The 97,348-nt window shown below is 58.2% G+C and carries 80 protein-coding genes, 3 tRNA genes and 4 pseudogenes; 57 read left to right on the top strand and 30 right to left on the bottom strand.

Translation table 11 applies throughout. The features are described from left to right. The first annotated feature begins 235 nt into the window (after nt 1–235). The 19 genes from KPG66_RS13415 to KPG66_RS13325 all read left to right on the top strand — a co-directional run bounded on the left by KPG66_RS13415 (nt 236) and on the right by KPG66_RS13325 (nt 27,766). Nucleotides 236–445 (top strand): hypothetical protein, encoded by a 210-nt coding sequence (locus KPG66_RS13415; protein ID WP_237071156.1) that lies wholly within the window; start codon nt 236–238, stop codon nt 443–445. Nucleotides 446–525: 80 nt separating this feature from the next. Then, nucleotides 526–942, top strand: a complete 417-nt coding sequence (locus KPG66_RS13410; RefSeq protein ID WP_237071155.1) for a hypothetical protein — start codon at nt 526–528, stop codon at nt 940–942. Nucleotides 943–1,247: 305 nt separating this feature from the next. Beyond that, the gene (locus KPG66_RS13405; protein ID WP_237071154.1) at nt 1,248–1,754 is read left to right on the top strand and encodes a transposase; all 507 of its coding nucleotides are present in this window, start codon (nt 1,248–1,250) and stop codon (nt 1,752–1,754) included. A gap of 917 nt (nt 1,755–2,671) precedes the next feature. After that, nucleotides 2,672–3,121, top strand: a complete 450-nt coding sequence (locus tag KPG66_RS13400; protein ID WP_013433794.1) for a phage tail protein — start codon at nt 2,672–2,674, stop codon at nt 3,119–3,121. 53 nt (nt 3,122–3,174) lie between these two features. Beyond that, complete coding sequence (locus KPG66_RS13395; protein ID WP_237071153.1) at nt 3,175–4,395, top strand: phage tail sheath family protein; 1,221 nt, start codon at nt 3,175–3,177, stop codon at nt 4,393–4,395. A gap of 69 nt (nt 4,396–4,464) precedes the next feature. Further along, the gene (locus KPG66_RS13390) at nt 4,465–5,922 is read left to right on the top strand and encodes a phage tail sheath family protein (RefSeq protein WP_237071152.1); all 1,458 of its coding nucleotides are present in this window, start codon (nt 4,465–4,467) and stop codon (nt 5,920–5,922) included. 78 nt (nt 5,923–6,000) lie between these two features. Next, nucleotides 6,001–7,377, top strand: a complete 1,377-nt coding sequence (locus KPG66_RS13385; RefSeq protein ID WP_237071151.1) for a phage tail sheath family protein — start codon at nt 6,001–6,003, stop codon at nt 7,375–7,377. Further along, nucleotides 7,374–7,916, top strand: coding sequence for a phage tail protein (locus KPG66_RS13380; protein WP_237071150.1), 543 nt, complete (start codon nt 7,374–7,376; stop codon nt 7,914–7,916). Before KPG66_RS13385 ends, KPG66_RS13380 begins: the two co-directional genes overlap by 4 nt. After that, on the top strand, nt 7,913–8,125 hold the full coding sequence (locus KPG66_RS13375; protein ID WP_237071149.1) for a DUF5908 family protein: 213 nt from the start codon (nt 7,913–7,915) through the stop codon (nt 8,123–8,125). The genes KPG66_RS13380 and KPG66_RS13375 overlap by 4 nt, the downstream gene beginning before the upstream one ends. Next, nucleotides 8,122–8,883 carry a CIS tube protein gene (locus KPG66_RS13370; RefSeq protein ID WP_237071148.1) on the top strand — a complete coding sequence of 254 codons (762 nt, stop codon included), beginning with the start codon at nt 8,122–8,124 and terminating at the stop codon, nt 8,881–8,883. Before KPG66_RS13375 ends, KPG66_RS13370 begins: the two co-directional genes overlap by 4 nt. Next, complete coding sequence (locus tag KPG66_RS13365; protein ID WP_237071147.1) at nt 8,883–10,643, top strand: phage baseplate assembly protein V; 1,761 nt, start codon at nt 8,883–8,885, stop codon at nt 10,641–10,643. The genes KPG66_RS13370 and KPG66_RS13365 overlap by 1 nt, the downstream gene beginning before the upstream one ends. An 8-nt stretch (nt 10,644–10,651) precedes the next feature. Then, nucleotides 10,652–11,116 (top strand): GPW/gp25 family protein, encoded by a 465-nt coding sequence (locus KPG66_RS13360; RefSeq protein ID WP_237071146.1) that lies wholly within the window; start codon nt 10,652–10,654, stop codon nt 11,114–11,116. Between the two features lie 39 nt (nt 11,117–11,155). Then, nucleotides 11,156–16,030 (top strand): hypothetical protein, encoded by a 4,875-nt coding sequence (locus KPG66_RS13355; protein ID WP_237071145.1) that lies wholly within the window; start codon nt 11,156–11,158, stop codon nt 16,028–16,030. 75 nt (nt 16,031–16,105) lie between these two features. Beyond that, a complete protein-coding gene (locus tag KPG66_RS13350) occupies nt 16,106–19,012 on the top strand; it encodes a hypothetical protein (RefSeq protein WP_237071144.1) in 2,907 nt (968 codons plus the stop codon). Nucleotides 19,013–19,064: 52 nt separating this feature from the next. Further along, nucleotides 19,065–20,750, top strand: a complete 1,686-nt coding sequence (locus KPG66_RS13345; RefSeq protein ID WP_237071143.1) for a hypothetical protein — start codon at nt 19,065–19,067, stop codon at nt 20,748–20,750. Beyond that, complete coding sequence (locus tag KPG66_RS13340; protein ID WP_237071142.1) at nt 20,747–21,616, top strand: hypothetical protein; 870 nt, start codon at nt 20,747–20,749, stop codon at nt 21,614–21,616. The genes KPG66_RS13345 and KPG66_RS13340 overlap by 4 nt, the downstream gene beginning before the upstream one ends. 179 nt (nt 21,617–21,795) lie before the next feature. Beyond that, the gene (locus KPG66_RS13335) at nt 21,796–23,571 is read left to right on the top strand and encodes a hypothetical protein (RefSeq protein ID WP_237071141.1); all 1,776 of its coding nucleotides are present in this window, start codon (nt 21,796–21,798) and stop codon (nt 23,569–23,571) included. Nucleotides 23,572–23,661: 90 nt separating this feature from the next. Further along, nucleotides 23,662–25,401 (top strand): class I SAM-dependent methyltransferase, encoded by a 1,740-nt coding sequence (locus tag KPG66_RS13330; RefSeq protein WP_237071140.1) that lies wholly within the window; start codon nt 23,662–23,664, stop codon nt 25,399–25,401. Nucleotides 25,402–25,414: 13 nt separating this feature from the next. Beyond that, nucleotides 25,415–27,766, top strand: coding sequence for a contractile injection system tape measure protein (locus KPG66_RS13325; RefSeq protein WP_237071139.1), 2,352 nt, complete (start codon nt 25,415–25,417; stop codon nt 27,764–27,766). A gap of 57 nt (nt 27,767–27,823) precedes the next feature. Here KPG66_RS13325 and KPG66_RS13320 read toward each other — a convergent pair whose 3' ends face one another. From KPG66_RS13320 to KPG66_RS13305, 4 genes are all read right to left on the bottom strand, one after another. Next, complete coding sequence (locus tag KPG66_RS13320; RefSeq protein ID WP_237071138.1) at nt 27,824–28,525, bottom strand: hypothetical protein; 702 nt, start codon at nt 28,523–28,525, stop codon at nt 27,824–27,826. 115 nt (nt 28,526–28,640) lie between these two features. Further along, the gene (locus KPG66_RS13315) at nt 28,641–29,252 is read right to left on the bottom strand and encodes a hypothetical protein (protein ID WP_237071137.1); all 612 of its coding nucleotides are present in this window, start codon (nt 29,250–29,252) and stop codon (nt 28,641–28,643) included. Nucleotides 29,253–29,492: 240 nt separating this feature from the next. Beyond that, nucleotides 29,493–30,905, bottom strand: a complete 1,413-nt coding sequence (locus tag KPG66_RS13310) for a hypothetical protein (protein WP_237071136.1) — start codon at nt 30,903–30,905, stop codon at nt 29,493–29,495. A gap of 206 nt (nt 30,906–31,111) precedes the next feature. After that, entirely contained in the window at nt 31,112–31,846 is a 735-nt protein-coding gene (locus tag KPG66_RS13305) for a hypothetical protein (RefSeq protein ID WP_237071135.1), read from the bottom strand. Nucleotides 31,847–32,369: 523 nt separating this feature from the next. Between KPG66_RS13305 and KPG66_RS13300 the strand changes: the two genes are divergently transcribed. Then, nucleotides 32,370–34,556, top strand: coding sequence for an ATP-binding protein (locus tag KPG66_RS13300; protein ID WP_237071134.1), 2,187 nt, complete (start codon nt 32,370–32,372; stop codon nt 34,554–34,556). Nucleotides 34,557–34,627: 71 nt separating this feature from the next. Beyond that, nucleotides 34,628–35,509 (top strand): DUF4255 domain-containing protein, encoded by an 882-nt coding sequence (locus KPG66_RS13295; RefSeq protein ID WP_237071133.1) that lies wholly within the window; start codon nt 34,628–34,630, stop codon nt 35,507–35,509. Nucleotides 35,510–35,841: 332 nt separating this feature from the next. On the opposite strand, the gene KPG66_RS13290 is transcribed toward KPG66_RS13295, so the two are convergent. After that, a complete protein-coding gene (locus tag KPG66_RS13290) occupies nt 35,842–36,105 on the bottom strand; it encodes a type II toxin-antitoxin system RelB/DinJ family antitoxin (RefSeq protein ID WP_237071132.1) in 264 nt (87 codons plus the stop codon). A 168-nt stretch (nt 36,106–36,273) separates the two neighbouring features. On the opposite strand from KPG66_RS13290, the gene KPG66_RS13285 reads away from it, so the two are divergent. Continuing rightward, complete coding sequence (locus KPG66_RS13285) at nt 36,274–37,200, top strand: DUF6216 family protein (protein WP_237071131.1); 927 nt, start codon at nt 36,274–36,276, stop codon at nt 37,198–37,200. A gap of 685 nt (nt 37,201–37,885) precedes the next feature. Here KPG66_RS13285 and gyrB read toward each other — a convergent pair. The 3 genes from gyrB to dnaA all read right to left on the bottom strand — a co-directional run bounded on the left by gyrB (nt 37,886) and on the right by dnaA (nt 43,513). Then, nucleotides 37,886–40,369: a DNA topoisomerase (ATP-hydrolyzing) subunit B gene (gene gyrB, locus KPG66_RS13275; RefSeq protein WP_237071130.1), complete on the bottom strand. Its 2,484-nt coding sequence runs from the start codon at nt 40,367–40,369 to the stop codon at nt 37,886–37,888. 99 nt (nt 40,370–40,468) lie between these two features. Then, complete coding sequence (gene dnaN, locus KPG66_RS13270; RefSeq protein ID WP_237071129.1) at nt 40,469–41,575, bottom strand: DNA polymerase III subunit beta; 1,107 nt, start codon at nt 41,573–41,575, stop codon at nt 40,469–40,471. A 384-nt stretch (nt 41,576–41,959) separates the two neighbouring features. Further along, nucleotides 41,960–43,513, bottom strand: a complete 1,554-nt coding sequence (gene dnaA / locus KPG66_RS13265) for a chromosomal replication initiator protein DnaA (RefSeq protein WP_237071128.1) — start codon at nt 43,511–43,513, stop codon at nt 41,960–41,962. A gap of 424 nt (nt 43,514–43,937) precedes the next feature. Here dnaA and rpmH point away from each other — a divergent pair, with 424 nt between their 5' ends. From rpmH to KPG66_RS13225, 8 genes and pseudogenes are all read left to right on the top strand, one after another. Beyond that, nucleotides 43,938–44,072 carry a 50S ribosomal protein L34 gene (gene rpmH / locus KPG66_RS13260; protein WP_006998755.1) on the top strand — a complete coding sequence of 45 codons (135 nt, stop codon included), beginning with the start codon at nt 43,938–43,940 and terminating at the stop codon, nt 44,070–44,072. Between the two features lie 98 nt (nt 44,073–44,170). After that, a pseudogene (gene rnpA / locus KPG66_RS13255) lies at nt 44,171–44,596 on the top strand (ribonuclease P protein component); the annotation flags it as partial. A 187-nt stretch (nt 44,597–44,783) separates the two neighbouring features. Further along, complete coding sequence (yidD, locus tag KPG66_RS13250) at nt 44,784–45,014, top strand: membrane protein insertion efficiency factor YidD (RefSeq protein ID WP_041753937.1); 231 nt, start codon at nt 44,784–44,786, stop codon at nt 45,012–45,014. Between the two features lie 30 nt (nt 45,015–45,044). Further along, nucleotides 45,045–46,709 carry a membrane protein insertase YidC gene (gene yidC, locus KPG66_RS13245; protein WP_237071127.1) on the top strand — a complete coding sequence of 555 codons (1,665 nt, stop codon included), beginning with the start codon at nt 45,045–45,047 and terminating at the stop codon, nt 46,707–46,709. A gap of 506 nt (nt 46,710–47,215) precedes the next feature. Further along, nucleotides 47,216–48,604: a tRNA uridine-5-carboxymethylaminomethyl(34) synthesis GTPase MnmE gene (gene mnmE, locus KPG66_RS13240; RefSeq protein ID WP_041754597.1), complete on the top strand. Its 1,389-nt coding sequence runs from the start codon at nt 47,216–47,218 to the stop codon at nt 48,602–48,604. A gap of 501 nt (nt 48,605–49,105) precedes the next feature. Next, nucleotides 49,106–49,441 (top strand): DUF4148 domain-containing protein, encoded by a 336-nt coding sequence (locus tag KPG66_RS13235; RefSeq protein WP_013436630.1) that lies wholly within the window; start codon nt 49,106–49,108, stop codon nt 49,439–49,441. Between the two features lie 354 nt (nt 49,442–49,795). Beyond that, on the top strand, nt 49,796–50,140 hold the full coding sequence (locus KPG66_RS13230; RefSeq protein ID WP_232509302.1) for a hypothetical protein: 345 nt from the start codon (nt 49,796–49,798) through the stop codon (nt 50,138–50,140). Nucleotides 50,141–50,175: 35 nt separating this feature from the next. Then, complete coding sequence (locus KPG66_RS13225; protein ID WP_013436627.1) at nt 50,176–50,349, top strand: hypothetical protein; 174 nt, start codon at nt 50,176–50,178, stop codon at nt 50,347–50,349. Here the strand turns inward: KPG66_RS13225 and KPG66_RS13220 are convergent. Then, complete coding sequence (locus KPG66_RS13220) at nt 50,343–50,591, bottom strand: hypothetical protein (protein ID WP_013436626.1); 249 nt, start codon at nt 50,589–50,591, stop codon at nt 50,343–50,345. The two genes, KPG66_RS13225 and KPG66_RS13220, sit on opposite strands and share 7 nt — an antisense overlap. A gap of 658 nt (nt 50,592–51,249) precedes the next feature. On the opposite strand from KPG66_RS13220, the gene sap1 reads away from it, so the two are divergent. The 4 genes from sap1 to KPG66_RS13200 all read left to right on the top strand — a co-directional run bounded on the left by sap1 (nt 51,250) and on the right by KPG66_RS13200 (nt 53,923). After that, a complete protein-coding gene (gene sap1, locus KPG66_RS13215) occupies nt 51,250–51,600 on the top strand; it encodes a surface attachment protein Sap1 (protein WP_237071126.1) in 351 nt (116 codons plus the stop codon). 536 nt (nt 51,601–52,136) lie between these two features. Beyond that, complete coding sequence (locus tag KPG66_RS13210) at nt 52,137–52,817, top strand: CsgG/HfaB family protein (RefSeq protein WP_013436621.1); 681 nt, start codon at nt 52,137–52,139, stop codon at nt 52,815–52,817. Nucleotides 52,818–52,857: 40 nt separating this feature from the next. After that, the gene (locus tag KPG66_RS13205) at nt 52,858–53,226 is read left to right on the top strand and encodes a DUF4810 domain-containing protein (RefSeq protein ID WP_237071125.1); all 369 of its coding nucleotides are present in this window, start codon (nt 52,858–52,860) and stop codon (nt 53,224–53,226) included. A 13-nt stretch (nt 53,227–53,239) separates the two neighbouring features. Next, nucleotides 53,240–53,923, top strand: a complete 684-nt coding sequence (locus tag KPG66_RS13200) for a DUF799 domain-containing protein (protein ID WP_013436619.1) — start codon at nt 53,240–53,242, stop codon at nt 53,921–53,923. A 454-nt stretch (nt 53,924–54,377) separates the two neighbouring features. Here the strand turns inward: KPG66_RS13200 and KPG66_RS13195 are convergent. Then, nucleotides 54,378–54,453, bottom strand: a tRNA-Lys gene (locus tag KPG66_RS13195). Between the two features lie 452 nt (nt 54,454–54,905). Continuing rightward, nucleotides 54,906–54,995, bottom strand: a pseudogene (locus tag KPG66_RS13190) (IS6 family transposase); the annotation flags it as partial. Nucleotides 54,996–55,185: 190 nt separating this feature from the next. Here KPG66_RS13190 and KPG66_RS13185 point away from each other — a divergent pair. Next, nucleotides 55,186–56,184: a DMT family transporter gene (locus KPG66_RS13185; RefSeq protein WP_237071124.1), complete on the top strand. Its 999-nt coding sequence runs from the start codon at nt 55,186–55,188 to the stop codon at nt 56,182–56,184. Between the two features lie 126 nt (nt 56,185–56,310). Here KPG66_RS13185 and KPG66_RS13180 read toward each other — a convergent pair whose 3' ends face one another. Beyond that, complete coding sequence (locus KPG66_RS13180) at nt 56,311–57,324, bottom strand: D-2-hydroxyacid dehydrogenase family protein (protein WP_237071123.1); 1,014 nt, start codon at nt 57,322–57,324, stop codon at nt 56,311–56,313. A 350-nt stretch (nt 57,325–57,674) separates the two neighbouring features. Between KPG66_RS13180 and KPG66_RS13175 the strand changes: the two genes are divergently transcribed. Beyond that, nucleotides 57,675–59,537, top strand: a complete 1,863-nt coding sequence (locus tag KPG66_RS13175; protein WP_237071122.1) for a phosphoenolpyruvate carboxykinase (GTP) — start codon at nt 57,675–57,677, stop codon at nt 59,535–59,537. A 214-nt stretch (nt 59,538–59,751) separates the two neighbouring features. After that, a complete protein-coding gene (locus KPG66_RS13170) occupies nt 59,752–60,909 on the top strand; it encodes a LysR substrate-binding domain-containing protein (RefSeq protein ID WP_442929442.1) in 1,158 nt (385 codons plus the stop codon). A 253-nt stretch (nt 60,910–61,162) separates the two neighbouring features. On the opposite strand, the gene KPG66_RS13165 is transcribed toward KPG66_RS13170, so the two are convergent. The 3 genes from KPG66_RS13165 to dprA all read right to left on the bottom strand — a co-directional run bounded on the left by KPG66_RS13165 (nt 61,163) and on the right by dprA (nt 66,258). Beyond that, on the bottom strand, nt 61,163–63,841 hold the full coding sequence (locus KPG66_RS13165) for a DNA topoisomerase III (RefSeq protein WP_237071121.1): 2,679 nt from the start codon (nt 63,839–63,841) through the stop codon (nt 61,163–61,165). Between the two features lie 217 nt (nt 63,842–64,058). Further along, complete coding sequence (locus KPG66_RS13160) at nt 64,059–64,436, bottom strand: thioredoxin family protein (protein ID WP_041753932.1); 378 nt, start codon at nt 64,434–64,436, stop codon at nt 64,059–64,061. Between the two features lie 151 nt (nt 64,437–64,587). Further along, nucleotides 64,588–66,258 (bottom strand): DNA-processing protein DprA, encoded by a 1,671-nt coding sequence (gene dprA, locus KPG66_RS13155; protein WP_237071120.1) that lies wholly within the window; start codon nt 66,256–66,258, stop codon nt 64,588–64,590. Between the two features lie 250 nt (nt 66,259–66,508). Here dprA and def point away from each other — a divergent pair, with 250 nt between their 5' ends. From def to KPG66_RS13110, 9 genes and pseudogenes are all read left to right on the top strand, one after another. Next, nucleotides 66,509–67,012, top strand: coding sequence for a peptide deformylase (gene def, locus KPG66_RS13150; RefSeq protein WP_237071119.1), 504 nt, complete (start codon nt 66,509–66,511; stop codon nt 67,010–67,012). A 34-nt stretch (nt 67,013–67,046) separates the two neighbouring features. Beyond that, nucleotides 67,047–68,060, top strand: coding sequence for a methionyl-tRNA formyltransferase (gene fmt, locus KPG66_RS13145; RefSeq protein ID WP_237071118.1), 1,014 nt, complete (start codon nt 67,047–67,049; stop codon nt 68,058–68,060). Next, a pseudogene (locus KPG66_RS13140) lies at nt 68,061–68,210 on the top strand (LysE family translocator); the annotation flags it as partial. It abuts the gene before it with no gap. 83 nt (nt 68,211–68,293) lie between these two features. Then, entirely contained in the window at nt 68,294–69,151 is an 858-nt protein-coding gene (htpX, locus tag KPG66_RS13135) for a zinc metalloprotease HtpX (protein WP_237071117.1), read from the top strand. Continuing rightward, on the top strand, nt 69,152–70,534 hold the full coding sequence (rsmB, locus tag KPG66_RS13130) for a 16S rRNA (cytosine(967)-C(5))-methyltransferase RsmB (protein ID WP_237071116.1): 1,383 nt from the start codon (nt 69,152–69,154) through the stop codon (nt 70,532–70,534). Next, the gene (locus KPG66_RS13125; RefSeq protein ID WP_237071115.1) at nt 70,531–71,124 is read left to right on the top strand and encodes a DUF4390 domain-containing protein; all 594 of its coding nucleotides are present in this window, start codon (nt 70,531–70,533) and stop codon (nt 71,122–71,124) included. Before rsmB ends, KPG66_RS13125 begins: the two co-directional genes overlap by 4 nt. Further along, on the top strand, nt 71,114–73,558 hold the full coding sequence (locus KPG66_RS13120; RefSeq protein WP_013436602.1) for a sensor histidine kinase: 2,445 nt from the start codon (nt 71,114–71,116) through the stop codon (nt 73,556–73,558). The genes KPG66_RS13125 and KPG66_RS13120 overlap by 11 nt, the downstream gene beginning before the upstream one ends. Continuing rightward, complete coding sequence (gene esaR / locus KPG66_RS13115; protein ID WP_237071114.1) at nt 73,559–74,245, top strand: response regulator transcription factor EsaR; 687 nt, start codon at nt 73,559–73,561, stop codon at nt 74,243–74,245. Between the two features lie 106 nt (nt 74,246–74,351). Beyond that, nucleotides 74,352–74,427 (top strand) — tRNA-Phe (locus KPG66_RS13110). 259 nt (nt 74,428–74,686) lie between these two features. Here KPG66_RS13110 and KPG66_RS13105 read toward each other — a convergent pair. The 4 genes from KPG66_RS13105 to KPG66_RS13085 all read right to left on the bottom strand — a co-directional run bounded on the left by KPG66_RS13105 (nt 74,687) and on the right by KPG66_RS13085 (nt 75,989). Then, nucleotides 74,687–74,875 (bottom strand): hypothetical protein, encoded by a 189-nt coding sequence (locus KPG66_RS13105; RefSeq protein ID WP_237071113.1) that lies wholly within the window; start codon nt 74,873–74,875, stop codon nt 74,687–74,689. A 156-nt stretch (nt 74,876–75,031) separates the two neighbouring features. Beyond that, the gene (locus tag KPG66_RS13095; RefSeq protein WP_237071112.1) at nt 75,032–75,445 is read right to left on the bottom strand and encodes a type II toxin-antitoxin system VapC family toxin; all 414 of its coding nucleotides are present in this window, start codon (nt 75,443–75,445) and stop codon (nt 75,032–75,034) included. Further along, nucleotides 75,445–75,681 carry an antitoxin gene (locus tag KPG66_RS13090; protein WP_237071111.1) on the bottom strand — a complete coding sequence of 79 codons (237 nt, stop codon included), beginning with the start codon at nt 75,679–75,681 and terminating at the stop codon, nt 75,445–75,447. Before KPG66_RS13090 ends, KPG66_RS13095 begins: the two co-directional genes overlap by 1 nt. A 161-nt stretch (nt 75,682–75,842) precedes the next feature. Beyond that, the gene (locus tag KPG66_RS13085; RefSeq protein WP_237071159.1) at nt 75,843–75,989 is read right to left on the bottom strand and encodes a phage virion morphogenesis protein; all 147 of its coding nucleotides are present in this window, start codon (nt 75,987–75,989) and stop codon (nt 75,843–75,845) included. A 669-nt stretch (nt 75,990–76,658) separates the two neighbouring features. Here KPG66_RS13085 and KPG66_RS13080 point away from each other — a divergent pair. From KPG66_RS13080 to KPG66_RS13055, 6 genes and pseudogenes are all read left to right on the top strand, one after another. Continuing rightward, nucleotides 76,659–76,741: transfer RNA gene (locus KPG66_RS13080), tRNA-Ser, on the top strand. 132 nt (nt 76,742–76,873) lie between these two features. Continuing rightward, the gene (locus KPG66_RS13075) at nt 76,874–78,142 is read left to right on the top strand and encodes a glycosyltransferase (RefSeq protein WP_237071110.1); all 1,269 of its coding nucleotides are present in this window, start codon (nt 76,874–76,876) and stop codon (nt 78,140–78,142) included. Between the two features lie 122 nt (nt 78,143–78,264). Next, nucleotides 78,265–78,999 (top strand): 7-cyano-7-deazaguanine synthase QueC, encoded by a 735-nt coding sequence (queC, locus tag KPG66_RS13070; protein WP_013436594.1) that lies wholly within the window; start codon nt 78,265–78,267, stop codon nt 78,997–78,999. Nucleotides 79,000–79,021: 22 nt separating this feature from the next. Beyond that, nucleotides 79,022–79,663: a 7-carboxy-7-deazaguanine synthase gene (gene queE / locus KPG66_RS13065; RefSeq protein ID WP_041753925.1), complete on the top strand. Its 642-nt coding sequence runs from the start codon at nt 79,022–79,024 to the stop codon at nt 79,661–79,663. An 18-nt stretch (nt 79,664–79,681) separates the two neighbouring features. Then, entirely contained in the window at nt 79,682–80,128 is a 447-nt protein-coding gene (gene queD, locus KPG66_RS13060) for a 6-carboxytetrahydropterin synthase QueD (protein WP_237071109.1), read from the top strand. A 165-nt stretch (nt 80,129–80,293) separates the two neighbouring features. After that, nucleotides 80,294–80,380 (top strand): annotated as a pseudogene (locus tag KPG66_RS13055) (tetratricopeptide repeat protein); the annotation flags it as partial. A gap of 56 nt (nt 80,381–80,436) precedes the next feature. On the opposite strand, the gene rodA reads toward KPG66_RS13055, so the two are convergent. The 5 genes from rodA to KPG66_RS13030 are packed head-to-tail and all read right to left on the bottom strand — an operon-like array spanning nt 80,437 to nt 86,326. Continuing rightward, nucleotides 80,437–81,585, bottom strand: coding sequence for a rod shape-determining protein RodA (rodA, locus tag KPG66_RS13050; protein WP_013436591.1), 1,149 nt, complete (start codon nt 81,583–81,585; stop codon nt 80,437–80,439). Between the two features lie 8 nt (nt 81,586–81,593). Continuing rightward, nucleotides 81,594–83,726, bottom strand: a complete 2,133-nt coding sequence (mrdA, locus tag KPG66_RS13045) for a penicillin-binding protein 2 (protein WP_157864447.1) — start codon at nt 83,724–83,726, stop codon at nt 81,594–81,596. Between the two features lie 16 nt (nt 83,727–83,742). Further along, the gene (gene mreD / locus KPG66_RS13040) at nt 83,743–84,255 is read right to left on the bottom strand and encodes a rod shape-determining protein MreD (protein WP_013436589.1); all 513 of its coding nucleotides are present in this window, start codon (nt 84,253–84,255) and stop codon (nt 83,743–83,745) included. After that, complete coding sequence (gene mreC / locus KPG66_RS13035; protein WP_013436588.1) at nt 84,252–85,247, bottom strand: rod shape-determining protein MreC; 996 nt, start codon at nt 85,245–85,247, stop codon at nt 84,252–84,254. The genes mreD and mreC overlap by 4 nt, the downstream gene beginning before the upstream one ends. 35 nt (nt 85,248–85,282) lie before the next feature. Continuing rightward, on the bottom strand, nt 85,283–86,326 hold the full coding sequence (locus KPG66_RS13030) for a rod shape-determining protein (RefSeq protein WP_076785893.1): 1,044 nt from the start codon (nt 86,324–86,326) through the stop codon (nt 85,283–85,285). A 333-nt stretch (nt 86,327–86,659) separates the two neighbouring features. On the opposite strand from KPG66_RS13030, the gene gatC reads away from it, so the two are divergent. Genes gatC through KPG66_RS13005 form a run of 5 tightly spaced genes read left to right on the top strand, consistent with a single transcriptional unit; the run spans nt 86,660 to nt 91,062 of the window. Then, entirely contained in the window at nt 86,660–86,959 is a 300-nt protein-coding gene (gene gatC, locus KPG66_RS13025) for an Asp-tRNA(Asn)/Glu-tRNA(Gln) amidotransferase subunit GatC (RefSeq protein ID WP_013436585.1), read from the top strand. 22 nt (nt 86,960–86,981) lie between these two features. Next, complete coding sequence (gatA, locus tag KPG66_RS13020) at nt 86,982–88,475, top strand: Asp-tRNA(Asn)/Glu-tRNA(Gln) amidotransferase subunit GatA (RefSeq protein ID WP_013436584.1); 1,494 nt, start codon at nt 86,982–86,984, stop codon at nt 88,473–88,475. Nucleotides 88,476–88,477: 2 nt separating this feature from the next. Further along, nucleotides 88,478–89,947, top strand: a complete 1,470-nt coding sequence (gatB, locus tag KPG66_RS13015; protein WP_442929441.1) for an Asp-tRNA(Asn)/Glu-tRNA(Gln) amidotransferase subunit GatB — start codon at nt 88,478–88,480, stop codon at nt 89,945–89,947. A 13-nt stretch (nt 89,948–89,960) separates the two neighbouring features. Further along, complete coding sequence (locus KPG66_RS13010) at nt 89,961–90,401, top strand: hypothetical protein (protein ID WP_232509300.1); 441 nt, start codon at nt 89,961–89,963, stop codon at nt 90,399–90,401. Next, on the top strand, nt 90,286–91,062 hold the full coding sequence (locus KPG66_RS13005) for an exodeoxyribonuclease III (protein WP_237071157.1): 777 nt from the start codon (nt 90,286–90,288) through the stop codon (nt 91,060–91,062). Before KPG66_RS13010 ends, KPG66_RS13005 begins: the two co-directional genes overlap by 116 nt. A gap of 37 nt (nt 91,063–91,099) precedes the next feature. Here KPG66_RS13005 and KPG66_RS13000 read toward each other — a convergent pair whose 3' ends face one another. From KPG66_RS13000 to argB, 6 genes are all read right to left on the bottom strand, one after another. After that, nucleotides 91,100–92,068 (bottom strand): M48 family metallopeptidase, encoded by a 969-nt coding sequence (locus KPG66_RS13000; RefSeq protein ID WP_237071108.1) that lies wholly within the window; start codon nt 92,066–92,068, stop codon nt 91,100–91,102. Further along, complete coding sequence (locus KPG66_RS12995; RefSeq protein ID WP_237071107.1) at nt 92,053–93,336, bottom strand: AmpG family muropeptide MFS transporter; 1,284 nt, start codon at nt 93,334–93,336, stop codon at nt 92,053–92,055. The genes KPG66_RS13000 and KPG66_RS12995 overlap by 16 nt, the downstream gene beginning before the upstream one ends. 26 nt (nt 93,337–93,362) lie before the next feature. Continuing rightward, a complete protein-coding gene (gene metW / locus KPG66_RS12990; protein WP_013436579.1) occupies nt 93,363–93,971 on the bottom strand; it encodes a methionine biosynthesis protein MetW in 609 nt (202 codons plus the stop codon). Beyond that, complete coding sequence (metX, locus tag KPG66_RS12985) at nt 93,968–95,113, bottom strand: homoserine O-succinyltransferase MetX (RefSeq protein ID WP_237071106.1); 1,146 nt, start codon at nt 95,111–95,113, stop codon at nt 93,968–93,970. Before metX ends, metW begins: the two co-directional genes overlap by 4 nt. A 329-nt stretch (nt 95,114–95,442) precedes the next feature. After that, nucleotides 95,443–96,171, bottom strand: a complete 729-nt coding sequence (locus KPG66_RS12980) for a pyrimidine 5'-nucleotidase (protein WP_013436575.1) — start codon at nt 96,169–96,171, stop codon at nt 95,443–95,445. Nucleotides 96,172–96,173: 2 nt separating this feature from the next. Continuing rightward, nucleotides 96,174–97,073, bottom strand: coding sequence for an acetylglutamate kinase (gene argB, locus KPG66_RS12975; RefSeq protein ID WP_041753922.1), 900 nt, complete (start codon nt 97,071–97,073; stop codon nt 96,174–96,176). Nucleotides 97,074–97,348: the final 275 nt, after the last annotated feature.

Raw genomic sequence — 97,348 nt, 5'->3', positions numbered from 1 at the left:
AAAGCGCTTCTTCATGTTCGTCTTCTTCTCCGAAAACGAACTTTACTAAACTCCGGCCGGCACTGTTTGCCGGGGGCAGGTCAGAGCCAGCTTTTGAAAAGCGTTGACTGGGCGAGTTAGGATGGACTAGTATGAATTAAGAGCGTGTTATGTACTTTCAGCGAGGCTCGACGCAGACAGTGTTTTGTCAGCAGCGCGAGTATTCGCGGCCAGTCTGGACAAGCTTGATGCTAACGTGAGTCTGCTCTTGTCGGAAATTGAGGCTGGCGGCTTGTCAGAATTGTCGATGCGGGCAGCTTACGCTGCAATGGCTCGCCATCTACCGGCTACCTATCATGACCCGTTCGATTGGCTTCTTGTTGCACAGGCGTTGTTTGAACCGTTGCAATTATTGATATCCGATGGCCATTTATTGAAATACACTGATTTTGTGATTTCCCTATAGGGAAAAGAATCCTATTTTAGATTTCGCGGGACGTAGTAATGGAGTGGTCAACTTTTAGCTGAGGGTAATGGAGATCATCGATGGGCAAGCCGATCGTCGTGACGGGCGCTATGCTGGTTTTTCCGGTTCAAATTCAGGATGTACTATTTGTGCCTCCGATTCCTCCACGACCCCTGTCGGGAAGCGGTTTTGCCAAGGTGAAGGGGCGGCCGGTTTGTCAGCTTGGCGATGAAAAAAAAATCATCGTGACAGCTAGCTATCAGACGGCATCGGCCTCCATTCCAGGCGTCGCTATTCTAACGGTCACCCAGGCCGAAACCGCTAAGCGAACAAAGAGTCCACTGCCTGTCATTATTGCGCCCAGCTGGGACGTTCTATGTACTATCACGGTTCCGGCACAAATACCGGGTACGCCTCCCGTTCCCCAACCCCATCCACCCGTTTCGGGTAAGGCTACCGTGATGGCCAATCCCAATATCAATGTGATAGCGAACTAAGGCATAGGGTGCCCATCTATCTAAAACCACTTTATTCTCACACCATTTTCTCGATAAGCATCATGAAGGCTTTATCTGAAGCACAGCAAGCATTCATTCAGGTCTGTAACATCTGCGAAACAGATGAAACAATCGCGTGCATTCCCTTAATAATCCTCATGGGACTAAATAAAACTTTAGTGTAGTGTGATTTACTTCTATAAAAATGAATCGATCTTTATTCCGATAGCAGGTGGCATACGATAGGATATGCGATTGTATGCAGTTCATCTTCTCATGCTGTTCAATGATAGGAATAACATGACGTGAGGAACCATAAACTTAATGCGACTGAAATCATAGCGGTGTTACAAGCACTCCGCGAGGGTGAGACGGTGCCTCAGATTTGTTGCCGATGGGGTATCAGTGCGACGACGCTTTATCAATTAAAAAGAAGTTATGACGGTCTGAGTGTACCTGTATTTGAGCGTATCACCGCACTGACGCGGGAAAACGCGCGGTTGCGCCAGCGTGTGAAATCGCTTGAACGCGATAGTGAAGTGCTAAGCGAGGCGCTTCGAGCGCAGAGTCTCAGCACACACAAGCGTCGCAGGTTAATCGATCACCTAAGGCAGCATCTCACCGTGAGTCTGGCGCGTGTATGTCGCTTAGTAGGAATGTCGCGCACCCTTTATTACTATGAATGTGGCGAACTAGGAGGAGAACAAGATGGCCCGGCCTTTGACCAAAGCTCACTAAAATTGCCCAAAAGTAGCCTTACTAAATCGGACAGGCTTCGAGGAAATGAGCAAGAAGACAAGAATGATTCTTAAGAAACGCCTTGTACAGGTTGCAATGAGAAGCCGAATTCCGCCGCTCGCCGATGTAATTGTTTGATAACTTGCTCCCCGTAGCGCTGTTCGTAATGATCTGCTCCGGGGTCCAAGTACGTCATGCCGAAACGCATCGCGCTGTAGAGCAGCACTGCAACCTTCTGGGGCGTGGCCGTTCGCCTTCGCCTTACCCGCGAACGCTTACGTGCCTGCTGCGCTGGGAAGCGCCATGAGATTGGTCGATGACGCGTGCGCACGCTACGGGCAATCCGAAATCATAAACACGAACCAAGGCAGCCAGTTTACAGCGAACGCGTTCATCGAGGCCGTGCTAGGCCGGGGCATCCGAGTGTCAATGCAGAGCAAAAAGTTGGCGTGACAATGTGTCGTCGAACGAGGGTGGCGAAAAATTACAGAAAAATGTCCGAACAACCGAGGCCACTTCTCTCGTCTATTACAAGAATAAATTGTACTAAACTATTTTTCGCACTGAACTAAGCTTTTAGCCACGGCGATACACTGCCGACTGCGAACGAAGCATCACTCGGGCGATGCTGGTGCAGGAACCGAGTCAGAGGTGAGGGTCCAGCGCGAACCGGGTGAATTGTCAAAATCACGAAGCATAAAAAGGATATGAAGATGACAATACTAAATTGGCTTTTATCGCTTGCTCAGCCGCGGGCGGGTGCCGATATTCGAAGCGTTGAAGCTCGACTTGCTTAGCCGGTCAATCCATTCTCTCAATGAAGCGACGTATTACCGCCGATGAGCTGGGCGCGTCTGTCAGCGGATCAAGATATCGCTGAGCGGCACGGTAATGTCGTTTCCACTAATACGCAATACGCGCCAGTCAAACGGCACAGGCTCATGATGCAATCGGGACGCAAGGTTTCCTAATAAACAATAAAGGAGAGGTTATGGCAACCACGGCAGATCAAATCGCAACAGATTACCCGATTCCGGTTTACCGGTTCAAAGTGACGCTTGGCAAAGACGAGATGGCGTTTAGTAATGTCTCGGGGCTGGATTTGGGATTTGAGACGATTACCTACAAGGATGGAGCGGGACATGTGTACCGGATGCCCGGGCAGAGCAGTGAGTTAAATATCACGTTGCGGCGGGGCGTGATCAAGGGTAAAAACGAGCTGTATGACTGGATTAGCAAAATATCGAAGAATCTGATCGACAAACGGGACCTCTCGATTAGCCTAACCGATGAGGCGGGCACCGCGTTGCTGGTGACGTGGAATGTGACAAATGCATTTCCGAGCAAATTGTCGGGGCCAAGCTTTGATGCGACAAGCAATGAGGTGTCGATCGAGGAGTTGACGCTCGTAGCTGACCGATTGACGATGACATTCCACTGAAAGCGCGATCAGCGGCACATGCCGCCAGTGCCTATCCTGATTGAGGTGAGAACATGGCTTACGATTGGCCGGGTGTGTATGTCGAAGAAGAGCGGGGTTTGTCTTTGGCGATCACTAGCGGGGCGACCGCGGTGCCGGTGATTGCGTATGAACTTGAAGGTTCAACTGGTAAAGATAAAGACAAGGCGGTTAATAAAGACCTAATTTCGGCGCCGGCCCGCATCGATTCGTGGATGGCGTTCATGAATTTACCCGGTGTTCAGACCGTAGCAGAGGCTGAAGCAGAAAATCCTCCTAAGAAGCGTCTGCTTGATTGCCCGCTTTATATCGCGTTAAAAACCTATTTCGACAATGGTGGTGGCTATTGCTATGTGTGCCCGACGAACGGAAAAGGTGATACTACCGACACCTTAATCAAGATTGTACCCGAGCTGGATGACGTGACATTAATTGTCCAAGCGGGGGGACCCAAATTGGCAGACGCGGTCTTTACGCCAGGCACAGGTTTATGTGCAGAGGGCAAATCGCGCTTTGCGATTCTGGATGGTCCATCCATCAAGCTTGACACGGACCCCAGTAAGAGCATGACAAAGGATTATCCTAATAGCTCATATGCTGCTGCGTACTATCCCCCATTGCAGGCAAACTGGGCAACGTATGTCACGAAGGATAAAGAGAAGGATGTGCAGGTCATAAAGGATATCCCGGTAAGTGCAGCGGTTGCTGGTGCATACTGTTCTGTTGACCGTGACCGGGGCGTGTGGAAGGCACCAGCCAACGTTCCGTTACAAGGCGGAGTCGTGCCGAAGTTTGTCGTATCCGATGCAACTCAGGGAATCTACAATCAATATACCAAACCCCTGAACATCATTCGCTGCTTTCAGACAGGCGTGCCATTGGTGTGGGGTGCGCGCACGCTGGCGGACGACAGTGAGAAGGAGCGTTGGCGATACGTGCCGGTGCGGCGGCTATTCAGTGCGGCGGAAAAAGATATTAAACGGGCGATGGCGTTCGCGGTGTTCGAACCGAATAACCAGCCGACGTGGGAGAAGGTGCGGGCGGCAATCGACGCATATCTGCATGGTATTTGGAAGGCAGGCGGGCTCATGGGCACGAAGCCGGAGGAGGCGTACTTTGTGCGGTTAGGACTGGGGGTGACGATGACGCAGGCCGAGATCGACGAAGGCAAAATGATTGTTCAAGTTGGCATGGCGCCTGTGTTTCCTGCGGAGTTCATTATTCTGCGCTTCACTCAGGACATGCACGCCGCGTAATGTGAGTGCTTGGTCGAGCGGATAGGATGTACTAGAAAATTAAGAAATATAGAAATAGTGAGGATAGTCATGGGCGGACCTTATAAAGTTCCTGGCGTATACATCGAAGAAGACCATTCGTTGTCGCTGAGTGTGCTGTCTGGTGCAACGGCCATCCCAGTGTTTGTTGGACAGTTTTATAAACCCGCGGAGAAAGAAAAAGATCCAACTCAAATACCAGACGGTACAGACCCTGTAGCCTGCGTCAGAGTGAATAATTGGGCTGAATTTACTAAGCAATTTCATAGCACGCTCAATTTAAAGCAGGCTACGCTCACCGTGTCTGACAATACTATTACAGGTAATCCGTGGACCGTTATGCCCGACTCCGCCAGCGCCGTATCAGTACAGGCGTATTTCGAAAATGGTGGCGGGCCGTGCTATGTTTTATCAATTAAATTGGACACACAACAAGGCGATATTGAAAGTGCGATTCTGGCTTATCCTGATATTTCGCTGCTGTGCTATTGTGGAAATGAACCATCGGAGCCGGAAATCGTAAAAACCACCTTTAAAAACTTGATTGATCCGCAGAAAAACCTCGGCTATTTTGTGCTGACGGACGGCTGTCTGAAAAAGGGTAATCCAGGTCAAGAAGATGTAGACGTAGTCGATTTCGGTAATAAGGAACAGGTTGCGATTTACTATCCAGCATTGCAGATGAGCTATCAGATGACGATATCTGCAGAGGAGAATATTACATTATCTGGAAAGTTTAAGAGTTTTGGTGGTAATCCTCCATTGCCGAACACACTCAAAGCCCTGAAGGCGTATCAGCCGCAGCAGCCAAATAAAGAGGCGCAGCAGAGGGACAAAGAAGAACTGATTGAAAAGATTAAGTTGCTATTAGCCGTTCCTCTTCGTGCAAGTGGGGTCATGGCAGGCGTCTATGCGCGTACTGATGCATTGCGTGGCGTATGGAAGGCCCCGGCGAATGTGACCTTGTCGTCGGTAAAAGGAACGGTGTGGCCTTGCCCAAAGCCCGGGGATGTAACCAACCAAACTAAAGCGCCTCAGCCGGTGAAGGTTACCGATGAGGTTCAGGAGAAACTGAATCCAAAAGGCATCAATGCAATCCGATATTTCACGAATCAACAAGCTTATGTGGTTTGGGGAGCCCGGACGCAGAATGGTTACGACGACAATCCTGATAAGCGTTGGCGTTATATCCCAGTGCGGCGCTTATTTAATGCAGCTGAACGGGATATCAAGGCCGCGATGAGGCAAGTGGTGTTCGAGCCTAACAGTCAGCCGACATGGGAAAAAGTTCGTGCGGCTATTGATACTTACCTGTACGCGATATGGGGCAAGGGCGGCTTGCAGGGCGCGAAACCGGAAGAGGCGTATTTCGTGCAGGTAGGCAAGAATGTGACGATGACCGATGCCGATATCCGCGCGGGCAAAATGATCGTTAAGGTTGGGATGGCTGCGGTACGTCCGGCCGAATTTATTATCTTGCAGTTTTCGCAGAAACAGCAAGACGAGTGAGCGCTTGAATTTGGCACACCGAGTGCTGCTTGGAGGCATTGAGATGCGTTGAGTTTTACGAATTTTGGAGTTCGAACAGTGCATCACGAACAACCTGGTGTCAGTTTCAATTTTCAAGAGGAAGCCCGTACGACGACACCGGCCGATACGACGGTGCCATTGTTTGCTGGCTATACGAAAAAAGATCCGGAGTCACAGGATCCAGAATTTAAGTGTCCAAAATCACCTGTTCTGCTAAATACATTTGAAGACTTTACGCAGGTTTTTGGTGGTTTTCCGTTATCTGGCAATCCATTGGTTCCGTTGACACAGGAAGCCGCTTTCTATTACACCGTGAGGCATTATTTTGATAACGGTGGTAGTGCATGCTATGGTGTTTCATTGGGAAGCTATACGGATTTGCCAGAAGGAGACGACTATTACGCACGGCAAGAAATTGCTGATTGCATCACCAGAATTGACTGGAATCATCTTCTTGAGCAGGCGCTAGATGCAACGCTACTAGCGGTGCCCGATATGGTGATGCTATCGGCACCCCGGTACTATCAGGCAAGCGACAGCGGCCGGTTGAGCAATCAAGAGGAACAGTCGGAAGATGTAGACCGTTGGATGTCGGTGTGGCAAAAGTTATTAAGCACAACCCAATCCCATCGGCAAGTTTTTGTCGTGCTCGATGCGCCGGACAATCCGAAGCTTGTGCGCCAGTGTTTGAATGGACTGGCTTCAATGGATGAGGCACAGCGGGCGCGCGGTGCAGTGTATTGGCCGCGTCTGCAAACGAATTATTACGTCGATTACGATGACGGACACCAGCGGATTCGACGCCAAATCGTCGTTCCACCCTCAGGCGCTGTAGTTGCAGCGATTGGTAAAACAGACCGCGATCGTGGTATTTGGAAAGCACCGGCCAATATTGAATTAACCCAAGTGATTCGGCCTAACTATCGGAACTGGCGTGATGTATTGCTTTCTGAGCCGCCGCTATTCGATGAAAATAAAATTAGCATTAATCTGATTCGAAGCTTTGTCGGGCGCAGAGTGCGTGTATGGGGCTGCCGCACGTTGGTTGCTCCACCGTTGCCGGACCGGTGGCGCTACGTCCAGGTGCGGCGCACGCTGACCTATATCGAGACCACATTAACGAACATTGGCCGTTATACGATGTTCGAGCCGAATACCCCGATTACGTGGACGACGCTCAAAAGCTTGGCGCGTGCCTGGCTACGCGATCTATGGCTCGCGGGCGGACTGGCTGGGGCACAAGAAAGCGATGCGTTCCAGGTCTTGTTAGGACTTGGCGAGAGCATGACGACAGAAGATATTCGATCGGGCCGGTTAATTCTGATCGCGAAGCTTGCGATGCAATATCCGGCAGAGTTTATCGAGCTGCGCGTGTTGTTTCAAACGAGCAGCGATGCTGTGCTAACGGAATCGACGGAGAAAGCGACATCATGAGCAGTGCAATATTATCAACTGCCGAGGCGATGGCTAAGGCGCCGATTACCGGTGATTTTTACGTGCATAGCCACCGGTTTTTAGTCCAAGTCTTTGCTAAGACGAATTGGCGATTCACGGGTAATCTTCAAGCGCTCAACGTACTGCCAACGGTCGTTGATTTTCGTTTTCAACGCATTAGCGGACTGGGCCGGACAATCCAAACGCAGATGTATCATCAAGGTGGTGATCCTATTAACCAGATTCACTTACCAAAGGAACTCACACAGGAGAACATTGTTTTGGAGCGCGGGGTCACGACATTATCGCCGTTGACGACAATGTTCATCGACACGATGCGCCAATTCAAAAGCCGGTATCTAGTGGTGGCCATCTTGTTGCTCGATTCATCGTCGTTGCCGCTGTGCAGTTGGATTTGCATGGACGCGTTGCCCGTGAAGCTGCAATGGGGTGAACTCGATGCCAATAGCAACACCGTCTTGCTTAATACGATGGAGCTTGCTTGCCGGGATGTGCAGTGGATGGGGTTGGTGGCATGATCGAGATTCATGAATTAATCATCGAGGCGCGCATCGGTACGCCAGGGACACGGAGTGTGCCGGTGACCGCATTGGGTACGGCTGCGTCGCCCATACCTCCTCGGGAAGCAGCGCAGAGTGAGGCGCGCTGGATGGATGCGATTGTGCGGCAGGTCATTGAACAATTGCGTGATGAATGGCGCAGTGATGTTCACGGAGGTAGCGTATGAGCGGGAGCGATCAGTCGCTGAAGAAATTGAAAATGACGCCCTATTTGCTGGACAAGGGGGGAGCGCTCAAGAACTTGGCAGGGCCTTTCGAAGTTTTGTATAACCCCGAGTCATTGACGATTGGGTATGGTGCGAATTTTCGGGAAGAGTCGCTAGCCGACAGCTCCAATGCTCGCGTCAAATTCGGCGCGGTGACACCCAGCACGCTGGCGGTAGAGTTGATCCTAGACAGCAGCTTGCCAGACAGCAAAACAAGCGTCGATGAGCAGCTGACTAGTCTGTACATCACGTTTTTTAGGATCAACGGTGCGGTGCGTACGCCCAACATTGTTAAGGTCGAATGGGGCAATTTTGGCTGGGCGGGGCAAATGAAGTTTACCGGCTGGATGACGAACATGACGGTGAAATGTTCGCTCTTTGACCGCAGTGGCGCGCCTCAACGTGCCAATCTCTCAGTCCACTTTCTTGAAGAGTTGGAGTTGGATATGGGAAGCAAGGGTGGCAGCGGCGGCAATGTGTCGCAGGGGGGCGGCCAAGGCGGTAGCAGTGGTAGTACGCGGCAAGTCAGTATGTTGTACGAGGGCGGGCCCGTTCCAGATGGTGCCGCATTGGCTCATATTGCCGAGGGAGCGTGGTCTGTGCCGAGCCAAACAACGGCGAGCGATTATCTGTCGTATGCCCGTGAAAATGATCTGGATAGCTTGGAGGCTTTGACACCCGGCCAATTTTTGCGTGTGCCTGGCGCTAGGGAGGCGTGATGGCGCTTCCCTTTGCGAGTAAAAAATTTGACATCCAGGTGCAAGGCCAGCCGCTGTCCAAGCTCGGTTTAACGGTGATTGAAGCGGAAGTTCAGTATGCGGTCAACCGGATTCCAATGGCCCGGTTAACGTGCCGAGTGGATATAGAAGATCCAGCCAACAGCTGGGCATCGTTGAGCCAGATAGACAAAGCATGGCAGCCAGCTCATACCGTCAAGATCAGCTACACGGATGAAACGGGCACGCGCGTTCCGATTTTTGATGGGATGGTCGCCAGGCCACTGAACCCGAGCTATGTGCAACGGCAACTAACGTGCCAGCTCGAAGTGGTCCATGAGTTGCAGAAAATGGCCAACAGCCACCGCAGTCAAGTGTTGACCCAAAAAGGTGAAAAACTCACCGATGCCCAGGCTCTGCAAAAGCTGTTCAAGGAGCACGGCATCAAGGTGAAAAAAATCGATGGCATGACAGTTTCGCACGCACAGCTGATCCAATGGTCTTGCTCAGACTGGGCCTGGTTGATGAGCCGGATTAGCGCGTATCCGGTCTGGTTGATCGGTGCTCCCGAACAATCGGTGTCGATCCTCAAACCGGATATTGGGCAAGCGCCCCAAGGCCTCGTCTTAAAAGCGGCGAAGCAGAATGCCGGGATCGAGTTGCGTGATATGAAGTACCGGCGTGATAGCCGAAGACTACCGAACCAATTGAGCGTGAATTATTGGGATGTCGCGCAGCAGAAAAGCCAGTCTGTGAAGGCGAAATCTCCGGCAGTCGGATCGGGCGTATTCAAGCCGCTTACCTATGCTGCATCCGATGCGATGCACTGGACACTGAACTCAGGCTTGCCGCTTAGCGAGACGGAAGCGCAATTTTTCGCGGATGCCCGCTTGCTAGGTTGCCAACTGGCGGGTACCCAGGCGGAGTTCACGGTGGATTGGAGTGAAGCAACGGCTAAACTGGCACCTGGACAAACCCTAGAGTTGTCAGGCTATGGCACTTTTGATGGCAAGGGGCTGATTGCCGAAGTGCGACACCAATGGATCGGTGCTGGCCAAGGTAAGACGATCGTGACGACGGGCCGGCCTAACGCCGTGATCGGCCTTCAGCTACCTGAGATCGATGCGCCCTTGATGCCAAGGGTTCAAGGTATGGCCCCCGGTGTGGTTGTGAAGCCTGGCCGCGAAAAGGACCCGACTGGCTGGGGGGGGATGGCGGTGCGCGTACCGGGTCTGGGAGGCAAGCCAGGGCAGGAGCCGCCGGTCTGGGTGCGGCCCGGCATGGCCTATGCAAGCAAGGGCAGCGGCTTATGCTTGTATCCGGAAGCCGATGACGAGGTGATGCTGGCATTTCTGAGTGACGATCCGCGTTTTCCAGTGATCGTCAGCGCTGTGCATAACCCGAAAAACAAGGCACCGTTTGAGCCGAGCGAGAAAAACGAGCAGAAGGGTTTGGTTTTGGCGAAAGACGGCAAGACACAATTCCAATGGCTTTTTGACGTCAAGGACGGTGGCACGCTGACGTTGGAAGCGCAGAAGACGGCACTGGTACTGTCCAAGGCAAGCCTGCGAGTGCATGGCGAAGAGGCGTTCGCGCTTGATGCAAAAAAAATCACGGTGGAAGCCAAAGAAGGTCTTACCCTCAAGAATGGTCAATCCGAGATGAAGATGGGCGGGACCTCCCTAAGCGCCAAATCGCAAACGCTTTCGTTGCAGGGCTCAGCCAAGGCTGACCTCAAAGGCGGCCAGGTCAATTTGGGTTAATCGTATGAATGGAGGGCAGGATGGCGGACGGACCTCAAAATCAGCTTGGATGCGGCTGGAAGTTTCCGGTGCAGTTCGAATGTGTCTCCGGCGAGCCAAAGGCAGCACAAGTGATGATGTCACGCGATGCGGACAATATCAAAGAGAGCCTGCAGGTACTGTTTAGTACGCAGCCGTACGAACGGGTGATGCGCGCAGGCTATGGGTGTGATTTGCAAGCCTTTGTGTTTGAGAACATTAGCGATGGGCTGCGCACCGAAATTCGCCAGATGATCAGCGACGCGGTTCAAACCTACGAGCCCCGGGGCACGCTGGTCTCAATTGATTTCAGACCGGACAGCAATTCGCCGTGGACACTCAATATCGATATTGCTTACCGGATCCCCCTGAACAATACGGTGCAGCATGTCGGTGGCAGGCTGAATTTCGGCAGTCCGCAGGGAGGTTGGCTTGCACAAAGAGCAGCCGGATAAATAGAACGTTCTTTTACGATCAGCATAAAAAAACCTATTATGACAGTGAAGAAGACATTATCGCCTCAAGAGTCGTTCATACTGGATCAACGCGATTTGGCATGGCACTTAAAGACTTGGCGAGACTATGTAGCTTTGCTGCCATTTGATCATCCGTTTGCCACGCCGGGCAGTTTTGAGAAAGACGATAAGTCGTGGAAGAAGTTCTTTTTCCCGTCCGATGAAGCCGGTGATTCAGTCGACCCCGTCGCGGCCTTACTTAAGGCGGTAGCTCAGCCCAATGGCTTGCTGCCCCCCCAGCAAGCCTTTCTGGTCGCATTTTTAGTCTCGCTCAACGTGCCGCGAGACCTGTTCAACACGATACCGGCTCGGCATCGCGCGCTTTATTACCGGGACGAGCTCGGTGCACGGGAAAGGTCTGCCGTGCCGGATCAGGTGATGCTGTCATTCACGCCAAGCCAGTCAAGCTTGATGTTGCCGGCCGGTGAACGGTTCAGTGCGGGCCAGGATAGTGCAGGGACACCATTGGAATATCGGCTCGATGAGGACGTGTGGGTGAACCAGGCGATGCTCACGGACGTGTGCTGGTATCAGTCGGAAAACCATAACGATAACCCTCAAACCCAACATCCTGCCACGAAGCGGGTGGTGCTTGATACGCTTGATCAGTCTGCCACGGTGTGGCCAAACGAAGAGGTGCGGCTATTTAGTTACGATCCTCAAAGGGACCAGACCGTGGTGCGCGGGCGCGTGGTTGCTTCGCCGGTGCTGGCTGTCGCGCAAGGGGAGCGCGAAATCGAGGTGACGTTTGATGGCGTTGGCGGTCTGATGGAAGAAGGCCAGGAGCTCAGTGCATGGATAAGCGGAGAGAAAGGTTGGGTTCCCCTAAAGAGACTCATCATCATCGATATGCCGCCTGATGGCCGGAAGGCGGCGTTTGTATTACAGGCCGATCAAGGCGCAATAGCGGTGCCCGCAGGGTTGGATGGCTTTAATGATCCCGTGCCGTTGCTCAAGATAACGTGTCCATTGGCCGATATTCCACGTGTTAAGCAAATTAACGTTACGGTGCGCAATCCTACCCAGGTGATGATGGCGACCGATGACAGTGTGGCAGAAACGGGTAAAAAGAGCACGCCATTCGGTGAATTTCCCGCATTGGGCAGCAGCCTGTATTTAATGTCCCCGGACTGGTGCAACAAGCCGGATTGTACGTTGACCATCAGGCTGAATCCGGCGTGGACGGGATTGCCCATACAGAATTTCCACGATTGGTACCAATGGGACAGCGTGGGCGGCCAGGGTGGAGAGTCTGGCTACGCCATTTATGGTGGTAGTGTACCCGGGAATAATCAGGCGTTCATGGTCAAAATGACGGTGGTGAATGGTCAACCAGAAGGTGGAATGGTCCCGTTATTCGAAAATCAATTGTCGGCAGACGCTCCGCCGCCGATAGGTGCTTTGCTGGCCTTTAACGAGATTAAGACACTCACCGCCCCCATCATTGAAAGTACCGATCCGCACGACTGGACACAGTATCTTCGTTTCGAATTAACGGGCCAGGATTTTGGGCATGCCGCTTATCAAAATTCACTCGTCGCGCCGCAATATAAGAAGACGCCTACGATTATCGAACTCCATCCTCCGTATACGCCGCGGTGGACATCGTTATCCGTGTCGTATGAGTTATCGACAACAAGCCAGCCTACCCGGCATTCGCTCTCGCCTCCGTCTGAATCGGGTTGCGCCATTGCTTCGCCGGCGCTGGCCGTTGCGGGCGGGCAGCGTATGATCGAAGTGATGTTTGATGCCTCGATCGGAGCAAGAGAAGGCTTGAGTGCATGGGTGAGCGGAGAGAACAGAAGTTGGATTCCCTTGCAGAACTCCGAGGAGATTGATGATGATAAAAAGGCTTCGTTTGTATTACAGGCTAGTCAAGGCGCAATAGCGTTGCCCGCAGGGTTGGATGGCTTTAATGATTCTATGCCGTTGCTCAAGATGATGCATGCGTCGGCTGGAATTCCAGGTGTTACGCAGATCAACGTAACCGTGCTCAATTCTCCCCACGTGCTCATGGCGACCGATGGCGGTGTGACGGAAATAGATAAAGAAAACAGGCCATTCGGTGATTCCCCTGTATTGGACAGCAGCTTTTATTTGATGTCGCCGGACTGGTGCAACAAGCCGGATTGTCAGCTGACAATCACACTGGACCCAAGTTGGATGGGATTGCCCACGCAGAGTTTCCAGAGTTGGTATGAATGGGACAGCGTTGATGGCCAAGATGAGAAGTTTGGCTATGCCATTTATGGCGGTCACGTACCCGAGAATAATCAGGTTTTCACGGTCGAAATGGCTGTGGCGAGCCGTCAACCGGCAATGACGAGCAATTTATCAGATGACGGTAGACTTCCGCTATTTGAAGACAAATCGCCGGGAAACGCTTCGCCACCGATCGGTGCTTCGTTAGCCTTTAACGCGATTAATGCGCTGACCGCCGAGATCATCGAGGATGCCGACCCGCGCCATTGGGACCAGTACCTTCGTTTCAAACTGACGGGCCAAGACTTTGAGCATGCCGTCTACCAGAGTTCTTTGAATACACCGCTCTATAAGAAGACGCCTACGATTATCCGGCTTCATCCCCCGTATACGCCGCAGTGGGCCTCGTTATCCGTGTCGTACAAACTATCGACGGCTGCACTCGATACCCAATACCGGCTTACGCCATTTGGTCATTGTGCGGACGATGCGCCAATGGCCCACGAGTTGGGCCAGCCAGCGCGTCAATTAATGCTGGGTTTCACGGGGATACAACCGGGGCAAGATTTGGCGCTGTACTGGAAAGTACGAGCGGCCAATCCTGATGTGCTGTTGTCTTGGGACTATCTTTCCCAGGACAAGGATAAAAAGAGCTGCTGGCAAGCGCTGGACATGCAGGTGCATGATAAAACAGGAAAATTGTCAACGTCCGGCTTATGGCGGACAACGTTGCCGCACGATGCGAGCCACCAGGACCCGGCCATGCCCGCAGGGCGCTACTGGGTACGCGCACAGTTCAAGCCGCCTGCCCAGCACGAGCACGATGGGGAGCAGGATGATTTTGCGGTCAGTGACGATGCGGTGAAGCCTTCTGATTTTCCGTGGCTGTTAGGCCTGAACGTCAATTGCATGACGGCTACGCTTGTCAATGTTGAGCATATTGCCGCAGATCATCTGACCACGCCCCTGCCTGCTGATACGGTCACGCGCAGTGTTGAGCCCATCGAAGGTCTGCAAACTATCACACAACCCTGGCCTTCCGAGGGCGGCCAGCCCGTGGAAGCAACAGGGAGATTTTATCAACGAATTGCCCAGTGCCTGCATCACCGCGGCCGTGCATTGACATGGGGCGATATCCGGCAATTGCTCACGGAGCGTTATACGGAAATTCATGACGTACGAGAGGCCACCCCCCGCGTGCAAGACAAAGATGATCCGAACGCTTATCCTTTAATTCAGCGTCTGGTCGTCATTCCAAAGCCTGATCAATCCGATAGCGGTGACCGGTTGCGTCCTGCGTTCAATGCGTCGCGGCTGAAGCAGATGAAACAATTTATTCTCGGCAGAGCGACGCTATGGCTTAACCTTGAAATCGGCAATCCAGCTTATCGCGATGTCCCGCTCGCCTATACAATCGACTTTACTGCCAGTACGAATCCTGATCAGGGCTATCGGCAAGTGGCACAGGCGCTCAGCGCCCAGTATATGCCTTGGGCCAACGGCTCCAGTCCGGGTGAAGTTCGTACGGGCGTAACACTCGACTACTATGCGATGCTTGCTTTCATCGAGCGTTTGCCGATTGTGATGCGGGTAAAGAGCCTATTGCTCGATGGGCAAGCGCGAACCGTTGAGGCAAACGGTCTAGAGGCGCTGGTACTCACGTTTGGCGAACGCACGTCAACGCTTTTTGGTCAACCACAGCAGGTGAAGCTCCCGGCAGACTATACCCTTGTTGGCAATCGCGTACGCGTTAGCCACGACGGCCAGTATCTGGCGGTCGATGTGACTAAGTCGCCTGACACGCCGGCCATTGCCATTTATGGACCAGACAGCCAATGGCGCCACATTGAACTAGATGAACTAGAAGCCGGACAAGCGACCATATTTGAGTTGACTGGGCCGCATGCCTGTCCTGGTATTGCCTATCTTCGCGGTACTGCCGTGCAGTTTGATCAGCTCAATAACCAGCCGTTTGGCATCGGCCCAAGCTTCGAGGTGGACGCAAAAGAAGGCGCTGTGACGGATCTCAGCGTTGAGGACAACGGGCAGTTTATCGCTGTGGCTCAAAAAGAAGGATATCTTCGTTTCTGGACGCTCAATAACAATACGTATCAGAAAGTGCGGGAGGATCCGATAACGCTGCCCGATTGGAACGATCGCCAGATTAACCTCAATGGCGGCGGAACACTTCCCTTAGTCGCAAGCTGCAAGGACGATACGGGTGTTTATGTGTACCCGGACGTGGTCCATCATCCTAATAAGTTTGTCCAACTAGAAAGTGCTTCAAGTACCGTGTCCACTCTTAGCCGGAACGCGCAGGTGATCGCGTGCGCGTATCAAACGGATATCACTATTAACCAGATACAAAACGGCATCTGGCAACGTGCCGGTAAGGGCATTTCATTGGGCCAGCCGGTGACCAGCGTGAGTCTGAGCGATACCGGCTATGTTCTGGCCGCCGGCGCTGATGATGGTAAGCAGGTTGAAATTTGGATCGGTGTGAATGGTTCCGATCCTACCTTGTTGCAAACGCTTGAGGCGGAAACAGGATTCGGCACAAGTGTGAGCTTAAGTGGCAATGGCTTAATACTTGCAATGGGCGGCGAGCAAGACTCGATCCTATTGTATCGCCGGGCAGCAGAGTCAATATGAGCCCGCTGTTGATCCGACGGCACACACCGTCTACGCGCCAGGGAATAAACACTTTTATCGGCTGGGGCTTATCGCATGGATGACGTTGAACAGGAATACGACGCGATTCACTTTGATAGCCTGTGGGCCACGGCATTGGATACGTTGCGTACGCTCGCCGGTCAACAATGGACCGAGTTTGGCGAGCACGATCCAGGTGTAACGTTCTTGCAGGCGCTCACCTATAACGTGGCCGATCTAGCCTACCGGCACACGCATCCGCTCAAAGATTTGCTGACGCTCAGTCCCGATGATGTGCAACGGCGTCAAGAAAAGAATCGGAAGCGAATTTTTCCATTGACGTTTGGTCCAGATTGGGCGCTAACCTGCTCACCGGTCACGGAAAACGACTATCGGCGCGCGATTCTGGATTTGCGCTCGGATGAGGCAACGCAGGCTGCAGCCCTATCGCAGGGCTTTTATTTTATGGATGCGCAGTTGGTACGAGAGCCTTTTGATCTCAAACAGATATATAGCTATCGGTACAATGAAAACAATCGATGTTTTCAATTCGATTTCAATCTGCCTTCCAATCATTCGCAACTTGAGACCAATCAATTCTGTTTGTTAGGCGGATACCACTTATATGTGGCGAAGCAGCGCGGCATCGATAAAGGAGAAGCGAAGGAGGCCTTGCAAACGTGTCTGCGAAACAATCGTAATCTGTGTGAGCAGGTGCGCAGGATCATCTGGCTCGAGCCCCAAAATGTGGACGTGCAAATCGATATCGAACTCGATGATGAGTGGCAGGATCCGGTCAAGACAATGGCCGCCCTTTATCAACAAGTCGATGCTTGCATCAGTTCACCGACGATGCGCGCGGGGGCGCCGCAGCTCATCGAGCAAGGCATTTCAGCGGAGGCCGTCTACGATGGTCCACGATTACAGAACGGCTGGATCACCTCAATTCCCGATCCCGTTGACTACACGCAGTCCCGTGTCGTCGATATTAGTGGACTTGCTCAGTCATTACTGGCGCTTGCCGGGGTCGATAGGATGATGAACCTGCAAATCGGCGATATACCGTCCTGGACAATGGTGATTGACCCGGCATGTTATCCGGTCGCCTGGGGGGACGATCCGATTGCTTCGTTAACCGGTACTTCGTTAACCGGTAAAACTGGTGAGTCACCTAAAGTCCGCTTATTTAAGCGAGGCGAACTACAAACTATTGACCCAGAAGCTCTCAAACAAGCGATCCAAGATGCGCAGCCCTCCATCGTCACGGACACACCGACGGGTGTGCCGATTGGCCGTTGGCGTGGCGATACTTACGCACCGGCGAGCAACCGCATCCCGCCATGCTACGGCTTGCAGGATGATATTAAGCCCCAAGGGGTTGATGAAAAAAATCGTTTGCAGCGCCAATACCAATTCTTTTTGCCATTCGAGCAGTGGATCGCAAATGGCATAGCGCAAGCGGCCAATGTTGCCAAATTATTGGCATTCGACCGGTACACCTTGAAGCAAGCTTCGCCAGGGAATGTATGGGGATATCAGTGGCCCTATTTGCCGGATTCTCGCTTGAATGACTTGTTCGATCACTGGAAAAAGGACCTAACCGATTGTATGGTCGAGCGTTCGGAGGATGGGGTCAAAGAACTCGCGATTATCGACTATCTTCTGGGGTATTTTGGGGTTCAGCAAGGTCTAGGCGTGTTGCGTGATAAGGCGCGGCTTTGTGAATTTATTCAGCTTCAGCAAGGCTACCTCGAACATGTTTGTACGCTGACCTACAACCGTGCCAATGTCCAGATCGGCCAGATCTCCGATCTTCAGAAGCGAATTGCCGCTCGATTGGGCATCGGCGCGGAACTCTTTGCCCTGACTCGCGGCGACAAGCTGAACAATTTGCCGTTCTACTTAATCGAATATTGGCTGTTGTTACCGACGCAACCCAGAAAATCCATTCATTTGGGACCCGCGTCTAACGCAGTCATTGAATTTTTAGACGAACAGGAAACGGAGAAAAAAGCACTAGCTCTGAGCTTTGGAGAGGGGGAAGACCTTCCCGAAATTGGACAACTCTTTAAAATGACTGTGACAGGCGGCCCTCCACCGCCCGACGTTAGTGTTTATCCTTGGGCGGTCGTTTCGAATGTAAAGGCTGACGGAGGGTCTATTACGCTATCGTTTGATCTGCAGCACAATAACCAGCTGTATGTCGATGCCGAATACATTGTGGATGGTGTATCCAATAAAGCGTGGCAGCTGTCTTGCGAGACATTGAGTGAATGGATGTGGGGCGTTGATTATCCACTCGTCTATACCGCTGATCAATCTGGCTTATTAGATGATCATCGAAAGCGTTGTCAAATCGCCTCTAGCGCGACAGCGATCCAGATCGGAGACACAATCAATATTCCATCTAATCCAAACATTCCGGGTGGTTTAATCGAAGCGGTTGTCGAGCAGGTGAACATATCGCAGGGCACCTTTGTAGCAAAATGCGCGACTGGCGCCCAGTGGCCAGGAACCAACGGAGACGGCAAAACACTTCGGCGCTGCTACGTCAAGCGTTCGTTACCCCTGGCAGACCAGTTTTCGTTTAGCATCGGCGTCGTATTGAATCGCGAGAACGAGTGGTTTTCTCCGTCTTCTGAATCCAGCGACGTTATTGAGTGGGTCGAGCAGGTTGTGCGGGATGAAGTTCCGTGTCATATCCAATCGACTGTCCACTGGTTGAACCGTAGCGCGTTCCGTTCCTTTGGACATGCATACAATGGTTGGCAAAATAGCGGTTGTCCGTTTGGCAATGAGGCGTACCAGCTGCTAGAGCTCTTGTCACTGAGCCGCTTGCCGGATCAACCGGCTGGTATTGGCACGGTCTCTCTCTATAAAACAGATGGAGATGTGCATCTTAATCCTGATGGGACATATCAAGACGAAGAGGCCATTAAGAAAAATGAAGTGATGTATATTTTAACGGATAAACAGTACTAGACACCATGGGATATTTGAGCGCGACGCTGCTGATATTACCGGCGAGGAGCTTATGACGCTGCAAGAAGCCATGCGCCGAATATTGGACGCCCGTTTGGAAGTTAAAATTGCCGATTTGAAAAAGCGCTTCGGGACCGGCAGAAAACCGAGCGAAGGCGATTACATCCTCTTGTTCAACGTGCTCGAGGCATTGTGTGATGCGCTGGATATGGCGCAAGATCTGACGAAAGTTGTGCCGGGTGAGGGGCTGCGGTTGGAACAAGACCGTCTCGCGCTGAATGTGGAGGCGAAGGGCGGGTTGAAAATCAACGCATCTGCGCCGTATCTGTTTGCCGATTTCGACGGTGACACATGTTTAGCGGCCGATGACAACGGTATCTATGTTAAATGCCGCCCCGTGCTTCATGATGGCAAAGGCCCCCTGTCTGTGCAAGCGGGGTTCGGCGTGAGAGTCGAAACGGTCGATGGTGTCGAAAAAGTGGTGCCGCAAGGCGTGAGCCAAGCCGTGGGCGGTATTGGGGCCACGGAGGACGGCTTAAGGGTGGAGGTAGCCGGTAGCGGGCTTACTATCGAAGAGGGGCTGGCGTTGATGTGCGGCAAAGGCATGAGCGCTGAACAGGGGCTGCAGATCGTGCTGACTAAGGATACAGCGTTAGCGCTCGATGCCGATGGTCTGTGTGTGTGTACAGGCAAAGGCAATGCGCTGCAGATTGACGAGAACGGTCAATTGACGCTTAATCCAAAAGTCTCGGTGAGCACGTTTGAAAAGATGTCATTCGCCGAGCGTCAAGAGATATGGAAGCTTTTAGAAGAGACCGCTCAACCCGCTGCGATCGGTAAACTGCGTATTTTGAGTCAGTCTGAAGATGTGCACTTGAATGACATCCTCAATGATCAGGAAAAAATTGAACTGGCCAAAGTTTATTTTGTGCCAGCTGCTTCAGAGCAACCAGTTCAGGTGGTCACGGGTGATTTGGCATCGGTCATTGTGCAACTCAAGGAGGCTTTTCAGACGGAAAAGTTACCGTGTCCCGAACATTACGTGTCATGGTTCAATGTGCTCGAAGCGTTGTTTGACGCGCTGGGTATGACGCAGGATCTAACGAAAGTCGTACCAGGTGATGGACTGCGATTGGAACAAGACCGTCTTGCGCTGAATCTGGATAAGAAAAGCGGGTTGAGTATCGATCAAAAATCATGCCTCACGGTCCATCTTGACGACAGCACATGCTTAGCGGCCGATGACAAAGGGATCGATGTGAAGTGCCACCCCGTGCTCCATGATGGCCAAGGCTGCTTGGCTGTGCAAACGGGGCGCGGCGTGACGGTCGAAAAGGTGGGCGGTGCCGAAAAAGTGGTGCCAAGCAATTGGCAAAGCAAGAATCAACCTGTGGGTGGTCTTCAAGCCACGGCGCAGGGTTTAACGGTGGCGGTGGCTAGCGGGCTTACGGCCCGCGGGGGGCTGGCAGTGGTTTGCGGTGGCGGTGTGAATGTCCAGGACGGGCTGCACGTCGCGCTGGCTCAGGACACAGCGTTGGCGCTCGATGAAAGCGGACTCCATGTGCATACCGTCGAAGGCAACGCGCTGCGACTGAACGGCAGCGGTCAATTGACGTTCGATCCGGGCGCTTTGGTCTCGGTTGAAACGTTTGAAAAAATGCCGCTCGCCCAGCGTCAAGAAATATGGCGGATTTTAGTGAGAGCAGGTCAAGAAAAAGAGGAGGATGAGTTGACATGAGTCCAGACGATGAAAACGGCGGGCTGCAGAATACGCTCGTGCGGAATAGCCCGCTGAGAGACCGGATTGCAGAGCTGAAAAGATATTTTCAAGCGGGGCAGGTCCCGACTGAAGCTGATTTTTCTGAACTATTGGACCTGTTACAGGAAGCCTGTCAAGCAGTTGGGGCAGTGGATCGTAATCCGGGAGCGGGTTTACAGCTGTCCCCGCCGTCAACAAAATCGGACGGTCCGTTGAAGCTGAGCGTCAAGTGTGATGGCCGGACAACTGAGCTAGGCGCCGAGCAAGAGGGGTCAAAGGCACTGAAACTGAAAACGAACCCGGACGGCGCGTTACAGGTTTCTGATGATGGAAAGCTTCAGCTTGTTTTCAGTTCGGAGTTGGAGGGAGAAGGTTTGCTTCAGATCCAAACGGGGCCAGGACTGGAGATTATAAGGAGCACGGGCAAAGAAACTCTTGCGATGAAGTTGCAAGAGGATAAAGGTTTGAGGTTTGACAGCACAAACGGAGGCAGCGTGCAGATCCATTGCGGGCCTGCCATCAAGATCGATAATGGGCCACTTGAGGTTGTGCTGGGTGAAGGATTGCAGTGGAATGATCAAGATAAAAATCTCGAACTCAATCTGGCAAAAGATAGTGGTTTGATATTTAATGGTGAAAATGCTGTCGATTTGCTGCTTAATCCAGAAGAAGATAACGTGATAGAGAAGGTCGAAGAGAATGGCCAAAACGCTCTGCGCGTAAAAAAAGACACGTTGCTTTGTGATGTTTCTACATTTAGAAAGCTTGATAAGGATACGGAAGGCCGCCTGATCCTAAAGGATATTTATCAGCTTTTATGCAAATCTGCGCAGGACGATACATGATAAGGCCGGATAAACGAGAATGCTGCACGTAGCGGAAAAGGCAGTAAAGTACTGCTTTCAATTCTTAACGGAAAATAGGGCGATTCGATGAAAGTTGATGAAAACGTTAAATTTAGATAACGGAGTAGAATCTTCGTATCAAAACGTGGAATCAGCGGGACTCGATCGAATGATGAGTAATGGAATCGAATAAAAACCCTGATGCGGAAAAAGAGGTCAATGAAGAGGACTCCGCTGTAGAGGGTCCATGGTCGCTGCCAAGGCTGAAATCGTGCTTTGAAGCCAAACATGTTCCACGACAGGAGCACTTCGATGCCATTTTGGATGGACTGTCGAAATGTTTTAAGGCCATTGGTATCGATTCAGAGGGAAAGCCAGAGTTGCCGGCGAATGGGTTATTTTTGAATAAATTGCCCAACGATAACTATCAGTTATCTGTATACCTGGATGAAAAACGTTCAATGACCAGCAAGACAGGTAGTGTGGCTGTCAAGGTGGACAAAGATCGCAGAATCGGCTCGGATGATAAAGGTTTGAAATGTATTTTTAGCGACGAGTTGAAGGGCAAAAAAAATAAAAGCGGTGTGACGATGCTTGCTTTGCAGGCGGGCTGTGGAATTGAGGTGACAAAGGTTAGTGTAAGTGGTGAGACTAAAAAAGTCCAACTAAAACTCAAGGACAAAGACACATTAGTCTTGGATGAAAAAGAAGGACTGGGGTTGAAGTGCAAGGAGAATAGTGGATTCAAGCTCGATTCTACCTTGCAGCTAGATATACTTAAGGGAAAAGGGCTGGTCATCCCGGATGAGGGAAATAATCAAAATAAATTGAGTGTCCAGCTTGATAAGATAAGGGGCGTGAAATTTAATGGCGGATTAAGTCTGAATCTCGATGCTGAGAGTCATTTTGAAGACCTTTCGAAAGGGCTTTGTTTGAAGCGGAGCGATATATTTTCAAAAGAGGTTTTTGAGGGTCTCGGAAAGGAGTCGTTAAAAAAAATATACAATTTACTTCGTTCTGTTTTTGATGAAAATGGTGTTCCTCTTGGGCCTGAGGTTAAAGATTTTTTATGGGCGGATGCCGTTTGCAGTCGTTACGATAATTATCGCTCGAATGGCGGTTGGTTTTCTGTTTTGACTCGTGATGAGGATGGCAAAAAAAATTCGTTAATGTTTTTGGATCAGGAGGAAAGAAAGGATATTGGGGAAATTGTGGGGAATTCGATTGTTGTTTTGGATAATAAATTGGTTGGTATTGGCGTATGCGAAGAAGAACCTGTGTTTTACAGTGTAGATATCAGTACTACACGCTATAGGGATGAAAAAATTAAACTTGAACCGAAATCTTGTCCAGAAACTTGTTTTCGTGGGCCATTGTGCTTTAGTTCGGATGGGAGTCGAGTAATTTTTTTGGATGGCGACAAAAAAGATGTCAGTGTATATTATTTTAGTGATGCTGCTGCTGATGATGGTGGTGGCGATGATGAAGGTGATGGTGACGTAAAGAAAGAATACGAAAAAAGTAACGATTTTTCTTCTAATGATGGTCTTCCCCCCTCTGTTGTTCCAACTTGTGTAACGTTAAGTGGAAATGGAAAATTTGCAGCGGTGGGAGATAAAGAAAAAATATATTTCTTCAAAGAGGAAAGCGAAAAGAATTGGACTAAAGAGCACGAATGTGAGTTGCCTCATTCTGCGCTAGCCATCGGTGAGAATGCAGATTACTTCGCCGCGATAGAGGAAAATACCATTGGAGTTTATCGAATTAAACGGGGGAATTCTGCTATTCAGTTTATTGATAAAGTGCAAACGCTTGATTATTCCGCGCGGTCCATCTCGATGAAAGTAATCGAGAACTTGGAGGAAAAAAAAGAACAGTATCTTGTTGCAATCAAAGCAACCAATGACGAGGCCTCACCTTTGGGGATGGTTTTCAAAGGGTCGGTCATCGTGTGACATCATCAGTTCGATGATTGGGCCACGCACCTGAAAGGGGAGGCGTATGAGCTGGCTGAATGGCAAACTGTCCCACTTCTCGAGAGGCTTATGTTAGAAACTCAACTACAAACTGATGAAGCCGTTCAAGACACCGCCGCAACAGCGCTTGCGCCCTTTGTCTCGACGTATGACCGCTTGCCGTACACTTCATATCCGTTCGAGCAGACACACCCAGGCGCATTGGCTGCGCTGGCAGGACTGTTCGGACTTACCGCGCCACCAGTGCGTACCGCGCGGATTCTGGAGCTGGGTTGCGCGGCTGGCGGAAATCTGATTCCGCTCGCCACCGAATTTCCTGAGTCGGTGTGCGTTGGTGTCGATCTGTCGCCGGTCCAAATTGAGGATGGGCAACAACGCATTGTTCACTCGGGTCTGCGCAATGTGCACCTCGAGTGCCGCGACTTGCTCGAGCTTCCTGGCACATTGGGCCTATTCGATTACATTATTTGTCACGGTGTCTACAGCTGGGTGCCGCCCGCGGTACGCGCGGCGATTATGCAAATTTGTCAACAGCATTTGGCACCCGACGGAATCGCGTACGTTAGCTATAACGTGCTGCCGGGTTGGCGGCAGCGGCAGGCGATTCGGGATGCGTTATTGTGGCACATTTCAGCGGACGCGGAGCCAGCCCAGCAGCTCGAGCAGTTGCGTGCAATGCTGAGTTTTTTACGAACGCATGCATCGTCTGATTCGATGTATGGCTCGGCAGTATGTGCCATCATCGACGATTTGGCGCAGCGCTCAGATCCGTATTTGATGCATGAATATCTGGCTGCCACCAACGCACCGTGCTTATTCAGCGAATTCGTGCAGGCAGCCAAAGGGCTGGTGTTCCTGTGCGAGGCGCGCTTAACCACTATGCTGCCGGAGTTGAGCGCTCCCGAGCGGGCAGCTGCGATCCGCGCGTGGACGGGCGACCGCTTACTTGCGAACGAGCAGATGAGTGATCTCGTCTCGGGTCGCCCGTTTCGCGAAAGCTTGCTCGTGCATGATCATCGGACGATTGAGCGCACATTGCGGGCTACGCATATGGATAAGCTGCACGTCGTTTTGTGCGGGTCTTACCGGTTCGAGCAGGAGAATGACGCTTGGGTGTTGCATGCTCCTCAAGGTCAATACCGGACGTCCGATCCTATTGTGCAGGCGGCTTTGAAGACGCTTATCTTACGGTATCCGGCTTCGAGTACGTTGGATGAATTGAGCGCGGCTGCGGTGGGATCTGGCATTTCAGAGCCCGTTCGAGCGGCGATACGTGACGCGCTGTTTTACCTCGTGGTGGGCGGGCTCGCGATCGCGCGCACGGAACCGGTGTGCGCACAATCTGCGAGCACACTGGAATGCGCGGCGCTGGAGGATAAACTGGATAGGACATTTTGCTGTGCCAGTGCACTGGCGCGCAGCGATGCCGCAGCCGGCGCGCGGGCCACGGCGAACCTGCTTCACCGGCCTGTGCAGCTTACAGCCATTGATATCCTTCTGTTACCCCGCTTGACGGGGGACATGTCGATCGCTGCGCTACTCACGGCACTGGCGGGTGCTGTGGAAGAAGGGCTGCTTACGTTTGCTGAGCACGGTGATGTGTCGCTGCGTGAACTGCTCATCGCACGTTTGCGGCATTATGCGCGGGCGGCATTGCTGGTCGCACAGGCAAACGACGAACCAGGCGGCCACTGGCAGGATGCCGAGCACGGCCAGGTGCGAGCGATGACCTTATCAGGGGAGGCGTCAAGTACAGCTGGGCAATCGATTAATGAAGCGATTGTCTCGTTCAGTTCGCCAGAAAATTAACTGGAGAGCAGCCGTGTCCAAGATTGACCGACTGCGCTTATCGTTCAAGGCTGAGCAGTTTGATGGTCACGCGTTGCTGCGTGAATGCAGCCAGTTGTTCCACCAGCGTGTGCTTGCTGATCTCGATCAACTCATCCATCGTTTAGCGAAGCGAGTCTCCCGTCCCAGACTCATCAAACGGCTGGTGATTGATCTGGGTGTGTTGGATGCGTCCGACTGGAAAGAGCAATGGCGAACGCGCTTGCTGCAGCGAGTGGAGCAGGCGCTTATCGAGGAATTGGCACGTGCTGAGCAGGGCAGGGCCAAGGAGGATTCGACGACACCGCATGATGGATTCCAGGCGTGGATTCGCTGGCTGCACACGGGCGTTGGGACTGCGCCAGATGCACCGTCTCTTTCCACGATGATGAATGTTCAGGCACATCCAGCGATGCCGGCAGCACCTGTGACGCAGCTCACCGAGAGCGCTATGCGCACTGTGCGAACCCGGCTGCAACAATGGTTGAAAGCGAACCCGGTATTGCACCCAGCAGTGCGTCGCCGGTTGGCGCAGCTGTGTGCGATACCGGCGCTACAGGATATTTGGGCTGCCTATGAGGCTCAGCACCCCAAACCGGCTCAGCTGGATAGCCTGGCCCGTGCGGTACAAGGCATTCCGCTCACCACATACTCCCCGGACGCTATTGCAGGGTCCAATCGGCCGGCTCCGGAGGCGGTGCCCGTGCAGCAAGGTAACCTCTGGCCAGATGCCTCCATGCGCGCACCGGATATGGCCTATCGGATAAACCCCGCGATTGCGCCGAACGAGCCCGCTGGTTTCAGCGCTGGTTTTGGGCTGCTCTGGCCGTTGTTGCCGGGCGTGTTTCGTGCGCTTGAACGCAATAAACCGGTGGCAGATACTGATAATGCATTGCTGTGGGCTGCGTTGGAGTCTTTTCAGTCACACTCGGCGATGCCGACACCCTCCGCAATGCAGGCCACCGAGAAGGCCATATGTACCGCGCGAACCCGTCTGCAACAATGGCTGCAAGCGAACCCGGTATTGCGCCCAGCAGTGCGTCATCGGTTGGCGCAGCTGTGTGCGATACCGGCGCTACAGGATATCTGGGCTGCCTATGAGACTCAGTACCCCGAACCGGCTAAGCTGGATAGTCTGCCCCGTATGGCACACAGTATTCCGTCCGCCGCACACGTCCCGGACGCTATTGCAAGGACCAATCGGCCGGCTCCGGAGGCGGTACCCGCGCAGCAAGATGCCATCTGGCCAGATGCATCCGTGCGCGCACCGGATATACCCTATCGGATAAACCCCGCGATCATGCCGAGCGAGCCCGCTGGTTTCAGCGCTGGTTTTGGGCTGCTCTGGCCGCTGTTGCCGGGCGTGTTTCGTGCGCTTGAACGCAATAAACTGGCGGCGGATACTGATGATGCATTGCTGTGGGCTGCGTTGGAGTCTTTTCAGTCACATCCGGCAATGCCGACATCTTCCGCAATGCAGATCACCGAGAAGGCCATACGTACCGCGCGAACTCGTCTGCAGCGGTGGTTACAAGTGAACCCGGTATTGCACCCAGCAGTGCGCCACCGGTTGGCGCAGTTGTGTGCGATGCCGGCGCTAAAAGATATCTGGACTGCCTACGAGGCTCAGCACTCCGAACCGGCTAAAGCGGATAGCCTAGCCCGTGCGGCGCAAGACATTTCATCCGCCGCACGTTTACTGGATGCTATCGTAGGATCCAATCGGCCAGCTCCAGAGGCGGTGTCCGCACAACGTACCGTTCGGCCAAATGCACCCGTGCTACCGGATACTCCCGATCGTACAAACAGAAGCCGTGACCGGAACGCCGCGTTCATACCGTCCGAGTTTGCCGTCTTAAACGCGGGTCTCGTGCTGCTGTGGCCGATGTTGCCAGGCTTATTTCGCACGCTTGCGCTACTCGATGATGTCAATCAATTTATCGATGCCAGCGCACCGTTGATTGCTGCGGGTTGGCTTGATGAACTGGCTTGGGGCGATGACACGGTTGCCGAATGGCGTACACCGGTTAATAAACTACTGTGCGGTGTGGCACTGGACGCTATGTTACCCGATTGGCAGCCTGACCCAACGGTGAGGGCGCAACTGAACGGCTGGCTCGCGGCGTTGCCATCTCGCCTGCCGGGGTTGCATCGCTGTGGTGTGACTGACGTGCGGCAATTGTTCCTGCAACGTCCCGGCATGCTGACGCGTCAGCCCAATGAGCGCTGGACGCTGCAGGTTGAACCGCATGCGGCTGACGTGCTGTTACACACGATTCCGTGGCCACTCGAGCAGGTGTGGTTGCCATGGTGTAACGATTTGTTATGTGTGGAGTGGCGCAGATGAAGAGTCAGTGCTTACCACACTCGTCTTGCGGAAGATGAGCGTGGTAAGCACCACGGACTATCCGCCCCCTTCCCACTTAAAGGTGGTACTGGCGGCGAGCGTGGTTTGCAAGGGATTTTGCTCGTCATACCCGCTTTTGAAGTAGCCGAGCGTATATTCGATGCCATTCTCGACGTTTTGACCTTCAGGGAGGGTGAACACACCGTTCCCCTTGTTGGTGTGGATTGGCACCGGCGAAAAGCATCGAGGTCTTTTGTAGTAAAGCTCAGACACCGTAGAGCCCTCCCACAGTCCGACCCAATCGTTGTCGTCCTTCGGATTCATCCCTCTCGGTACGCAGAGCCGGTACGATAACGATGCCGGGCCAATCTGAGTTACCGAAAACGATAGGCTATCCGTAGGAAAAGATACCGAGAATCGACCGTCGCCCACACCTTCGATGAGCAGCGTGGCGACAATGGCCTTGACGTTATCATCCACCGCATAGGCCATTAAGTACGGCTCTTTACTCAACGAAAGCCCCGTGAAGTTGGTCGAGGCGTTAGGTTCGTTGCGACTGATGGACTGCGATCTGAAAGGCGTGATTTTGACGAGAACGTCCTCTCCTTTCGTTTGCCAGAGATAGACGGTATTTTTGTTCGTCTTCGGCTGGTTCCCCGGCAGTGTGTCATAGCGAAAGGGGATGATTCTCGGCTTGATGTCCTCCGCTTCGACAGTGAACTGAGTGATCGAAGTTGCTTGGGAGGAGGGCTCGTCCATCATTTTTCCCTCTTAGTTTGAGCAAAAGGACCGCATACGTTTGACTGACCTGGCGCAGCTGGACTCAGGCGCGGGCGCCCGCTGGGGCTTTATCCGCCCGGGTACCGCCCGGCGTTTATGGACCGGTAAAGATGGTAATGGCGGCGAGCGTGGTTTGCAAGGGGCCTTCCTTACCGCCCCCTTCTTGATTGTTCTTCTTATCTTCTTCTTTCTCTCCCACTGCTTGTTCGTTCTTCTTATCTCCTTCCTTACTGCTCCCTTCTTTATCGACTTTCTTATCTTCCTTATACCCGCTCTTGAAGTAACCGAGGATGTATTCGATGCCGCTCATGAGGTTTTGGCCTTCAGGCAGCGTCAGTCCACCGTACCCGCTGTTGATGTCGCTTAACACCGGTGAGGAGAATAGGGGTTTTTTGTAGTAGAGTTCCGACACCGTAGAGCCCTCCCACAGTCCGACCCAATCGCCATCGTCCTTCGGACTCATTCCTCTCGGCACGCAAAATTGGTAACATAACGATGTCGAGCCGATCTGGGTCACCGAGAACGCCAGCTTATCTTCTGGGAGGGATACGTCGAATCGGCCGTCCCCTACACCCTTGATGAGTAGCGTGGTCACAACGGCGTTCACGTTATTCGCTACCGCGTAGGCCATCAAATACGAGTCTTTAGCCAGCGAGAGCTCGTCGAAGTTGGTGAAGTTATCGGCCCGATTAGAATCGATGAGCATCGATTTTCGCTGCGGATCTTCATGGAAAGGGATCTCTTCCCCATTCGTTTGCCAAAGGTAGACGATATTTTTGTTTGCCTTCGGTTGGTTCCCAGGCAGCGTGTCATAACGAAAAGGTATGATTGTTGACCTGATGTCTTCCGGCTCGACAAAGATTGAAGTGGTCTGAGAGTGGAACCTACCTGGGCTTATTATCATATCGCCTCCTAGTTTGCGGTCTACTTGGATGCTGCTTAGCGTTTAGGGGCCCTTGAAGTGGACAATGGCGGCAAGCGTGGTCCGCACGGGTTCGTTTGGTTGGCTCTGATCGTATCCGCTCTTGAAGTAGCCGAGCATGTAGATGTCGCCACTCACGAATTGCTGACCGTCAGAGAGAGTCAATCTATCGTTCCCGTGGTTGCCGTCGACTAATATCGGCTTTAAGCCAATCGGCTTTTCCGCAGGGTTGTAGAGTTTTGACACCGTAGTACCCTTCCACACTCCGATCCAATCCCCGTTGGCTTTCGCTCTCGTCCCCGCCGGCATACGGAAACTGTACGACACCCTTGCCGTATCGATAGGGGTTGCCTTCAACGAGAGCGTCTCGTCGCTGGACGCCGGGATGATCTTGTAGCTCTTGCTGTCCTCCTGGTACTCTAGACGCTGCGTGGTCACAACAGCATCCACTGTTGGGCCCACCGCGTAGGCGATCAAGTAATTCGCCTGATCCAACTTAACGCTAAATTTTTGGCAACCTTTGACTGAGTCGGAGTTGATTGAATGCTTTTGTGAGCCAGCATCCGTTGAGGGGACTGTCCAACCCTCTTTTTGCCAGAGGTAGGCGGTATTTTTGTATGTGTTCGGCTGGTTTCCGGCTAGCGTTTTATAGTGAAAGTCAATTTCGGTTAGGTCGATGTTGATTAAATCAACGCCGAACTGGGTGAGGGTAGGTTTCGAAGGGCCTTTGAAGGGGACAACGGCGACGAGCGTGGTCCGCAAGGGTTTTTGCGTATCATACCCGCTCTTGAAGTAGCCGAGCATATAGTCGTCGTCAATCTCGAATTGCCGGCTGTGAGGAAGGGTTAGTTCATCCGTCCCGTTGCTGTCGTCGATTGATACCGGCAAGAAGTGAATGGGCTCTTGCGTATCGTCGTAGAGGTTCGATACCGTGGAACCCTTCCACACTCCGATCCAATCCTCATCGTCTTTCGCGCTCGTCCCACTCGGCATGCGGAAACTGTACGACACCGTTGTTGGATTGACATCGGTTATCTTAAACGAGAGTTTCTCCGCCTCGGGTGGCGTGATGGCCTTGTATTTACCGTCGCCCAAAGGCTCTAGGCGCTGGGTGGTCACAACTGCGTTTTTTCCTTTGCCCACCGCATAGGCTATCAAGTAATTTCGCTTAGACAACCCTTCAGAAGGGGTAAGGTCCTGTATGTCGCTGGGTGAGTCGGTGTCAATTGAATGTTTCCCTTTTAGGTCCGCATCCGATGAAGGAATATCCCAATAGTCTGTCTGCCACAGGAAAACGGTATTTTGGTATGTATGTGGCTTATTTCCATTTATCGTATCATAATGGAAAGGGATGGAATTCGGCTGAACTCTTTCCCCATCGATTTCGAATCTGGTGAGAACAGCTGGATCAGCAAGAAGCTGAGCTAACATCCTCATCATTTTTCTCCTTTTTCGCGCTTTTGATTTGAAGGAATCGGGCCACTTCTTATTGGAACTACGGCGCCATCTCAGCCTTCTACCTTTCCCCATGCATGGATAGGCGCCGCTAAAATAATAAATACGTGTGATTTGCCCGGCGCTATTGAATTTAGGGGCAGGGGAGGGCGCCCGGTAGCCTCAGCTACCTGGGCGCGGCTCAGCGCTTAAGGGCCCTTGAATCGGATAACGGCGGCGAGCGTGGTCCGCACGGGTTCGTTTGGTTTATTCTGATCGTATCCGCTCTTGAAGTAGCCGAGCATATAGTCGGCACCACTTTCGAATGATTGACCGTTAGGAAGAGTAAGCCTATCGCTCCCGGAGCTCTGGTCCATTGTTAGCGGCTTTATGCCAATGGGTTTTTTGTTAGGGTCGTAGAGGTTCGATACCGTGCTACCCTTCCATACTCCGACCCAATCCCCGTTGGCTTCAGCGCTTGTTCCATTCGGCGCGTTGAAGCGGTACGATACCGATCTGGTAGTGGGATCGTCATTCAACTCAAATGAGAGCTTTCCATCACTGCCGTCCTGCGGCGGGATGACTGTGTATTTACCACCGCCCTGGCTCTCTATGCGCAGTGTGGCCACGACAGCATCCTTTGTATCACCCACCGCGTAGGCGATCAAATAAGGCAAAGCAGCCAACTCATTGTCAGGCTCAAGATCGTTGAAGCCGCTGGGTGAGCCGGTGTCAATTGAATGTTTCCCTTTTAGGTCCGTATCATCTTCGGGAACATACCAAGAGTCTACCTGCCACAGGAAGACAGTATTTTTGTTTGTATTTGGATTATTTCCACTTATCGTACCATAACCAAAAGTAATCATCGACGTGCTAACGTCTTCATCCCTGATTTCGAATTTGGTGAGAATAGTTGGATCAGCAAGAAGTTGAGCTAAAAACATCATTTTTCTCCATTTTTCGGTTTTGACTAAAAGGCAGTTGGATACTTCTTATTGGGACCACGACGCTTTCTCAACTTCCTACCCCTTCCCATCCATTGAGAATGGCACCGTTAAAAGCCCGCATACGTTTGACTTGCTCGATGCAGCTGAACTCGTCATCGATGAGGTGATTGTCCCGCCAGCTTGAGTTCCCTGACCAACCAACAGCGAACCCCCATTCACTTTAGTCCATGTGTGAAAATAGTCAATGACTAAATCTCCTAAGATTTTGTTAAGTTTAGTACTGTTCATGATTTGCTGTTTTTTCGTACCACTGATACATTTATGGTTGCAATGTTGGATCATTTGGTGAAGTCCATGTCTTTTTCGATGAAATCTGATCCTTTGTGGCAAGGCTGTGTGGCCAAAATAGGTGTTGTGAGATCTGTAAGGAACGTGCATATTGACGCGTGAGACTGGCAAATTTCGACGAAGGTTGAATGGATCCGAAGGTGCCGGCCCCAATCAGCGTGATGTGGCTTCAATGAAAACTCTTTCGACTGACTTGTTAGACGCCCTTGCATCGGGCGCTAGACAACCCGATACGGTTGATTTGGCCAATGCACCGCCTGCGAATGCATGCGTGGCACATGCGTTTGAGGTGCTGGGGCCATGGCTCGAATACGTCGACCAGGCGCTGCAGCACCTGCTGGTGTGGCAGCACCAACGCGAAGACGACCGCTTTAACATAGCGGAGTTGCTGTGCACGCAGGAGGCGCTTGAAGCCACACGCACGCAACCGCGCGGCATGCCACATTGGAGCACAGCGAGCGGCGACGCTCCCCCGTGGACAACGCTGTGCGCACCCGTGCCGCGCGGCCGGCTTGCCAATGTTATCGACCGATTCGGGCTGACGCATTTTGAAACCCAGGTGCTGGTGCTGTGCTTATTGCCGCTCATCGAGCCACGCTACCACGCACTGATGGCTTATTTGCAAGGTGATGAAGGCGCGAGTTGGCCTGGCGTGGAGCTCGCGTTGACGCTATTTAGCGCCACGCCGGTGGAGCGCATCGCACACCGCCACCAACTGTACTCGATCGCAGGCAACTTGTTGCCCAATGAGCTTGTGCATACGGCCGAGCGTAATGGTCGCGCATGCGCGCGCGACGATGCGGCCTACCTGCGCGTGAACGAGACCGTGTTTCGCTATCTCAGCGGGGCGGACACGATGTCCCTACCCATGGCACTGACGGAACTCGCACAATGGCGCCCAACCTCACACATCGGCGACGCGCTGCGTCACGGCGCGTGGGCCGCGTGCGCGGAGCAGATTGCGACGTTCTGTTTCGGAGTTGGATCACGTGCCATGCCCACCCCATTATTACTGCTGCAAGGGGGCGATGGAAGCGAGGCACTTATCGTGCAGCTAGCCAGCGAGGCAGGCCGCCCAGCCCTGACCGTCAACCTGCGGGCGTTGCCAGACGATGCGACGGATGCCTGGCCGCTGCTATTGGCGGTGCTGCGTGAGGCGCGCTTGCACGGCGGCATATTGGTATTACACCACGTCGCCGAAGGCGTATCTCGGCACGGGCCGCTACTCGAGGCGCTGGAGCCACGACTGGCGCGGCATGGTCAACCCATTGTGTGCCTATTGCCTACGCACGGAACAGCAGAGGCGTTCGCAAGCCTGCCGAAGTTGCGCCTGACGATGCCGCCGCGCATGCACGAGGATAATGTGCGGTTGCTGCAAGCTGGCCTGGGGACTAGCAGTAATGGGTGGGACCTGGCGGGCTTGCTTAAGCGTACACGGGTAAATCCGGACACCCTAACTGCAACGCTGCAGGAGGCGCAAGGCTATCGGGCACTGCGTGGGGCGCAAGCGCCGCTCGCACAAGCCGACCTGTGCCAAGCGCTGCGCGTGCGGGGCCAGCAACACTTTGGGCAACTCGCACAGCGCATGCAGCCGCAGCGCACTCTCGACGACCTGATCGTGAACGAGAACCTACGTGAGCAGCTGCACGAGATTCTCGCGGCCATCCGGCAGCGCGACGCGGTGCTGACGCGCGGGTTCGCCCGCAAAGTAGGCTATGGCACTGGCATCAGCGCACTGTTCTATGGCGAATCGGGTACGGGCAAGTCGATGGCCGCAGAGGTACTCGCCGGGGAGTTAGGGCTGGATCTGATCCGGGTGGACCTGTCGACGGTGGTCAACAAGTATGTCGGCGAGACGGAGAAGAACCTGTCGCAGATCTTCGATCTGGCGGTGGCGGACACGGGCGTATTATTGTTCGACGAGGCGGATGCGTTGTTTGGCAAGCGCAGTGAGGTGAAGGACGCGCAAGACCGGCATGCGAACATCGAAGTGTCGTACTTGTTGCAACGGCTAGAGCAGTACCCCGGGCTGGTAGTGCTGACGACGAATAACCGTGCGCACTTGGATGATGCGTTCACGCGTCGCTTGACGTTTATTACGCGCTTCGAGATACCCAATGCCGTATTGCGTGAGCGCATGTGGCGGGCGATCTGGCCGGAGCAGGTGGCGGTGGATCAGGAAGTGGACTTTGCGCGGCTCTCGGCGGTCACGGAGTTGACGGGAGCGGGAATCCGGAATGTGGCGTTGCTGGCGAGCTGGCTTGCTGCCGAGCAGGATCGGGCGGTAAATTGGGTTGATATCGCTCGCGCGGTGCGCCGCGAGCTGAGCAAGACGGGGCGGATCATGCCGCAGCTTTAAGTAAAGGTCTTTGCATGACGGATGCGATCATGGCAGACTAAATCATGGATAGGGGCGAGGAGTCAGAAAGTATGCAGCCGATCATCACTTTGAATAAAGCGATTGCACTTTCATTGGAAAAATACTTGTTGCGGATCAGCGATGAGTCGATCGACATTCGTTTTGATATTCCGGACAAAACATTGCTACCGGATATGCCAACCGTTTGTGTGTTTCTCTATGACATTCAGGAAGACCTTGAGCTACGCCAAGGGCAATCACGCCAGTATTGCGCAAAGACAGGGACATTTGATGCTAGACAAGCAAACGTACGTTGTTGTTATCTTGTGACGTATTGGGAGCAACTGAAGAAAGAGGGGATGAAGCCGGACGGTCAACCGATGGTAGTCATGAATGCGGTGCTTGATGCATTACTCAGTGCTGAGCTAGGTACGCTTCTTCGAGAGGCAGGTCTGCCGTCATTTTCTCGGGTGATCGCACCAACGGAGCATTTGTCAAGTTTGGGGAATTTTTGGCAATCGTTGGGTGATCGGCCACGCCTGTGCCTGAATTTTCAAGTGACGATACCAGTTAAAATCGTTCCGGATCAGCCTATAAAAGCGCCACCCGTGTTCAGTACGGAACTTGAATCGTCAAAGTGGGAACAGTACGATAAATCGTTGCCCTTCAAGCGCGCGCTGGTTAAACCAGTTCTGCAGAAGTCGGACGTAAACAGAATGCCTGAGGTACGAGCACAGCTCGCACGTTTGGCAATAACATGTGAGTATAAAAAGCCCAATCAGCCTGCGGTTCACATAAGCGGCCTACTTGACCAAGCGACAAATAATGCAGTAGGAGAAGTGATTAACGAGTATAACAATCGTTGGAATGAGATAGATGAGGACCTGCCTAATTCCCTATTGGTGAGCACCGATTTGACTGTAGTGAACGCTCCCATCCACGATACCGATTGATGAAGGAAGACTGACTTGCGTGTCCGCAACGTCATGAATTTTAAGTATGGGAAAGATGCCGATGATGAATTGAGGATCGGCTTGACTGTGACAGCAGTATAGACGCCGCAATGATATGCCAATTCAAGCTGGTATTCCCGCGTAAACGATTTTGAATCTGATGTGTTAAATACGCAAAATTAGCATTGGTTTGTTGCCTATAAAGTGATGTGGTGCCGTTAAGTATGACGCGCTGGCGCAAGCGGCCTGTTGCCGTGACGGCTCTTCGCCTCAACGCACTGACGCATGGCAGACCAACCAGAGCAAACCATGTCGTCTACTGAAAGCTTATCTCAATCCTGCGCATGCATGTCTCCCATTAGCGCCTCAACGCTATTGAAGCGCTTGAGGTTACCTGCACGAGCCTCACGCATAGCCGCGATAGTAGTTTCATTCGGCACCAGCGGCTCAAATGGAAGGGTATTTTCGTGGACGACGCGGGTCAGCATGATGCGAAAAGCGTCGGGTACCGTAAGGCCCGTCGCCGCCAGTATGATCGATGCCTCTTCTTTGATACGCTTGTCGATGCGGGCGGGAACAACCGCGTTTGCAGACATGGCGGGGTTTCCTAGCCTATGGGCTAAATTGTGGCCCATATATCTGGAATGCGTACCTCGTTTATTGCCTAAACGTCATGACATCCCGCGGGTTAGGCGCTTGCATGTGCAGGTTCCTGTCCTCATCGCCGTTCGCTAGACCCATCAAAGCATTTAGGAATCGACAACGTGGAATCCCTTTCAACATTTGTCCAAAGTCCAGTTTTTTCACCACTATCTATCATCTTCGGCGGGCCGATTATGGTCGGCCTATTTTGGTGGCGTGCCGGCTCGATTCATGTCGTGTTGGAGCGGCTCTGGCAGCTGGTTGCCGGCAAGGCCGACGTGCATGACCCAGTACTGAAAGCGCTCTTGCTTGAAAGCCGCGACATTGAAAAATTTAAATATACCTACCGGTTGAAGGTAGAGACCATGGCTGCAATCCACAGGCTCGACAAATGGAGAAGAACACATGAAATCAGCATGTCTCGGCTTCAAAAAATGCGCTTTTGGATTGATACCACTTCACACGAGATGGTGCGCCAGCCACCCAGGCACTATGTTTTGGCCCATTCAGCGTTGGCTTGCTTGACACTGCTCCCAATGTTCGGGATCAGTCAACTCGCCGGGTCGGGCGATGCTTACCTTCAAACGCGCACATCCAAAGTTTTGTTCAAGACCGACGCCGTCACGGTCAAGGCACCGCTGGGAGGTTGGTCCTTCGATTCGGCAAGATGCGCGGCCGACAAAGCTGGCCTCGCGCGACTGACCGGCTTCAATGCCTCCGAAATCGACGCAATTTGCAATGCTCTGAAAGACGATAATTTGAAAGCGCTGGTCAAACAAACCCTAAAAGAGCAAGCATGGGTCGCAATTGCTGGCGTCCTGGTTGCCGTTGTCGTAGCCCTGAGCAATATCTTGGCTGTGCGTTCAGCAGAAGAAGCCCTGCGTCTAAGAAAGCAGCTGTATCCATCCAGTGAAGGTGACGGCAAGGAGGAGGACCAGGCAGTGCAGCCTGGATCGCCAAAGTCCAAATCCTCGCGTTTTAAGAGCCGAATGAAGGCTGTGCCGGATGGCGTGGATGTCGATCACCCATCTGAACCGCACGACCAGTGAAGTTCGCCTTCAAGGTTACCGGCCCGATATCGAACTTTGCGCGTTGTTTCACCATCTCAGGTGCCACTTTAAGTCGGTAGTCGATGAAGTACCGTTGTAGCTACGGCGAAGCGCTCTTCAACGCCTCGCCTGTCGCCCAGCTCGACAAAACGTGCACAATGAAGGCCAGAGTCGCAGTGGCCGGGGAGCACAACGGAAAGTCTCACTCTCTCCCGCTAAGCAAACGGTGGATACTCGTTGTCGGTTGATCCGACCGTCTGGTGTCGTCCGGCGGCACGCGGTTGTTCCGGCTCATACAGGAAGACTTTTGCCAAGCTACGAGAACATCGTCGCTCGTAACGTACGCGAGAACGAAGGTAAGCCAGGCCTCAAGCAACTGTTTTCTTCGTGCAGCAGTGGCTGGATGCTGAACGTGACTTGCGCGCTGGCCACAAACCGTCTCGGCACACTAAAAATCTGGCAGGCTCCTACGGCAGCCGTGTCAAATGGGGTTCAGCCAACTTGGCAAGTCGACTGGCAATGCATCATGTATCAAATCCTTCAGCGGACAGCTGTCTCAGGACTGCGTGGACACCAACTGGCTCTTGTCGTTGGCCGACGCGCGGCACAAAAATAAAAAAGACCCATAAGTCTTTCAACTGATGGGTCCACTTTTTTCGGATTACGCGCCTATTTACCGCAGGCCTCAAACATCAATATTCCCCGCCCGCAACGCGTTGCTCTCGATAAACGCCCGTCGCGGCTCGACCTCGTCGCCCATCAACGTCGTGAAGATCCCGTCGGCGGCGATCGCATCCTCGATTTGTACCCGCAGCAAACGACGCACGGCCGGGTCCATCGTGGTCTCCCACAGCTGTTCCGGGTTCATTTCGCCGAGCCCCTTGTAGCGCTGCTTCGACACGTTGCGCTCCGCATCCGCGATTAGCCACTTCATGGCGCTCTTGAAATCCGTCACGGCCATCGTCCGCTCGCCGCGCTTGATCATTGCGCCGACGCCGATTAGCCCCTTGAATGTATTCGCGGTATTCGCCAGTTGCTGGAAGTCCGCGGTCAGTAGGAACTCTTCGTCGATGATCGAGACTTTGATATTGCCGTGATGCCGCCGCTCGATGCGCAGCGAACGCAATTCGCGCACGGTGTCATATTGTGGCAGGACCGATACGTCCGGCTTGAGCGCGCTATCGCGCAGCTTGTCCTGCAGGGCTTGCGCGGATTGCCGCGTCGCATCTTCGGACGTCAGGTCGATGGTCACACCGTCCATGACTGCTTCGAGCGCAGCCTCGTCATAGAGCTTGCTGAGCCGGTCCACCACTGCCTGCGCAAGCAGGTACGAGCGAGCAAGCTCGCCCAGCGCGTCACCGACGATCGGCGCCACGCCTTCCGATGGCACCAACTCCGCGCCATGTAACGCCAGCTTCAGCATGTGCTGGTTTAACTCGTGCTGGTCCTTCAGATAGCGCTCGTCCTTGCCGGCCTTCAGCTTGAATAGCGGCGGTTGCGCAATGTAGACATACCCGCGCTCGATCATCTCGGGCATTTGCCGATAGAAGAATGTCAGCAGCAGCGTGCGGATATGCGCGCCGTCCACGTCCGCATCGGTCATGATGATGATGCGGTGGTAGCGCAGCTTCTCGAGGTTGTAGTCGTCTTTGCCGATGCCGCAACCAAGAGCCGTAATCAATGTGACGATCTGGTCGGACGACAGCAGCTTGTCGTACCGCGCTTTCTCGACGTTCAGCACTTTGCCGCGCAGCGGCAGGATCGCCTGGAATTTACGGTCGCGCCCCTGCTTCGCGGAACCGCCCGCAGAGTCGCCCTCGACGATGTAGATTTCCGATTTCGCTGGGTCTTTTTCCTGGCAATCGGCCAATTTGCCGGGCAGTCCAACGCCATCCAGCACACCCTTGCGGCGCGTCATCTCGCGCGCCTTGCGCGCCGCGTCGCGCGCCCGCGCGGCATCGACGATTTTGCCGCAGATGACCTTCGCATCGTTCGGCGTCTCGAGCAGGTATTGCTCGAGCGCTTTTGCCACGACCTCCTCGACCGGCGCGCGCACTTCCGACGACACCAGTTTGTCCTTCGTCTGTGAGCTGAATTTGGGCTCCGGCACTTTGACGCTGAGTACGCATGACAGCCCTTCACGCATGTCGTCGCCGGTCGTCTCGATCTTCGCTTTTTTCGCGATCTCGGTGTCGGTGATGTATTTGTTGATCACGCGCGTCATCGCCGCGCGCAGCCCGGTCATATGTGTGCCGCCGTCCCGCTGCGGAATGTTGTTCGTGAAGCACAGGACATTTTCGTTGAAGCTGTCGTTCCATTGCATCGCGACCTCGACGCCGACGCCGTCCTTTTCGCCGACGACATGGAAGATGTTCTGGTGCAATGTCTGCTTGGTTTTGTTGATGTATTCAACGAAACCCTTCACGCCGCCCGCGAATGCGAAATCGTCTTCCTTGCCGGTGCGCTGGTCGGTTAGCCGGATCCGTACGCCATTGTTCAGGAACGACAACTCGCGCATGCGCTTGGCGAGGATGTCGTAGTGGTACTCAACCGTGCCAAAGATCGTGTCGTCGGCCAGGAAGTGCACTTCGGTGCCGCGGTTCTCGGTGTCCCCGATAAGCAACATGGGCGAGACTTGTTCACCGTCGCGCTGCTCGAGCACGCGCTCCTGCACGACGCCGCGATGAAATTCCAGGAAATGCTTTTTGCCGCCACGGCGCACGGTGAGCCGCAGCCATTTAGAGAGTGCGTTGACGCACGACACGCCGACGCCGTGCAGCCCGCCGGACACCTTGTAGCTGTTTTGGTCGAACTTGCCGCCGGCGTGCAGCTCGGTCATCACGATTTCGGCCGCGCTGCGCTTCGGTTCGTGCTTGTCGTCGCGCTTGATGTCGGTTGGGATCCCCCGGCCGTTGTCGGTCACGGAGATCGAGTTGTCCGCGTGAATCACCACATGGATGTCGTTGCAGTGTCCGGCGAGTGCTTCGTCAATCGAGTTGTCGAGTACTTCGAATACGAGATGGTGCAGACCGGTGCCGTCGGAGGTGTCCCCGATATACATGCCTGGGCGCTTGCGTACAGCTTCGAGACCTTCGAGGATCTGGATCGACGACTCGCCATAGCTGTTATCCGCGCTCGAATTCGCTTGCAGATTGTGCTGTTCAGTCATGAATTTCTTCCGGTTCTGCGTCCTGCTTAAACACCCAATAAACATCAAAGGGGCCGGGATGGTTCCCTAGGCCCCTTGGTCATCGTTCTGGTCTGCGGGTTATATCCGCATTGGCATCACCACGTATTTGAATTGCTCGTTCTCGGGGATCGTGATCAACGCGCTCGATGTCGCATCGCTGCCCAGCGCGACTTGGATCATGTCGACTTTCAGGTTCGCGAGCACGTCCAGCAAGTACGTGACGTTAAAGCCCACGTCCAGCGTATCGCCTTGGTACGCAATCTCTAGCTCTTCCTGTGCCTCTTCCTGATCGGCATTGGTCGACATGATTTTCAGCTGGCCGGGCGCGACGATGCACCGTACGCCCTTGAACTTGTCCGACGTCAGGATCGCCGCCCGTTGCAACGAATGCTGCAATTCGTCACGGCCAATCATGAACGTGTTTTTGTGGCCTTTCGGGATCACGCGCTGAAAGTCCGGGAACTTGCCTTCGACGAGTTTGGATACCAGTTCCACCTGGCCGAACGTGAATTTTACCTGCGTGGACGCGATGTCGATCGTCAGCGGGTCGTCGATGTCTTCCAGCAGCCGCTGTAGCTCGAGGATCGTCTTACGCGGGATGATCACTTCCTGGCGCGTGAACGCGCCGTCCGTTTTCATCGATGAGAACGCGAGGCGGTGGCCGTCGGTCGCCACAGCCATCAACTGATCACCGTCGACCACCAGAAGCATGCCGTTCAAGTAATAGCGAATGTCCTGCTGCGCCATCGCGAAATGGACCATCCCGAGCAATTGCTTGAATGTCTTCTGCGGCACCGATAGGTTCGCGCCGAAGTCCTTTGCCTGCGCTAGCGTCGGGAACTCGTCGGCCGCCAACGTTTGCAGCGCAAACCGGCTCTTGCCGGACTGAACGGTCAGCCGCTTGTCGGACAATGTCAGCGTGACGTCGCCGATCGGCATCGCACGCAGGATGTCGACGAGCTTGCGCGCGGCCACCGTCGTGGCGACTTGCTCGTTGCCGATGCCGAAGTCGGCACGCGTGGTGATCTGCAATTCGAGGTCGGTGGACAGGAACGACACGTCCGGGCCGTTTTTGGAGATCAGCAGATTGGCGAGGATCGGCAGCGTGTGGCGGCGTTCGACAATACCGCTGACCGTCTGTAACGGACGCAGCAGGGTGTCTCGTTCGGTCTTGACCAATTGCATAGAATTCCTTCGTTGATATGACGGCTCATCCGCCCCCATCGCCATTGCCGTGCGTAGCGCCCGGTGCGGGGCGGCCCCGGGCCCCGCGCCGCAGGGCATGTGGCGGGTCGATCAAACAGGCGTTTGAACAAGGCATAGCGCCCGGCTGTCGGCCCGCCGGCCATAAACCCGTATTGTGCCTGAAAAACGCCCAGATTTGACCGGATCCATATGGGGGTGACCATGCCGGCTTCCCAGGCGGCGCCTGCGGCGGCGTATGGGTTCTGTGCTGCGCGGCACCCCCGGGGGCCGCCGCCCGCCACGCGGGATAGGGGTGATGGCGGCCGGCGCCGCGACGCGGCACCGTGGCGCATCGTGGGCCGCCGTTCCGGACCGCCGGGGCGGCTACCCCTTGAGGGTTTGCTCGAGCACGTGTAACTCGTGGTTCAACTGCGCATCCTTGCCGCGCTCGTCGGAGATCTTGCGCACCGCGTGCAGCACGGTTGTATGGTCGCGACCGCCAAACAGCTCGCCAATCTCGGGCAGGCTCTTTTGCGTAAGCTCCTTGGCCAAGTACATCGCGATCTGGCGCGGCCGCGCAATGTTGGCCGGGCGCTTCTTCGAATACATGTCGGCGACCTTGATGTTATAGAAGTCGGCGACGGTCTTTTGGATGTTCTCGACCGAGATCTGGCGGTTTTGCACCGTCAACAGGTCCTTGAGCGCCTCCTTAGTCAACTCGATCGTGATTTCGCGTCCGTGGAACTTCGAGTACGCGAGAATCTTGCGCAGGGCCCCTTCAAGCTCGCGCACGTTCGAGCGCAGGTGCTTCGCGACGAAGAACGCAACATCCTCGTTCAGCGCGACGCCCTCGGACTGCGCCTTGCGCATTAGGATCGCGACGCGCATCTCCAGCTCGGGCGGCTCGATCGCTACCGTCAGACCGGAGTCAAAGCGTGAGATCAACCGGTCATCGATGCCGGAGATCTCCTTCGGATACGTATCGCTGGTGATGATTACCTGCGCCTTGTTCGCGACCAGCGCCTCGAACGCGTAGAAGAATTCCTCCTGCGTGCGCGACTTGCCGGAGAAGAACTGGATGTCGTCGATTAGCAGCAGGTCCAGCGAATGGTAGTAGCGCTTGAACTCGTCGAACGCCTTGCGTTGGTACGCCTTGACGACGTCGGACACATACTGCTCCGCATGGATGTAGCGGATGCGCGCATTGGCCTTGTCCTGCAGCAGTTGGTTGCCAATTGCGTGGATCAAGTGCGTCTTGCCCAGCCCGACGCCACCGTACAGGAACAGCGGGTTATACGATACGCCGGGGTTGTCGGCGACCTGGATCGCCGCGGCGCGCGCGAGCTGGTTCGCCTTGCCGGTGACGAAGTTTTCGAACGTGAGGACCGGATTGAGCTTGGAGCGCTCGTATGCGGAATCGGCCTCGGGCGACGGCGCGGATGCCCCGGCGCGAAAGTTGCGCCGCGCCGCCGCGGCTTCGTTCGCGTCTAGGTTCGGCAAGTCCAGTTCCGCGTTGCCGTCCGCGCTCGCGGCGCTGGCCGTGCTCAGCGCCTGAGCCATCGTCGGCTGAGGCGGTGAGCCATTGGCCAGCGCGGCGGCCGACGTGCCCGAGGCCGCGGCAATGACCGCGTCCACGGCGTTGGCGAGCGGGCTGCCGCTGGCGCGCCGTGCCGGTGATGCCTTCATGCCGGCTTTCGGATCGAGGACGAACTGAACGTGTACCGGATGCTGCCAAAAGTCCCGCGCCAGGTCGGTGATGCGCCCGGAAAATTGGCTTTTTACCCAGTCAAGCTTGAAGCGGTTTGGCGCGGCAATGCGCACCGTGCTGGCTTCAGCGTCGAAGTCGACCAGCGTGAGCGGTTTGATCCACGTCGCGTACTGCTGAGGCGTCAGTTCACGCGCCAGCAGTGTCGAGCAGTGTTGCCAGAAATCGTTCATGTGGTCTGTCGTGGTGTCGCGACGCCGTATCGGCCGCACCGCTCGACGCGAACGGCGCGGTTTTCCTCAGGATTCTTCATAGGGTTGCACTCGAAGCTGTGGGACGCACTCAGCCGCAGATGCGACAACGCATTGCGGCGGCCGAAGCGGCGTACTGGATTCTTGGGATAGCCGGGATTCTACCGCCAAACGCGTCAGGCGGGGCGAGTTATCCACAGGGTCGGTTCGGCGCCGTTGTCGCGCACGCTCGGAGCGACGGCCTGCGCCAGTGAACGTAAGATATTGACGCCGCAAAGAAAAGCAGTTTAAATAGCGGGTTCCGCGAAAACCGAATTTTTCGGCTCGGCGTCGCACTGCCGTTGTGCTGGCGCGTCAGTTCCTTGCAAAGCACGCCGCGGCCCATCCTCCAACGAGTGAGAGCAACATGAAACGTACCTATCAACCGTCCGTGACGCGCCGCAAGCGCACCCATGGCTTCCGTGTTCGCATGAAGACCGCGGGTGGCCGCAAAGTCATCAACGCTCGCCGCGCGAAGGGCCGTAAGCGCCTGGCCGTCTAAGGCCGGCGTGACGCTGGGTAGCGACGGTCGGCGGCCGAGCAGCGCGGTTCGCGCACGTCGATGCCGGGCGATGCCCGCCATGGGCGGCATGCCGAGCGGTGCGACGGACCGGCCCACTAGACGAGAGGCCTGACCGCGTGCGCACGACACCTGCTGGTTTCCCGAAGGCCGCAAGGCTGCTGAAAACGGATGAATTCTCATCCGTTTTTCGTTTGCGCCCATGGGCGCGCTCCGCTCACTTCGTATTGTACGGCCGCCCCACCGGGCAGGCTGCGCGGCTCGGCGTGGTTGTCGGCAAGAAGCAGGCGCCGCGCGCGGTCACGCGCAACCTGGTCAAGCGGCTGGTTCGCGAGGCATTTCGCGTGCGGCGCCTGGAGTTGACTGGCTGGGACGTGCTGATCCGGCTGTCGGGCAAGATCGATCGTGCTCGGTTTCCGAGTGCCGGGTCTGCGGCGCTCACGCAGATGCTGCAAGCGCAGATCGAGGGGCTAGTCGGGCGCGCGGTGCGCGAGGCCGCACGTCGCACGGGCGGCGAACGGCCTGTGCAGGCCCAGGCGTCGGTGCTTGCGCCGCACCACGGGCAGCGCGGACCAGCGGCCTCGGCCTCGTCGGGCACGGTGCCGGACGATGGCCCGCCGGCCTCGGCCTCGTCGAGCACGATGCCGGGCGATAGCCCGCCGGACCGGGCGTCCACTGACACGCAGCGATGACATGCAAACGGTGCTAATCGCGCTTCTGCGCTTTTACAAGCTCGCCGTGAGCCCTTATCTCGGCGATCGGTGCCGTTTTTACCCTTCATGTTCGGACTACGCGCGCGAGGCGGTCCAGTATCATGGCGCCGCGCACGGGACCTATCTGGCAGTGAAGCGATTGTGTCGCTGCCATCCGTTTTCGGCGGGCGGCGTCGACCCGGTGCCGCCGGTTCGTGCCGACAGGCGCTAGTCGCTCAGCTCATTTACCACGAGACAACGCATGGACATCAAACGTACCGTCCTATGGGTCATCTTCTTCATGTCAGTCGTCATGCTCTACGACAACTGGCAGCGGGACCATGGACGTTTGTCGCTGTTCTTCCCGAACACAACACCGACCCAGACGGCCGCTTCGGCGACGCCGGGCACGACCACGCCGGGCACGCAGTTGGCGGACCTGCCGCAGACCACGGAGTCGAGCAGCGCGCCTGGCACGGCGCCCGCCATGCAGCCCGTGGTGAAGGGCCAGCAGATCCACTTTAAGACGGACGTGTATGACGGCGATATCAGCACGGTAGGCGGCACGTTGTCGCGGCTGTCGCTGGTCAAGGAGGGGGACGGCAAGCAACCCGACCTGTACATCACACTGTTCGACCAGACGGCCAACCATACGTACTTGGCGCGCACTGGCCTGATTGGCGGTGATTTCCCAAACCACAACGATGTGTTCACCGTCGTGCCGGGACCGACGTCGCTGACGGACGGCGCGAACACGGTGTCGATCAGCCTCGAATCGCCGGTCAAGGGCGGCGTGAAGGTGGTAAAGACCTATACGTTCACGCGCGGCAGCTATGTGATCGGCGTTGATACGAAGATTGAGAACGTTGGCGCCGCGCCGGTGAAGCCGACGGTATACATGGAGCTGGTGCGTGACGACACGCCGGTCGAGACACCGCGGTTCTCGCATACGTTCATCGGTCCGGCTGTCTACACCGAGGAGCACAAGTTCCAGAAGATGAGCTTCTCGGATCTGGACAAGGGCAAGCAGGACTATGCGCCGTCGGCTGACAATGGCTGGGTCGCGATGGTGCAGCACTATTTCGCCTCTGCGTGGATCCCGAAGGAAGGCGCACAGCGCCAGTTCTATGCGGACAAGTTTAACCAGGCGCTGTATCGCGTCGGCATGAAGGAGCCGGTGCAGAGCATCGCTCCGGGTCAGAGCGTGAACGTGGCCGCGCGCCTGTTCGCCGGCCCGCAGGAGGAGCGCAAGCTGGAAAAGATCGCGCCGGGCCTGGAACTGGTCAAGGACTACGGCTGGGTGACGATCATTGCGAAGCCGTTGTTCTGGCTGCTCGAGAAGATCCACGGCTTTGTCGGCAATTGGGGTTGGGCAATCGTGTTGCTGACGCTGCTGATCAAGGCGGTGTTCTTTCCGCTGTCGGCTGCCAGTTACAAGTCGATGGCGCGGATGAAGGAGATCACGCCGCGCATGCAGCAGATCCGCGAGCGCTTCAAGAGCGATCCGCAGAAGATGAACGCGGCGCTGATGGAGTTGTACAAATCCGAGAAGGTGAATCCGTTTGGTGGCTGCCTGCCGATCGTGATCCAGATTCCGGTGTTCATCTCGCTGTACTGGGTGCTGCTCTCGTCAGTCGAGATGCGCGGCGCGCCATGGGTGCTGTGGATCCATGATCTGTCGCAGCAGGATCCCTACTTCATCTTGCCGGTGCTGATGGCGGTTTCGATGTTTGTGCAGACCAAGCTGAACCCGACTCCGCCCGATCCAGTGCAAGCGAAAATGATGATGTTCATGCCGATCGCGTTTTCGGTGATGTTCTTCTTCTTCCCGGCCGGACTGGTGCTGTACTACGTCGTGAACAATGTGCTGTCGATCGCCCAGCAGTACTACATCACGCGAATGATGGGCAAGGACAAGAAGGCCTGAGCCCGTGATGGTGGGGCGGGCAGCTTGAGGCGCCCGCCGCTGGCATGGGTCGTCTCGGTAGTCGGCGTGAATCGCCTGGCGTTGCTTAGCCGCTTGACGTCGCTCCATCGCTTGGCGTTGCCTGGCTGCCTGATGTCGCTTCATCGCCTGGCGCTGTCTGGTCGCCCGACGTCGGCTTCACCGCCTGGCGTTGCCTGGCTGCTTGACGTCGGCTCTACCGCCTGGCGCTGCCTGGCCGCTTGACGTCGCATCACCGCTTAGCGTTGCTTGGCCACCTGACGTTGTTCTACCGCCTGGCGTTGCTTGACTGCTGGACGCCGCCCGACCGCTTGGTGTTGCTAGACCACTGACGCCGTGACAATGCCTGGCATCCCGTGACCCGGCAGCCTTAGGCGGGCCGCCGGGTCACACGCTTGCGCATCTTCGCGAACGCATATCGCGCGATACAATGGACGCCAGTCGTTATCGGCGGCCACCCGTATTGCCGCACCTATTTATTCGAGTTAATGCAAACCGATTCTGATCCGATCGTCGCGATTGCCACCGCGCCGGGACGTGGTGGCATAGGGGTGGTGCGTGTCTCGTTCGGCGCGGCCGGGGCCGACGCGGCTGTGCGGCTGATGGACGCATTGTTTCGCGATCGGCTTGCACCCCGCCGTGCCGTCTATGTGCCGTTTTTCGATGCGGCTGGCGTGCCACTGGATCGCGGCATTGGCCTGTATTTCCCGGCGCCCCATTCGTACACCGGCGAGCACGTCGTCGAGCTTCAGGGGCATGGTGGGCCGGTCGTATTGCAACTCGTGCTGCAGCGATGTCTCGACGCCGGCTGCGACATCGGGCTGCGGCTCGCGCAGCCCGGCGAATTCACGCGACGCGCGTTCCTGAACGACAAGCTTGATCTCGCGCAGGCCGAAGCCGTGGCGGACCTAATCGAAGCCAGTACCGAGGCGGCCGCGCGCTCGGCCGGCCGTTCGTTGGAAGGAGCATTTTCGCGCGACATCCATCGGCTGGTTGACGAGGTCGTCGGCCTGCGGATGCTGGTCGAGGCCACCCTTGATTTCCCGGAGGAGGAAATCGATTTTCTGGAGGCTGCCGACGCGCGCGGCAAGCTGGCGCGTATCCGCGATGCATTGGCGGCTGTGCAGCGCGATGCGAAACAAGGCGCATTGCTGCGCGAGGGGCTGTCCGTCGTACTGGCCGGGCAGCCGAACGTCGGCAAGTCCTCGCTGCTTAATGCGCTGGTGGGTGCCGAGCTGGCGATCGTGACCCCGATTGCCGGCACGACGCGGGACAAGGTGGCGCAGACCATCCAGATCGAAGGCATACCGCTGCACGTGATCGATACTGCTGGCCTGCGCGATACGCAAGACGAAGTGGAGCGGCTCGGTATTGCGCGGTCATGGAACGAGATCGAGCGAGCGGATGTCGTACTGCACCTGCTGGATGCGCGTGATGGGATGAGCGTGGAGGATCACGCGATCGCCGCGCGGTTCCCCGCCGGTGTGCCGGTGGTGCGGATCTTCAACAAGATCGACCTGGCAGGCGTCGAGCCGGACGTGCGCGATGCCGGGGATAGTGCGGCGCGCGAGGTCAGGTTATCCGCAAAGGCGGCGCTCGGTATCGACCTGCTGCGGGCTGAACTGCTGCGCATTGCCGGATGGCAAGCAGGCGCGGAAAGTGTCTATTTGGCGCGCGAGCGTCATTTGCGCGCGTTGCGTGCAGCGGGCGAGCATTTGGCGACGGCTGCGGAGCACGCGGCTCGCAATGCGCAGGCGCTCGATCTATTTGCCGAGGAGTTGCGACTGGCGCAGGAACAATTGAACTCGATCACCGGTGAGTTCACGTCGGATGATTTGCTGGGGGTGATCTTTAGCCGGTTCTGTATTGGAAAGTAATGCAGAATCCATAGACATCTGTTCGCCCCCTGATGTGGTTCAAAGCCAACTACAGCAAGCGAGTTCTGCGCGGGGCTCAACGTATGGGCGCTGCTGCAGGTGGATCCCGCCGCCGTGGTGCTGGTCCTGGCCTGTCACGGATGGCTGGAGCGATCCGGGGACGCGTTCGCGAACAACGCGCGTGCGCGGGCATTGCGGGTCACCGCAGCGTCGCTCGATTCAGCCGGCGCGACCCTTTTTGCTGCGGTGTTGCGCGCATGCCGGGATCCCATGTCAGCGGATCATCGGGCGTCGTAACGGGTGCCTGAGTCGGCTTGCGACAGGACGCGATGGCCGGGGTGTGATGAGACGCTGCACCGTCCCAATTGTTCTTTTTTTGATAACAGTGAATTCGGAATTTAAGTATTTACCCTTATCTATCCGGCTCCTACACTGCATTTATCGGCTACGGACCTTGACGTTGGTAGCTTCAATGAGAAACGAACAATCGGAGGTTGTGTCATGAATGCGCTGATCAAAGCTGTTGCCATCACCACTGTTGCCGCCGCTGCTGCTGCGGCGCCGCTGGCCTCGTTCGCACAAACGAACGCACCGCTCACGCATGCCCAAGTGCGGGCCGAGTTGATCGAGCTGGAACAAGTTGGCTATAACCCCGCCATGGCCAACGACTACGACTATCCGAACAACATCCAGGCGGCTGAGGCCCGCGTGGCAGCCAAGCATGCCGCCGAGCAACGCGTCGCCGCGCAAGCGGTGGGCGGCGTGGCCAGCGGGTCGATGCAGGCGGGCGGCCAGGCCATTGCTCGTGTGTCTCAATCCGTCTATATGGGCCACTGAGTCCGCCACCGAGAGGAGCCTGTTGGCGCCAACGGTATTCGCGGGCGCACCCGATGTGCAAGGGTTGCGAGGATAGCATCGCGAGTGTTGCGTCGGCCGGCGGCGACGGTGAAGGGCGGATCAGTGAAGGGCGGATAAAGCCGTGGCGCGCCGCACCGAGTGTTACGCATCGCGGCCCTGGTATTTATTTAGGTTGACAGCGGCCCACGTGGGGTAGGAGTCGCCGGCAGAGGCTGGCGACTCTTTTTTATCCCGGTCGTTGTCGGCATTGCTGAACTCGTCCCATCGACCCATTCTGGGTAGTTGCGCAGGTTCGTCCATGCCTTTATCCGGCCGGAGTGGGAGGAGATTGAGATGCGCGTGGCACTCAACGACGCCATGCTGCTCTATCACGATGCGCCGGAGGCGAAACAAGTGAAGCAGGCGGGTGACCACATTATGCAGACGTTCATGCAACGTGGGCTGCCCGCGGCGTCGACCGCGACCCTGACCCTGGCATGCAGATTGATTACCGACACGATCCGTGCAGCAGGAAAACAATTATCGGCAAGTCCCCGTACACCTGCTCAGATCCACTCTATGCCGACGCGATGGCTGACATGTTTTGCGCGTACCTGCGTGCGCTCAATGGCGACTGAGTCAACTGGCCGCGCGCAGGCGCGTGCCGTTGCCCCTTTCCGTCGCTATCCGATTGCCTAAAATAAAGGGATGAGTGTTCCCGATGGAGGGCAATCATGGAAGGCGAGACGGTTGTAGGGCTGATCGGTGGTGGATTAGGCATTCTGATTCTGTTGTCACTGTGGGGATTCGAACTCTTATCACGCTGGCGCGAGCGTCCGGAGCGCAGTCGCGTGCTTCATTGGATGGAGACTCACCACCTGGCGGGATGGCTGCGCCGCCGTCATTGATGCGACGCCGCGCGTGCGGTGCGCCGGTGCGTAGGCGCGGCGTCATTCACCAGCAACACCCCGAAGCCGGCGGGTGATTGTGGCGAATCGCGTCCCCTATCTGTCGATGGATAAGGCCGCGCGCGTTCGGCGTGGTCATGACTGCGCAACCGGTGCTCCTGCCATAGTTCGTCAATGAAAAGAAACGCAACGATCATCAATGGCAGTAAGAGAAATGCGTCTAGGATAATCTGCTCGACCATGATCGGGTCCCTACATTAATCCTAATTTCATTCTAGGTCTTCATTCTAGGTCGCTGTGCATTTCCCACCAGCATTCCAACTGGCCCCCTAGCATTCCAGCTAGCCGGCCAGCACCAACTGCCATCTTGCGCCCCACCTTGGCATCCAGTTGGCCCGCCAGGACTGGCATTCTGGCCGGCGAGCGGGAGCGTGACTAGCGTGGAGGCTGCCAATGGGGCGCATATCTACCCGGGCCGATCCGCGCGATCCATTGTGCGGTGTGATTCGGATTGCCGCGCTTTGCGTATCCCGGCTCCGGGCAGGGGTTGCGTCCCTCCTCCGGCGGTTTTTTATTCAGTAAGCGTTTCAGCGCCTCATCAATTTTTGGCGAGAGGGCACCAATGGCTTACCCGCTGAGCGGGCTGGGTATTTTATGCATTCATTAATGCAACAAATCACGCGTCATTTCGGCTGCGTGCTGTGGCGCGATATGTGCAGTGCGTCAAAACGCCGCAATGCGTGTGACAGGCATGTTGCCAAAAGGTGCGGCATTTTGGCCTATTGCGGCTGCACACAAGTTCTGCTTGTGCTTTGCTGGCATTGGTCTACGATGGAGCTGCTGTGGTTATCTTCAGCGAATGTCATACCAAGGTGTGCGCAGCCCATAGGAGAGAGATTCATGATGAAACGTACCGGGATGGTTATTGCTTTCGTCACGCTCGCCGCCGCATTGTCCGCGGCGCAAGCCCAGGACAAAGTCGTCAAGCTGGCGCCGGACCAGACGTTCCGCTTCAAGGCAAATGCCTATGGATGTTTGTCGCGCGATAAGCTGGAAGCAGCTGACCAGCATGCGTTGGCCGGCGAACAAGGAAAAATGCAAGAGCTGTTTAATGGGTACCAATGCCTGTCGACGCCGGAAAATGACGAATTCAGAATCATCCGAGTAGTCGGGCATGCGATTGAATTTCAGAACGCGGGCAATCGCGATCCGAACGGCCTATGGACTTCGGACCGCTTTATCAAGCAATAGTTAAGAACACCTGCATGGCGATGAGTTGCCGCGTCCTGACACGGACGCCGCGCTGATTCACGGCACTGCGGTAGCCGGGATTCAGCCTATAAATGGGCCGGATCTCGTCTTCCTTGCGGCGGTCGCGCAATTTCAATGTGTCGTTGACATCGCGCGATTCAAACGTGAAAATCTCGTTGTTTAGCACCACGTCGTGAACGCCTTCCCGTTGCCCATCACTAAAGCGAAACGATGGCTGAAAAATGCAGAGGCAGCAGGATTTTTAACAAAAAAGCGGCGAATGGGCTATCGATTTTGTCGAAATAGATAAGGCTGGCGCAGCAATAGCGGCTGTTGTTTTACACACACCGTTTTATCAAGAAACCTTAGCATGGCGAGCGCCAAGCTAAGTGCGTCTTTTTTATTTCACCGATTCGACAAGTTGGGCACTGGCTGACGTTGCCACCGTTTTGGCAACGGCATGGCTGCTTTCGGGCGTTTGCCACGGGCCGTACTCATTTAGGCAGTGTGTTCTTTTAAGTTGATAAGGATGTTGCGTGAAAAAACATAAAAATTGTGGCGTTATCTGGATTACGGCGGCACTCGCCCTGGGATTGAGCGCGTGCGCGACGGAATCATCGCGATCGCTGCCGGTACCCGTGGTCAGTAGCGCCCAAACACCGTTTGCCGGCAAGCCGATGGAGATCGCCGTCGGCAAGTTCGATAACCGGTCTAGCTATATGCGCGGTATCTTTTCCGACGGGATCGACCGCCTCGGCGGACAGGCCAAGACGATCCTAGTCACGCGCCTGCAACAGAGCCGCCGCTTCAACGTGCTCGACCGGGACAACCTAGACGAGATTAAGCAGGAAGCCGGCTTCATGAAAAAGGCTCAGGCGATCAAGGGGGCCAATTTCGTCGTGACGGGCGACGTCACCGAGTTCGGTCGCAAGGAGGTCGGCGACCATCAATTATTCGGTATTCTCGGGCGTGGAAAAGCGCAGGTCGCGTACGCGAAGGTCAATCTCAATATCGTCAATACTGCGACGTCCGAAGTCGTGCTGTCGAGCCAGGGCGCGGGCGAATACAGCGTCTCCAATCGGGAGGTCATCGGCTTTGGCGGGACGGCTGGCTACGACTCCACGTTGAACGGCAAGGTGCTGGATCTGGCTATTCAAGAAGCGGTCAACCACTTGGTCGAACAGGTCGATGCCGGCGCACTCGGTTCGGCGAAATGAAGTGCTCGCCCCACGCTATGCCAATCACTAAAAAAGCAAGATGAATTTCTCTATCTTCCTCAAAAAAACCGGGTTGTCGCTGGTTGCGACTGCGGCCTGGTTGACTGGCTGCGCTAGCCATTCCACCGTGCCGCTGTATCAATGGGACGCTTATCAGCCGCAGGTCTACGAGTATTTCAAGGGACAAACGGCGCCACAGCAGCAGATCGACGCTCTGGAAAAAGCGCTGCAACAAATTCGCGCGGCAGGAAATCGTCCACCGCCGGGGTTTCATGCGCATCTCGGAATGCTGTATGCGAGCGTTGGCAATGACTCGCAAGCCGTACAAGCATTCGAGGCCGAAAAGCAGTCGTTTCCCGAATCATCGCCGTACATGGACTTCCTGATGAAGAAGTCCAGGCAACCCTGAGCTGAGCGCCACCATGTTCAAGATCATCAAGGTCTCTTTACTGAAATCGCTATGCGCCGGTGCGATGCTCGCATTGCTGGCCGCGTGTGCGGGTCCCAACCAACGTCCTGACTACACTGCATTCAAGAGAAGCCAGCCCCGTTCGATTCTCGTGCTGCCGCCGGTGAACGAAACGTCAGACGTGAAGGCCACCTACGGTTTGCTTTCGCAGATGACGCTTCCGTTGGCCGAGGCTGGATACTACGTGGTACCCGTGGCCCCCATGGAGGAGACGTTTAAGTACAACGGGCTGACCACACCGACGGATATTCAAGGTGTCACGCCCGCGAAGCTTCGCGATATCTTCGGCGCTGACGCAGCGCTCTATACGAAGGTCAAGCAATATGGCTCCGTCTACGCTGTGCTCGACAGTAAGACGGTCGTGGCAGCATCGGCCAAGCTTGTCGATCTAAAAACCGGCGATGTGCTGTGGCAGGGCGAGGGGCGTGCTACCGGCGACGAGGTGGGCACCAACGTCAACGTCGGTGCGTTCGGATTGATCGGCATATTGGCACAGGCCGCGATCAAGCAGATTGCGCATACGCTGTCCGACGACAGCGTTGACGTCGCGAATCTGGCGAGCCGGCGCCTGTTGTCGGCGGGGCCGCCGAGTGGCTTGCTTTACGGACCGCGCTCACCGAAGTACGGGACCGATTGACGGCTGCATCGCTGCGTTGACTGCAACCGGGACACGGTATCGCGGTTGTGTAGGCGCAGCGGGCCATTTACGGGTGCACCGCCATTTTTGCGGTGCGCCGTTGCTTGACCTCGCTCGTGCGGTGGCCATATTGCATTCTTTGATGCAAGGGCAGACTACTGCGCGCCAAACTCGGTCGTTGCGCAAAAATCGCAGTGCTTTCCTCGTCTATCCACTTCCTTAAATTGGGTGGCCTTAGTGCACCATGCCGCCCGGCTTGCCAGCCCTTGTGGCGTGGGTTTCCAAGCGTTTTCCGGTGTGTGGGAATCGTGCGTTTTGACGCACCAACATGCGACTATGATCGAGAGACGGGGGATGGCGAGGCTTTTTATTGAGGAATATTAGGCACTGTCTAATAAGGATGAGTAACTGACAGCAAAAAGGGCCTAGCATCGCTGCTAAGCCCTTGATTTCTTGGTGGGGCGTGAGTGACTCGAACACTCGACCTACGGATTAAGAGTCCGCTGCTCTACCAACTGAGCTAACGCCCCAACAGAAGGGGAATTGTAGCAGACTTTCCGCGGTATGCAAGTCTTTTTGAGGGACGGGGCTTGGGGGATCGGGTAGGTTCGGTGTCGAGCAGCACACTAGGTCCACATCCGCGCGCCCTCACAGATCCGGCGTGAACCTCTTGATTTATCGGGCGCTTATCGTCCAACCGTGGTTTCCATGGCCCAATGTGCGAGCAGATCAGGCTGCTCAAACTTAGCAGCCTTTAGCCTAGCCGTTGCGCGCAGCTTCGGCTATCTCGCCGGTTCCGAAAACTACTTGAGCGCTGCAAGAGCCTCCAGGTCATCGTGACCACTGCTTGAAGCTAAGTCGAATCCGGACAACGGGTCCCTTTCTCATAATTAAGCTGCGCGTTCTGAGTGACGCTGCTAAGGGTTGTATCGCGATAACGAAAAGAGAATCGCCCCAGATTCAACGAATATGCCACGTACTAGCGCACGCACATCAGGGCCTTATCCACCGGATAAGGCAGGCGCTTCAGTACTGTGGCAATGCCAGCAGGCAGCGTTTTCTGCGTCTTCAACCGGGTGTCCGTCGATAGGCGATAAGCAACAAACCTTGACCTACCGCCTTAATGCGACAGAACCCTACAGGCGCTTGCTTTGTTTGCTCCCCAAATACACAGAATATATTCGAATCTGGCTTTGACATGATGTTTTTTTGCCAAAAGTATGTAAAATTGATACATGTTATGTTCTAAAGATGGAGTCTTTTTGGCGGAAAGTAAAGCCAAAAAATTGAAAAATATGCAGTCGTTATTTAATAAACAAATATTTAAGTTAATTGATAGTCGGATTATGCGTGGGATTGCACTAATGCTTTGTGCGGTCTTCTTTTTTTCTTTGGTCGGTGTTATTGCAAAATTTATTGCGGCACAGTATCCGCCTAACGAAATCACATTTTTTCGCATGCTGTTCGGGCTGATCCCCGCCATGCTCGTCTTTCGCCGTCTTGAATTTAATAAAAAGGAGTTTACACTGAGCCGGTTTGGAGGGCATTTTTTCAGGGCGGCGATGGCGCTAGGCTCGATGGGCACCTTTCTTTCAAGCTTGCTCTACCTACCCTTGTCTACCGCTGTGACTTTGCATTACTTGGAGACTATTTTCGTTGCCGTGTTCGCGATGGTGTGCTTAGGTGAACGGTTACGAATGGGTGTGGTAGGAGGGCTCGTAGTAGGGTTGGGTGGCGTGACATTGATTTCCCCGTTGACTGGCGGATATGCATCGGTGCTGGGAACGGGACTGGGTGTGCTCAGCGCCGTCTTCGGCGCGGGGGCTGTAATTCAAATTAAAAGGCTTTCCCGTACTGAAGAGCCAACAGTAATTGTTTTGTATTTTACGTTGATCGGGACAATCGTAAGCGGATTATCGCTATGGGTGTCGTGGACGACTCCAAGCATAGAAGATCTAGCGCTGATGGCGCTGCTTGGTTTAACTGCTGGTACGGGACAGCTACTGCTGACGACGGCGTTCAAAAATGCTCCCGCGTCGTTGCTGGCGCCGTTAAGTTATTTTGGCGTTGTATGGTCAATTCTTTTTGAGTACGTGATTTGGGGTGAGCTTATCGGACTACAAGCAGCGCTAGGCGTAGTGTTAATTGTTGGAAGTGCGCTTTGTGTAAGTTTTTCGGGCAGACGTATCGATTCTTGCGCGCGCGTCCACCGCGAGGTCCGCTCATCAGCTTGCAAAAAAGTCAGTTTGACGTCTAGCTGATTGCGCTTTGTGGAGGTCGAGGTGGGCGCGCAAAATCGGACAGCCTGATAAGTGGGCTGGCCGGGGTCTGAGCCAGTAATAAAGCTGGCAAAAAATCAAAAAGTGCGGCCGCGACGCGCGTGCGCATCAACGCCGCACTCGCGCCGTGAGTGATTCCGGGTTCACGACATTTTGCGTATCGCCGTCCAGATACGCAAGGATGTTGTTGAACGCCGCGCCGAAATACAGTTCATAGCTCTCGCGTTCCACGTAGCCGATGTGCGGCGTGCAAATCGCATTTTCCATGCGCAGTAACGGATAACCCTGCAGGATTGGCTCGCTTTCGAATACGTCCACCGCGACCATGCCCGGCCGCCCTTGATGAAGGGCTGATACGAGCGCGTTCTCCTCGAGCAGTTCAGCGCGGCTCGTGTTGACGAACAGTGCCGTTGGCTTCATCTGCACGAGGTCATTGACAGTTACGATGCCGCGGGTCTCGTCGTGCAGCCGTAGATGCAGGCTCAGCACGTCGCTTTCGGCAAAAAGTTGCTCGCGCGTCTGCGCCACTTCGAAACCATCGTCTTTCGCCGCGTGTAACGAATGTTCGCGTCCGTGGACCAACACGGTCATGCCAAACGCGCGCCCGTAGTGGGCGACGATCTTGCCGATTCTCCCGTAGCCCCAGATGCCCAGCGTCTGCCCGCGCAGCACCTGGCCGAGCCCGAAGTTGGGTGGCAGCGCGGTGGTGCGCAAGCCTGATTGCTGCCAGGCACCTTGCTTAAGGTTCGCGACGTATTGAGGGATGCGACGCTGCGCCGCCATGATCAGCGCCCACGTCAACTCGGCGGGCGCAACGGGCGAGCCCGTGCCTTCTAGCACCGGAATGCCGCGCTCGGTGCACGCCCGCAGGTCCAAATGACTGGATACGCGGCCTGTCTGGCTGATGACGTTCAGTCGCGGTAGTTTGTCTAGCAATTGCGGTGTGATGCGCGTGCGCTCGCGGATCAATACGAGCGCTTCGACTTCCGCGAGTCGGCTGACGAGTTGCCCGAGCCCGCGCACCGTGTTGTTGAACACCTTGACGTCATGCCCGGCGAGCAGTTGAAAACAGTCGAGCTTGCGGACGGCGTCTTGGTAGTCATCGAGGATGGCAATCTTCATGGGACTTGGAACAGTGCGGTCTTTTGCGGTGCACCACTTGCACCGCGGACGGGGTGCTATGCTTGACGCTTCAACCGGCAATGCAGTGATCAGCGGCGCCGATGCGCCGAGGCCGGGGAACTGCTTTCGTGCGTGTCAGCGCACCTATGCCGTGCCGAAAATCAAGCAGCCTTTTCAACTTTTAACAGCTTGTCGAGCGCCGATGCAAGCTACGTTACAAGATGGTACAAGCTGGCAAGCTGCAATGTCCGCGATGTCTGCTTTGCACGTGCGCCCGTTGGCGCGCACCTCTCGTAGCCAGCATCGTCGGACTCATACCGTTTCTTTCTTGCCAAAACGGAGACAGCTTCATGAATCAACCTGCCCAAGGAGGCGACCTCACCGTTGATCTCAACATTCCGATATACGTTAGGCACCGCAAGCTAATCGAGTGGGTTGAGCAAGTCGCAGCATTGACGCGGCCTCACCGCGTCGTCTGGTGCGACGGCTCCCAACAAGAATATGACCGGCTGTGCGACCAGATGGTTCGGCACGGAACGCTTAAGAAACTCAACGACGCGAAGCGCCCGAACAGTTACCTCGCCTGCTCGGATCCGTCCGACGTCGCGCGGGTTGAGGATCGCACGTTTATCTGTTCGCAGCGCAAGGAGGACGCGGGTCCGACGAACAACTGGATCGATCCTGGCCAAATGCGCACGACGCTTGGACAGCTTTTCGATGGCTCGATGGCCGGGCGCACGATGTACGTCGTGCCGTTCTCAATGGGGCCGCTCGGCTCGCCGATTGCACACATCGGCGTCGAGCTGACCGACAGCCCGTATGTGGTCGTAAACATGCGGATCATGACCCGGATGGGGCGGCCGGTCTACGACATACTCGGCGAGCACGGCCAGTTCGTGCCGTGCGTGCACTCGGTCGGCGTGCCGCTCGCCCCGGGCCAGTCCGATGTGCGCTGGCCGTGCAGCGATACGAAATACGTCGTGCACTTCCCGGAGACCCGCGAGATATGGAGCTACGGCTCGGGCTATGGCGGCAATGCATTGCTTGGCAAAAAGTGCTTCGCGCTGCGTATCGCATCGACGATGGGCCGTGACGAAGGGTGGCTCGCCGAACACATGCTGATCCTGGGCGTGACTTCGCCGCAGGGGCGCAAGTACCATGTCGCTGCCGCGTTCCCGTCGGCCTGCGGCAAGACGAATTTCGCGATGCTGATCCCTCCGCAGGAGATGAACGGCTGGCGTGTGTCGACGATCGGCGACGACATCGCATGGATTAAGCCGGGCCAGGACGGCAGGCTGTACGCAATCAATCCGGAGGCCGGCTATTTCGGCGTTGCCCCGGGTACCAGCAAAAAGACTAATTTCAACGCGATGGCCACGTTGCGCGAAAACGTGATCTTCACGAATGTCGCGCTGACCGATGACGGCGATGTCTGGTGGGAGGGCATGACGGACACGCCGCCCGCGCACCTGATCGATTGGCAAGGTCAGGACTGGACGCCGCAGATTGCGCGGGAAACCGGTCGCAAGGCCGCGCATCCGAACGCGCGCTTTACCGCGCCTGCATCGCAGTGCCCGTCGATCGATCCTGAGTGGGAAAACCCGCAGGGTGTGGCGATCGACGCCTTCATCTTCGGCGGCCGCCGCTCTAGTACCGTGCCCCTGGTAACCGAAGCGCGTAACTGGGTGGAAGGCGTCTATATGGCCGCGACGATGGGTTCCGAGACGACGGCCGCCGCGGCGGGCCAACAAGGCGTCGTGCGTCGCGACCCATTCGCGATGCTGCCGTTCTGTGGCTACAACATGAGTGACTACTTTGCGCATTGGCTCGACATCGGCGCCCGGCTGCAAGCGCAAGGCGCGACGTTGCCCAGAATCTATTGCGTGAACTGGTTCCGCAAGGGTGCCGACGGCAAGTTTGTTTGGCCGGGTTTCGGCGACAACATGCGCGTGCTGCAGTGGATGCTTGGGCGCATTGACGGGCAGGCGCGCGGTGTCGAGCATGTGTTTGGCGTTTCACCGCGCTATGAGGATATCGATTGGACCGGCCTGGCGTTCTCACGTCAGCAGTTCGAGCAGGTCATGTCAATCGACGCTAGCGCGTGGCGCGAGGAGCTGGCGCTGCACGGGGAATGGTTTGCCAAGCTGGAATGCCGGCTGCCCGAGGCGTTGAGCCGGATCAAAGACCGGATCGAGCGGCAACTCGCGGCATAGTCCGTTTGCACCAATTTGGTGCGTTCGAGCATTTTTGCGCTGTGTGGCCCGTTACCACAACATTATGCCGATTCCCCTACAGAGTTTCGGCGTTTTTTAGAAAATGACGTGCCGCAGTGCCGCAACTTCTGCAGACTTTCGCAAGTCATAGGAAAATCCCGCATTGCAATTGTGCAACAATGCCATTTCGGTTGCACGCAGTAGGAGTTTCCTTATGGATCATTTGCAGTCGATGCGCGTTTTCGTCAAGGTGGCAGACCTGGGCAGTTTTGCCAAGGCTGCCTCCATGATGGACATGTCGAATGCTGTCGTCACCCGGCACGTCGCCGACTTGGAAAGCCGGTTGGGAACCCGTCTGCTGAATCGAACCACGCGTTCGCTTTCGTTGACCGAGTCCGGCCAAGTCTATCTTGAGCGTGCCCGCCAGATCTTGGACGAGTTGGAAGATGTCGAGCAGATGGTGGTGGCGCGCAATCACGAGCCGGTCGGCACGTTGCGCATCGTCGCACCAGTGGTGTTCGGGCTGCACAATTTGGCGCCCGTGCTGCACTCGTACGCGCAGCGGTTTCCGCAGGTCATCCCGAACGTCACGCTGGTGGACCGGGAGGTCGATATGGTGGAGGAGGGTTTCGACGTCGGCGTCGTGATTGCGCGCAACGTGCGCAGTGCCAGTGTCGTGATGCGTCGGCTGACGACCGGCTGTATCACCGTCTGCGCAACGCCTGAGTACATCGCCAAGCATGGTGTGCCGCAGCGACCCGAAGACTTGCTCGAGCATCACTGCCTGTCATTGCCCGCAGACTATTGGGGCGACGAGCGCGTATTCACCGGTCCGGATGGCCAAGAGGTCCGAGTGCGGCCCACCAATGTGATGATCGCGAACAATACCGAGATGCTGCGTCAACTCGCGTTGCTCGGCAATGGCATTGCGTTGTTGCCAAGCTACCTGATCGGCCGCGACATGGCCGAGGGGCGCTTGCTGCGCTTGCTGTCGCAATATCACCTGCCGCGGGTCGATATCAACATTGCTTATCCCAGCCGGCACTATCTGCCGGCCAAGGTGCGCACGTTCATCGATCACCTCGTCGAGCACTTTAGCCAGACGCCGAACAGCATGCTCGGTGAACAATGGTCTGGCGTCGATGGCGCGCGCACAAAGGCAGCCGACGGCTCGACGGGGTCGGCCGACGCGGTGGCGCACGCGGCCCTGGCGCCCCAGCACCCAGAGCAAGGGCGCGGCGAGGGCGAGCTGGACCAGCTTGATGAACAATTGCGCGCCAACGGTATCGAACGCAAAGGAAAGAACCGTGCGCCGGTGGCGCCACGGCGATATCCGGGCAACGCTGAACGTCGCACGTACGAACCGGCATAGGCAGCGGGATATGTCCGGGCGGCGCGATCTGCCGCTGCCGCGGCACACTGGGCCTCCGGCGTCGGCACGTTGGGCCTCTGTCGTCAGCACGCCGGCCTCCGGTGCCATGCGCCACCTTGCGGCCACGGCAGTGCACGCGGCTATCCGTAACGCCGCGTGACCGATGCGTGAGGCGGCATATCGCGCGATGTGTCGATCGCCCGGTGTTGTCCTACTTACTCGCCCAATGCTCGGCTCGCGCTCGCCGAGGCGGTCAGCCTGCGGCGCGCTTGCGTGCCGGCGTCTTGCGTGCGGTGGTTTTCGCGGCAGGACCCGCCGTTGCCGTGGCGGTCCGGGTGGCCCGTTTGGCTGCGGGCTTGAGCGACGTCGCGCGATGGCTGTCGCCGTGTTGCGTCGTATCGGGCCCGGCGTCCCCGGCTCCGCTGTTTGCCTTTGCGCCACGCGTTGAAGACTTCGCTGCGGTCTTTGCCGCCGGCTCCTTCTTCTCGAACTCGAAGCCAATCGAGCCATCTTTCTGCTTGACGAGGAATGCCTTGAAGTTGCGCCCGGTGCGGGACGACTTGAAATTCGTCAGCAGGTCGGTGCGTCCCTGGTCGAGCAGCTTTGCCATTTGCTCCCGCGTGATTTCCTGCTGCAGGATCACCTTTCCGGAGCGAAAGTCGCAGGTCTTCGGATGAGCCGCCTGATTTTCGCAAACATAGCTCATGCCGTGCTCGAACACACGGGCATGACACTTCGGGCATTGGCCGACGGGTTCCTGTGAGGAGAAGTCGGGTGCTTCGCCCTCGTCTCCCATCGTATCCTGACCGAAGTCAAACTCTAGCTTGTAGTTGTTTGCCTCTTCGTCGCGCGCGAGCTTTAGGATGGCGGAGAAGGGGCGGCCCATCTTCGAGCGGAAGCCCGACAGCGGGCCGATCGATTTTTCCGATAGCAACTGCTCGACCTCGTCGAGCTCGAACTGTCGGCCGCCCGGTATTTTCGAGATCGAGAAGTCGCATTTCGTGCACGCGAAGCGGCGGTAGTTTTCCTTGACTTCGCCGTTGCAGTTCGGACAGGTTGTCTTCAACGTCGCGTAATCGCCCGGGATCGTGTCCGAATCGTATTCCTTCGCACGTTTAACGATCGTTTGGGTCATGCGCGCGATCTCGCGCATGAACGCTTCGCGCTCCAGACGGCCCCGCTCCATCTGCGACAGCTTATGTTCCCACTCTCCGGTCAGTTCGGGGGCGGTGAGCTCTTCGACGCCTAGGCCGCGCAGCAGCGTCATCAGCTGGAATGCCTTGGCCGTCGGGATTAACTCTCGGCCCTCGCGGAGCAAGTATTTTTCACCAAGCAGCCCCTCGATGATCGCCGCGCGCGTGGCGGGCGTGCCCAGGCCCTTGGCCGCCATGGCCTCGCGCAATTCGTCGTCCTCGACCAGCTTGCCCGCGCCTTCCATCGCCGAGAGCAGCGTCGCTTCGTTGTAGCGGGCGGGCGGCTTGGTGGTCAATTGCTGGGCTGCAATCTTGTCCGTCTGGACCTTCTCATCCTTGGCGACCGGCGCGAGGTTTGCGTCCTCGCCCGATGTCTCGCGGCCGTACACCTGCAACCAGCCCGGCGCGACCAATACCTTGCCTTCGGTCTTAAAATGATGGCCCACCACTTCCGTGATCCGGGTCGTCACTTTGTACTCGGCGGCTGGGAAAAACACGGCCAGGAAACGCTTGACCACCAAGTCGTACAGCTTCTGCTCCGGCTCGGACAGGTTCTTGGGCGCTTGCAGCGTCGGAATGATTGCAAAGTGATCGCTGATCTTGGTGTTATCGAAGATCCGCTTGTTTGGCTTGACCCAGCCCTTGTCCAGCACCTGCTTGGCGAACGGCAGGTAGTTGTTGCTTTCCTTGAGCACCTCCAGCGTATCGCGGACCGCGGCCATGTAGTCTTCGGGCAGCGCGCGCGCATCGGTACGCGGATAGGTCAGCACCTTGTGCCGCTCATACAGCGCCTGGGCCAGCGCGAGCGTGTTCTTGGCCGAGAAACCGAAGCGTCCGTTCGCCTCGCGTTGCAAGCTGGTCAGGTCAAACAGCAATGGCGAGAGCTGCGTCGACGGTTTCGATTCCTCGCTGACCGTGCCTATCTGCCCACGGCATGCCGCGACGATCGTTTCGGCCGCAGCCGCGCTCCAAAGTCGGGAGTCGCGTTGCTCGGGATCGAATTCGTTTTTCTTGAATTTCGGGTCGAACCAGCGCCCTTCGTAAGATCCCGTCGCGCAAACGAATTCAGCTTTAACTTCCCAGTAGTCGCGCGGCACGAAGCGACGAATCTTTTCCTCGCGCTCCACGACGATCGACAGCGTCGGCGTTTGCACGCGTCCGACCGTGGTCAGGAAAAAGCCACCGCCCTTGCTGTTGAACGCCGTCATCGCCCGCGTGCCGTTGATGCCCACGAGCCAATCGGCCTCGGAGCGACAGCGCGCCGCGTCGGCCAGCGGTTGCATCTCCTGGTCGCTGCGCAATTGCGCGAAGCCGTCTCGGATCGCCGCCGGCGTCATCGACTGGAGCCACAAACGCTGCACCGGTTGCTTGGCTTTGGCGTGCTGCACGATCAGCCGGAAGATCAACTCGCCTTCGCGGCCCGCGTCACATGCGTTGACCAGCCGGTCGACGTCCTTGCGCTTGATCAGTCGGGTCAGCAGCTTCAGCCGAGACTCGCTCTTGGCAATCGGTTGGAGGTCGAAATGGGGCGGAATAACGGGCAGATGCGCGAAACTCCATTTGCCGCGCTTGACTTCATACTCCTGCGGCGCCGCAATCTCCACTAAGTGGCCAACCGCCGACGACAACACATAGTCATCGCTCTCGTAGTATTCGTCATGCTTTGTGAAGCCGCCCAGCGCGCGCGCGATATCGTTCGCGACAGACGGCTTTTCGGCGATGATCAGGGCTTTTGACATGACTATTGGAAAGTACGGATGCGCGGAATCGAACGCTTTATAGCATATCGGCCGCAAACGCATCGCGGCGCGAGCGCGGCAAGCGGCTTGCGGCAACAGCTCAGCCGCGCATGATAAGCGCGTGCCAAGGTCGGCCGCAAGCGTTCAGCACAATTGCGTGCAAGCGCGGCGCGAGGCGGCAATAGCCGGAGAATAGGCAATTTGCGTGCCGCGTCGCTCACGCGTCAACGAGCGCCGGACGTAGTTTTGGCGCGCGCTCCACGCCGGGCAGCGAGGACAAGTCCACTAGCATCCGCGCAACGATCTGCGGATGGGGCAGTACGGTGCCGAAAAAGCGCGTGGCATGAGCATCCTCGATCAGGATGGTCGGAAAATTCTCCACATCGAAGTCATCGAGCCGGTCGGCATGCGTCTCGATGTCGATCCAAACAAAACATGCCTCCGGATGCGCGTCTGCGAGCGCGTCGAAACCGGCCCGGTATTCGCGGCACGAGCCGCACCATTCGGCGCACAGGCAGGCGACAAACAGCGTGTCAGCGGATGACAAACGCGTGGTGATGACGTCGGCGTCGTGGTCAAGGTCGAGGGCAGGCATGAATGAAAAGAGATCCTGGCAACGCATCGTGGCGGCGTGGGCGTGCCGGCATGGCTCGCCCGGCGGGTGTGGCCGTGGCGCCACGCCGCTGCTGATGTAATCTAATTTTGGACTTTAGCATGGTCGCCGTGCGACCGGCACGGCAATCCGCTCACGCGCGCTGAAAGCGCCCGCCTGGTAGCGCAACGATCGTACCGGCCAGTTCCAGTTCTAGCAATACCGCTTGCAGTGTCGCGCAGTCCAAATGGGTACGCTGTACCAGGGTTTCAAGCGTAACGGGATCGTGTCCGATCGCTTCCAGTGTCGCGCGCCGTGCTGCGTCTGCGGCGTGGTTGGCTTGGGTGCTCCGTGCAGCGGCGAGGTACGCTGGGCGGCGGCGGGCACTCGACCAGGGCCCGATCGTGCGACGTCGGGTCAGGGCGCGCGCTGCAGCGGTGCCGCGCCGTGCGTCACCGGGCGTGACGGTGTGGTACTGCCGCGGCCGCGCGCGGTGGCCCGTCGCCAACGGATCGGCTGGTACGGCGGCTGTGGCGTCGCCCCAATCGGCTGCCGGCGCGTCAGCCGATTGGGCCGTTCCAGCGCGCACCGGCCGGATGGTGGCGCGCTCGGCCGGGCGGGTTGTCGAAGCATCGGGTGTGTAGGCCGCCGACGCATCCGATGTGTGGGCCGTCGAAGCATCCGGTGTGTGGGCCGTCGCATCGGATGTATGGGCTGCCGAAGCATCGAGTGTGTGGGCCGTCAAAGCATCCGGCGTGTGGGTTGCCGAAGTATCCGAAGCAGGGATTGCCGCCCCGGGCCGATGGATTGCCGCCGGCTCAGGCGCGTGGGCTGCCGGCGCATTGGGCGCACAGACGGCCGATGGGGCTGCTTGCGCGCTGGCCGGGGCGGCGCTGGCGGCAGCCTCGACGCCGGGCTCCGGCAATCGAAGCTCGGTTAGCACGTCGTGCGGTGTCTCGACCAGCTTGGCGCCGTCTTTGATCAGCCGGTGACAGCCACGGGACATCGGCGAATGGATGGAGCCGGGAATGGCGAACACATCGCGGCCGATGTCGTTGGCCAGGCGCGCGGTGATCAATGAACCGGAATAGGGGGCGGCCTCCACGACGAGCACGCCCCGTACCATCGCGGCGATGAGTCGATTGCGTTGCGGGAAGTGCTGGCGTAGCGGCGCGGCGCCCAACGGCCATTCAGTCAGGATCGCACCGCCACGCTCGACGATTTCAGCGGCCAGGCCGGCGTGACGTTGCGGGTAGATAACATCCGCGCCAGAGCCGGTGATTGCCACCGTCACACCACCGCTATCCAGCGCGCCGCGATGCGCGGCACCGTCGATGCCCAGCGCCAGTCCCGATACGATGCACACACCCTGTGCCGCAAGCGCCTGCGCGAACAAGCGCGCATTGTCATTGCCTTGCGGTGTCGGATTGCGGCTACCGACGATCGCCAGCGCTGGCCGGTGCAGCGCGCCGATCGCGCCGTGCACGTAAAGCAGTGGCGGCGGATCGTACAGTGTCAGCAGCGCGGGTGGATACGCCGGATGGCCGAACGGCACGATCCGCCGTGCGTCCCCGGCAGCCCATGCAAGCGCTGCCTCCACGCGCGGTGTCACCGCGTCGCGGCTTTGCAGCAACGCCTGCGCGGCGACGGCGCCGACCACACGCTCCAGGCCCGCGGCCGTCTCAGTCATGATAGGTCGCGGCGAGCCGAATGCCGCGAGCAGCGCGAGCGCCGCCGACGCCGACACGCGAGGCGTGTGCGCGAGCGTCAACCAGGCGGCGAGTTCGTCTGCCGCAAGCATCGGCGGCTGGATCGTGGTATTCATCGCGTGATAAAATTTTGTCAGTCCAGTAGGTTGGTTTCCGGCGTTCCCTGTCCGCGTCGTAGGACCCGCGCGCCGCGTCCGCCAGTGCAAGCGCCAAGTGACCTTTGCGCGCCCACGATGCTGCCCGCGGCTTGATTCGGGAGCGCTGCGCCCTGACTTAACTATTACCGAAGATGAAGAGGTGGGCGATTCGGCCGATTGGCCGACGCTTGCGCGCGAATACGAGTTTGCTCGAGAGGACTGATTGATCATGGCTTTGCTCAATATCCTGCGTTACCCCGATAAGCGCCTACACAAGGTCGCCAAGCCCGTCGAACGTGTCGACGAGCGCATCCGCAAGCTGGTGGCCGACATGGCCGAGACGATGTATGCGGCGTCCGGCGTCGGGCTAGCGGCTACGCAAGTGGATGTCCACGAGCGCGTCGTGGTCATCGATGTATCGGATACCCGCGACGCGTTGCGCGTGTTCATCAACCCAGAGATCGTCTGGTCGAGCGATGAGCGCGACATCAATGAAGAGGGGTGCCTGTCGGTGCCACGTATCTGTGACAGTGTCGAACGCGCTGAGCGGGTCCGCGTGCGCGCATTGAACGAGAACGGCGAGTCGTTCGAGCTGGAGTGTGAAGGATTGTTGGCCATTTGCATCCAGCACGAGATGGATCATTTGCTCGGCAAGGTATTCGTTGAATACCTGTCGCCGCTCAAGCAAATGCGGATCAAGACGACGATGAAGAAGTTCGAGCGCGCGAGGTGACGGCCGCGATGACGTCCGCGAGGTGACGGCCGCGATGACGTCTACCCTTCGTGTAATCTTTGCCGGTACGCCACCGTTCGCGGCGACCGCGCTGCAGTCGATTCACGACGCGGGCTTCGCGGTGCCGCTCGTGTTGACGCAACCCGATCGGGCGGCGGGACGCGGAATGAAGTCTTCGCCGAGTCCCGTTAAACAACTTGCGCTGGCGCGGGAGTTGGCGCTCGCGCAGCCGCCCTCGTTGCGATGCGACGGCAAGTATCCTACTGAGGCGGCCGATGCGTTGGCGCTGCTGCGCGCCACGCCGCACGACGTGATGGTGGTGGCGGCATACGGGCTGCTATTGCCGCAAGCGGTGCTCGATATCGCACCGCATGGTTGTATCAATATCCATGCGTCGTTGTTGCCGCGCTGGCGCGGCGCGGCGCCGATCCACCGCGCAATCGAAGCCGGCGACCGGGTCACGGGCGTCACGTTGATGCAGATGGACGCGGGTCTGGACACGGGCCCGATGCTCATGCGCGAAGCCGTGGCAATCGAGCCGACGGACACGACGGGCACGCTGCATGACAAGCTGGCTGTCACCGGCGCGCGGCTTATCGTCGCCGGGCTGCGCGAGCTGGAGCGTACCGGCTCGTTGCCGGCGACGCCGCAGCCAAGCGAAGGTGTCACGTACGCGCACAAGCTATCGAAGCAGGAGGCGGCGCTGGATTGGCGCTTGCCAGCCGACGTGCTCGCATGCAAGGTGCGCGCTTTTGATCCGTTTCCGGCCGCGCATGGGATACTGGAAGGCACGCCACTGAAGATTTGGGCCGCCGAGCCGATACGCGCTGGCGGACCTGACCTGACGCCGGGCACTATTCTGGCCGTGGACAGCGCCGGCGTGACGATCGCCTGTGGCGAGCACGCATTGCGCGCTACTCAACTGCAAAAGCCAGGGGGCAAGCGGCTTGCCGCTCGGGAATTCGTGGCGGGGTTTCCGCTGCGCGTGGGCCAGCGCTTCGAGACCAGGCCGAACGATCGGCCACGGGCTGCGCTACCGTCGCAATAGAGCCTGGTCTGGTCTTGTTTCGTGGCCTGGATCGCCGGCACCGCGACGCAGCGGCTGTCGGGGCGCGCGCGGGTCAGACAGTGGCTGGAGCGCGGTATGGGCAGTGCTTTCATCGGGCTCGGCATCAAGCTGGCGATGACGACACGCTGACGGGTGCGGGCATTGAATTTTCGATGCACACCCCCTATCTAACACATTCCTTACAACGGGTCGTTGGGTTCGGAGTAGCTAACATGTTTAACTGGTTTAAGACCGCGCTACTAATGGCCGCGATCACCGCGCTGTTCATCGTGATTGGCGGCATGATCGGCGGCACGCGCGGCATGACGATCGCGCTGGTGTTCGCGCTGACCATGAATTTCTTCTCATACTGGTTTTCGGACCAGATGGTGCTGAAGATGTACAACGCGCAGGAGGTCGACGAAACCAGCGCGCCACAGTTCTATCGGATGGTTCGTGAACTGGCCACACGCGCTGGGCTGCCGATGCCGCGTGTGTACCTAATCGACGAAGACCAGCCGAATGCATTTGCGACCGGCCGCAACCCGGAGCACGCGGCGGTTGCGGCGACCACTGGTATCCTGCGCGTGTTGTCCGAGCGCGAGATGCGCGGCGTGATGGCGCACGAGCTTGCGCACGTTAAGCACCGCGACATCCTAATCTCGACGATTTCGGCGACGATGGCGGGAGCCATCTCCGCACTGGCTAACTTCGCGATGTTCTTTGGTGGCCGGGACGAGCAGGGGCGACCGACCAACCCGATTGCTGGTATCGCGGTCGCGCTGTTGGCGCCGTTGGCCGCCGGTTTGATCCAGATGGCGATCTCGCGTTCGCGGGAGTTCGAGGCGGACCGCGGCGGCGCGCAAATCAGCGGTGATCCGCAAGCGCTGGCGGCAGCGCTCGACAAAATCCATCGGTATGCGGCGGGCATTCCGTTCGCTGCTGCGCAGGCGCACCCGGCGACCGCGCAGATGATGATCATGAACCCGCTGGCCGGTGGCGCGATCCAGAACCTGTTCTCGACCCACCCAGCGACCGAGGAGCGGATCGCACGGTTGATGGCGATGGCGCGCACGGGGCGCTACAGCTGAGTGAGCTACGTGCCCCGGAAAAGACCTGCCTCTGGCGCCGCCGCCACGCTGCGGCCGGATTCGCTCGCGTTTGCGTTGGACTGTGCGGCGCGCGTCCTCGCGCGGCTGCGGGCCGGGACTGCGCTGCCGGACGCGTTGGCCACCGTCCATGCGGGCATCGCGTCGGCGCAGGCCCGCGGCGCGATTCAAGACCTTGCCTATCGCGCGACGCGGCAACTGGCACGGGCTGACGCGTGGCTGGCCACGCTGGTTCGCAGGGCGCCTGATGAGCACGTGGCGAATGTGCTGCGCTGCGCATTCGCGTTGCTTGCCGAGCCCGATGCGACACGCGCGTACCCTGACTTTACGGTGGTCAACCAGGCGGTCGATGCGATCGCGGCCCGCGCGAACGTCGCGCATACGAAGGGACTGGTCAACGCCGTGCTGCGCAATATGGTCCGTTCACGGCCCGCCTTGCTTGCCGAAGCGATGCTTGATCCGGTTACGCGCTGGAACTATCCCCGATGGTGGATCGACGCGCTGCAGCGCACGTGGCCCGACGACGCGCAGCGTTTGCTTGAAGTGGGCAATGCGCATGCGCCGATGACGCTGCGGGTGAACCGTCGTCAGACGGATGTGGCGACCTATCTCGAGCGGCTACGGGCAAGCGGCATCGACGCGTTGCGCAACCCAGCTTGCCCGGATACCGCGCTCACGCTGCGCGAGCCGATGCCAGTCGAGCGATTGCCCGGTTTTGCACAAGGCACGGTTTCAGTGCAGGATGCGGGTGCGCAGCGTGCCGCCGCGCTGCTCGATGTGCGCGACCGGATGCGTGTGCTGGACGCGTGCGCGGCGCCCGGCGGCAAGACCGGCCATCTTCTTGAGTGCGCTGACATCGAACTGGTGGCGCTCGACAGTGATGCGGCGCGGGCCGCGCGCATCAAGGAGAACCTCGCGCGGTTGAAGCTGCGCGCCAGCGTTCAGATCGGCGATGCGGGCGAGCCGAGCCAGTGGCACGACGGCCGGCGATTCGACCGTATCCTGGCCGATGTGCCATGCTCCGCGTCGGGCATCGTGCGGCGCCATCCGGATATTCGCTGGTTGCGACGTTCCACCGACATCATCGCGTTGGTCGCCGAGCAGCGCCGCATCGTGCAGGCGCTCTGGCCGCTGTTGGAGCGCGGCGGGCAATTGCTGTATGTGACATGCTCGATCTTCCCGGAAGAAGGCGAGCAACAAGCCGCATGGTTTGAACACGCGCTCGAAGATGCGGTACGATTGGACGCGCCGGGCCAGATCCTGCCCACGGCGGCGCGCTCGGGTGATCATTGCGATGCTCACCGTGACGCTCGATCGGACCTCGACCAAGACGGATTCTTCTACGCGCGCTTTCAGAAACGGTGACCCAATCACGCTTTTTCTCGTCACGGCTCGTCGCCGTTTTCGGTCTGGTGCTGGCGGTTTGGTTCGCGACATTCGCATCGGGCTCGCGCGCGGATACGTTCTCGGTGCAGCGGGCGTCGTTACAGGCCGACGGCAGCGGCTGGAGCCTGGATGCGCGGTTCGACTTCCAACTCAACAGCAGTCTTGAAGACGCCGTCAACCGGGGCATCCCACTGTACTTCACGACGGAGTTCCAGTTGAGTCGTGCGCGCTGGTATTGGTTCGACGAGCAGCCGGTCAGCGTGTCGCAAAGTATAAGGCTGTCGTTCCAGCCGCTCACGCGCGAGTATCGTGTGTCCACTGGCGGGTTGCAACTGGGTTTTCCGACATTAGAGGACGCGTTGGCGGTGATTCGACATGTCACATCGTGGCATGTGATTGACCGCTCGCAGGTCAAGCCCGACGAGACCTATACGGCATCGGTACGCATGCAGCTCGATACCGCGCTGATGCCCAAGCCGTTCCAGATCGACGCGGTCAACAATCGCGACTGGAACCTGTCCTCGGACTGGAAGCGGTTCACGTTCACGGCGAGCGAGCATGGCAAATAGCGTGAGATTGAAGAGCCTGTTGGTCAGGCTGCTGATCGGCACGTTCGTGCTGACCGCGCTGCTGCTGTTGGGGTTGCTGGCGCTCGCCAGCGCGAACACCGAGTTCTTCGACCGCTATTATTCGTGGCTATACACGGCGAACTTCGTTGTCGCGTTGATCTTCATGCTGATCGTCGGGGGATTAGTGTGGATCATCGTCAGCCGGCTCAGGCAGGGGCGTTTCGGCACGCGGCTGCTCGCCAAGCTGGCGGTGTTCTTTGCGCTGGTCGGTGTGCTGCCGGGCGGTATCATCTACCTGGTGTCGCTGCAGTTCGTGTCGCGCAGCATCGAATCGTGGTTTGACATCAACATCGAGACGGCGCTGACCTCCGGTCTGAACCTGGGGCGCGGCATGCTCGATGCGTCATTGTCAGACTTGCAGAATAAAGGTCGGCTGATGGCAGACCAGCTTGCCAATACCGATCCGTCTAACATCACGCTGACGTTGCTGCGGCTGCGCGACCAGTTCGGCGTGCATGATGCGACGATTGTCGAGCCGGCGCGCAGCGTATCTGGCGCGACCGGCGAGATGCGTGTCATCGCGCAAGCGTCGTCCAATTTTGCGGCGCTTGTGCCGGATGACCTGCCCACGCCGCTGATGCTCGGCCAGGCGCGCGAGCGTGGCTATGCGGCCGTGGAGGGCGAGGTCGACAACAGCGGCGCGGGTGCGCATGCCACCGCCAAGGACGTATTGCGGCTGCGCGTGGTGGTCCGTATCCCGAGCACGGACACGAGCGCGTTGCAACCGAGCGAGCGCTTTCTGCAACTCGCGCAGCCGGTGCCGTCGTCGCTGGCGCACAATGCCGACGCAGTGCAGCGCGCGTACCGCGAATATCAGGAGAAGGCGCTGGGCAGGACCGGCCTGCGCAAGATGTATATCGGTACGCTAACGCTTGCGTTGTTTCTCGCGACATTTACCGCGATGATGCTGGCGCTGGCGTTGGGCAACCAGTTGGCGCGTCCGCTGTTCCTGCTGGCCCAGGGCACCAAGGAGGTGGCGCGCGGGGATTACACGCCCAAGCGCGAGATCAAGACGAACGACGAACTGGGCTTCCTGACTCAGTCGTTCAACGCAATGACGCGCCAGCTCTCCGATGCACGCGCCGCGGTCGAGCGCAACCAGATCGCGCTTGAGCATTCGAAGGCGTATCTGGAAAGTATCCTTGCGAACCTGACGGCGGGGGTGTTCGTATTCGATCACCAGTTCCGCTTGACCACGGCGAATCGCGGCGCGGAGCGGATTTTCCGGCAACCTTTTGATGCCCTGCTTGGTGTGCCCCTGGAGCAGATCTGCGTGTTGGCCGCGTTCGGCGCGATGATCCGCAAGGCGTTTGCTGAACGCGATGCGGCGCGTTCCCCTGAACAAGGCCTGCCGCCTGACCCGGGGCATTGGCAACAGCAGTTCGCGATCGAGGTACCCGGTGAGAGCGACCCGCTGACGTTGCTCGTGCGCGGCAGCCGCCTCGCGCAGCCCGGCCTGACGCATGCGCCGCAGATGGGTCCCGCGGGCTATGTGGTGGTGTTCGACGATATCTCCGACTTGATCTCGGCGCAGCGCTCGATTGCGTGGGGCGAAGTTGCTCGGCGGCTTGCGCACGAGATCAAGAATCCGCTCACGCCGATCCAGTTGTCGGCCGAACGGCTGCAGATGAAGCTGAGCGACAAGCTCGCGCCGGAAGACGCGGGCTTTTTGAAGCGCGGCGCGACGACGATCGTCAATCAGGTCGCCGCCATGAAGCGCATGGTTGACGATTTCCGCGAATACGCGCGCACACCGCCGGCGGTACTCGTGAACTTACAATTGAACGAGCTAGTCACCGAAGTGTTGACGCTGTATGGGATCGAGGACGGCAAGGGTCCGTTAAAGGTGGAGCTGTCGGCATTGCCGGAGATCAAGGGCGATCCGACGCAACTTCGGCAGGTCGTGCACAACCTGTTGCAGAACGCGCTGGATGCGGTCGCAGATGTTTCGAGCCCGTATATCTTGCTCGAGACCAGGACAGTAGAATACGGCGAATCCGATGCGCAAGGGCAATCGCGTGTCGCGGTCCGGCTTGCAGTATCGGACAATGGTCCGGGCTTTCCTGCGCGTATCCTGACACGCGCGTTTGAGCCCTATGTCACGACCAAGGCCAAGGGGACAGGTCTCGGGCTTGCTACGGTGAAGAAGATCATCGACGAGCATGGTGCGCGTATCGACATCCGCAATCGCACGAAGCCGGCAGAGGGAGGCGTGGCCGGCGCGCAGATATCGATCTTGTTCCTGCAATTGGCCGACGGCGTCGATGCACCGGACCCTTCAAGCGGCGCGCGCACGCCACGGTCCGCGGCAGCGGCGAAGAACACAGCGCATACAAAAGCAATAGCGGCAACAGCGCAGACAAAGGTAGCGTAAATGGCAACCATCCTGGTGGTAGACGACGAAATGGGTATCCGGGAATTGCTCTCGGAGATCCTGAGCGACGAAGGACATGCTGTCGATGTCGCCGAAAACGCACAACAGGCGCGGGAGTATCGGCAGCAATCGACGCCGGATCTCGTGCTGCTCGACATCTGGATGCCGGATACCGACGGCGTGACGCTGCTCAAGGAATGGGCGGCGCAGGGCCAACTGACGATGCCGGTCATCATGATGTCAGGACACGCGACGATCGACACTGCAGTCGAGGCGACGAAGATTGGTGCGCTGAATTTCCTCGAAAAACCGATTGCGCTGCAGAAACTGTTGAGCGCGGTCGAACAAGGGCTGGCCCACGGGGAGGCCGCACCGTCGGCGACGGCGGCCAGCAACCCGCCCATGCCGGCGACGCAAACGGTCGCTGGGGCGGCGGCGTTGCCGGTCGCGGACGCATTGGGTGCCGCGTCCAATGGCGTGGCAGGCGTGCCGACTACGGCCATCTCGTTTGACATTCCGCTACGCGATGCGCGCGACGCGTTCGAGCGCGCGTACTTCGAATATCACCTCGCGCGTGAGAACGGCAGCATGACGCGCGTCGCGGAAAAGACCGGGCTGGAGCGTACCCATCTGTACCGCAAGCTCAAGCAGCTTGGCGTCGAACTGGGCAAGAACAAGGCGGAATGACGGCGCCGCGCGTCGCCCGCTTCGCTGCGTTGCCCGTGCCACGTGTGCCACGCCGACAAAAAACTTGAGACCTGCAGCCGACCTTGATATAATCTTTGCTTCGCGTGGCCCGGTAGCTCAGTTGGTAGAGCAGCGGATTGAAAATCCGCGTGTCGGTGGTTCGATTCCGCCCCAGGCCACCAAGTTTGACAAGGGTTCCGAGCAATCGGGACCCTTTTGCATTTCTGGCGGTGTGCCGGCCTGAACGTGCCAGCTCGCCCACGTATGCCGTAGATCCTGAAACCGTAACCCCGGCACGCCCGCACGAGCACAGGCCTTTTTCCTAGGCGTGATTGTATATGCGACTGACAGGCGCACCTTTGTACACGAACACGTAGTGCTTGTGCTGTCCTTGTTGCTCACTTAGCACAACCAAAGCATCGTCGTTCAGCGGCACGGAAATCACCTTGCCAGCTTTGTGACCTGCCCGGTGATTTTGGGCTGCTCCAGCTTCGGTCGCCCACCCCGTCGCTTCATCTGCGCAAACTGTTCGTCGGTGGGCACGAACGTATCCGCATCAGCGGCAATGCCGCGCGCGATTGCGGCTTCTTCCTGCGCAGTGTTACGAATCAATTTCAGTTGCTTGTTCATAGCGGCTAATCTCCCGGTTATTGGCTTTGCGTAGACTGATTACACGAAACGTGTCGCCGCGCTGCGTGAACACCACAGAGTTTTCCAATCCAACGGCATAGGGCCGGTCCTCAAAATGGCGTATGCTTCCGCTTTGGCAAGCTTGCCATCATCGTTTCAACCTGGACTATGAACCAGCCAGTTCTCGATTCGAAGATCGGCCACCCGCGCAAACTCATTGGTATTATCCGTCACGAGTACCGCATCGATCGATAATGCGTGGGCCGCAATGAGCATATCATTCGCGCCAATCAATTGGCCCTGCCGCTCAAGCGTCGTGCGCAGGCGCCCGTAGAATTTGTCCGCGTCACCATTCAACGCCATCACCGAAAGGCTCGCTAACACGCGATCGACGCGATTCTTCAACTCGGCAGAGCCTCGCTTTTCAACCCCAAAGCGTAGTTCCGCTGCCACGATGATCGAGGTGCAGAGACTGTCGGGCGCCATCCCTTTAATCCGGGTAGCACAGGCGCCCCGTGTGTTCCGAATCGCGTCGGAAATGATATTAGTGTCAAGCAAATACAAAGGCATTACATATTCACCGGCTCGGCTTGAAGATTGTCGATGTCAGGAAATCGCTCGTCCAGCGGCGCCCACTGCGCCAGCAACTCGCTGAACGGCTTAACAGTCACTGGCTCGATGATCAGCCGATCACCCTCGCGATGAACAATTGCCTCGTTACCCGGCAGCTCCAGCTCACGCGGAATACGAACAGCTTGATTCCGACCATTGCGGAATAATCGAACATGTCTATTGACGACGGCCATGATGTACCTATAGATTGATGGCATATGTATAAGCATATGCCGTTATCCGCCGCCTAGCAACCTGGGAGGCTGAGGCCTCATGCAGTTGTACTTGGGGAGCGTGCCAAACCGAGAGGCTAATGTGTGATCCCTCTAGAACGCATAGCACGCCATGCGCTCGGTTACCGATATATATGGACTAGCCGCGGCTCGCGAATCAGCGTTCGCTCGGCGTTGGACAAGCCGAGTAGCGCCCGCGCCGGGTATCGGTAGTACGGTCCGCGCGGCGCGACCCGCTCACGCTCGCCGAACGAGTGTACGCGGGCAATGCGCGCTGCCCGTCCTATAAAGCCAATGGCCGATCCTGTTCGCTCACCTCGATGCGCATCAGTCGCGCGGTGCGCAGCTTCACAAACATCGTGCGTTTATTTTCTCCCTCCGAGCCGAAGCTGGAGCTTGGGCGAAGCGGCAAGCAACAACTTGCACAAACTTTGACGTTCGCAACTGAAGGCACGCAGCTTGTTCGCCGCCATTTTGTGCCCCTTGTCGTAGCAAGGGACGGTAAAGGTCACAGTATGTCGTCAAGGTCACTTGATGCGTGTATCAATTGACGGCACAACGGTTCCAGTAATAGATAAACCGACTGCGCGTGTACTTGCCCAGTATCGGCCTTGTCAAGCAACTCGCACAATGCATCGACCTTCTAACTGGCATTGGCGATAACCTCGGATACCTCGCACGGCCGGGCACTTGAATACGGTCGTAGGGCCGCCCGCAGATTTCCCCTTACGGGTCTTGTATCGCTGCGCGCCACCCGGCCATAAGCAACAACTACGCTGCGCGGCGCACGTCAGCTATCAGGGCTCCTGTTACAATGCCGACGGCGAGCGGGGCTAGCCGGCAAAGGCAATGTGTGCCGAGAATGAACCGAGCTGTGCCAGGATTGTGCCGAGTTATGTAGTATCTCAGGTCGCTTTTCGCTTCTTGGGAGGCCGCGAGGCCTTGTCGGACAAGGGTGTGGTTCTTGCGGTACGTTTTGAAAATCCGCGTGTCGGTGGTTCGATTCCGCTCCAGGCCACCACAGATTGGTTGACAAAAAAACAAGAGCTGAAAGGTTTTTAGGTTTTTCGTTTGTCCAACGCATGATCCATGCAGTGTGCCGGTCGCGCCACAATACGTTCGGCGCTTTAAGCAACAGAAAAGCAGGACCCGGATGGCCATGCAACACAACATGTACGCGGCGTGCGCGCCGGATCTGAAGCCGTTTCGTATCGCGTTTTATATCGACCATTTTGGACATGGCGGTACCGAGACCGCACTGATCGGATGGCTGCACGCATTGGACCGCAGCATGTTTGCGATCGATTTGATCGTCGGATTTTCTACAGACGCATTTGAACAGCATTTTCGGGCCCGCTTGCCGGACGATGTGCGCGTACACTTTCTCGCCGATCGGCGATGGCAATACCATCTGGAGGTGCTGCGGCTGCATGGCCGGCTTAGTCGAGCGGGCCGGCTCGTGCAGCAACTATTGCTGCGTCCATGCTTGCGCTTAATGTTTGCACGCAAGATCGGCGCGCTTGCCGTCCACTATGATTTGATCTGCGACTTCGATTTGTCGTTGCGGCAGCATGCCGGAGCGGGAGGCAAGCCTTGGATTGGTGTTAGCCACTTTAGTCTGGCAGCGCGGCTTAGTGACCGGCCAGCGAAGGTCAGACGCCTTGCGCGCCAGTACGCACGTTACGCATGCTTGGCCACCCTCAACGCTGCCATGGCGGCCGAGGCGCGACAGATGTTCGGCGCACAGTTGCGGGACGTCGTCGAATTGCCGAACGTTGTGGATGCGGCGGTGATTCGTGCGCTCTCGCAGGCTCCTTCCGACGTGCCGGCCTGCTCGTACATCGTCTCGGTTGCGCGGCTCGATGGCAATCAAAAAGATTATGAAACGTTATTGGACGCGTACGCACGGATGCGCGAGCGCGGTCATGATGACGCGATGCTCGTGCTGGTCGGTGAGGGTCCTCACCGACCGGTATTGGAACAGCGAGTCAGCCGCCTTGGGCTGACCAATAGCGTCGTGTTTGCCGGCTTTCGTGCGAATCCGTTTCCGCTCATGCGACATGCGCGCGTGCTGGTCCTAAGTAGCCGCTTCGAAGGGTTTGGGATGGTGTTGCTCGAAGCAATGGCCCTTGGTACGCCGGTTGTGTCAAGCGATTGCCCGAACGGTCCTCGGGAAGTGCTTGCTGACGGCGAAGCGGGACTGCTGGTGCCGGTCGGTGACGCGGCCGCGATGGCAGAGGGGTTGCAGCGCGTACTGACGGATGATGCGTTACGCAGGGATTTGGTATCACGCGGGCATGCACGTGCACAAGAATACGGCCCCCAGGCGGCGAATCGCCGCTTTGTGGAACTGGCCTCGCGCTTGTGCAAGCGCGGTGCTGAATTGACCGACGTGTCTGCGCCCAGCGGATCCGCGTGGTAGAATCCACTGTTTTGCGCCGCCCTCCGGCAGCTCCGGTAAGCCGATGACCGGTACACACTCGCGCGCAATGGCCTGCGCGGCGCCGGCCTATACCGCCTGCATCTCATCGAAGGAGTACCACGGTGACTCGGACAGACGCCCAACGCGGCGCGCTCGTATTGTTTTCCGGTGGGCAGGACTCGGCCACTTGCGTGGCATGGGCGCTTTCGCGCTATGAGCGCGTCGAAACTCTCGGCTTCGACTATGGGCAGCGGCATCGCGTCGAACTGGAATGCCGCGATGGGTTTCGCGATGCGTTGATCCGCGCGTTTCCTCAATGGAAACAGACGCTCGGCGACGACCATCGCGTTGACTTGTCGGTGCTGGGTGCGATCAGCGACACGGCAATGACGCGCGAGATTCAGATCGAGACCCAGGCCAACGGGTTGCCAAACACATTCGTGCCAGGCCGCAACTTGATGTTTATGACGATCGCGGCAGCGGTTGCGTACCGGCGTGGGCTCGGTGTGCTGGTAGGCGGCATGTGCGAAACGGATTTTTCTGGATATCCAGATTGTCGTGATGACACGATGAAAGCGCTGCAAGTGGCGCTCAATCTGGGCATGGATCAGCGTTTCGTACTCGAAACCCCGCTAATGTGGCTGGACAAGGCCGACACATGGCGGCTTGCGGCATCGATCGGCGGTGAAGCGCTGGTCGAGCTGATCCGCGTTGAGACGCATACATGCTATGTCGGCGAGCGGGCTGAATTGCACGATTGGGGCTTCGGTTGCGGCGCGTGTCCGGCATGCAGATTGCGCGCACGCGGCTACCACGCGTTTCGGCATGGCAGACGCGTCGATCCCGCGTCGCTTTGACGTTTCAGGGACAGGCAGTGAGATGACGTACGCGGTCAAGGAAATTTTTTACACGTTGCAGGGAGAGGGCGCCAATGCCGGTCGGCCGGCGGTGTTTTGCCGCTTTGCGGGCTGCAACCTGTGGTCGGGCCGCGAACAGGACCGCGCGGATGCGGTGTGCCGCTTTTGCGACACCGATTTTGTCGGTACCGACGGCGAGAACGGCGGCAAATATCGCGATGCCGATGCGCTGGTGGCGAAGATCGCGTCGCTGTGGCCGCCCGGCGAGGCTGCGGCACAATACCGTTTTGTCGTTTGTACTGGCGGCGAGCCGATGTTGCAGCTCGATGCGGCGTTGATCGACGCGCTGCACCGCGAGCGATTCGTCATCGCGGTTGAGACCAACGGCACCTTGCCGGTGCTACCCGGCATCGATTGGGTCTGCGTGAGCCCGAAGGCCGGCTCGTCCATCGTAGTGACGCGCGGCAATGAACTGAAGGTCGTGATCCCGCAGGACAACCAGCCGTTATCGGAATACGCGCGGCTGGATTTCGAGCATTTTCTCGTGCAACCGATGGACGGTCCGTCGCGCGAACTGAACACGAAGCTGGCCGTGGATTGGTGCAAGCGGCATCCGCAATGGCGCCTGTCGATGCAGACGCATAAGTATTTGAACATTCCCTGAACCAGGCGCTGGACCACCGTGCTGACCATTACGCGCAAACTCGAATTCGACGCAGGCCACCGTATCCCGGATCACCGCAGCCAGTGCAGGAACCTGCACGGCCACCGGTATGTGCTGGAAATCACGCTACAGGGCGAGCTCGTCGACACGGAAGGCGCGCCGGATCGTGGCATGGTGATGGATTTTGCCGACGTAAAACGGCTGGCGATGGAGCGCTTGGTGAACGTGTGGGATCATGCGTTCATCGTCTATGAGCAGGACGTGACGGTCCGTTCGTTCCTCGATACGCTGCCTGGCCACAAGACGGTCGTGCTGGACCGAATCCCGACCGTCGAGAATCTGGCGGCCAAGGCGTTCGAGATCCTGGCCCACGTCTATGATGCGCATTACGGCATCAACCTGCGGCTGGCTAAGGTGCGCTTGTACGAGACGCCCAATTGCTGGGCCGATATCACCCGCGACTGAGCGGGCGTATGATCGTGCCCGCTGCACTGGAGTGGCACGATCAGCGAGCTGACCATTTGCTGAAACCCTGTCTTCGCGCGGCCGAACCGTTCAAGCGGTGCGGCGATGAACCCTATGCGGGCGCACCCCGGCCGAGGTACCTGCTGGCCTGTGCTCGCGGCGTGACAGAGCCATACGCAGGTGCAGCTTGCGCTCGCAAACCAGTTCCAGGACGGGCTCGGCACGGCGCGTGACAATGGGCAGGCGTCCTATTGATGCAAGAAGGCCGCCGAGCCCGGTGATATGACTGCGCAGTACGTTGCCGGTCGTCAGCTTTGCATTAGGCGCTTTTGTCGTGCCACGCTCATGATCATCCCGATCGCGATGCCCAGCGTGATCAGCGCGGTGCCGCCGTAGCTCATGAACGGTAGTGGTACGCCGACCACGGGCAGAATGCCGCTGACCATGCCGATATTGACGAATGCGTATATGAAGAAGGACAGCGACAGCGCCCCGGCCAGCAGCCGGCCGAATAGCGTGGCGCCGTTGGCCGCGATGTACAGACCACGTGCGACGAGCAGCAGGTACAGGAACAGCAGCACGAGCCCACCGGCCAGGCCGAACTCTTCGGAGAACACGGCGAAAATAAAGTCCGTATGTTTTTCTGGGATGAACTCCAGGTGTGCCTGCGTTCCCTTGAGCCAGCCTTTGCCGAAGGTCCCGCCGGAGCCGATCGCGATGACCGCTTGGATCGTGTGAAATCCCTTGCCAAGCGGGTCTGAACTTGGATCGAGCAGCGTGCAGACGCGGTGCTTCTGATAGTCGTGCAGTAGAACCCATTGCACGTCCGGCTGACAAATCCGGTCCTCGGCTGCGATCAACGAGCCGACACCAATCACCAGCGCCAGCAACAGCGGCACGATTAGCTTGAAGCTCAAGCCCGCGAAGTAGATTACGAACAGCCCCGTGGACAGCACCAGCAGTGCAGTGCCTAAGTCGGGCTGTTTGGCGATCAGCCCGACCGGTATTGCCAGGATGATCAGGCCGATCAGGTGGTCGTACCACCGTATCACGCCCTCGCGTCGCTGGTAGTACCACGCGAGCATTAGCGGCATGGCAATTTTCAGGATTTCAGACGGCTGGATCACGACGCCGACATTGATCCAGCGTTTGGCGCCTTTCTTAGTCAAGCCGAACAGCGCTACGGCGATCAGCAGTGCCACGCCGAACGAGTAGGCGGGCACGGCAAAACGCATCAGCGTCTGCGGCGGCACGTTCGCGATCGCCCACATCAGCATGAATGTGAGCAGGATATTGCGGATTTGGTCCTCGACGCGTCCGGGCACGTCCATGCTGGCGCTGACCAGCGTGAACAGGCCCACACATAGCAACAAGAAGACGATCAGCGCAAGTGGCTTGTCGAAGCCGGCGAACATCCGTTTTGCGCGTCCAATTAGCACGCGGGGCTCGATGGGCATGGCGACTCCTAGTGGGCCGGGGCGGCGCCGTGCGCGTGCCCGGATGGATGCAACGTGGTCGGCGCGCGTTGTGGGGCGCCGGTCGGCGTGTCGGCCGACGCACGCGGCCCCTGATCCGATGGGGGCTCGTACGGATCGGGTATCGGTTGTGGGGCGGGGGGCATGTCGCCGCCGATCATCGGCGTGCTGCCCAGGTCGGTCGCCGACGCCGCCATTGCGACGGCGGCGGCTTCGGCACCGGGCTTGACGCGGTCGATCAAATAATAGTCAAGCACTTTGCGGGCAATCGGGCCGGCCGTCCGGGCTCCCCAGCCGCCATTCTCGACGATCAATGCGAGCGCGATCTGCGGGCGCTCGACCGGCGCGAACGCGATGAACAGCGCGTGGTCACGCAGGTGCTCGGCCAGCGCATGCGCACGGTATTTCTGACCCTGCAGCGAAAATACCTGCGCCGTACCGGTCTTGCCGGCCGACGTATAGGGCGCGTTACCAAAGATCTTGTACGCGGTGCCTGCGGGGCTGCCCATCACGCCTTCCATCGCGTGCTTGACGACGTCGATGTCCGCCTGCGTGATGCCTTGGATGCGGCCGCTGGGCTTGGGCACTGTCAGCCGGAATTCGCGCGTGACCGGGTTCTCGACATCCTTGACCAAGTGAGGTTTCATGATCACGCCATTGTTCGCCAGCGTCGCGACAGCGTGCGCGAGTTGCAGGATCGTATACGAATTGTAGCCCTGGCCGATGCCCAGGCTGATCGTCTCGCCGTCGTACCAGCGCTGCTGCTCGGGCTTGCGATAGGCGCGCTTTTTCCAGTCGGTGGACGGCAGCACGCCGCGCGCCTCGCCCTCGACGTCGATGCCGGTCTGCTGGCCAAACCCCCACTGCTTCATAAAATTCGCAATCGTGTTGACGCCTAGGTCGTGCGCGAGCATGTAGTAATACGTGTCGTTGGATACGACGATCGAACGGTACATGTCGACCCAGCCCTGCCCCTGGGGCACGTCGTTGCGGAACGTGTGGCCGCCGAACGTGTACGAGCCCGGATCCTGGAAGCCCCAGTGCGGCGTACGCTTGTGCGCGGCGAGTGCGGCCAGTGCCATAAACGGCTTGTATGTCGAGCCAGGCGGATAGGTGCCGCGCAGCGGCCGGTTCAGCAGCGGCCGCTCGGGTGACGTGTTCAGCTCGTCCCAGGTTGGCTGATCAATGCCCTCGACGAACAGATTCGGGTCGAAGCTGGGCGACGACACAAACGCAAGCACGTCGCCCGTCGATGGCTCGATTGCGACCAGCGCGCCGCGCTTGCCTGCAAATGCCTGTTCCGCGCTTTGCTGCAGGCCGATATCGAGTGACAGCCGCAGATTGTTGCCGGGCTTGGCCTGGGTACGCGACAGCGTGCGCACCGGACGCCCGCCCGCGGTTACCTCGACTTCTTCGAAGCCCGTCACGCCGTGTAACTCGGTCTCGTAGCTCTGCTCGACGCCGATCTTGCCGATATAGTCGGTGCCGTTGTAGTTGTTCGCATCGAGCCGCGGATCGTAGTGCTCCGGATCATTGTCGTTTTTTTCGCTGGTCGCGTCGATGCGCTCCTGGTCGCGTTGCGAAATACGGCCGATGTAGCCGATCACGTGCGCTGCAGTCGTACCGAGCGGGTATTGCCGAAACAGCCGCGCGCGCACTTCCACGCCCGGAAACCGGTAGCGCTGCGCGGTGAAGCGGGCCACTTCGTCGTCGCTCAGCCGCGTGCGGATCGGTAAGCTCTCAAAGTTTTTCGCGTCCTCCTGCAGCTTCTTGAAGCGGCGGCGGTCGCGTGCATCGATATTGACCACGCCCGACAGCCGCTCGATAACCTCATCCAGCGTGCCGTCAAGCTTCGATGGCGTGATCTCTAGCGTGTAGGCCGAGTAGTTTTTTGCGAGCACCACGCCGTTGCGGTCGATGATGATGCCGCGATTCGGCACGATCGGCGCGACCGAGATGCGGTTCTCGTCAGCCTGCAGCGAATATTTGTTGTAGTTCCAGACCTGCAGGTACAGAAAGCGACAGCCGATCAGCGCGAAGCACGCGAACATGAACACGCTCGCGGCGGCCACGCGAAACTTGAAGCGCGCCAGCGCCTGCCGGGGATTGTTAAACTCTGTCATCTGCGCGCGGGCCCGGTCAAATCGGTCGCGTGTCGTCGGGGTCGGCCGCGCGTTTCTGCGGCAACAGCAGCAGCACGCTTGCAATCGGCCATAGCAGCGCGCCGACGAAGCCATCCAGCAAGTAGCCCCAGCCCGGGAATGCGCCGCCGGCAATCAGCCGAATCACGAACGGCACGACCTGCGCGACCACCAGCAGCGGCATCACGACGAAGACCTGCGCGCCCAGCGCTAGCCACAGCACGCGCCGGTGTACCATGATGGCTCCGTACGACAGCAGCGTGTAGGCGAGCGCGTGCTCGCCGAATAGGCCCGCATCGTGCACGTCGATCAACAGTCCAAGCAGGAACGCGATGCCCATGCCGACCTTGCGTGGCTGATGCACGTTCCAAAACAGCAGCACGATCGCGACGAAATCGGGTACGCCGATCCACTTGCCCCATGGCAGCAGATTCAAAAAAAACGCGGCGGCCAGGCTGAATGCAATGAAGTACGGATTGACCGGCAGCAGGATGTGATGGGGTCGGTTCATTGCCGTGCCCCGATTACCGTGGCCGACGCGGCTCGGCCGGGTGTGGCGGCCGGTTTTGCGGTGCTGTTGCCGGCGGCCGCCTTCGCGCCCTTTCTGGCCTTTGCCTTGCCGGCATCCTTGGCTGCGCCGGTGCCCGTGTCGGTGGGACGCGGCGGCGTACGCGCATCGTAGCGCAGTACCAACAGCTGGCGGGCGCCTCGCACCGGCGCGAGCGGCTCGCAGACCACCCGGGCGAACGTGGTGTCCGTTTGGCGGTCAACGTGAATGACCTTGGCCACCGGCAGTCCCGGCGGGTAGACGCCGTCCAGCCCGTTTGTCACCAGTTCGTCGCCGGTCTTCACATCGGCGCTGGTCGGCACGAACCTCAAATCCAGTAGGTCCCCCTTGGGGGTGCCGTAAACCACGCTGCGAATGCCGGTGCGTACCACCTGCACCGGCACCGCCTGGTCCTTGTCGGTTAGCAGCGTGACTTCAGACTGCAGCGGGAAGACGCGCGTGACTTGCCCGATGACGCCATTTTCGTTCACCACCGGTGCGCCGGCTTGCACATCCTGCCGACTGCCGCCGGCGATGATGACCTTCTGCGTGAACGGGTCGCGCGTGTCGTACTGAATCTCAGTGGGCGTGGTCTGTATCGTTGAATGTTGCTGCAACTGCAGCAGCCGGCGCAGATGTTCGTTCTCGGCCAGCAGTTGGACCGCTTGCGACGCACGTATCGACAATTGCAGGTTTTTGTCGCGCAGCGTCTGGTTCTCGCTGCGCAACGAATGGATCGTGATGAACAGGTCGGCGCCGCCGACGATTAGATCGCGCGGCACCAACGCCGCGCGTTGCAAAGGATAAAGCCCCGTGCCGATCACTTCGCGCACGACTTCGAGCGTCTGGAAACGCGCGTCGGTCATCAGCAGCACAAGCGCGAGACCGACAAACGTGAACAGACGCGCGAGCGCCGAAGGACCTTGCTTGAATAGGGGCGGCGGACTGTATTCCATGGTCGACGCCCGAAACCGCGCTTACTTCAGTCTGATCACTCGTACGAGAAGATGCTGCCGAGCTTGTCCATCCGCTCGAGCGCCATGCCGGATCCGCGTACCACGCACGTGAGCGGATCCTCGGCTACCAGCACCGGCAGCCCCGTTTCCTCCGCAAGCAGCCGGTCCAGGTCGCGCAGCAGGGCGCCGCCGCCAGTCAGCATCATGCCGCGCTCGGCGATATCGGCGCCTAGTTCCGGCGGCGTTTGCTCCAGTGCGATCTTGACCGACGAGACGATCTGGTTCAACGGGTCCGTCAGTGCTTCCAGGATCTCATTGCTCGAGATCGTGAAGCTGCGCGGGATCCCCTCGGACAGGTTGCGGCCCTTGACCTCCATTTCCTTCACTTCGGAGCCGGGGAACGCCGAGCCAATTTCCTTTTTGATCGCCTCGGCAGTCTGCTCGCCGATCAACATGCCGTAGTTGCGGCGGATGTAGTTGACGATCGCCTCATCGAATTTGTCGCCGCCAACCCGTACCGAGCCCTTATATACGATGCCGCCGAGCGAAATCACGCCCACTTCGGTCGTGCCGCCGCCGATGTCCACGACCATCGAGCCGGTCGCCTCCGACACGGGCAAGCCGGCGCCAATCGCTGCGGCCATCGGCTCCTCGATCAGGTAGACCTGTGATGCGCCGGCGCCGAGCGCGGCTTCGCGGATCGCCCGGCGCTCGACCTGTGTCGAGCCGCACGGCACGCAGATGATGATCCGCGGTGATGGCGAGAACATCCTTGACTCATGCGCGGTCTTGATGAACTGCTTGATCATCTGCTCGGTGACGCGGAAGTCGGCGATCACGCCATCCTTCATCGGGCGAATCGCCTCGATGTTGCCCGGCACCTTACCGAGCATCTGCTTGGCTTCCCTGCCCACGGCCTGGATCGTTTTTTTTCCGTTGGGCCCGCCTTCCTGGCGGATCGATACAACCGACGGCTCGTCGAGCACGATACCCTTGCCGCGCATGTAGATCAGTGTGTTGGCGGTGCCCAGATCGATCGCCAGATCGTTCGAGAAATAGCTGCGGAGAAAACCGAACATTAAAAATCCTGTCTCGCGGGTGCCGGTCGCGGGAAATGTGCGTATGCGCCGGCGGCGGGTCAAACAACAGCTTCGGCAGAGGTCCGGAAGGCGGCCGCCGCGCAGTCACGAAGCTGCGGGAACAAAAATTTTACCGGCGCAGGCGGTGCGCGCATCCGGGCAACGCGAATGCCGCAGCGACGGGAGTACGTGCGCGCGCAGGACATTGCTAAAAGATGACGGTAAGGCCGGCCGGGTTTAGGGCGAACGCGTAATGATACCTTATAATTTTGGCTCATTCGAAGAAAAGCAAGGGCGTCTTCGCCCGCTTTCCCCTCCATCCTTGGTGACCGCATGGCCTTGACCCTCACTGACGTAAACCGCATCGCACACTTGGCGCGCATCGAGCTTGGGCAACGCGAGGCTGAGCACACGCTCGAGCAACTGAACCAGTTTTTCGGCCTGGTCGAGCAGATGCAGGCCGTGGACACGACTGGCATCGCGCCACTCGCCCATCCGACCGAGCAGATCGAGGACGTCGCGCTGAGGCTGCGCGAGGACGCCGTGACCGAGCACGTACGGCGCGAGGACAACCAGTGCTGCGCGCCGGCGGTGCAAGACGGCCTCTATCTGGTCCCGCAAGTGATCGAATAACGCGACGCAGGAAAACCGCACGATGCATCAGAAAAGCCTTACTGAATTGCGCGCCGCGCTCGATACGAAACAGGTATCGGCGCTCGAGCTTGCGCAGCACTTCCTGCAACGTATCGAGGCCGCGCGCGAGCTGAACGCGTTCATCGACGTGAATCCGCAACTGACGCTGGACGCGGCGCGCGCGGCTGACCAACGGCTCGCGCGCGGCGAACGCGGGCCGCTGCTCGGCCTGCCGGTTGCGCACAAGGACGTGTTCGTGACCCGCGGCTGGAAGTCCAGCGCCGGCTCCCGGATGCTGGCCGACTACGTCAGTGCGTTCGACGCGACGGTTGTCGAGCGGCTGGCGGCGGCGGGCATGGTCACGCTGGGCAAGACCAACATGGACGAGTTCGCGATGGGCTCATCCAACGAGAATTCATTCTTTGGCCCGGTACGCAACCCGTGGGACCGTAACGCGGTGCCGGGCGGCTCCTCGGGCGGCTCGGCCGCGGCGGTGGCCGCTGGACTGGCGCCCGTGGCCACCGGCACCGACACCGGCGGCTCGATTCGCCAGCCGGCGTCGCTAACTGGGATCACCGGCATCAAGCCGACCTACGGCCGCGTCTCCCGCTACGGGATGATTGCGTTCGCGTCGTCGCTCGACCAGGGCGGGCCGATGGCGCGCTCGGCAGCCGATTGCGCGCTCGTGCTAGGCGCGATGAGCGGTTTTGACCCGCGCGATTCAACGAGCCTGCAACGCGACGCGGAAGACTACACGCGCTGGCTCGGCAAGCCGTGGCAGGATACCGGTGCACTCGCCGGCCGTCCGCTCGCCGGGCTGCGCATCGGGTTGCCGCGCGAGTACTTCGGCGCGGGGCTGTCGGGCGACGTGCAGGCGGCGATCGATGTGGCACTGCGGCAATACGAAGAACTTGGCGCGACGCGGGTGGACGTATCGCTGCCTAAGACGGCGCTGTCGATCCCGGTCTACTATGTGATTGCGCCAGCTGAGGCGTCGTCGAACCTGTCGCGCTTTGACGGCGTGCGCTATGGCCATCGCGCGAGCGAGTACCGCGACCTGCTCGACATGTACAAGAAGAGCCGCTCGGAAGGCTTGGGTGCGGAGGTCAAGCGCCGGATCCTGGTCGGCACGTACGTGTTATCGCACGGTTACTACGACGCGTACTACCTGCAAGCGCAGAAGATTCGCCGAATCATTGCGCAGGACTTTCAAAACGCGTTTGCGCAGTGCGACGTCATCATGGGGCCGGTATCGCCGAGCGTCGCATGGAACCTGGGCGAGAAGAGCGACGACCCGATACAGATGTATCTGGCGGACATCTACACGTTGTCTACGAGTCTGGCTGGCCTGCCGGGCATGAGCGTGCCGTGCGGCTTTGGCACGGGTGCGAACGCAACGCGGCCGGTCGGGCTGCAGATCATCGGCAACTATTTCAACGAAGCGCGGATGCTGCAAGTCGCCGATGCGTTCCAGCGCGTCACCGACTGGCACAAGCGAGCGCCGGCGGGAGTCTGACTATGCAGTGGGAAGTGGTGATAGGGCTGGAGACGCATGTGCAGTTGTCGACCCAGTCGAAGATTTTCTCTGGCGCAGCGACGCGCTTCGGCGCAGAACCGAACACGCAGGCGTGCGCGCTCGACTTGGCGCTGCCAGGCACGCTACCGGTGGTCAACCGCGGCGCCGTGGAGCGCGCGATACGCTTCGGGTTGGCGATCGGTGCGGCGATCGCGCCGCGCAGCGTATTTGCGCGCAAGAATTACTTTTATCCGGATTTGCCCAAGGGCTACCAGATCAGTCAGTACGAGTTGCCGGTCGTGCAAGGCGGCTCGATCACGATCCAGGTGGAGGCGAACGAAAAGGCCGGCCGCGACGCGTACGAGAAGACTATCCAGTTGACCCGCGCGCACCTGGAGGAGGACGCCGGCAAGTCGTTGCACGAGGATTTCGCCGGCATGACCGGCATCGACCTGAACCGTGCTGGCACACCGCTGCTAGAGATTGTGACCGAGCCGGACATGCGCAGCGCCGCCGAGGCGGTGGCTTATGCAAAGGCATTGCATTCGCTGGTTGTCTGGCTGGGTATTTGCGACGGGAACATGCAGGAAGGCTCGTTTCGCTGCGACGCAAACGTGTCGGTGCGCCGGCTCGGCGAGCAGGCATTGGGCACCCGCGCCGAGATCAAGAACCTGAACTCGTTCCGCTTTCTGGAGGAGGCGATCCAATACGAGGTGCGCCGCCAGATCGAGCTGATCGAGGACGGCGGCACCGTCGTGCAGGAAACTCGGTTGTACGACCCGGACCGCGGCGAGACGCGCTCGATGCGCAGCAAGGAAGACGCGCATGACTACCGTTACTTCCCCGACCCGGACCTGATGCCGCTTGTGATTGACAGTGAGTGGATTGCCGAGGTCGGCCGCGCACTGCCGGAATTGCCGGACGCGATGAAGCGCCGCTTTACCGAGCAGTACGGTTTGCCTGGCTATGACGCGGGCATGCTCACGACATCACAGGCGCTTGCCGCGTACTACGAGCAAGTGGTGTCCAAGGCGGGCGTGGCAAATGCGAAGATGGCAGCGAACTGGGTGATGGGCGAGCTTGCGTCGCAGTTGAACCGCGATGGGCTGGACATCGCGCAGTCGCCGGTATCGGCCGCGCAATTGGCGCTGGTTCTCGTGCGAATCGCCGACGGCACGATCTCGAACAAGATCGGCAAGGCGATTTTTGGAGCGATCTGGGACGAGAAGGCCACCGACGACACAGCGGCCGACCGCATCATCGACGCCAAGGGGCTCAGGCAGATCTCCGACAGCGGCGCGCTCGAGGCCATCCTGGACGAGGTGCTTGCCGCCAATCCGAAGTCCGTCGATGAATACCGCGCGGGTAAGGACAAGGCGTTCAACGCGCTGGTCGGCCAGGCGATGAAGGCCACGAAGGGGCGGGCAAATCCGCAGCAGGTCAACGAACTGCTGAAGAAAAAGCTGTCCTAATTATGCGCGGCAGGTGCGTGGTCATGCCGCGGGCATCACTGATATCCAGGTCCGCAAGCAGTGGGATGACTATCAGCGCGCCTACGAGGAACGGCTCGCCGTGACGTCGGTTGACCCTGCGCGCTGGTACAGCGTGCCAGCAGACTCGAAGACGCATCGCAACCTGATAGTCGCCGAGCTGTTACGGCGGCTGCTGTCGGGGTTGGAACTGCGCTATTTCCTGACCAAGAAGGCATCGCGCAACGTCATCGACGTCGAGTCATCCGTGCAGGCCGTCGCGCGCCGCCGGCTTCCGCGGTCATTCGTCAACAAGGAAACAACAAACCATGCTGCGAGTCATTACCGCCAACCTGAACGGTATACGTTCCGCCACGAAGAAAGGCTTCTTCGACTGGTTCGGCGAACAGAACGCCGACATCGTCTGCGTGCAAGAAATCAAGTGCTCGCAGGATGACATGACACCCGAATTCCTCGCGCCGCACGGCTTCACCGGCTATTTCCAGCATGCACAGAAGAAGGGTTACAGCGGCGCCGGGATCTATACGAGGCATGAACCAGACGAGTTCATCGCCGGCTTCGGCAGCAAGGCGTTCGACCACGAGGGACGCTATGTCGAGCTGCGCTACGGCGACCTGTCGTTGGTGTCGGTCTATGTGCCGTCGGGCTCGAGCGGCGAGGAGCGGCAGGCGGTCAAGTACCGCTTCATGGACGATTTCTATGCGCATCTGGATGCGCTTCGGCGCGAGCGCGAAGTGATTTTCTGCGGTGACATCAACATCGTGCACAAGGAAATCGACATCAAGAATTGGAAGAGCAACCAGAAGAACTCGGGGTGCCTGCCCGAAGAGCGCGCATGGTTAAGCAAGGTATTCGACGAGCTTGGCTATGTGGACGTCTTTCGCGCGCTGGATCCGCGGCCCGAGCAATACACATGGTGGAGCAATCGCGGCCAGGCTTATGCGAAAAACGTCGGATGGCGGATCGACTACCAGATCGCGACAGCGGGCATCGCCTCGACGGCTAGGCGCACGTCGATCTTCCGCGATATCAAGTTCAGCGACCATGCGCCGCTGACGATCGACTACGACTACACGCTGCGTCGCCACGCAGCGTGATACGGTACGCGTCGCGTCCGCTGCGGCGCCACATGGCTCAACGGTGGCGTCGGTAGCGCGGCAATGCGTCGGGGGTCGTGCCGAGTGCCTTTGCGTACAGAGGCAGCATGTCGGGCAATCGTTTGCGCAGGTCGGTGGCGCGCTGCGGCGTCATCGGATGGGTCGCAATGAAGCTCGTTTGGCTGGCACCCGGCAGGGCGGCGGCCCGTCTCCATACCGCCAGCGCGGCCCTTGGGTCGAAACCGGCGCGCGATGCGATCTCATTGCCGATCACGTCAGCCTCGGTTTCGTCGGCCGCATCGTAGCGTAAGTGTGCGAGCTGCGTGCTGACGCCCAACGGCGCGGACCCGAGATCGGCTGGCCCGAACAACTGCGGGATCGCGCCGGCGCCCAATTGCATGGCTTGTTGCCGACCCAAGCGCTCGCGCGCGTGTTCGCGCAACGCGTGAGCCACCATGTGGCCCATCAGCATCGCCAGTTCGTCGTCGTTCGGGCGCAGACGCGTGAGCAGCGCGCTGTCGATCAGCAGTTTGCCGCCGGGCAGGCAGCGGATCATCACGTGCTGCGAGCGCACCACATAGGCTTCCCAGTGCCACTGTTTCGCGCGCTCGTTCCATTTCAGCGCATACGGGATAAGTCTTTGCAGCATCGCGCGTACCCGTTTGACCTGCGGGTCGCCGTCGGGCAACAATTGTCCTCGCTGCTGGGCACTGTGCACCCATTGCTGGTATTCGCCGCTGGCCTGTTGCTCAAGCATCGACGGCGAAATCAGGTTGCGGAATGCCGCCGAGTTGCCGAAGCGCACCGCTTGAGCTGGATCATATGATCCGGCGTTGCCGGTGCTCGGCTGCGCGCCGGACAGTGGCGCGACGGCACCGCCGATCAGCAGCACCACGCCGGCCAGTGGTCTGGCGAGCGCCAAGACGCCCGCCCGGGGCGGCCGCGGGCACCGAGCGCGCCCAGAGCGCCAACCGACATACGGGCGCCGCATCAGCGCGCTCTCCATGGTGCGATCCGCGGTAGCAGCAGCAGGCCCGGGATCGCCAGCGCAGCGCACAGCAAAAAGAACTCAAACCAGCCGATCTGCGCGACGAGATAGCCGGCGCCAGCATTGGCGAACGTGCGAGGTACCGATGCGAGACTGGTGAACAACGCAAACTGCGTTGCGGTATAGCGCGGGTCAGTCGTGCTGGCGATATACGCGGTGAATGCGGCCGTACCCAGGCCTGTGGCGAACGCCTCAAGGCTGATGACCACGGCTAGCCCAGGCAGCGTATAGCCCATGCGGGCGAGCGCCGCGAAGCCGAGCACCGCGACCATCTGCGCGACGCCGAAAATCCATAAGCCGCGCGCCGTGCCGATGCGCATTAGCCACACGCCGCCGAGGATGCCGCCGGCAATACTTCCCCAGAAGCTGCTGGTCTTAGACACCAGTCCGATCTCAGTCTTCGTAAAGCCGATGTCCAGGTAGAACGACGTCGCCAGCGACGTCGCCATGCTGTCGCCGAGCTTATACAGAAAGACGAACGTCAGCACGATCAGTGCCTGCTTGGCACCGTCGCGCGCGATGAATTCGCGAAACGGCATCACCACGGCTTCCTCTAGCGTGCGTGGCAATGTGCCTTGCACCTGTGGCTCGCGTACCACGAACGCCGTCACCACGCCAGGCAGCATGAATACCGCGGTGACCGCAAAGACCGTTGACCACGCGAAGTGGTCCGCAAGGATCAGCGACAGCGAACCGGGCACGAGGGCGGCCAGCTTGTATGCGTTGACGTGGATCGCCGTGCCGAGGCCCTGCTCGGCGTCTTTCAGTAGCTCGCGTCGGTACGCGTCGAGCACGATGTCCAGGCTTGCGCTGGCGAATGCAAGGGCGGCTGCGAGCACGGCCACCGTACGGATCGAGTTGCTCGGCGACACAAAGCCCATGGTGGCGACCAGCGTCAGCACGCTGAGCTGAGTCAGCAACATCCAGCCGCGCCGGCGCCCAGGGCGCCAGCGGCCCAACCCGGGCACGAAGCGGTCCATTAACGGCGCCCACACGAATTTCCACGTATAGGGAAATTGCAGCAACGCGAACAGGCCGATGGTCTTGATATCGACGCCGCTGCTGCACAGCCACGCCTGCACCAGACTCATCAGCGTAAACAGCGGCAGGCCCGCCGTGAATCCAAGGAGCACGCAGATCAACATGCGTGTGTTGAAGTAGGCTCGCCAGCCCGATTGGGGGGCGTGTGCGGTCAGTGTGCGGGTTTCCTGAGGCGGAGTGGACATGGATCTGCGGTGACCGAACGGGGCGGTCAACTTTTCTTGACGCGATAGACTGCAAGACTACCACGCCAGTTCGTCCCCCATCGGATCGCGCGGCCGCCGTGCAGTATGGCCCGGTCCAGGATCCGGATGCCGACCTCCGGGGCGAGGGCTTCAAAGTCGTGGATCGTCAGCACGCGCACGTTCGGCGTGTTGTGCCACTGGTATGGCAGCGACTTGGAGACTGGCATGCGGCCGTTGAGCACCGCGAGCCGATGCCGCCAGTAGCCGAAATTCGGAAACGACACGATGCACTCCTTGCCGACCCGCACGGTCTCGCGCAGGATCGCCGCGATCTGGTGGAGGGTCTGCAGCGTCTGAGACAAGATCACGAAATCGAAGCTTTGGTCTTCAAACAGCCGCAGGCCGTCCTCCAGATTCTGCTGGATCACGTTCACGCCCTTTTGTGCGCAGCCGAGCACGCCCGCATCGTTAATTTCGATTCCGTAGCCCTGCACGCCCAATTCCTCGGCGAGGATGGCCAGCAGCGAGCCATCCGCGCAGCCGGCATCGAGTACGCTCGCGCGCGGCTCGACCCAGCGCGCGATCATGCGGAAATCGGCGCGGGTGGACAGGGTATCGAAGGCTTGCTGATTCATGCGCCGATCTCCGTGGCGATGCGTTCGTAATAGGCGCGCACCAGGTTGTGATAGCGCGTGTCGTCGAGTAGGAATGCGTCGTGGCCGTGCGGCGCGTCGATTTCGCCATAGGACACGTTGCGCTTGTGGTCGAGCAGCGCCTTGACGATCTCGCGCGAGCGCGCCGGCGCGAAACGCCAGTCTGTCGAAAAGCTGATCACGAGGTAGTTGGCCTGCGTCTGTGCGAGCGCCGCGGTCAGGTCGCCGTCGTACGCCTTGGCGGGATCGAAGTAGTCCAATGCGCGCGTGATGAGCAGATAGGTATTGGCATCGAAATAGTCGGCGAACTTATCGCCCTGGTACCGCAGGTACGACTCGACTTCGAATTCGACGTCGAAATTGAAGTTGTATGCATCCAGCGCCCCGTCCGCGCGACGCAGCGCACGGCCGAACTTCGCGGCCATGTCGTCGTCGGACAGATACGTGATGTGTCCGATCATGCGCGCGACTCTGAGGCCGCGGCGCGGCTTGACGCCGTGCGCATAATAGTCACCGCCATGGAAATCCGGATCCGATAGGATCGCCGAGCGAGCGACCTCGTTGAACGCGATGTTTTGTGCCGAGAGCCTGGGCGTCGAGGCGATGACCACGCAATGCGCGACGCGCTGCGGATACATGATGCTCCAGGCGAGTGCCTGCATGCCGCCGAGCGAGCCGCCCATCACCGCGGCGAAACGCTCGATGCCCAAATGATCGGCGACGCGCGCCTGCGCATTGACCCAGTCCTCTACGGTGATCACCGGAAAGCGCGCGCCATAGGGCAGGCCGGTGGCCGGATCGATGCTCATCGGACCGGTGGAGCCGAAGCACGAGCCGAGATTGTTCACGCCGATCACGAAGAAGCGGTCTGTGTCGAGTGGCTTGCCCGGGCCCACCATGTTGTCCCACCAGCCGAGGTTTTTGGGCTCGTGTTCATACACACCGGCCACATGGTGTGACGCGTTTAGCGCGTGACAGACGAGCACCGCGTTGGAGCGCGCGGCGTTGAGCGTGCCATAGGTTTCAATCGCCAGATCGTAGCCGGCGAGTGACAGGCCGCTTTGCAGGGGCAGCGGTGTGGCGAAGTGGAGCGTTTGTGGAACGACGATGCCGATCGAACTCATACCCTTGCCTGTGTGGTTGTCCGCTTGCGCGGGCGTGCGGGCAGTAAGTCGGCGAAGGGTCAAAGGCGCTGCGTGTATGGGCGCACGCATGAACCGCTGACAACCGCTTTAGCCGGATTTGTACTGAACCGCATGGGTTCGCGCGCCCGCAATCGAGTCAGCAAATCGGCGCGCAGAGGAAAGCTAGTGACTGACAAGTATAAACGAAATCGTTTTACTGACGTAGGTATGGCCGCTATTGCAGCCACAGCCGCAACTATTCATCGGCATGCTCGAGCGTCGTGCAGGGGCGTTTGAGCGGCTGCCACATGGTGCCCTCCGCGGTGCGCTTAGCGGCGCGTGAGTCGTAACGATTTTATCGAGCGTACGCGGCAGTCGATATAGTGCGCACGTCCAGTGCCCGCCAGCGCCGGCGTGCCGCCCGAAGCCCTGGGCACGGGTGGTAAGTGCCCAACCATCCATACGGTGCGTATTCCCAGGCGCTTGTAGCGTTTCAAGTGCGAGCGGGTGTCCTCGACCAGCGTTGCGTCGTGCGGGCGCACCCGCGCGTGGCGTAACGTGCGTCGCAGCATGCCGGCATCGGGTTTGGCGTGCCAGCGGCCGCGGTACCGCATCTGCTCGATGGCGATTACCTGCTCGAACAGCTCGGTGATGCCCAGGGCGTCGAGCACGGCCTGTGCGTAGCGGCGTGGGCCGTTGGTTAGCAGGATCCGGCGCCCGGGCAGCGCACGCAACAGCCGGGCGAGTCCGCGCTCGGCGCGCAGCATCGAATGCAGGTCGTGGAATCGGTGGACCTGCGCGAGAAAATCGTCGGGATCAAGTGGATGGTGCCGCGCGAGTCCCAGCAGTGCCGCACCGTAGCGCTGCGTGTAGTGCACACGCAGCCGGTCCGCTTCGTCCCGGCTGACCTGCAGCGCACGCTCGATGTAGTCAGTCATCGCCTGATTGATCTGCGGAAACACCGCATGCGACGCGTGGTGCAGCGTATTGTCCAGGTCGAACAGCCAGACTGGGCCGCGCGGATGGGCAATGCGCCGCCGGCGGGCGCGCGCGGCCATGATCAGTGTGACCGGATCATCGTGCCGAACGGCTGCTCGGTCAGGATTTCGAGCAGCACCGAGTGCTCGATGCGTCCGTCGATGATGTGCACGGAGCGCACGCCGCTCCTGGCGGCATCCAGGGCCGACGAGATTTTCGGCAGCATGCCACCGGAGATCGTGCCGTCGGCAAACAGCGCATCGATCTCGCGCGCCGACAGGTCCGTGAGCAGTGTGCCGCTCTTGTCCATCACGCCTGGGATGTTGGTCATCATCACCAGCTTTTCCGCGTTTAGCACGACCGCCAGCTTGCCCGCAACTAGGTCCGCGTTAATGTTGTACGCGAGCCCGTCCTCGCCGAAGCCGATCGGCGAGATGACGGGAATGAACGCATCGTCTTGCAGTGCCCGCACAACCGCGGGATTGATTGAGTCGACCTCGCCGACCTGGCCGATGTCGAGAAATTCACCTGGCTTTTCTCGGTCCGGCATCAGCAGCTTGCGTGCGTGGATCAGTCCGCCATCCTTGCCCGTCAAGCCGACTGCGTGGCCACCAAAATGGTTGATCAGCGTGACGATGTCCTGTTGCACCTCGCCGCCGAGCACCCACTCGACGACCTCCATCGTTTCCTCGTCTGTCACGCGCATGCCTTGTATGAACGTGCCCTGCTTGCCGATTTTCTTCAGCGCCTGGTCGATCTGCGGGCCGCCACCATGGACGATGACCGGATTGATGCCCACCAGCTTCAGCAGTACGACGTCGCGTGCAAAGCCTTGCTTCAGGCGCTCCTCCGTCATCGCGTTGCCACCGTACTTGATCACGACCGTCTTGCCGTGGTACTGGCGGATGTAAGGCAGCGCTTCCGCGAGGATTTCGGCCTTCAGCGCGGGTGAGATGGCTGGCAAATTGTTGGTGTCGGACATGGTGCGAGCAGACTGAGCAGGCAAACAACCGCGAATTGTACAGGACTGAAGTGTCGGCACGATGCCGCCCGGCAGGCTTTTTTAACTACACGGTATCGGGCCAAGTGGTGTGCAACTCGGTCATCGGCAGCATCGCGGCCGCAAGCCAATTACGGTGTCTGATAATTGCGGGACCAACAATAGTTCCGTGAGTTCAGCATCTCATCGCGGGTTGCCTGATCGAATCGGTTTCGCTCAAAGAAGGCCTTCATTTCAGTTTCTGCGCTCTCCCATTG

Source organism: Mycetohabitans sp. B2 (genome assembly GCF_021733735.1).
GTDB lineage: Bacteria > Pseudomonadota > Gammaproteobacteria > Burkholderiales > Burkholderiaceae > Mycetohabitans > Mycetohabitans rhizoxinica.
Note: the sequence above shows the minus strand (reverse complement) of the source record. Positions and strands in the feature narration are given on the sequence as shown.

Coding starts and splice junctions, on each gene's coding strand:
- KPG66_RS13175 (WP_237071122.1), top strand. CDS start 57,675: ATGAATCAACCTGCCCAAGGAGGCGACCTCACCGTTGATCTCAACATT.
- mreD (WP_013436589.1), bottom strand. CDS start 84,255: ATGAACCGACCCCATCACATCCTGCTGCCGGTCAATCCGTACTTCATT.
- mrdA (WP_157864447.1), bottom strand. CDS start 83,726: ATGACAGAGTTTAACAATCCCCGGCAGGCGCTGGCGCGCTTCAAGTTT.
- gatC (WP_013436585.1), top strand. CDS start 86,660: ATGGCCTTGACCCTCACTGACGTAAACCGCATCGCACACTTGGCGCGC.
- KPG66_RS13310 (WP_237071136.1), bottom strand. CDS start 30,905: ATGAGGATGTTAGCTCAGCTTCTTGCTGATCCAGCTGTTCTCACCAGA.
- KPG66_RS13370 (WP_237071148.1), top strand. CDS start 8,122: ATGAGCGGGAGCGATCAGTCGCTGAAGAAATTGAAAATGACGCCCTAT.
- gatB (WP_442929441.1), top strand. CDS start 88,478: ATGCAGTGGGAAGTGGTGATAGGGCTGGAGACGCATGTGCAGTTGTCG.
- yidD (WP_041753937.1), top strand. CDS start 44,784: ATGCAAACGGTGCTAATCGCGCTTCTGCGCTTTTACAAGCTCGCCGTG.
- KPG66_RS13400 (WP_013433794.1), top strand. CDS start 2,672: ATGGCAACCACGGCAGATCAAATCGCAACAGATTACCCGATTCCGGTT.
- KPG66_RS13350 (WP_237071144.1), top strand. CDS start 16,106: ATGGATGACGTTGAACAGGAATACGACGCGATTCACTTTGATAGCCTG.
- KPG66_RS13205 (WP_237071125.1), top strand. CDS start 52,858: ATGAATTTCTCTATCTTCCTCAAAAAAACCGGGTTGTCGCTGGTTGCG.
- KPG66_RS13230 (WP_232509302.1), top strand. CDS start 49,796: ATGCGCGTGGCACTCAACGACGCCATGCTGCTCTATCACGATGCGCCG.
- KPG66_RS13330 (WP_237071140.1), top strand. CDS start 23,662: ATGTTAGAAACTCAACTACAAACTGATGAAGCCGTTCAAGACACCGCC.
- KPG66_RS13095 (WP_237071112.1), bottom strand. CDS start 75,445: ATGCCTTTGTATTTGCTTGACACTAATATCATTTCCGACGCGATTCGG.
- KPG66_RS13030 (WP_076785893.1), bottom strand. CDS start 86,326: ATGTTCGGTTTTCTCCGCAGCTATTTCTCGAACGATCTGGCGATCGAT.
- mreC (WP_013436588.1), bottom strand. CDS start 85,247: ATGGAATACAGTCCGCCGCCCCTATTCAAGCAAGGTCCTTCGGCGCTC.
- KPG66_RS13200 (WP_013436619.1), top strand. CDS start 53,240: ATGTTCAAGATCATCAAGGTCTCTTTACTGAAATCGCTATGCGCCGGT.
- KPG66_RS13335 (WP_237071141.1), top strand. CDS start 21,796: ATGGAATCGAATAAAAACCCTGATGCGGAAAAAGAGGTCAATGAAGAG.
- KPG66_RS13315 (WP_237071137.1), bottom strand. CDS start 29,252: ATGCTCATCGATTCTAATCGGGCCGATAACTTCACCAACTTCGACGAG.
- metX (WP_237071106.1), bottom strand. CDS start 95,113: ATGAGTTCGATCGGCATCGTCGTTCCACAAACGCTCCACTTCGCCACA.
- KPG66_RS13165 (WP_237071121.1), bottom strand. CDS start 63,841: ATGTCAAAAGCCCTGATCATCGCCGAAAAGCCGTCTGTCGCGAACGAT.
- dprA (WP_237071120.1), bottom strand. CDS start 66,258: ATGAATACCACGATCCAGCCGCCGATGCTTGCGGCAGACGAACTCGCC.
- rodA (WP_013436591.1), bottom strand. CDS start 81,585: ATGCCCATCGAGCCCCGCGTGCTAATTGGACGCGCAAAACGGATGTTC.
- KPG66_RS13320 (WP_237071138.1), bottom strand. CDS start 28,525: ATGGACGAGCCCTCCTCCCAAGCAACTTCGATCACTCAGTTCACTGTC.
- KPG66_RS13375 (WP_237071149.1), top strand. CDS start 7,913: ATGATCGAGATTCATGAATTAATCATCGAGGCGCGCATCGGTACGCCA.
- KPG66_RS13090 (WP_237071111.1), bottom strand. CDS start 75,681: ATGGCCGTCGTCAATAGACATGTTCGATTATTCCGCAATGGTCGGAAT.
- KPG66_RS13170 (WP_442929442.1), top strand. CDS start 59,752: ATGGATCATTTGCAGTCGATGCGCGTTTTCGTCAAGGTGGCAGACCTG.
- KPG66_RS12995 (WP_237071107.1), bottom strand. CDS start 93,336: ATGTCCACTCCGCCTCAGGAAACCCGCACACTGACCGCACACGCCCCC.
- KPG66_RS13360 (WP_237071146.1), top strand. CDS start 10,652: ATGGAGGGCAGGATGGCGGACGGACCTCAAAATCAGCTTGGATGCGGC.
- KPG66_RS13220 (WP_013436626.1), bottom strand. CDS start 50,591: ATGGTCGAGCAGATTATCCTAGACGCATTTCTCTTACTGCCATTGATG.
- KPG66_RS13355 (WP_237071145.1), top strand. CDS start 11,156: ATGACAGTGAAGAAGACATTATCGCCTCAAGAGTCGTTCATACTGGAT.
- KPG66_RS13345 (WP_237071143.1), top strand. CDS start 19,065: ATGACGCTGCAAGAAGCCATGCGCCGAATATTGGACGCCCGTTTGGAA.
- KPG66_RS13365 (WP_237071147.1), top strand. CDS start 8,883: ATGGCGCTTCCCTTTGCGAGTAAAAAATTTGACATCCAGGTGCAAGGC.
- esaR (WP_237071114.1), top strand. CDS start 73,559: ATGGCAACCATCCTGGTGGTAGACGACGAAATGGGTATCCGGGAATTG.
- mnmE (WP_041754597.1), top strand. CDS start 47,216: ATGCAAACCGATTCTGATCCGATCGTCGCGATTGCCACCGCGCCGGGA.
- sap1 (WP_237071126.1), top strand. CDS start 51,250: ATGATGAAACGTACCGGGATGGTTATTGCTTTCGTCACGCTCGCCGCC.
- KPG66_RS13120 (WP_013436602.1), top strand. CDS start 71,114: ATGGCAAATAGCGTGAGATTGAAGAGCCTGTTGGTCAGGCTGCTGATC.
- htpX (WP_237071117.1), top strand. CDS start 68,294: ATGTTTAACTGGTTTAAGACCGCGCTACTAATGGCCGCGATCACCGCG.
- KPG66_RS13390 (WP_237071152.1), top strand. CDS start 4,465: ATGGGCGGACCTTATAAAGTTCCTGGCGTATACATCGAAGAAGACCAT.
- gatA (WP_013436584.1), top strand. CDS start 86,982: ATGCATCAGAAAAGCCTTACTGAATTGCGCGCCGCGCTCGATACGAAA.
- KPG66_RS13380 (WP_237071150.1), top strand. CDS start 7,374: ATGAGCAGTGCAATATTATCAACTGCCGAGGCGATGGCTAAGGCGCCG.
- KPG66_RS13160 (WP_041753932.1), bottom strand. CDS start 64,436: ATGCCTGCCCTCGACCTTGACCACGACGCCGACGTCATCACCACGCGT.
- gyrB (WP_237071130.1), bottom strand. CDS start 40,369: ATGACTGAACAGCACAATCTGCAAGCGAATTCGAGCGCGGATAACAGC.
- rpmH (WP_006998755.1), top strand. CDS start 43,938: ATGAAACGTACCTATCAACCGTCCGTGACGCGCCGCAAGCGCACCCAT.
- yidC (WP_237071127.1), top strand. CDS start 45,045: ATGGACATCAAACGTACCGTCCTATGGGTCATCTTCTTCATGTCAGTC.
- KPG66_RS13235 (WP_013436630.1), top strand. CDS start 49,106: ATGAATGCGCTGATCAAAGCTGTTGCCATCACCACTGTTGCCGCCGCT.
- KPG66_RS13075 (WP_237071110.1), top strand. CDS start 76,874: ATGGCCATGCAACACAACATGTACGCGGCGTGCGCGCCGGATCTGAAG.
- queE (WP_041753925.1), top strand. CDS start 79,022: ATGACGTACGCGGTCAAGGAAATTTTTTACACGTTGCAGGGAGAGGGC.
- KPG66_RS13300 (WP_237071134.1), top strand. CDS start 32,370: ATGAAAACTCTTTCGACTGACTTGTTAGACGCCCTTGCATCGGGCGCT.
- fmt (WP_237071118.1), top strand. CDS start 67,047: ATGACGTCTACCCTTCGTGTAATCTTTGCCGGTACGCCACCGTTCGCG.
- KPG66_RS13340 (WP_237071142.1), top strand. CDS start 20,747: ATGAGTCCAGACGATGAAAACGGCGGGCTGCAGAATACGCTCGTGCGG.
- dnaA (WP_237071128.1), bottom strand. CDS start 43,513: ATGAACGATTTCTGGCAACACTGCTCGACACTGCTGGCGCGTGAACTG.
- KPG66_RS13410 (WP_237071155.1), top strand. CDS start 526: ATGGGCAAGCCGATCGTCGTGACGGGCGCTATGCTGGTTTTTCCGGTT.
- KPG66_RS13395 (WP_237071153.1), top strand. CDS start 3,175: ATGGCTTACGATTGGCCGGGTGTGTATGTCGAAGAAGAGCGGGGTTTG.
- KPG66_RS13295 (WP_237071133.1), top strand. CDS start 34,628: ATGCAGCCGATCATCACTTTGAATAAAGCGATTGCACTTTCATTGGAA.
- KPG66_RS13290 (WP_237071132.1), bottom strand. CDS start 36,105: ATGTCTGCAAACGCGGTTGTTCCCGCCCGCATCGACAAGCGTATCAAA.
- dnaN (WP_237071129.1), bottom strand. CDS start 41,575: ATGCAATTGGTCAAGACCGAACGAGACACCCTGCTGCGTCCGTTACAG.
- KPG66_RS13305 (WP_237071135.1), bottom strand. CDS start 31,846: ATGTTTTTAGCTCAACTTCTTGCTGATCCAACTATTCTCACCAAATTC.
- KPG66_RS13105 (WP_237071113.1), bottom strand. CDS start 74,875: ATGAACAAGCAACTGAAATTGATTCGTAACACTGCGCAGGAAGAAGCC.
- KPG66_RS13000 (WP_237071108.1), bottom strand. CDS start 92,068: ATGGAGAGCGCGCTGATGCGGCGCCCGTATGTCGGTTGGCGCTCTGGG.
- KPG66_RS12980 (WP_013436575.1), bottom strand. CDS start 96,171: ATGGCCGCGCGCGCCCGCCGGCGGCGCATTGCCCATCCGCGCGGCCCA.
- def (WP_237071119.1), top strand. CDS start 66,509: ATGGCTTTGCTCAATATCCTGCGTTACCCCGATAAGCGCCTACACAAG.
- KPG66_RS13225 (WP_013436627.1), top strand. CDS start 50,176: ATGGAAGGCGAGACGGTTGTAGGGCTGATCGGTGGTGGATTAGGCATT.
- KPG66_RS13180 (WP_237071123.1), bottom strand. CDS start 57,324: ATGAAGATTGCCATCCTCGATGACTACCAAGACGCCGTCCGCAAGCTC.
- argB (WP_041753922.1), bottom strand. CDS start 97,073: ATGTCCGACACCAACAATTTGCCAGCCATCTCACCCGCGCTGAAGGCC.
- metW (WP_013436579.1), bottom strand. CDS start 93,971: ATGAATCAGCAAGCCTTCGATACCCTGTCCACCCGCGCCGATTTCCGC.